Annotated in this window: 106 protein-coding genes and 15 pseudogenes (1 of these 121 only partly in view); 62 read left to right on the top strand and 59 right to left on the bottom strand. The window is 69.9% G+C overall.

Annotation, left to right across the window (positions count from 1 at the left end):
• Positions 1–277: 277 nt before the first annotated feature.
• Entirely contained in the window at positions 278–1,195 is a 918-nt protein-coding gene (locus ACZ5NH_RS29665) for a class I SAM-dependent methyltransferase (protein WP_468779735.1), read from the bottom strand.
• Positions 1,196–1,712: 517 nt separating this feature from the next.
• Here ACZ5NH_RS29665 and ACZ5NH_RS29670 point away from each other — a divergent pair.
• The 3 genes from ACZ5NH_RS29670 (at position 1,713) to ACZ5NH_RS29680 (ending at position 3,822) form a co-directional block, all read left to right on the top strand.
• The gene (locus tag ACZ5NH_RS29670) at positions 1,713–1,868 is read left to right on the top strand and encodes a hypothetical protein (protein WP_388631209.1); all 156 of its coding nucleotides are present in this window, start codon (positions 1,713–1,715) and stop codon (positions 1,866–1,868) included.
• 285 nt (positions 1,869–2,153) lie between these two features.
• Entirely contained in the window at positions 2,154–3,131 is a 978-nt protein-coding gene (locus ACZ5NH_RS29675; RefSeq protein ID WP_468779493.1) for a hypothetical protein, read from the top strand.
• A 13-nt stretch (positions 3,132–3,144) separates the two neighbouring features.
• Positions 3,145–3,822, top strand: a complete 678-nt coding sequence (locus ACZ5NH_RS29680) for an SMI1/KNR4 family protein (protein WP_468779495.1) — start codon at positions 3,145–3,147, stop codon at positions 3,820–3,822.
• A 66-nt stretch (positions 3,823–3,888) separates the two neighbouring features.
• On the opposite strand, the gene ACZ5NH_RS29685 is transcribed toward ACZ5NH_RS29680, so the two are convergent.
• Entirely contained in the window at positions 3,889–4,416 is a 528-nt protein-coding gene (locus tag ACZ5NH_RS29685) for a TetR/AcrR family transcriptional regulator (protein ID WP_451554305.1), read from the bottom strand.
• Between the two features lie 115 nt (positions 4,417–4,531).
• Here ACZ5NH_RS29685 and ACZ5NH_RS29690 point away from each other — a divergent pair, with 115 nt between their 5' ends.
• From ACZ5NH_RS29690 to ACZ5NH_RS29705, 4 genes are all read left to right on the top strand, one after another.
• The gene (locus ACZ5NH_RS29690) at positions 4,532–5,398 is read left to right on the top strand and encodes a patatin-like phospholipase family protein (protein WP_468779497.1); all 867 of its coding nucleotides are present in this window, start codon (positions 4,532–4,534) and stop codon (positions 5,396–5,398) included.
• A 943-nt stretch (positions 5,399–6,341) separates the two neighbouring features.
• Complete coding sequence (locus ACZ5NH_RS29695) at positions 6,342–7,229, top strand: PhzF family phenazine biosynthesis protein (RefSeq protein WP_468779499.1); 888 nt, start codon at positions 6,342–6,344, stop codon at positions 7,227–7,229.
• A 108-nt stretch (positions 7,230–7,337) separates the two neighbouring features.
• Complete coding sequence (locus ACZ5NH_RS29700; protein ID WP_468779501.1) at positions 7,338–7,625, top strand: hypothetical protein; 288 nt, start codon at positions 7,338–7,340, stop codon at positions 7,623–7,625.
• Between the two features lie 479 nt (positions 7,626–8,104).
• Positions 8,105–8,404 (top strand): hypothetical protein, encoded by a 300-nt coding sequence (locus ACZ5NH_RS29705; protein ID WP_468779503.1) that lies wholly within the window; start codon positions 8,105–8,107, stop codon positions 8,402–8,404.
• A 12-nt stretch (positions 8,405–8,416) separates the two neighbouring features.
• On the opposite strand, the gene ACZ5NH_RS29710 is transcribed toward ACZ5NH_RS29705, so the two are convergent.
• Positions 8,417–9,307: a helix-turn-helix transcriptional regulator gene (locus ACZ5NH_RS29710; RefSeq protein ID WP_468779505.1), complete on the bottom strand. Its 891-nt coding sequence runs from the start codon at positions 9,305–9,307 to the stop codon at positions 8,417–8,419.
• A gap of 388 nt (positions 9,308–9,695) precedes the next feature.
• Entirely contained in the window at positions 9,696–10,697 is a 1,002-nt protein-coding gene (locus tag ACZ5NH_RS29715) for an acyl-CoA desaturase (RefSeq protein WP_468779507.1), read from the bottom strand.
• Between the two features lie 923 nt (positions 10,698–11,620).
• Between ACZ5NH_RS29715 and ACZ5NH_RS29720 the strand changes: the two genes are divergently transcribed.
• Both ACZ5NH_RS29720 and ACZ5NH_RS29725 read left to right on the top strand, forming a co-directional pair.
• A complete protein-coding gene (locus ACZ5NH_RS29720; RefSeq protein ID WP_468779509.1) occupies positions 11,621–11,980 on the top strand; it encodes a hypothetical protein in 360 nt (119 codons plus the stop codon).
• Positions 11,981–12,260: 280 nt separating this feature from the next.
• A pseudogene (locus ACZ5NH_RS29725) lies at positions 12,261–12,422 on the top strand (transposase); the annotation flags it as partial.
• Between the two features lie 119 nt (positions 12,423–12,541).
• Here ACZ5NH_RS29725 and ACZ5NH_RS29730 read toward each other — a convergent pair.
• From ACZ5NH_RS29730 to ACZ5NH_RS29740, 3 genes are all read right to left on the bottom strand, one after another.
• Positions 12,542–13,369 (bottom strand): SAM-dependent methyltransferase, encoded by an 828-nt coding sequence (locus ACZ5NH_RS29730; RefSeq protein ID WP_468779511.1) that lies wholly within the window; start codon positions 13,367–13,369, stop codon positions 12,542–12,544.
• 78 nt (positions 13,370–13,447) lie between these two features.
• Positions 13,448–13,699, bottom strand: a complete 252-nt coding sequence (locus ACZ5NH_RS29735; RefSeq protein ID WP_228617726.1) for a DUF397 domain-containing protein — start codon at positions 13,697–13,699, stop codon at positions 13,448–13,450.
• Entirely contained in the window at positions 13,696–14,568 is an 873-nt protein-coding gene (locus ACZ5NH_RS29740; protein ID WP_468779513.1) for a helix-turn-helix domain-containing protein, read from the bottom strand. Before ACZ5NH_RS29740 ends, ACZ5NH_RS29735 begins: the two co-directional genes overlap by 4 nt.
• Before the next feature lie 382 nt (positions 14,569–14,950).
• On the opposite strand from ACZ5NH_RS29740, the gene ACZ5NH_RS29745 reads away from it, so the two are divergent.
• Complete coding sequence (locus tag ACZ5NH_RS29745; RefSeq protein ID WP_451554316.1) at positions 14,951–15,184, top strand: hypothetical protein; 234 nt, start codon at positions 14,951–14,953, stop codon at positions 15,182–15,184.
• A gap of 337 nt (positions 15,185–15,521) precedes the next feature.
• On the opposite strand, the pseudogene ACZ5NH_RS29750 reads toward ACZ5NH_RS29745, so the two are convergent.
• Positions 15,522–16,281 (bottom strand): annotated as a pseudogene (locus tag ACZ5NH_RS29750) (hypothetical protein); the annotation flags it as partial.
• Complete coding sequence (locus ACZ5NH_RS29755; RefSeq protein ID WP_468779515.1) at positions 16,278–16,484, bottom strand: hypothetical protein; 207 nt, start codon at positions 16,482–16,484, stop codon at positions 16,278–16,280. The gene ACZ5NH_RS29755 and the pseudogene ACZ5NH_RS29750, both read right to left, overlap by 4 nt.
• 289 nt (positions 16,485–16,773) lie before the next feature.
• On the opposite strand from ACZ5NH_RS29755, the gene ACZ5NH_RS29760 reads away from it, so the two are divergent.
• A complete protein-coding gene (locus ACZ5NH_RS29760) occupies positions 16,774–17,412 on the top strand; it encodes an ATP-dependent Clp protease proteolytic subunit (RefSeq protein ID WP_451554317.1) in 639 nt (212 codons plus the stop codon).
• A gap of 1 nt (position 17,413) precedes the next feature.
• Positions 17,414–18,016: a ClpP family protease gene (locus ACZ5NH_RS29765; RefSeq protein ID WP_351614920.1), complete on the top strand. Its 603-nt coding sequence runs from the start codon at positions 17,414–17,416 to the stop codon at positions 18,014–18,016.
• Between the two features lie 79 nt (positions 18,017–18,095).
• Here ACZ5NH_RS29765 and ACZ5NH_RS29770 read toward each other — a convergent pair whose 3' ends face one another.
• Entirely contained in the window at positions 18,096–18,527 is a 432-nt protein-coding gene (locus ACZ5NH_RS29770; protein WP_388631238.1) for a helix-turn-helix domain-containing protein, read from the bottom strand.
• Between the two features lie 539 nt (positions 18,528–19,066).
• Here ACZ5NH_RS29770 and ACZ5NH_RS29775 point away from each other — a divergent pair.
• The 5 genes and pseudogenes from ACZ5NH_RS29775 (at position 19,067) to ACZ5NH_RS29795 (ending at position 23,505) form a co-directional block, all read left to right on the top strand.
• Entirely contained in the window at positions 19,067–20,896 is a 1,830-nt protein-coding gene (locus tag ACZ5NH_RS29775) for a hydroxysqualene dehydroxylase (RefSeq protein ID WP_468779517.1), read from the top strand.
• Between the two features lie 275 nt (positions 20,897–21,171).
• On the top strand, positions 21,172–21,573 hold the full coding sequence (locus tag ACZ5NH_RS29780; RefSeq protein ID WP_468779737.1) for an O-methyltransferase: 402 nt from the start codon (positions 21,172–21,174) through the stop codon (positions 21,571–21,573).
• A 334-nt stretch (positions 21,574–21,907) separates the two neighbouring features.
• On the top strand, positions 21,908–22,369 hold the full coding sequence (locus tag ACZ5NH_RS29785) for an SRPBCC family protein (protein ID WP_468779519.1): 462 nt from the start codon (positions 21,908–21,910) through the stop codon (positions 22,367–22,369).
• 138 nt (positions 22,370–22,507) lie between these two features.
• The gene (locus ACZ5NH_RS29790; RefSeq protein WP_468779521.1) at positions 22,508–22,921 is read left to right on the top strand and encodes a helix-turn-helix domain-containing protein; all 414 of its coding nucleotides are present in this window, start codon (positions 22,508–22,510) and stop codon (positions 22,919–22,921) included.
• 91 nt (positions 22,922–23,012) lie between these two features.
• Positions 23,013–23,505 (top strand): annotated as a pseudogene (locus ACZ5NH_RS29795) (MmyB family transcriptional regulator).
• A gap of 2 nt (positions 23,506–23,507) precedes the next feature.
• Here the strand turns inward: ACZ5NH_RS29795 and ACZ5NH_RS29800 are convergent.
• Positions 23,508–24,791, bottom strand: coding sequence for a phosphatase PAP2 family protein (locus ACZ5NH_RS29800; protein WP_468779523.1), 1,284 nt, complete (start codon positions 24,789–24,791; stop codon positions 23,508–23,510).
• Between the two features lie 564 nt (positions 24,792–25,355).
• Here ACZ5NH_RS29800 and ACZ5NH_RS29805 point away from each other — a divergent pair.
• Together ACZ5NH_RS29805 and ACZ5NH_RS29810 are read left to right on the top strand one after the other, a co-directional pair.
• On the top strand, positions 25,356–25,511 hold the full coding sequence (locus ACZ5NH_RS29805) for a DUF6131 family protein (RefSeq protein ID WP_388631261.1): 156 nt from the start codon (positions 25,356–25,358) through the stop codon (positions 25,509–25,511).
• A gap of 330 nt (positions 25,512–25,841) precedes the next feature.
• Positions 25,842–26,542 (top strand): annotated as a pseudogene (locus tag ACZ5NH_RS29810) (helix-turn-helix domain-containing protein).
• A gap of 4 nt (positions 26,543–26,546) precedes the next feature.
• On the opposite strand, the gene ACZ5NH_RS29815 reads toward ACZ5NH_RS29810, so the two are convergent.
• The gene (locus ACZ5NH_RS29815) at positions 26,547–27,665 is read right to left on the bottom strand and encodes a pentapeptide repeat-containing protein (RefSeq protein WP_468779525.1); all 1,119 of its coding nucleotides are present in this window, start codon (positions 27,663–27,665) and stop codon (positions 26,547–26,549) included.
• A gap of 775 nt (positions 27,666–28,440) precedes the next feature.
• Here ACZ5NH_RS29815 and ACZ5NH_RS29820 point away from each other — a divergent pair.
• The 3 genes and pseudogenes from ACZ5NH_RS29820 to ACZ5NH_RS29830 all read left to right on the top strand — a co-directional run.
• Positions 28,441–29,395: pseudogene (locus ACZ5NH_RS29820) on the top strand (transposase); the annotation flags it as partial.
• Positions 29,396–29,460: 65 nt separating this feature from the next.
• Positions 29,461–29,835, top strand: a complete 375-nt coding sequence (locus ACZ5NH_RS29825) for a hypothetical protein (RefSeq protein ID WP_468779527.1) — start codon at positions 29,461–29,463, stop codon at positions 29,833–29,835.
• A gap of 189 nt (positions 29,836–30,024) precedes the next feature.
• Complete coding sequence (locus ACZ5NH_RS29830) at positions 30,025–30,891, top strand: alpha/beta fold hydrolase (protein ID WP_468779529.1); 867 nt, start codon at positions 30,025–30,027, stop codon at positions 30,889–30,891.
• A 170-nt stretch (positions 30,892–31,061) separates the two neighbouring features.
• Here the strand turns inward: ACZ5NH_RS29830 and ACZ5NH_RS29835 are convergent, their stop codons facing one another.
• Positions 31,062–31,907 (bottom strand): helix-turn-helix domain-containing protein, encoded by an 846-nt coding sequence (locus tag ACZ5NH_RS29835; protein WP_468779739.1) that lies wholly within the window; start codon positions 31,905–31,907, stop codon positions 31,062–31,064.
• A 95-nt stretch (positions 31,908–32,002) separates the two neighbouring features.
• Here ACZ5NH_RS29835 and ACZ5NH_RS29840 point away from each other — a divergent pair, with 95 nt between their 5' ends.
• Positions 32,003–32,779, top strand: a complete 777-nt coding sequence (locus tag ACZ5NH_RS29840; protein ID WP_468779531.1) for an alpha/beta fold hydrolase — start codon at positions 32,003–32,005, stop codon at positions 32,777–32,779.
• Positions 32,780–33,455: 676 nt separating this feature from the next.
• Here the strand turns inward: ACZ5NH_RS29840 and ACZ5NH_RS29845 are convergent.
• Entirely contained in the window at positions 33,456–34,766 is a 1,311-nt protein-coding gene (locus ACZ5NH_RS29845; protein WP_468779741.1) for an MFS transporter, read from the bottom strand.
• A gap of 446 nt (positions 34,767–35,212) precedes the next feature.
• Here ACZ5NH_RS29845 and ACZ5NH_RS29850 point away from each other — a divergent pair, with 446 nt between their 5' ends.
• On the top strand, positions 35,213–36,130 hold the full coding sequence (locus tag ACZ5NH_RS29850; protein ID WP_468779533.1) for an aminoglycoside phosphotransferase family protein: 918 nt from the start codon (positions 35,213–35,215) through the stop codon (positions 36,128–36,130).
• Between the two features lie 184 nt (positions 36,131–36,314).
• Here the strand turns inward: ACZ5NH_RS29850 and ACZ5NH_RS29855 are convergent, their stop codons facing one another.
• The 4 genes from ACZ5NH_RS29855 to ACZ5NH_RS29870 all read right to left on the bottom strand — a co-directional run bounded on the left by ACZ5NH_RS29855 (position 36,315) and on the right by ACZ5NH_RS29870 (position 38,419).
• A complete protein-coding gene (locus ACZ5NH_RS29855; protein ID WP_468779535.1) occupies positions 36,315–36,458 on the bottom strand; it encodes a hypothetical protein in 144 nt (47 codons plus the stop codon).
• A gap of 73 nt (positions 36,459–36,531) precedes the next feature.
• Complete coding sequence (locus ACZ5NH_RS29860; protein WP_468779537.1) at positions 36,532–36,813, bottom strand: hypothetical protein; 282 nt, start codon at positions 36,811–36,813, stop codon at positions 36,532–36,534.
• A gap of 206 nt (positions 36,814–37,019) precedes the next feature.
• Entirely contained in the window at positions 37,020–37,853 is an 834-nt protein-coding gene (locus ACZ5NH_RS29865; RefSeq protein ID WP_468779539.1) for a cytochrome c oxidase assembly protein, read from the bottom strand.
• A complete protein-coding gene (locus ACZ5NH_RS29870) occupies positions 37,853–38,419 on the bottom strand; it encodes a DUF2243 domain-containing protein (RefSeq protein WP_468779541.1) in 567 nt (188 codons plus the stop codon). Before ACZ5NH_RS29870 ends, ACZ5NH_RS29865 begins: the two co-directional genes overlap by 1 nt.
• Before the next feature lie 397 nt (positions 38,420–38,816).
• Between ACZ5NH_RS29870 and ACZ5NH_RS29875 the strand changes: the two genes are divergently transcribed.
• The 5 genes and pseudogenes from ACZ5NH_RS29875 (at position 38,817) to ACZ5NH_RS29895 (ending at position 42,499) form a co-directional block, all read left to right on the top strand.
• Positions 38,817–39,791, top strand: a complete 975-nt coding sequence (locus ACZ5NH_RS29875; RefSeq protein ID WP_468779543.1) for a GNAT family N-acetyltransferase — start codon at positions 38,817–38,819, stop codon at positions 39,789–39,791.
• Between the two features lie 246 nt (positions 39,792–40,037).
• Positions 40,038–40,376: pseudogene (locus tag ACZ5NH_RS29880) on the top strand (hypothetical protein); the annotation flags it as partial.
• Positions 40,377–40,476: 100 nt separating this feature from the next.
• Positions 40,477–40,620, top strand: a complete 144-nt coding sequence (locus ACZ5NH_RS29885; protein WP_468779759.1) for a hypothetical protein — start codon at positions 40,477–40,479, stop codon at positions 40,618–40,620.
• 126 nt (positions 40,621–40,746) lie between these two features.
• Positions 40,747–41,169 carry a hypothetical protein gene (locus ACZ5NH_RS29890; RefSeq protein ID WP_468779545.1) on the top strand — a complete coding sequence of 141 codons (423 nt, stop codon included), beginning with the start codon at positions 40,747–40,749 and terminating at the stop codon, positions 41,167–41,169.
• A gap of 142 nt (positions 41,170–41,311) precedes the next feature.
• The gene (locus tag ACZ5NH_RS29895; protein ID WP_468779547.1) at positions 41,312–42,499 is read left to right on the top strand and encodes a permease; all 1,188 of its coding nucleotides are present in this window, start codon (positions 41,312–41,314) and stop codon (positions 42,497–42,499) included.
• Positions 42,500–42,624: 125 nt separating this feature from the next.
• On the opposite strand, the gene ACZ5NH_RS29900 is transcribed toward ACZ5NH_RS29895, so the two are convergent.
• The 3 genes from ACZ5NH_RS29900 to ACZ5NH_RS29910 all read right to left on the bottom strand — a co-directional run bounded on the left by ACZ5NH_RS29900 (position 42,625) and on the right by ACZ5NH_RS29910 (position 45,087).
• Positions 42,625–42,825, bottom strand: a complete 201-nt coding sequence (locus ACZ5NH_RS29900) for a hypothetical protein (protein ID WP_388631293.1) — start codon at positions 42,823–42,825, stop codon at positions 42,625–42,627.
• 272 nt (positions 42,826–43,097) lie between these two features.
• Positions 43,098–44,246, bottom strand: coding sequence for a carboxylate-amine ligase (locus tag ACZ5NH_RS29905; RefSeq protein ID WP_468779549.1), 1,149 nt, complete (start codon positions 44,244–44,246; stop codon positions 43,098–43,100).
• A 631-nt stretch (positions 44,247–44,877) separates the two neighbouring features.
• A complete protein-coding gene (locus ACZ5NH_RS29910; protein ID WP_388631299.1) occupies positions 44,878–45,087 on the bottom strand; it encodes a hypothetical protein in 210 nt (69 codons plus the stop codon).
• Positions 45,088–45,191: 104 nt separating this feature from the next.
• On the opposite strand from ACZ5NH_RS29910, the gene ACZ5NH_RS29915 reads away from it, so the two are divergent.
• From ACZ5NH_RS29915 to ACZ5NH_RS29945, 7 genes and pseudogenes are all read left to right on the top strand, one after another.
• Positions 45,192–46,004 (top strand): amidohydrolase family protein, encoded by an 813-nt coding sequence (locus ACZ5NH_RS29915; protein WP_468779551.1) that lies wholly within the window; start codon positions 45,192–45,194, stop codon positions 46,002–46,004.
• Positions 46,005–46,081: 77 nt separating this feature from the next.
• Positions 46,082–46,827 (top strand): annotated as a pseudogene (locus ACZ5NH_RS29920) (GntT/GntP/DsdX family permease); the annotation flags it as partial.
• Between the two features lie 145 nt (positions 46,828–46,972).
• Entirely contained in the window at positions 46,973–47,815 is an 843-nt protein-coding gene (locus ACZ5NH_RS29925) for a hypothetical protein (RefSeq protein ID WP_468779553.1), read from the top strand.
• 78 nt (positions 47,816–47,893) lie between these two features.
• Complete coding sequence (gene dnaK, locus ACZ5NH_RS29930) at positions 47,894–49,750, top strand: molecular chaperone DnaK (protein WP_468779555.1); 1,857 nt, start codon at positions 47,894–47,896, stop codon at positions 49,748–49,750.
• 2 nt (positions 49,751–49,752) lie between these two features.
• The gene (grpE, locus tag ACZ5NH_RS29935) at positions 49,753–50,298 is read left to right on the top strand and encodes a nucleotide exchange factor GrpE (RefSeq protein ID WP_468779557.1); all 546 of its coding nucleotides are present in this window, start codon (positions 49,753–49,755) and stop codon (positions 50,296–50,298) included.
• Between the two features lie 234 nt (positions 50,299–50,532).
• On the top strand, positions 50,533–51,027 hold the full coding sequence (locus ACZ5NH_RS29940; protein ID WP_468779559.1) for a hypothetical protein: 495 nt from the start codon (positions 50,533–50,535) through the stop codon (positions 51,025–51,027).
• A gap of 310 nt (positions 51,028–51,337) precedes the next feature.
• Positions 51,338–52,615 carry an ATP-binding protein gene (locus ACZ5NH_RS29945; RefSeq protein ID WP_468779561.1) on the top strand — a complete coding sequence of 426 codons (1,278 nt, stop codon included), beginning with the start codon at positions 51,338–51,340 and terminating at the stop codon, positions 52,613–52,615.
• 53 nt (positions 52,616–52,668) lie between these two features.
• Here ACZ5NH_RS29945 and ACZ5NH_RS29950 read toward each other — a convergent pair whose 3' ends face one another.
• Complete coding sequence (locus tag ACZ5NH_RS29950; protein WP_388631315.1) at positions 52,669–53,892, bottom strand: saccharopine dehydrogenase family protein; 1,224 nt, start codon at positions 53,890–53,892, stop codon at positions 52,669–52,671.
• 151 nt (positions 53,893–54,043) lie between these two features.
• On the opposite strand from ACZ5NH_RS29950, the gene ACZ5NH_RS29955 reads away from it, so the two are divergent.
• The 3 genes from ACZ5NH_RS29955 to ACZ5NH_RS29965 all read left to right on the top strand — a co-directional run bounded on the left by ACZ5NH_RS29955 (position 54,044) and on the right by ACZ5NH_RS29965 (position 56,014).
• Positions 54,044–54,751 carry a TetR/AcrR family transcriptional regulator gene (locus ACZ5NH_RS29955; RefSeq protein ID WP_468779563.1) on the top strand — a complete coding sequence of 236 codons (708 nt, stop codon included), beginning with the start codon at positions 54,044–54,046 and terminating at the stop codon, positions 54,749–54,751.
• 74 nt (positions 54,752–54,825) lie between these two features.
• Positions 54,826–55,332 carry a GNAT family N-acetyltransferase gene (locus tag ACZ5NH_RS29960; protein WP_468779565.1) on the top strand — a complete coding sequence of 169 codons (507 nt, stop codon included), beginning with the start codon at positions 54,826–54,828 and terminating at the stop codon, positions 55,330–55,332.
• Between the two features lie 163 nt (positions 55,333–55,495).
• Positions 55,496–56,014: an NUDIX domain-containing protein gene (locus ACZ5NH_RS29965; protein WP_468779567.1), complete on the top strand. Its 519-nt coding sequence runs from the start codon at positions 55,496–55,498 to the stop codon at positions 56,012–56,014.
• A 150-nt stretch (positions 56,015–56,164) separates the two neighbouring features.
• On the opposite strand, the pseudogene ACZ5NH_RS29970 reads toward ACZ5NH_RS29965, so the two are convergent.
• A pseudogene (locus ACZ5NH_RS29970) lies at positions 56,165–56,260 on the bottom strand.
• A 202-nt stretch (positions 56,261–56,462) separates the two neighbouring features.
• On the opposite strand from ACZ5NH_RS29970, the gene ACZ5NH_RS29975 reads away from it, so the two are divergent.
• On the top strand, positions 56,463–56,810 hold the full coding sequence (locus ACZ5NH_RS29975; protein WP_451556539.1) for an antibiotic biosynthesis monooxygenase family protein: 348 nt from the start codon (positions 56,463–56,465) through the stop codon (positions 56,808–56,810).
• Between the two features lie 64 nt (positions 56,811–56,874).
• On the opposite strand, the gene ACZ5NH_RS29980 is transcribed toward ACZ5NH_RS29975, so the two are convergent.
• The gene (locus tag ACZ5NH_RS29980) at positions 56,875–57,438 is read right to left on the bottom strand and encodes a TetR family transcriptional regulator C-terminal domain-containing protein (RefSeq protein ID WP_468779743.1); all 564 of its coding nucleotides are present in this window, start codon (positions 57,436–57,438) and stop codon (positions 56,875–56,877) included.
• On the opposite strand from ACZ5NH_RS29980, the pseudogene ACZ5NH_RS29985 reads away from it, so the two are divergent.
• Both ACZ5NH_RS29985 and ACZ5NH_RS29990 read left to right on the top strand, forming a co-directional pair.
• A pseudogene (locus tag ACZ5NH_RS29985) lies at positions 57,346–57,693 on the top strand (aldehyde dehydrogenase family protein); the annotation flags it as partial. The gene ACZ5NH_RS29980 and the pseudogene ACZ5NH_RS29985 overlap by 93 nt on opposite strands.
• A gap of 46 nt (positions 57,694–57,739) precedes the next feature.
• Positions 57,740–58,156: an aldehyde dehydrogenase family protein gene (locus ACZ5NH_RS29990; RefSeq protein WP_468779569.1), complete on the top strand. Its 417-nt coding sequence runs from the start codon at positions 57,740–57,742 to the stop codon at positions 58,154–58,156.
• Positions 58,157–58,426: 270 nt separating this feature from the next.
• On the opposite strand, the gene ACZ5NH_RS29995 is transcribed toward ACZ5NH_RS29990, so the two are convergent.
• The 4 genes and pseudogenes from ACZ5NH_RS29995 to ACZ5NH_RS30010 form a co-directional block, all read right to left on the bottom strand.
• Positions 58,427–60,496, bottom strand: a complete 2,070-nt coding sequence (locus ACZ5NH_RS29995) for a SpoIIE family protein phosphatase (RefSeq protein ID WP_468779571.1) — start codon at positions 60,494–60,496, stop codon at positions 58,427–58,429.
• A gap of 168 nt (positions 60,497–60,664) precedes the next feature.
• Complete coding sequence (locus ACZ5NH_RS30000; RefSeq protein WP_468779573.1) at positions 60,665–62,962, bottom strand: FUSC family protein; 2,298 nt, start codon at positions 62,960–62,962, stop codon at positions 60,665–60,667.
• A 190-nt stretch (positions 62,963–63,152) separates the two neighbouring features.
• Complete coding sequence (locus tag ACZ5NH_RS30005) at positions 63,153–64,313, bottom strand: hypothetical protein (RefSeq protein WP_468779575.1); 1,161 nt, start codon at positions 64,311–64,313, stop codon at positions 63,153–63,155.
• A 69-nt stretch (positions 64,314–64,382) separates the two neighbouring features.
• Positions 64,383–64,496 (bottom strand): annotated as a pseudogene (locus ACZ5NH_RS30010) (DNA-binding response regulator); the annotation flags it as partial.
• A gap of 119 nt (positions 64,497–64,615) precedes the next feature.
• Here ACZ5NH_RS30010 and ACZ5NH_RS30015 point away from each other — a divergent pair.
• Genes ACZ5NH_RS30015 through ACZ5NH_RS30035 form a run of 5 tightly spaced genes read left to right on the top strand, consistent with a single transcriptional unit; the run spans position 64,616 to position 70,933 of the window.
• On the top strand, positions 64,616–66,544 hold the full coding sequence (locus ACZ5NH_RS30015) for a maleylacetate reductase and hydroxyquinol 1,2-dioxygenase domain-containing protein (RefSeq protein WP_468779577.1): 1,929 nt from the start codon (positions 64,616–64,618) through the stop codon (positions 66,542–66,544).
• Between the two features lie 17 nt (positions 66,545–66,561).
• Positions 66,562–68,334: an FAD-dependent oxidoreductase gene (locus ACZ5NH_RS30020; RefSeq protein ID WP_468779579.1), complete on the top strand. Its 1,773-nt coding sequence runs from the start codon at positions 66,562–66,564 to the stop codon at positions 68,332–68,334.
• Between the two features lie 12 nt (positions 68,335–68,346).
• Entirely contained in the window at positions 68,347–69,105 is a 759-nt protein-coding gene (locus ACZ5NH_RS30025) for a CoA transferase subunit A (protein WP_468779581.1), read from the top strand.
• Positions 69,102–69,746, top strand: a complete 645-nt coding sequence (locus tag ACZ5NH_RS30030) for a CoA transferase subunit B (RefSeq protein ID WP_468779582.1) — start codon at positions 69,102–69,104, stop codon at positions 69,744–69,746. Before ACZ5NH_RS30025 ends, ACZ5NH_RS30030 begins: the two co-directional genes overlap by 4 nt.
• Positions 69,743–70,933, top strand: a complete 1,191-nt coding sequence (locus tag ACZ5NH_RS30035) for a thiolase family protein (RefSeq protein WP_468779584.1) — start codon at positions 69,743–69,745, stop codon at positions 70,931–70,933. The genes ACZ5NH_RS30030 and ACZ5NH_RS30035 overlap by 4 nt, the downstream gene beginning before the upstream one ends.
• A 22-nt stretch (positions 70,934–70,955) precedes the next feature.
• On the opposite strand, the gene ACZ5NH_RS30040 is transcribed toward ACZ5NH_RS30035, so the two are convergent.
• A complete protein-coding gene (locus ACZ5NH_RS30040) occupies positions 70,956–71,825 on the bottom strand; it encodes a helix-turn-helix domain-containing protein (RefSeq protein ID WP_388631349.1) in 870 nt (289 codons plus the stop codon).
• Positions 71,826–72,007: 182 nt separating this feature from the next.
• On the opposite strand from ACZ5NH_RS30040, the gene lpdA reads away from it, so the two are divergent.
• Positions 72,008–73,420 carry a dihydrolipoyl dehydrogenase gene (gene lpdA / locus ACZ5NH_RS30045; protein ID WP_468779745.1) on the top strand — a complete coding sequence of 471 codons (1,413 nt, stop codon included), beginning with the start codon at positions 72,008–72,010 and terminating at the stop codon, positions 73,418–73,420.
• A gap of 36 nt (positions 73,421–73,456) precedes the next feature.
• Here lpdA and ACZ5NH_RS30050 read toward each other — a convergent pair whose 3' ends face one another.
• Genes ACZ5NH_RS30050 through ACZ5NH_RS30060 form a run of 3 tightly spaced genes read right to left on the bottom strand, consistent with a single transcriptional unit; the run spans position 73,457 to position 75,715 of the window.
• Positions 73,457–74,164 (bottom strand): B3/B4 domain-containing protein, encoded by a 708-nt coding sequence (locus tag ACZ5NH_RS30050; protein ID WP_468779586.1) that lies wholly within the window; start codon positions 74,162–74,164, stop codon positions 73,457–73,459.
• 38 nt (positions 74,165–74,202) lie between these two features.
• Positions 74,203–74,850, bottom strand: coding sequence for an FMN-binding negative transcriptional regulator (locus ACZ5NH_RS30055; protein ID WP_468779588.1), 648 nt, complete (start codon positions 74,848–74,850; stop codon positions 74,203–74,205).
• Between the two features lie 28 nt (positions 74,851–74,878).
• Positions 74,879–75,715, bottom strand: coding sequence for an EamA family transporter (locus ACZ5NH_RS30060; protein ID WP_468779590.1), 837 nt, complete (start codon positions 75,713–75,715; stop codon positions 74,879–74,881).
• 119 nt (positions 75,716–75,834) lie between these two features.
• Here ACZ5NH_RS30060 and ACZ5NH_RS30065 point away from each other — a divergent pair, with 119 nt between their 5' ends.
• Entirely contained in the window at positions 75,835–76,419 is a 585-nt protein-coding gene (locus tag ACZ5NH_RS30065) for a helix-turn-helix domain-containing protein (protein ID WP_468779592.1), read from the top strand.
• Between the two features lie 50 nt (positions 76,420–76,469).
• Here the strand turns inward: ACZ5NH_RS30065 and ACZ5NH_RS30070 are convergent, their stop codons facing one another.
• Both ACZ5NH_RS30070 and ACZ5NH_RS30075 read right to left on the bottom strand, forming a co-directional pair.
• The gene (locus tag ACZ5NH_RS30070; protein ID WP_468779594.1) at positions 76,470–77,333 is read right to left on the bottom strand and encodes an RICIN domain-containing protein; all 864 of its coding nucleotides are present in this window, start codon (positions 77,331–77,333) and stop codon (positions 76,470–76,472) included.
• Entirely contained in the window at positions 77,330–77,920 is a 591-nt protein-coding gene (locus ACZ5NH_RS30075; RefSeq protein WP_468779596.1) for a helix-turn-helix domain-containing protein, read from the bottom strand. Before ACZ5NH_RS30075 ends, ACZ5NH_RS30070 begins: the two co-directional genes overlap by 4 nt.
• Here ACZ5NH_RS30075 and ACZ5NH_RS30080 point away from each other — a divergent pair.
• The 4 genes from ACZ5NH_RS30080 to ACZ5NH_RS30095 all read left to right on the top strand — a co-directional run bounded on the left by ACZ5NH_RS30080 (position 77,919) and on the right by ACZ5NH_RS30095 (position 80,853).
• Positions 77,919–78,440, top strand: coding sequence for a GNAT family N-acetyltransferase (locus ACZ5NH_RS30080; protein ID WP_468779598.1), 522 nt, complete (start codon positions 77,919–77,921; stop codon positions 78,438–78,440). The two genes, ACZ5NH_RS30075 and ACZ5NH_RS30080, sit on opposite strands and share 2 nt — an antisense overlap.
• A 256-nt stretch (positions 78,441–78,696) precedes the next feature.
• On the top strand, positions 78,697–79,197 hold the full coding sequence (locus ACZ5NH_RS30085; RefSeq protein WP_468779600.1) for a winged helix-turn-helix transcriptional regulator: 501 nt from the start codon (positions 78,697–78,699) through the stop codon (positions 79,195–79,197).
• 91 nt (positions 79,198–79,288) lie between these two features.
• On the top strand, positions 79,289–79,795 hold the full coding sequence (locus ACZ5NH_RS30090; protein ID WP_468779602.1) for an SRPBCC family protein: 507 nt from the start codon (positions 79,289–79,291) through the stop codon (positions 79,793–79,795).
• Positions 79,795–80,853: an LLM class flavin-dependent oxidoreductase gene (locus ACZ5NH_RS30095; protein WP_468779604.1), complete on the top strand. Its 1,059-nt coding sequence runs from the start codon at positions 79,795–79,797 to the stop codon at positions 80,851–80,853. The genes ACZ5NH_RS30090 and ACZ5NH_RS30095 overlap by 1 nt, the downstream gene beginning before the upstream one ends.
• A gap of 57 nt (positions 80,854–80,910) precedes the next feature.
• Here the strand turns inward: ACZ5NH_RS30095 and ACZ5NH_RS30100 are convergent, their stop codons facing one another.
• The 4 genes from ACZ5NH_RS30100 to ACZ5NH_RS30115 form a co-directional block, all read right to left on the bottom strand.
• A complete protein-coding gene (locus ACZ5NH_RS30100; RefSeq protein WP_468779606.1) occupies positions 80,911–82,161 on the bottom strand; it encodes an RNA polymerase sigma factor in 1,251 nt (416 codons plus the stop codon).
• Entirely contained in the window at positions 82,148–82,489 is a 342-nt protein-coding gene (locus ACZ5NH_RS30105) for a YciI family protein (RefSeq protein WP_388631366.1), read from the bottom strand. Before ACZ5NH_RS30105 ends, ACZ5NH_RS30100 begins: the two co-directional genes overlap by 14 nt.
• 96 nt (positions 82,490–82,585) lie before the next feature.
• The gene (locus ACZ5NH_RS30110) at positions 82,586–83,881 is read right to left on the bottom strand and encodes an FAD-dependent oxidoreductase (protein WP_468779608.1); all 1,296 of its coding nucleotides are present in this window, start codon (positions 83,879–83,881) and stop codon (positions 82,586–82,588) included.
• A gap of 258 nt (positions 83,882–84,139) precedes the next feature.
• Positions 84,140–85,465: an RNA-guided endonuclease InsQ/TnpB family protein gene (locus tag ACZ5NH_RS30115; protein WP_468779610.1), complete on the bottom strand. Its 1,326-nt coding sequence runs from the start codon at positions 85,463–85,465 to the stop codon at positions 84,140–84,142.
• Between the two features lie 26 nt (positions 85,466–85,491).
• Between ACZ5NH_RS30115 and tnpA the strand changes: the two are divergent.
• Positions 85,492–85,934 (top strand): annotated as a pseudogene (tnpA, locus tag ACZ5NH_RS30120) (IS200/IS605 family transposase).
• A gap of 44 nt (positions 85,935–85,978) precedes the next feature.
• Here the strand turns inward: tnpA and ACZ5NH_RS30125 are convergent.
• From ACZ5NH_RS30125 to ACZ5NH_RS30150, 6 genes and pseudogenes are all read right to left on the bottom strand, one after another.
• Entirely contained in the window at positions 85,979–86,551 is a 573-nt protein-coding gene (locus ACZ5NH_RS30125; RefSeq protein WP_468779612.1) for a flavin reductase family protein, read from the bottom strand.
• A gap of 66 nt (positions 86,552–86,617) precedes the next feature.
• Positions 86,618–87,634 (bottom strand): cytochrome c oxidase assembly protein, encoded by a 1,017-nt coding sequence (locus tag ACZ5NH_RS30130; RefSeq protein WP_468779614.1) that lies wholly within the window; start codon positions 87,632–87,634, stop codon positions 86,618–86,620.
• Positions 87,635–87,770: 136 nt separating this feature from the next.
• Positions 87,771–88,301 (bottom strand): annotated as a pseudogene (locus ACZ5NH_RS30135) (molybdopterin-dependent oxidoreductase); the annotation flags it as partial.
• A gap of 316 nt (positions 88,302–88,617) precedes the next feature.
• Positions 88,618–89,142 (bottom strand): lamin tail domain-containing protein, encoded by a 525-nt coding sequence (locus tag ACZ5NH_RS30140; RefSeq protein ID WP_468779747.1) that lies wholly within the window; start codon positions 89,140–89,142, stop codon positions 88,618–88,620.
• Between the two features lie 361 nt (positions 89,143–89,503).
• Positions 89,504–91,168, bottom strand: a complete 1,665-nt coding sequence (locus ACZ5NH_RS30145; RefSeq protein ID WP_468779616.1) for an alkaline phosphatase family protein — start codon at positions 91,166–91,168, stop codon at positions 89,504–89,506.
• 279 nt (positions 91,169–91,447) lie between these two features.
• Positions 91,448–91,999 (bottom strand): YciI family protein, encoded by a 552-nt coding sequence (locus tag ACZ5NH_RS30150; RefSeq protein WP_468779618.1) that lies wholly within the window; start codon positions 91,997–91,999, stop codon positions 91,448–91,450.
• 309 nt (positions 92,000–92,308) lie between these two features.
• On the opposite strand from ACZ5NH_RS30150, the gene ACZ5NH_RS30155 reads away from it, so the two are divergent.
• The gene (locus ACZ5NH_RS30155; RefSeq protein ID WP_468779620.1) at positions 92,309–93,106 is read left to right on the top strand and encodes a PIG-L deacetylase family protein; all 798 of its coding nucleotides are present in this window, start codon (positions 92,309–92,311) and stop codon (positions 93,104–93,106) included.
• A 157-nt stretch (positions 93,107–93,263) separates the two neighbouring features.
• On the opposite strand, the gene ACZ5NH_RS30160 is transcribed toward ACZ5NH_RS30155, so the two are convergent.
• On the bottom strand, positions 93,264–93,917 hold the full coding sequence (locus ACZ5NH_RS30160; RefSeq protein WP_468779622.1) for a helix-turn-helix transcriptional regulator: 654 nt from the start codon (positions 93,915–93,917) through the stop codon (positions 93,264–93,266).
• A 45-nt stretch (positions 93,918–93,962) separates the two neighbouring features.
• On the opposite strand from ACZ5NH_RS30160, the gene ACZ5NH_RS30165 reads away from it, so the two are divergent.
• A complete protein-coding gene (locus ACZ5NH_RS30165) occupies positions 93,963–95,030 on the top strand; it encodes an APC family permease (RefSeq protein ID WP_468779749.1) in 1,068 nt (355 codons plus the stop codon).
• Between the two features lie 102 nt (positions 95,031–95,132).
• On the opposite strand, the gene htpG is transcribed toward ACZ5NH_RS30165, so the two are convergent.
• On the bottom strand, positions 95,133–97,034 hold the full coding sequence (gene htpG / locus ACZ5NH_RS30170; RefSeq protein ID WP_468779624.1) for a molecular chaperone HtpG: 1,902 nt from the start codon (positions 97,032–97,034) through the stop codon (positions 95,133–95,135).
• Positions 97,035–97,256: 222 nt separating this feature from the next.
• Between htpG and ACZ5NH_RS30175 the strand changes: the two genes are divergently transcribed.
• The 3 genes and pseudogenes from ACZ5NH_RS30175 to ACZ5NH_RS30185 all read left to right on the top strand — a co-directional run bounded on the left by ACZ5NH_RS30175 (position 97,257) and on the right by ACZ5NH_RS30185 (position 98,932).
• Positions 97,257–97,607, top strand: a complete 351-nt coding sequence (locus ACZ5NH_RS30175; protein ID WP_388631408.1) for a DUF1330 domain-containing protein — start codon at positions 97,257–97,259, stop codon at positions 97,605–97,607.
• Positions 97,608–97,718: 111 nt separating this feature from the next.
• On the top strand, positions 97,719–98,336 hold the full coding sequence (locus tag ACZ5NH_RS30180; RefSeq protein WP_468779626.1) for a TOPRIM nucleotidyl transferase/hydrolase domain-containing protein: 618 nt from the start codon (positions 97,719–97,721) through the stop codon (positions 98,334–98,336).
• Positions 98,337–98,528: 192 nt separating this feature from the next.
• Positions 98,529–98,932, top strand: a pseudogene (locus tag ACZ5NH_RS30185) (RidA family protein).
• An 8-nt stretch (positions 98,933–98,940) separates the two neighbouring features.
• Here the strand turns inward: ACZ5NH_RS30185 and ACZ5NH_RS30190 are convergent.
• Complete coding sequence (locus ACZ5NH_RS30190; RefSeq protein ID WP_468779751.1) at positions 98,941–99,396, bottom strand: ester cyclase; 456 nt, start codon at positions 99,394–99,396, stop codon at positions 98,941–98,943.
• Positions 99,397–99,529: 133 nt separating this feature from the next.
• Between ACZ5NH_RS30190 and ACZ5NH_RS30195 the strand changes: the two are divergent.
• Positions 99,530–99,963, top strand: a pseudogene (locus ACZ5NH_RS30195) (NPP1 family protein); the annotation flags it as partial.
• Positions 99,964–100,066: 103 nt separating this feature from the next.
• The gene (locus ACZ5NH_RS30200) at positions 100,067–100,372 is read left to right on the top strand and encodes a GatB/YqeY domain-containing protein (RefSeq protein WP_451557544.1); all 306 of its coding nucleotides are present in this window, start codon (positions 100,067–100,069) and stop codon (positions 100,370–100,372) included.
• A 6-nt stretch (positions 100,373–100,378) separates the two neighbouring features.
• On the opposite strand, the gene ACZ5NH_RS30205 is transcribed toward ACZ5NH_RS30200, so the two are convergent.
• The 4 genes from ACZ5NH_RS30205 to ACZ5NH_RS30220 form a co-directional block, all read right to left on the bottom strand.
• Positions 100,379–100,960 (bottom strand): NADPH-dependent FMN reductase, encoded by a 582-nt coding sequence (locus ACZ5NH_RS30205; protein ID WP_468779627.1) that lies wholly within the window; start codon positions 100,958–100,960, stop codon positions 100,379–100,381.
• The gene (locus ACZ5NH_RS30210; protein WP_468779629.1) at positions 100,957–101,955 is read right to left on the bottom strand and encodes an RNA polymerase sigma-70 factor; all 999 of its coding nucleotides are present in this window, start codon (positions 101,953–101,955) and stop codon (positions 100,957–100,959) included. Before ACZ5NH_RS30210 ends, ACZ5NH_RS30205 begins: the two co-directional genes overlap by 4 nt.
• A complete protein-coding gene (locus ACZ5NH_RS30215) occupies positions 101,952–102,890 on the bottom strand; it encodes an NAD-dependent epimerase/dehydratase family protein (protein WP_468779631.1) in 939 nt (312 codons plus the stop codon). The genes ACZ5NH_RS30210 and ACZ5NH_RS30215 overlap by 4 nt, the downstream gene beginning before the upstream one ends.
• 132 nt (positions 102,891–103,022) lie before the next feature.
• The gene (locus ACZ5NH_RS30220; RefSeq protein ID WP_388631422.1) at positions 103,023–103,760 is read right to left on the bottom strand and encodes a hypothetical protein; all 738 of its coding nucleotides are present in this window, start codon (positions 103,758–103,760) and stop codon (positions 103,023–103,025) included.
• A 209-nt stretch (positions 103,761–103,969) separates the two neighbouring features.
• On the opposite strand from ACZ5NH_RS30220, the pseudogene ACZ5NH_RS30225 reads away from it, so the two are divergent.
• Positions 103,970–104,308: pseudogene (locus ACZ5NH_RS30225) on the top strand (LysR substrate-binding domain-containing protein); the annotation flags it as partial.
• 23 nt (positions 104,309–104,331) lie between these two features.
• Here the strand turns inward: ACZ5NH_RS30225 and ACZ5NH_RS30230 are convergent.
• The 8 genes from ACZ5NH_RS30230 to ACZ5NH_RS30265 form a co-directional block, all read right to left on the bottom strand.
• Positions 104,332–105,783, bottom strand: a complete 1,452-nt coding sequence (locus ACZ5NH_RS30230) for a purine-cytosine permease family protein (RefSeq protein ID WP_388631431.1) — start codon at positions 105,781–105,783, stop codon at positions 104,332–104,334.
• Positions 105,784–105,987: 204 nt separating this feature from the next.
• Entirely contained in the window at positions 105,988–106,890 is a 903-nt protein-coding gene (locus ACZ5NH_RS30235) for a polysaccharide deacetylase family protein (RefSeq protein WP_468779633.1), read from the bottom strand.
• Between the two features lie 143 nt (positions 106,891–107,033).
• Positions 107,034–107,558: a hypothetical protein gene (locus ACZ5NH_RS30240; protein WP_468779635.1), complete on the bottom strand. Its 525-nt coding sequence runs from the start codon at positions 107,556–107,558 to the stop codon at positions 107,034–107,036.
• Between the two features lie 318 nt (positions 107,559–107,876).
• Positions 107,877–107,999, bottom strand: a complete 123-nt coding sequence (gene ykgO / locus ACZ5NH_RS30245) for a type B 50S ribosomal protein L36 (protein ID WP_153537567.1) — start codon at positions 107,997–107,999, stop codon at positions 107,877–107,879.
• A 36-nt stretch (positions 108,000–108,035) separates the two neighbouring features.
• Entirely contained in the window at positions 108,036–108,293 is a 258-nt protein-coding gene (locus tag ACZ5NH_RS30250) for a type B 50S ribosomal protein L31 (protein WP_468779637.1), read from the bottom strand.
• A 47-nt stretch (positions 108,294–108,340) separates the two neighbouring features.
• A complete protein-coding gene (gene rpmG, locus ACZ5NH_RS30255) occupies positions 108,341–108,505 on the bottom strand; it encodes a 50S ribosomal protein L33 (RefSeq protein WP_153537563.1) in 165 nt (54 codons plus the stop codon).
• Between the two features lie 228 nt (positions 108,506–108,733).
• Positions 108,734–109,555 carry an ABC transporter permease gene (locus ACZ5NH_RS30260; protein WP_468779639.1) on the bottom strand — a complete coding sequence of 274 codons (822 nt, stop codon included), beginning with the start codon at positions 109,553–109,555 and terminating at the stop codon, positions 108,734–108,736.
• Positions 109,552–110,202, bottom strand: partial view of an ABC transporter ATP-binding protein gene (locus ACZ5NH_RS30265; RefSeq protein WP_468779641.1) — the 3' portion only. Its footprint extends 279 nt past the window's final position; the window shows 651 of its 930 coding nt (coding positions 280–930); its start codon lies beyond the right edge, outside the window; it ends in the stop codon at positions 109,552–109,554. The genes ACZ5NH_RS30260 and ACZ5NH_RS30265 overlap by 4 nt, the downstream gene beginning before the upstream one ends.

Here is a 110,202-nt window from a genome sequence, read left to right on the forward strand (position 1 = left end):
CCACGACCACCTCCAAGATCAGGTCTTGGAGACAGTCTGCTGGCCGACGAGCAACGGATCGATTACCAGGCCAAGGCTGCGTGACGAGCCACTAGGTCGTTCACCTGGGTGTCCGCCGGACGCTGAGGCGCGGCGCGTGCTGAGGCCGCTCGATTGCACGCCCGTCCCGTTCCGGCGTTGGAGCGCGAACAGCGGCGCCAGGAACGAGCTTCGCTAGGAAACCGTAGCCAGCGCCGTGACCAGCACCCCTGCACCCAGTCTGATGTGCATCCTGATGTCAGTGGCTTTCTGCGACAGCCACGCGACCCGATTGCAGGGAGCTCCGCCCCCTTGCCGGGCTGCCAATGGCGTGCGCGAGGGCGAGGAGTGTGTCGTCCGACACCACCCGCATGCCGTACTCCCCAAGTAGTGCTGCCATCTGCTGCGGCCTCCACAGAGAGCGCCACGGCTCGCCCGACGTGACCGAGCTCCCGAGCACGCGTGTCAGCAGCCGCCCCGCGGCCGCCTTCGCCGACGGCGTCTGATAGTTGACGATGAGCGCACTGCCTGGGACCGTCCGGGCTGCGAGCGTGGCCACCGTGGCGCGCACCTCGTCGCGGGTGAGATACGGAACGACGCCCTCCCACAGCCAGGTCGTGGGCGCAGATGGGTCGTGCCCGGCGATATCCAACGCCGCGCCGAGATCGTCAACGGCGAAATCCACCGGTGTGAACCGTACAGAACGGGCCATGGCCGGCAGTCCAACAGCCGCGCGATCGGCCTCGTCCGGCCCTTGGGCCGCTTGCGCGGCATCGGCGAGGCGAGTGCGCTTGTCACGCTGGGAGGCCGGATGGTCGACCTCCCAGACATCCGTCTGCGCGAGCTCGTGCAGACGCCACGCGCGCGTATCCAGACCAGCGCCGAGGATCACCAGCTGGCCGGTCACGCGGGCGCGCAGGGCCTCATCGATCGCGGCCGTCCGCGGCACGACCACCTCGGCGCACGCCCGCACACTCTCGTAGGTGGTGCGCGCCCGCCACCCTTGCGGTGGAGTGCCCGCGCGCACCTCGTCCACGGGCGTACGCTCGGCGGCACGCAGCAGCTGTACCGCCACCGGATCAGCGAACCGGGCTGGAGCGGCCCTGCCATCCGCGGCTGCCCGCCCCTGACAGACCAGCACCGCCGTCCGGCTCGCCGCGCGCCCACTCTGGTTCATGAGACCGCATTCAACACCAGCCTGTCCCGCCCTCACCGAGAAACGGGCATCAGCCCACGAACTGCCCTTCAATACGGCCATGCCGACGGTTGAGGCTCGGGATCGGCTCGATGGATCCTGATGACGAGGGCCGGCTTCACGACATGGCCTGCTCATCGTCGAGACTGGCGTGGATCTGCCCAGCTCCACGCCTGGGCACTGCTGCCCGCCCTCGCCAGCAAGGCCCCGACCGCGAGGCGGCCGCCGCCCTGGACGTGGCACTGACCGAACTCGAAGCCGGCCCAGCCGGCCAGGCCCCGGGGCGCTTCGGCTTCGACGTACCCGAATTCGCCCTGCACCAGGCCGAGGCACACCTCACGCTGGGCACCGACCAGGCCCTCGCCCGCGCCGAGGCCTGTGCGGCCGCCTGCACCACCGGCACCCCCGGATGGGCCGCCGCCACCCTCGCCCTCGCCCAGGCCGAAGCCTCCGACCAACCCTCCGACTCCGCTCAGCGCGCCTGGACGTTCTCGACAGGGTGCCGCCGAGCCGTCTGCGCGCCACCGCCCGCACCCGGCTGCAGCGGCTGGAGGGCCTGCTCGCCGCCCGCCCCGCCGAGTACGTGGCCGATCCCCGCAAACGTCTGCGCACGCTGCCGCCTCCCGGGGACGCGTCCGGCGCCGCGTCGGCGTGACGCCGTTGCTGGGTGGGGCCTGGCTACGGCGCTGGGGGCCGAGGGCGATCCGGGGTCATTCGTCTTCCTCTCGCCGTGCAGCCGTCCACGACGGCACAAACCCAGGCTGGTCAGCACGAAGCCCGCCCGTGCGCCTTCAGCACACACGCCTACCTGCAGAGCAGGAGGGCCGGCCGGCCAGGAGGCCACCAGCAAGGCGCTCACCGAGTGGCAGGTGACCAGCCGGAGTTGGTCTTCTGAAAAGCGTTCGTCGCCCGTCGTCCAGCGGCGCTAGGCTCGCTGATCATGGGAGCACGAGCGCAGTACGTGGTAGTCGAGAACGGCGCCTGGCAGCGTTACCACTCGCACTGGGCCGCCAACCGGGTGGTCGACGATCTGCTGCCCGGTCCGGTCGCGGCGACGCGCTGCTTCCGCGCCAACCGGGAGATCGACGAATGGCTCGACGACGTGTGGTGCGAGGGCGCTGCACTCGTCGACCACGACCGCCGGATCCTGCTCTGGTTCGCCTTCCAGGACAGCTGGGCGGACCACCTCGCCGCCCGCGCCGTACTGACCCGGACATGGCCCGGCTGGGACGTCCGCTTCGCGCACGACGGCATGGGTGATCTGACCCACCACCTGGGCCTGGGCAGGGACCTGACCCGTGCGCCGGGCTGGTTCGAGACCTTCGAGCCTTCCGGGTTCGCGGCCACCGAGTACACCGAGCCCTGCTCCGTCGCCTCCCTGCGCCTGCCCGACGGACGCGTTCGCGCGTGGGGCAGCGACTGGGAGCCCATCGAGCACCTCGCCGCCGGCCCCCGCCTGATCGACCTGCTCGTTGCGTCGCCGGCCACCCCTGCGCTCGCCGACATGCCGCACGGTGGCGTCCATTTCGACCCGCAGGGCCGCACCATTTCGCTCTGGGCGGTGCAGACCGTGGCCGGCATCCACAACTGGCCGTTGCCGGGCTGGGAGAACTGGACCCTGGACTTCCGCGGCGATGACCACACCCAGCAGGCCGGGCTGCTCCCTGCGGACTTCCCCCTCCCTCAGCCCCCGCTCGCAGCCGCACTGCGGAGGCTCGGCGACGGCCTCAGCACCCCGCCGCCCGACAACGGCACGCTCCTTGCCAACGCCATAGCTGCACCTGGTCCGCAGGGCACCGCCCCCGTGGTGAACCCTGCTGCGCTGGTGCCGCACGAACCGGCCGATCCCACCCCGGCCGAACTGGCCGCACTGCGTACGGCGATCGATGCGCTGGTCGCAGGGGCAAAGGTCGACTGATCGTTGGAGAGCCGTGAACACGCGCGCGCAATGGTTGGGAGTTCGGGAACGCGTCATCGCTGTGGAGCAGGCCGAGCGTCGAGCCCGTGGCCGTGGACCGTCTCGACACCCGACGTTCGAACCCGTCCTGACTCCCGCCGCCATCGCCGAGGTCGAAGCGCAGTTCGGTGTCGCGCTCCCCGACGATTACCGTACGTTTCTGTCGGAGGTTGGAGCCGGTGGCCCCGGACCGGCACTCCAGCTCACGTCGTTGCGCCGAATCGAGGGCACGTGGGGATGGATCTGGGAGAACGACGAGGACCGTCCCTGGCTGCTTGACCCCAGTGGGCCGTTCGTGGAGACGGAAGACTGGGCCGACCAGCAGATTGCGACCCTTCGCGCCGCCGGGTACGGACCCACCACATGTGACGAAGACGAGGACTATCTGGACGACTACCGCAAGGTCTTCGGCGACGCTGGCGACGATGTCTGGTTCCTGGAACGCGGGCGGGGTGCGATCCCCATCAGCGACAACGGTTGCGGGATGACCGGCTGGCTCATCGTCGTCGGCCCGCGCCGCGGGGAACTCCGCGACCGGGACTGCGCGGTCAACCCGCCCTTCGAGCCGTACGTCGATGCACACGGAAACCGTCACACCTTCCGCAGCTGGTACCTCGAGTGGCTTGAGCAACGCGAGAGGGCAGCGCGGTGATCAAGCGCTGGGTGCCCCTGGCCTGCCGAGCGCAGCAGCGGCTCCTCGGAGGGGCGTGCCGAGACGTCAGGGTGTGGGCGCCTGCAGGAGGGCGGCGAACCGCTTCAGGGCAAGATCGGTGCGCTCACGTTCGCCGGTGGTAGTGAGGTCGAACAGCAGGCCTCGCATGACGGCCATGACGAGGGTGGGGGTGGCAGTGTCGTCGTTCCCGGTGGCGATGTCGGCGAAGACGGTGTGCAGAGGGCCAAACCAGTCGGTGACGGCCCCCGCCTGGTCCGGGTAGCACTCGGGATGGGCCAGCAGGTCGGCGTGGACTTCGAAGAAAAGTCGAACGAACGGAGCTCGTTCGGGCGCACTCAGCCACATCCAGATCCCGCGCAGCCGCTCCTCGATGTCGGCGCCGCTCGACGGCAGGCCGTGCGCCAGGCGCTCAGCGCCGCGCCGGCGTGCCTCGGCGAGAACCGCTGCCACCAACTCCTGCTTGCTGCCGAAGTCGTAGAGCAGCATCCGCGGGCTGGTGCCCAGTGCCGTGGCCAGCGGACGAAGACTCAGACCGGCCAGCCCCTGCGCGAGGACGTAGTCGGTGGCCTGCATCAGAACGCGGTCACGTCGGGCGGGATCGGAAGGTCGTCCCACAGTCCACCGTCCTCTCGTGGGATAGCGTCGTGAAAGTATATGACACGGGCGTTTCAATAACGGAGGGACAGCCATGGAGACCCACGGCACGCACGACCCCGACCGGGCACTGGTCCTGGGGCCCGGCGGGCGTCTTGGCACCGCATGGATGGCCGGACTGTCAGCGGGGCTACGCAGCTTCGGGGTGAACCTGGGCGAGGCCGACCTCATCGTGGGCACCTCGGCCGGGGCGATCGTCGGCGCAGTTCTCGCCACCGGGCAGGACCCCGCCCGCCTCGCCACCGTCCGGCGCTCCGCCAACGCCTCGCCCGCGCCACACCGCCCCGACCCGGCGGTGACAGGCGCAGTGTTCGCCGTCCTCGACGACCCGGGCCTTGACCCTGCGGATGCCCGTCGCCGGGTGGGCCTCATCGCCCTGGAAACGGTCGACGCGGAGGCGGAGAACCAACTGATCGCCCAGCGCGCCGCACTGATCGCCGCCGACAGCTGGCCGCAACGCCCTCTGCTGATCCCGGCCGTTGACGCCGAGAGCGGCGAGCCGATCGTGTGGGACGCCGCCGCGGGCGTCCCACTCGTTCACGCGGTAGCCGCGTCCAGCGCCTTCCCCGGGATTGAGCCACCCGTCGCCGTCGGTGGCCACCGCTACCTGGACGGCGCCTTGCGAGCCGGCACCAACACCGACCTGGCGGGTGATGCCCGCACGCTGGTGGTGGTCGACCCGCTCGCCCACCACCACCCCCACCCCACAGCCGACGGCGCCCACATGCTGGCCCCCGATCCGGCTGCGGTGCATCTCCTGGACGCCGAGCAGAGCGACCCTGAAGCGTGGAAGGCGGCCTACCAGGCGGGCAGGGCCCAGGCCGGCGCGGCAGCTGCGGGACTACGCGCGCACTGGCGGCCCGCCTCGACCCGCTCCTCCGGGTGGGGCCAGGGCAGGTAGCCGCCCAGCGGGCGGCACACCGTTGCCAGCGGTCCCGGTCGTCGCGCTCGTACGCCACGGCCAGGTCCCGGCGGTCCATGACGTTGCTGCCGAGTAGGGCCGAGATGAGCTGGCCGATGCGGACCAGGTGCTCGCCGTACATGGCCTGCGCCGCTCGGCTGGTCACCCAGCCGGGCCACGGCCGGCTCAACTGCGGACGCTCGGTGCGGGATCATGTACGCCCCGCTACCGGCCACCAATGACATCAAAGACGGAGACCGGATGGGCCCCCAGGCGCGGGGACGTGCGGGTGAGTCGGCTTGCGGGCATGACCGTTGGGCGGTCAGGCGGGGGATACCTCAACGACCAAGAGGACGACGGGTAGTCGCTCTTTGAAGAACGATCGGAGCGGACCGCGCCGCTCGCACTCAGCCCAGCCGGGTCAGGGCTTCCACGTGCGGAGCATGGCGGCGATCCCGGCAGCGGTGGAACAGCGGGCTGTTCAACTCTTGGGCGGCGCGGTCAGTTGCTCGCGAGTCGGGTTGACCGGGATGTTGCTGGCTTCGAAGCGTGCCGCGGCAGCTCGCCGCGGAGGGCTGGGAGATCAGCCCGGAGGACCTGGCCACTGGTCATGAATCTGCCCGGCCTGCTTGCGTGGCGCTACAGCTTCGACGTGGCGGCGACCAGGAGAAGCGCCGTATTTCGCGGTCTTCGAAGGCGACTTCGCTGACGCCGCCGCCATGGCCGCGGCGCGGGCGTCGCCGCAAGGCCGCCGGGTGGCCGCCGATGTCGCCAACTACGCCACCGGCGGTGCGGTCATCATCCACTATCCGGTGCAGGACGGCACCGGCTGAAGCAAAACGGTACGCTCCGGGACGCGTTCGGTCGGCCGTTGCGGCCAGGTTAGGCTATCGGCGGAATGCCGTTCGCGGTTGCCGGTTCGTTGAGCGTCAAAGGTGGGCCGATGTCCTGGCCGGATGTCACGGTGGTTGATGCGTGCGTGCGGCGCGACGGCCGGGGCGGCAGCCCCACGGCCGTCACCGACGACGACCCGGCGGCGACGGACGCGGACCGGCGTGCGGTCGCTGCCGCGGCCGGCACCTCGCACGCGGCGTTCCTCGGCCCGGGGCGCACGCCGGACGGTGGCTGTCCGGTCCGGTTCTTCACCGCCACCGCCGAACTGTCCGGCTGCGGCCATGGCACCGTTGCCGCGCAGGCCGTCCGGTTGACCCGCACCGCGCTGGGCGAGCTGAACGACCGCCAACACACCGGCGGGCGCACGTTCGACACCGTCGCGATCCGCCGCCCCGCCGGCATCGAGGTGTGGTTCGACCAGGGCCTCGTCGCGCTGCGTCACCCGGCACCGGACGAGCGCGCCGCGATCGTCGCCGCGCTCGGGCTCACCCCGGACGACCCGCATCCGACCGACGCGCCACGGATCGCCGCGCCCGGCGCACCACGCATGCTGGTACCGGTCCACGACCGGTCGGCGCTGCTCCGAGTCCACCCACACTTCGGCAGGCTGACAGCGGCGTGCCGGCGGTACGGGCTCCTCGGCTGTTTCGTGTACGCACCGCCGGTGGGCGACCGACCGGGTGCGGCGCGGATGTTCGCGCCGGCGATCGGTGTCGACGAGGACGTCGCCAACGCCAACAGCACCGGCTGCCTGGCCGCCCACCTGCTCGACACGACAGGGGCACAGACGGTCGCGATCGAGGTCGAGCAGGGTGACACCCTAGGTCGACCGGCCAGCGTGCTCGCTTCGGCCCGACGCGGGCCGGCGGGCATCACGACCCGGGTCGGCGGGTCAGCGGTGGTCCGCGTCCGCGACGGACACCGAGGCGACAACTAGACCGGCCTCTTCTGCGATCCTCGCATGGGGCTGGGGCTGTCCGCTGCGGTCAAGCGTTGGCACCCGATGGCGGCCGTCAGCGGGACGCGATGTCAAGGGCGCGGCTGAGTGTCCACGCGAGACGCGCAGCTTGGCTGCGACGGCGGTTCGGGTTTGTCCGGCGCCGAGCAGGATGCGGGCCTCAGCGTCTTCTTCGCGGCCGTCTTCCTGGCCAGCTGCTTCTTCGTCGTCTTCTTTGCCGCGGCCTTCTTCGTCGGCAGCTCATGGACGCCGGCGTCCACAAAAGCCTTGCCGCACGGGTCCAGCAGTTGGAGAAGCGCCTCTCCCAGCGCCTCGGCCAGCTCGATGAACGTGCCGATGTACTGGAGGCAGCCGGCGCGGACAACCGGGAGCTGACCCGGGCCATGAACCAGCGCGAGTGCCCGACACGGGGGGGCGGGGCACCGGCGTGGACACAACCAGGGTTCGCTCTTGTCTCGGATGCATTCCGCCGCATCGGCTCGGGCCCCAGGGAACCGCCGTCAGTCGCGTGCTTGGGAGCGAGTCCCCCCTCCGGGCCCAGGCCTCGCTCGCCCCCTCCGCGCCGCAGGCTGCTCGGCGGAATCGGAAAACGTCGTTTCGTGAGTTCGATGGCGGAGCAATCCCGACGAACGTCATTTCCGTATGAATTCACAGGAAGCAAAACCTCCTCCACAACAGCATCAACGAGAAGATTCGCAAGCGTTTATCTCGATATCGGAGGTGATGGTCCGCCGCCTGAACGCACTGCGCGCGGGCGGCGAGCGACGCACAGGGCTACGCGCAGGCTCTGAAGCGCAGGGACGGCCCGTCGAGGCCGCCAGAAGATCAAGCACACCCTCAGAGAGGGGCTCACCATGCGCGCGCGCACACGTATCAAGAGATTGGCTGTCGCGGTTGCGTCGGCACCGATCCTGGCCATCGCCGCCGGGGCTGGAGCCGCCCATGCAGCCGCCACCGCCGCGCCCGAGCACGTCGTCGCGTTCCACCAAGACAACGGCTGGGGCTGGGGCGGAGGCCACCACAACGGCGGCGGCTGGGGCTGGGGCCACCACAACGGCTGGGGCTGGGGTGGAGGACACCACCACGGTGGTGGCTGGGGCTGGGGCCACCACCACGGCTGGGGCTGGGGTGACCATGGTTGGGGCTGGGGCTGAGGCGACCGGGTGTCAGCAAAACTGATCGCAACCCCTGACAACAAGGAATGGATCCGGGTGCTCGATCCCGTCGGGCACCCGGATCCACGTGCCGAAGACCCTGATGTACGTGACGTGCCGGTGTCCGCGACGACGGAGGGACCGGATAGGGAGGGCGCAACAGCGAGCCCAGGTTGCGGCCCGCCTCCATCGGCGCCCTCCCTCTGTCCGGGCGAGGCCTAGACCGAAGCGAAGGACGCCGCAGTGATCGCGGACGCCGCCCGGACAAACCTTGAGGCCTTCCTCGCGTTCGAGGCGCTCGGCATCGGCGTAGACCTCCGCGGTTGTGGCTCCGCTTGAAGCGGTGGCCGATGGCCGATCTCCCTTCCAGGTCGCGGCGCGGGCGGACAGCGGAAGATCGAGAGCCCAGGACAGACGAGCTACGCGCACGGATCTCTGCTGCGGTAGTTGCACCGGCCCTCGTTCGGCCGCGGCGGTGAGCTGGTCGGCGAGGTTCTTGAGGGCCTGCCTTGGTTCGTCGGGGTGGTGCACGGCGAAGGGCCATTCCAGGGAGGCGAGCAGGTGTGCCATGCCGTCCAGCCGTTCTGCCCGGGCGTGCATGAGGACGCCGCTGGGCTGGGCGGTGAGGGTGAAGGCTGAGCGGGGCAGCCGGCGGGCGATCTCATCGAGGGGGCCATGGATCGTCACCTCGACCTGCCAGCGGTAGGGCCCCTGGGCCAGGGTCGAGGTCAGGTGGGCTACGGGGTCGAGGCCGTCAGGGGCCGTGAAGCGGCGGGAGCGGGCGGTGACGGAGGCGATGCGGTCGATGCGGAAGGTCCGCAGACCATCGCGCAGGTGGTCGTGGCCGACGACGTACCAGCGGCCGGTGTGGAAGACCACGCCGGGGGACTTCCACCGGGGCATTCGTGCATCTATACCTGGCGTGACCTGGGCCCGGGCTTCGCCGGCGCTGAAAATCCCGGCAACGCGTCCGCGTCAGCGTCCGGTGGGTCGCATTTTCCTGCCCTGCGAGCACCCACTCGCCTCGATAGATCCTGCCCGCTGCCAGTCCTGTCGGCGCCTATCGGAGGCGGATCGTGTGTGCCCCTCGCATGCACGATATGCGATGAAGATCCGGGTGGATTGGATGCCGCTCGGGCCACTCACGCGGTCGACTCGTCGCGGGATTCGACCTTTGATAGATGACCTGGGTGGCGGGGTTGGTAGTTGCTCGCCCAGTAGTCGGCGATTCCCGCGCCGTCGGTGTCTCCCTTCGGCACGGTAACCGCGGCGACGCGCAGTCCGCGCGTCGTCAGCCTGTGGACCCGTGCGGGGCACCCGGTTTGGGCAGCAGTCGAGCGCTGAGACGGTCCGAGCTCGGCCAACGTACGTCGTGAACCAAGCGAAGCTTCTCGAAAATCCAGATAAGGCGCGCCGACGGGTCGAGCTGACCCGGCAGCACGCCGTGGCGCGCGCCCGTGGGATCCGCGTGATGTGAGTTGTGCCAGCTCTCGCCGAAGGACAGCAGTGCGAGCGGCCAGAAGTTGGTGGCCCTGTCCCGGCTGACGAAGGGGCGCCTGCCCGCGACGTGACAGATCGAGTTCACCGACCAGGTGACATGGTGCAGCAACGCCATCCGGATCACGCCGGCCCAGAAGAACCCGGTCAGCGCGCCGGTCCAGGTTCCGGTGACGAACCCGCCGACCAGTGCCGGGGCCAGGAGCGAGACGGCAGCCAGTGGCCCGAAGAGTTGACCGATGAACCGCAGATCGGGATCGGCGGCAATGTCGGGCGCGAACCTGGCGCGGTTACTCAGTTCACGCTTCAGCATCCAACCGGTGTGTGCGTGCAGAAGTCCCTTGAGCAGCGCGCGGGTGTCGGTCCCGTAGTGCCAGGGCGAGTGCGGGTCACCCTCGCGGTCGGCGAAGGCGTGGTGGCGCCGGTGGTTCGCCACCCACTGGACCGGCGAGCCCTCGACCCCCAGCGAACCCGCGACGGCCAGGGCGATCCGCAGGCCCCGCCGTGCCTTGAACGAGCGGTGCGTGAAGAGGCGGTGATAACCCACCGTCAGGCCGAAGCCGGACACAAGGTAGGCGACCACCGCCATGCCGACGTCCAGCGCGGACAGGCCCCATCCCCACACGAACGGCACTACGGCGATCAGGGAGATCGGCGGGCCGACGACGAAGATCCACATTGCCACCCCTGCCGCGGCCGTCTGGGGTGTGTCGAGCAACGGCTTGACCCCGGCCTCGGCATCGACGTCATGTTCGACAGCGGTCTGTTCGGTACGGTCGACGTCGCTCTGGTTCATCGTTTCCTCGCCATCGCTCAAGCCCGTTCGGAGCCTGCGCCGGGCCGACCTGGATCACGCGCCCGTGTGCTTTCGAACGCGCTCGGCGGTCCTGGTCCCAGGATCGCACTGGGCGGCATCCGCGCAGGTCGTCACGGATGTCCAGGGCATGAACGTCGCGGGACTGAATCTCCTTCGGCTCGGCATGGGTTCTGGGCCTCGTAGGGTGTGGGACAGATGGGGCGAGCGGCGCCGGTGCGCCCTTCCGTGCAATTCTCGACGCCCCTGCGGCCGGTCACTGGGTTGACCAGCGGGGGCGGGCCATCAGGCGGTGCGGGCATGCATGCGCGCCGCTCGCCTGGATCGGCATTCGCCGGTCGAAACGCCGGCGAGGACCGAGCGCAGTGGAGGGAATGCCTCGGTGCGGATGCGACCGCGGTGGCTGGTCGGCTGATGGCGGTCGCCGGTGCGCAGTCAGTCCGGGCGCCTGAGGAGCTGAATGGAAAGTCCGGGGGTGAGGTGACTTCGTGGCCTCGGCACACAAACCGGCCGCTGACCAGCGTGCGGGCGGCTTCCGCGTCGCCGTCATCGACGCGCCCGGTCACGGCGACCGGCCGCACACCGCGCACGACGAGCAGCAGATCGCCTTGCTGCGCAGGACGCAGGCGGCGGGCGAGCCGGCAGACCCGATCGTCGTACGCCACAACACCCACCTGGCGGAGCCCACCGTGCCCGAGTGGCAGGCGATCCTGGACGCCCTTCAGAAACTTCCGGAGATCGGCGAGGACCGTCGTGCCCGGCTTCGTCCTCGCCCGCGACTACGTCCGCGCCTCCACCAGCGACCACGACACGGACTCGGACGCGGAAGTGAAACCAGTGTGCATGGAGGGAGTACTGGGTACTCTGCGAAGTGCCCGGGGCTCCCCCTGTAAGGAGGGCACGCGATGCATTCGAGCAGTAAGGGAACGGTCGCCGTTCTGCTGGCGGCCGCCGCGTTGTGTCTCTCAGTACCCGCCCAGGCCTTCGCCGGCTTTGGAACGAACGATCACAAAGCCAGCGCATACTGCGGAACCGACAAGGCTTCCGGGCTCGGGGTGTCCACCTCCGAGAATGTGCCCTGTGCCGCCGCTCTGCAGGTGGCAGCCGCCTACACCAAGACCAGGCACAACGTATCGAGCACCACCGTCGTGCTGCGCGCCGCAGGAAGCACCTGGAAATGCCAGGAACGCCAAGGCCACCCCAACCCCTACCGGGTATGCGTCGACACCCGCTACAGCACCCGGCTGATCATGCTGTCGTCCTGACGCCACTCCCCCGCACCCGTGGGGCCTCACATGGCGCCCATACGTCGCCCGCCGATCGCGGTCGGCGCTGTGCTCCTGGCCCTGTCCCCCCAGGGCGGCGTCGTTCGAGCGATCTGTCTGGTTTGTTCACATGATGCCGAAGGCCGCCGTAGCGGCTGAGCTTGTACGTCAGCATCGTGACCGTTCGTCCCCACGCCTCTTGTGCGATGGAGCGGTTGAGGCCGGCCTTGGCTTTGACGCTCTTGCCCGACTCCTCGGCGGTGCCCCGAGCGGACTTGACATCTCCGCCCGCCTGCTTCGCAAGGAGTTCGACGCGCACGTGGGCGGGTACGTGTGAGGCGGACGCTTCTGGTCCGGCTCCTACTTCGCCGGAAGCTGCGGCAGGGCGCCCCTGGCCCCCGTGAAGCAGTACATCGGGAACCAGAAGCGCCCCGTGGGCTGAGCTGAACACTGCGGACCCATGCTCACGCGGGTCGGAGCAGTTCTGAGATGGCCTTCACCCCCGGCGTAAACGCCGGGATACTGGCCAAGATCAAAGGTAGACGAAACGCTCCTGGAGTATTAAGGCTTGATGCCTACCCCCGTCCACAGGCTGACCTGGGCGTCCGTGGGCGGCTCAGCTGCGGTGGCGTCATCGCTGCAAGGGTCGGGGCGCCAGCGGTGCCCCATCGTGATGCCGGGGTCCAGTAGTTCCAGACCGTCGAAGAAGCGGGCGACGTCGGCGCGGGAGCGGAACTGCACAGGCGTTCCCGCGTTGTTGTAGATGTCGGTGACCTTCTGCCAGGTGGGCGGATCGTAGTCGGGCGTGCAGTGGCTCAGTGCCAGGGCGCTGCCGGAGGGCAGGGCGTCGAGCAGACGGTTGACGATCCCGTACGGGTCTTGCTCGTCGGTGATGAAGTGCATCAGGGCGTTGAGGGACAGCGCCACCGGCTCGTTCAGGTTCAACACCTCTGAGAGGATGGGGGCGTTCAGCAGAAAGGTAGGGTCCTTGACGTCAGCCTCGATGTATGCGGTGCGGCCCTGGGACGTGCTACGCATCAGGCGCTCGGCGTACTTCAGCACGAGAGGGTCGTTGTCGGCGTAGACGACCCGGGCGTCGGGCACAACGGACTGGGCCACCTGATGCAGGTTCGGCTCGGTGGGGATGCCGGTGCCGATGTCCAGCCACTGGCGGATGCCGTGGTCTCGCGCGAGAACACGAGTCGCCCGGTGCATGAAGGACCGGTTCTCACGTGCGCACACGAAGATGCCGGGATAGACGGCCGCGACAGCCTCGGCCGCCTGTTTGTCGACGTCGAAGTGGTCCTTGCCGCCGAGGTAGTAGTCGTACATGCGTGCGGAGTGAGGCCTGCTGGTGTCGATGTCCCGCGAGGCCGGCGTGCTGCTCATGCTGTTCCCTTCCGATAGTTGCGTGGCGTGCAGGCGGGGCGACCTCGTGGCGGCGCCTTCTCCCGATCGCGCTGAGGTTCAGCCGGCCGTCAGATGATCGGCGAGGCCCTTTTTGACTCCCTCGAGGAATGCGCTGATTTCCTCGGTGGTGTAGATCAGCGCGGGCCCCGAAGGATCGGTCGACTGACGCAGCGCGATGCGGCCGTCGGCGAGTTGCTTCGTCTCCACGCACTGGCCCCCGTTGGGCCCGCTCCACGGGCACTCCCAGCCGTGCTCACCGAGATCGGAGGCGGGCATCCCGTTGTAGACACTGCCATGGCTTACGGTCATGAGTACTCCTTGCGCATGTGTTGCAACAGCGCCCTGCTGTCCGCGGAGGAGGTCAGCAGCGACATCCGGTTGTGTGCTTCCAGATGGGCGGCGACATCCGAGCGCTGGTCCAGGTACATCGAGGCGGTAAGGACCTCGCTGTAGACGACGTCGGGCAGCTCCGGCTCCGCGAACCGGAAGTAGGTGAAGGGGGCGCACGCCCCGACATGGGCGCCAGCGGAGAACGGAACGACGTCGATGCTGATATGTTGCAGCTCCGAGGCTTCGAGGAGCCGGTCGATCTGCGCTCGCATCACCTCCGCCCCGCCGACAACGCGGTGCAGGACGGCCTCCTCCATCACCACCCACAGCGTGGGAGCGTCCTTGCTCTCCAGCAGTTCCTGCCGGCGCAGCCGCAGCTTGATGCGCCGCTCCAGATCTTCCTCGGAGTCATTGGGAAAGCCGCCGCGCAGGACGGCGCGCGCGTAGTCGTACGTCTGCAGCAGCCCGGTGACGTAGTGCGGCTCATAGGTACGCAGAGTCCTGGCGCTGGTCTCCAGGCTGACGTAGGCGGAGAACCAGCTGGGCAGCACATCGCGATAGTCATGCCACCAGCCCGGTTCGTTGGCTCGCTCGGCCAGGGCGACGAACTCGTCGATCTCCTGCCGGTCGGCTCCGTAGGCCTCCAGCAACCGCTCCACGTACAGGGGCTTGAGAGCGACCTCTGCCTTTTCCAGGCGCCGGACGGTCAACGGCTTCATCCGCAGGGCCCTGGCGGCGTCCTCCAGCGACACGTCGGCGCTCTGCCGCCTCTCCCGCAGCCGCCGACCGAGGATCATCCGAAGAACCGTTGGCGCGTTGGTCCCCGCACCCGAACGACCCTCCATCAAGCAAACTCCAATCCACTGACGGCACGTCATCGTGACGCAGAACGCAGCGACTTGATGATGACACCAGCTGGATACCGCGCGGCTGAAATTATCAGGGGAGCAGTTGCAACGTGAAGACGACTGCGAGCATAGTTACATGCGTGAGCGATCCAGCCAGACGCCCAGGCCGCCATGGTCAACGACAAGCAACGTTCGCAGAGTTGGCGCCACCAAACGTCAAGGGCGCACGTCGATTCGAACACGCCTGTCGGGAAGGTCTTGCCGTCGCTCCGCATCCTCACGGCCCGGCCTCGAAGGAAGGGCAACCACCATGTCCCCCCACACATCGCTCCTCACCTCCTCGTCAGAAGGCGCAGGTACCGGCTCCTCGCGTGGAGCAGCCATGACCTCGACGGGTTTGATGCACCGCTCCCATCCGTGGCTCGGCCACATGGTGACGGACTCCGCGACGGGACGGCGAGGAATTCTTCGCGCCATCGCACCGGAGGGCACCGCGCCGGCGCCGGTCGCCTGGCTGGCCCCGCGGCGAGGCGGCATCGAATGGACAACGGAGCCCGAAAACCTCACCGATCCCACGCCGATCACGCCGACCAGCCGCCCGGAAGAGAGGACCTGAGGCAGCGGATCGCCCTAGTCCGTACGTCACGGCCGTCCCTGTGTTGGAAGGCCATTCCGGTTCTCCTTGGCCACGAGGCCAAGCGCGGTCCTGTGTGCGGGGTCCAGTCGTCGGCGGCGGACCTTTCGGCGCAGCCGGGCAACCGTCTCCACGCCCTGCGTCGCCGCTTGCTGCCACGCCTGCACCAGCTCAGCGCCTGCTGCGTGACTTCCAGCTTCGCTGCGGCTTTCGCTCTGTGTCGGGGGTTGGGCAGCGGCATCGACGGAACCCGATGAGGGGACTCGCGGGGCGGAGGACGCGAACGGCCGGCTCGGACTGCTCTGGAACCGCTCCGTGCGTGCAGCCAGATCCGCAGTGGACCGACTGACTCGAGGCCGTGGCGCACGGCTGTCTCCAGGCCGGCACCGTGCTCGTAGCCGGCCACCGGCGAGCTCGGGAACAGCCGGTGCAGCAGCTTCCAGTCCGACCTGCCAGGCCGCGTCAGGGCCGCCGTCCGATGCGAAGACGTTGGATGTTCCGACCACCTGGTCGCTGCGGCTCGCCACCGCTCCGGCGGCCACACGGCCGCCCGGGGCCCGCCCGGCGAGCATGAAGGTGGCTGGGTCGTCGAGGAGTTCGGGCCGGAAGGGGTCCGCGTTGCCGTCCCCGTCGTCCCAGGCCGGTGCCCAGGCCTGCAGCGTGTCCGGCGCGTCGGCCATGTCCCACGCAAGATCGGATGTGATGGAGGGTGCACTCGCCGGGCGATGGATCCACTGGGCCTCGAACAGGACCTGGAAGCCGGCCGCGGCCAGGTCCAAGTCGGCAAAGCTGTCCTTTACGGGGGCGCCCCGGCGCGCTGGTGTCGTTACGCACCGCCAGTACGGCCGGGTCGACACCCGGCACGAGTGTCACCGCGTCGGGGGGCTGACCCATCGCGCGGTGGACCGGGCGGCACAGCTGCCGCCCGGCACCACGTAGTACCGCGGCCCACGGGCCGGGCCCGCCCAAGCCTCCAGATCGAGCTCGCTCGCCAGGCCGTGCGGTCGGTTCATCGCCGCGCACAACTCGGCGTTGTTCTGGGCAGCGGCCCTGACCATGAACTGCTTCGGCGTTCTCACGAGCGGATCATGTCCCGTTCCGGGCCGGGTGGCGAACGCTCTTCCGGTGCCGGCAGGAGGGCCGTCGCGCTCGGAGGGCCGTCCGCCCGTTCCGGATGACGGAACCGTTCAGCACTGTCGACGTTGCTGTAGTGGCTGACCGGTACCGCCAGTTCATCGGCGCGGATCTGCCACGAGCCGGCGCGCGCCTCCGCACCGACCACGCTCGCCGTGTTCCCGGCCGAACTGCGGGTGCCACGGCGGCACACGACGGAGCGGGCGGAAATCATCGTGTGCTGGACGGAGTTCGAGCGCGTCGGCCACTTTCCGGCCACGGAGGAGCCGGACCTGCTGACGGAGGACGTACGGGCGTTCCTCCGGCGGCTGCGCGGGGAGGGCGGAGCGGTCCGCTCTGCCCGTGGCGAATCTGCGGCGGGCAGAGAAATCGCATCCGGGGACCTCCCGAGGTCAAGAGTGGAGTCGACGGCATCCCCGCTTCGACAAGGAGACCAGATGACTCCACTGACCACGCTCCCGCCCCGCGCGGAGGAAGGTGACACACCGCCCAGCCGCTTCGACGACCATCTCGCGGCACAGCTGCTCGCCCAGCGGATCGTCCTCCTCGGCACACAGGTCGACGACGTTTCGGCCAACCGGGTGTGCGCGCAGTTGCTGCTGCTGTCGGCGGAGGACCCACGCACCGACATCAGCCTGTACGTCAACAGTCCCGGCGGGTCGGTCACCGCGGGTCTCGCCATCTACGACACCATGCGGCTCATTCCGAACGACGTCTCGACGCTGGCGATGGGGTTCGCCGCCAGCATGGGCCAGTTCCTGCTCACCGTGGGGGCGCCCGGCAAGCGGTTCGCGCTGCCGAACGCGCGGATCATGATGCACCAGCCCTCAGCGGGCATCGGTGGCACCACCGCGGACATCGAGATCCAGGCGGAGAACCTGCAGTTCACCAAGAAGGCCATCGAGCGGATCACCGCCGAGCACACCGGGCAGAGCGAGGAGACGATCGCGCGGGACGGCGACCGGGACCGCTGGTTCACGGCCGAGCAGGCCAGGGAGTACGGGATCGTGGACCGGGTGGTGGAGTCGCTCACCGACATCCGCCCGGCCGCGTCGCGCCGACGGATGGGGTTGTGAGATGGGGTCGTACACGGTTCCCTACGTCATCGAGCGGACCGCGCAGGGTGAGCGGTCCTACGACGTCTTCAGCCGGCTGCTGAACGAGCGGATCATCTTCCTCGGCACCGAGATCGACGACGGAGTCGCCAATGTGGTCATCGCGCAACTCTTGCATCTGGAGTCGGCGAACCCGGAGCACGAGATCTCGATCTATCTCAACTCGCCCGGCGGATCGTTCACTTCGCTGATGGCGATCTACGACACGATGACGTTCGTGCAGGCGCCGATCTCCACGTTCTGCGTCGGTCAGGCGGCGTCGACGGCGGCGGTGCTGCTGGCCGGCGGAGATCCGGGGCGGCGGTTCGTGCTCCAGCACGCGCGGGTGCTGCTCGGCCAGCCGGCCAGCGGCGGCCGACAGGGGACGGTCTCCGACCTCAGCCTCGCGGCCAAGGAGATGGTCCGCATCCGCTCGCAGGTGGAGGAGGTCCTGTCCCGGCACACGCATCACGACGTGGCGACCCTGCGCGCGGACATGGACCGGGACAAGGTGCTCACCGCCGAGGAGGCCGTCGCCTACGGGCTCGCCGACGAGGTGCTGAGCCGGCGGCTCGCGTTCGTCTGACCCGCGCGGCCGCGGCCGAGGGCCGACGAGCCGGCCGGTACGGCGGTGGCGTGCCCCGCCTTACCGGCCGACGGTTCGGTCAGGCCGCGAGGCAGAGGCCGTCGTACTGCGCCGTGGGCGACGTGCGGCCCCGGCTCACCCGGCTCCGGGCGTACCGGGCCAACTCGTCCTGGGCGAGCGAGAGCAGGTCGGCGAGGCCGAGGCCGAGCGCCTGGGCGGCGGCCGCCAGCACCTCGGAGGAGGCCTCCTTGCGTCCGCGCTCCAGCTCCGACAGGTACGGCATCGAGATGCGGGCCGCCTCGGCGACGTCCTTCAGCGTGCGCTCCTGGGCGAGCCGCTCGCGCCGCAGCACATCGCCGACGAGATCGCGCAACAACGGTTCCTTCGGGGCGGGTGTCTGCGGGGCTCCCGCCGGTCGCTGCGGGGCGCGGGTCGCCCCACCGGAACCGGGCGGCGAGGTCTGCGGGCGCAGGGGGATGACGCGGGCTTCGTTCGGCGCATGAGTGCTCACCCCTTCAGCCTAGGGATCCGGGGCGCCGGGGGAAGGGAGCGGCGTTCTGCCCTGGGTGAAGCCGTGCGGGCGGACTGAGGTGTCGCGCGCCGGTGAACCTTCCCGGTCGCAGCACTGAAACACCGCTTCCTGCGGTCTGGTTGAGCGGTTGGTGCCGGATGAGTTGTGGGTGCTGTTCCGGTGGGTGGTGCCGCAGACGGAGGTGAGGAGGCCGCAGGTGGGGCCGACAGCGGGCAGGTGAGGACCAGAGAACTGCTGTGCTCCCTGCGTGCGGCACAGGAACACCTGCCGCCGGCCGAGGCCCTCAAAGTGGACGCCGGAGACGGTGGGCCAGGCCGTCGCCAGGAGACCGCAGCACTGGTCAGCCGTAGCCAGGTGGTCGCCGCTGCAGTCGAACGTCAAGGCCCCGGCCACCACCGGCCCGGGCCGTCACTCGCTGGATCCTCATCCGGCCTCTCTCCTTGGGATTGTGAGGATGCTGTGGCTGGCGGAGGAACAGGCTTCCGGCTTCCGGTGCCGCTCCCTACGCTCCGGTTCACATGACAGCAGAACGCTCGCAGCAGTCCGAGGAGAACGCCGGACACTCCCGCAGACGCTTCCTGGCCGCCGCCGGGGCGACGGTCGCCGGAGGAGCGGTCGCGGCGACCGCCTTATGGCCCGCCGGCAGCGCCGCGGCCGCGCCGTCCGAGAAGCGCGTCGCCGTCCTGGGCGGGGGCGTCTCAGGTCTCAGCGCCGCCCATGAACTCGCCGAACGCGGCTACGCCGTCACCGTCTACGAGTACTACGACGCACTCGGCGGCAAGGCCCGCTCCATGGACGTCCCCGGCACTGCCGCCGGCGGTCGCGCACCGCTTCCAGCGGAGCACGGCTTCCGCTTCTTCCCCGGCTTCTACCGGAACCTGCCGGACACCATGCGCCGTATCCCCTTCCCCGGCAATGCCGCCGGCGTCCACGACAACCTCCGCAGCGGTACCGAGGCGCTGTTCGCACGTGGATCCGGCCGCCCGGACCTGCACTTCCCCCTGCGCCGGGTCACCACCCCTCCCGCACCCGGTGACATCACCCCGGCCTGGCTGCGCGACCAGATCCTGTCCGTCCTCGACCTCGGCACCCGGCTGCCCGCCCATGAGGCCGCCTACTTCGCCGACCGTCTGCTCGTCCATCTCACCAGCTGCGACGCCCGCCGCGAGGACGAGTGGGAGAAGACTGCGTGGTGGGACTTCATCCGGGCCGGCGAGATGAGCGCCGAGTACCAGGTGCTCCTCGGCATCGGCCAGACCCGCAATCTGGTCGCCACCCGCGCCGAGATCGCCTCCACGCGAACGGTCGGCCGCGTGATCATCGAGGCCCTGCTTCTGTGGGGCCTGCTCGGCCGGGGCATGGACGGCGACGCCGACATCGACCGGGTCCTCAACGCCCCGACGAGCGAGGCCTGGATCTCTCCCTGGGAACGGTATCTGCGCTCGCTCGGCGTCGAGTTCGTGCTCGGCACGGAGGTTCGGGAGGTGCTGTACGAGGGCGGCCGTGTAACCGGCGTCCATGTCGCGCCCCGCGACGGCGGCCCGGAGCGCACAGTCACCGCCGACTACTACGTCTCGGCGATGCCCGTCGAACACGCCCGCGCCACCTGGGGCCAGGCCCTGCGCGCGGCCGACCCGCAGCTCGGCCGGTGCGACGCGCTGAAGACGGACTGGATGACCGGGGTGATGTTCTATCTGCGCACGCCCACCCCCGTCGTGCACGGGCACATCAACTGCCTGGACTCACCTTGGGCGGTGACCGGCATCGGACAGTCCCAGTTCTGGGATGTGCGGGACTTTTCGCGCGACTACGGGGACGGACGGGCCCATGAGTGCCTGTCCACGATCATCTCTGAGTGGGACAAACCCGGTATCCTGTACGGCAAGACCGCCCGCGAGTGCACCAAGGACGAGATCGTCGCCGAACTCTGGGCCCAGCTCAAGGACGGGCTGAACGACTCGGGCAAGACGACCCTCACCGACGAGGACCGACTCGGCTGGTTCATGGATCCGGCCGTGACAGGTCTCGGCGGCCCCGACCCGCGCAACCGTGAGCAACTCCTCATCCACCCCACGGGCACCCTCTACAATCGCCCCTCGGCCCGCACCAGGGTGCCGAACTTCTTCCTCTCCGGCGACTACGTCCGCACCGACGTGGACCTGGCGACGATGGAGGGCGCCAACGAGTCCGCACGGCGAGCGGTCAACGCGCTGCTCGACGCGGACAATTCGGGTGCCGAGCGGTGTCGCGTCTGGGAACTGTTCCGCCCGCCGGAACTGGAGCCCCTGAAACGGGTGGACGCGGCGCGCTATCGGCTGGGCCTGCCCAACACCTTCGACCTGGGCTGAGCCCGTACGGCTGCCTGGGATGTGCTCCCGAACGGCTGCGGGCCTCCGGATCAAAATGCTCAAGCGCCAGATGCTCAGTCGTGCGGCGATTCGAACTCCTCCGCAAGCGCCGACATCGTGCCGATCCTCCCACGTGGACTGGTTCATGAACTGCTGAAGGTTCTGTTCTGGGCCGGCCCTGACCGGTGCGGGGCACTCGAATCTTCTCGAGCACCGGTTGGAACTGCGGGCTGTCGTGCCGGTGCCCGGCCGTGATGATCAGGGACATGGGCTAGATCCGCTTTTGCAACAGCCCCTGGTTCGATGCGGTCCGCGACACCGGCGGCCTGCTGACGACCGTGGAGATCGACGAGACACGGGTCGCGGCGGCGCTGCGAAATCTCGAGCGTGCCGGGGTCCAGGGCCATGTCGATGTGGTGCACGGCGACGGTGCCGACGTCCTGGCCAAGACGCCCGACGCCTTGGTCGACCTCGACGCGGAGCGGCCCGCTTACGTGGAGTACTGGCCACATCTGCGTCGGGTGCTGAAGCCGCACGGCTTGGTGGCCGTCGACAATGCGGTCAGTCACCGGGAGCAGGTGGTCCCGTTCTGGAACCTGCTCTCCGGTGACCCGGCGTTCAACGTACAGCTCCACGAACTGGGCGACGGCGTAGTCACCGCCGTCCGGGTGCGCTGACCAGCCGGACGCCGGGAAATCTGCCATTCAGCGCACGTCCGTCGCTGTCCTCCGGACGAGAAACTCCTTGGCTGCTCGGCGCACGCCATGCCGGCACCGTCGTGGATGGCTGGCGGTCGGCCTGGCCAGGTCGATGGCTCCGGACTTCGCCCACAGCTCGCCAAGCGGGCGTGTGGAAAGTGTGCGGCCGGTGCGGACTCGCCCCTCAGCCTGCTGGTCGCACCGGCCATGTCGTAAGCCGCCGCGCCCCGGGTCGCGGTGGCACGAGCCCGGGGTAGTAGCCGGTGACGTGGCGGGTACTCGCCCAGCGTCAGATCGATCAACGGAGGCACTGATGAGCACGGTCAAGGAAACAGTGGAAGTCGACGTTCCAGTGCGCACCGCCTACAACCAATGGACGCAGTTCGAGGCGTTCCCGGACTTCATGGAGGGCGTCGAGGAAGTCAGGCAGCTGGACGATCGCCACAACCACTGGACCACCAAGATCGGTGGAGTCCGCCGGGAGTTCGACACGGAGATCGTCGACCAGCTTCCCGATGAGCGCATCACGTGGCGCACCACCAGCGGTGACACGGCCCAGAAGGGATCGGTCCGCTTCCAGCGGGTCGACGACATGCACACCAGGGTGGAACTCGTCATGGATGTCGAACCCAGTGGGGCCGCGGAGAAGGCCGCGGACATGCTCGGAACGCTCGACCGGCGTGTCAAGGGAGACATGAAGCGCTTCAAGCAGTACATCGAGCAGCGCGGAGAAGACTCCGGAGCGTGGCGCGGACGCATCAGGCCGGGAGGATAGCCGTACGTTCCATAGCGGTACGTCCCTGAGGCTGCGGCCCGCCGCCACCGTACCGGGCATGAGGGAACCGAACGCGCACGGTACCCGCCCGGACACGGCCAGGGACAACACCGCGAGGAGATGACGCTTCGGGGCTGGATGGCGCGTACCCGTCCCCGGCGCGCCCGCGCCACCCACCCCCGACCCTCGCCCGCCGCCGACGCCCAGGACGGCCGCTGGTGCATGGCCGTACAGCTGCGGAGCCGGGTGGACAAGCACCTGGACGAAACGCCCCGGGCCAGGCGGGCGGCACCTCCTGCACGCCGTCAAGTGCGGCGCGCCGAGCTGAGCCCGCGCACAGTCGGGCTGCCGGAGACAAGCGCACCGCGCCGGGTGGCCGGACTGCGCCGCGAGGAGGTCGCCCAGCTCGCCTCGACCAGCACCGACTACTCCACAAGGCTGGAGCAGGGCCGTATGCAGGCATCCGCTCCCGTGCTGGACGTTCTTGCCCGCGTGCTCCATCTGGACGACGACCAGGCGGGCGCGGGCGTACCTCTTCCAGCTCGCCGGTAGGACCGCTGGCCGTACCCGGCGTCGCGGCAGGCAGAAAGTGCAGCCATAGCTGCAGCGTGTGCTGCACGACCTCACCGCCACCCCGGCCATCGTGCAGGGGCGCCGTGGCGACATCCTGGCCTGGAACGCACTGGCCGCCGCCCTGGTCACCGACTCCTCCCGGATCCCGGGAAGGCACCGGAACTATGCCCGGATCCAGTTCACCGATCCGGCCATGCGCACTTTTGGCCGACTGGGAGACCTCCGCGCAGATTTCCGTTGCCCAGCTGCGGATGGAAGCGGCGAAATACCCCGAGGACCCGCGCCTCATCGAGCTGGTCGGTGAACTGTCGATCTCGACAAGCAGTTCGCCCAGTGGTGGGGCGAACACGGTCGTCGCCCGGACCGTGGGCACGAAGACGCTCAATCACCCGGTCGTCGGTGAACTCGTCCTGGACTGGGACACGTTCACCGCCTACACCGATCCCGATCAGCACCTGACCGTCTGGACCGCCGCCCCCGGCTCCCCCACGCACGAACGGCTCCGCATTCTCGCCTCCTGGGCGGCCGACCAGAACCTGTCGGCCTCGGCCTCCGTCAACTGAGCTCACACAGGTTCGGGTTGCGGCTCTGGTTGCCGCACTGGTGCAGTCTCGGGATTCCACAGTTTGGTGGTGCGTATGTAGCCGCGGACAACTGAGGTCATCGCCAGAATGAGAAGGGGTCCAAACACCCACGGATGTTCGGCTATCTGGATCGGCAGATACCGGTACGACAGCAAGAGCGCAGCGAAAACCGATGTGCCGTAAGCGACCAGCCGGATTCCTGACCGGTCCCAGCCGTATGCGAGCGAACGCAGCGCTGCCTCGATCGTGAGCGCGAACACCACACCGGCAATGAGATCGGCGCCGTAGTGGTAGCCGAATCCCAGCGTTGCGCCGAGCGTGGCAATCAGCCAGAACGCGCCGGCGAATCGCAGCAGCCGTGGGCCCTTGCGGGAATGAACGAAAATCGCGGTTGCCCACGCCGTGTGCAGGCTGGGCATGCAGTTGCGCGGGGTGATCTCGTCGAACGGTATCTGATGCGGGGCATGAATCGGCGGTGGTGTGTCCGGCCACAGGTTGGCCACCGCCCAGTGCCCGCCGTCGGCGCCGTAGGCGAATACCGGTCCGACCACTGGGAAGATCATGTAGATGGCCGGGCCGAGGATACCGATGACCAGAAAGGTGCGCACCAGATGGTGGCTCGGGAATCGGCGCTCGACCGCCACGTTGCGCAGCTGGTACGCCGCGACGACGACTGCGGCCACCGCCAGCTGAATGTAGACGTAGTCGAGAACATGGGCGCCGAGCGGACCGGTGGCCCTGACCATCCGGCCTGCCAGCCACGACGGGTTGCCCAGCGCGTGATCCACGGTTGCCACATGCTGGTCGAACACGGCGGGACGAGTCTTCGACGTGATCAGTAGCCAGGTATCGCCCGCCTTGCGGCCGGCCACCAACAGCAGGCCCAGTCCGACGCCTTGCAGCAGCAGGACACGCTCCCGGCCCCTTCGGCGTGTCACAGCGATGAACGCGCAGCCCAGAATCACCCACAAGGCGCCGTTGCCGAAGGGGTGGCCATCCGTGATCCTGATGTTGAGCGCCCACCGCACGAACAAGAAGGCGATGTCGATGCCGATCGCGGCACCCACCGCGATGAGCCGTTGCCGCCAGGTGAGCACCACCATCATCAACGCCATGCTGGCGTACAACAGGAAACCGGACTTGGGAGGCAATATCACCTCCCGCGCCTGGCTGGTGATCGGCCCCGGCAGGCCGTAGCGACGCGCGGCGACCTCCAGCGCGACGAGGAATCCGAGGGTCGCCACAGCCGCCGCAGCCCACAGCATCACCCGCGGTCGGCGGCACGCGGCGAACGCGGATCTGCACTTTGTTCGCGAAATCACCCGCGGTGCGATAGGTATCAATTGTTTGGCCGATTTATCAGATGTCAATCAAATAGGTCACCCTTCGTCCGGACAGCAGGGCGTTCCGGTGAAGGACGTGCGGCGGGGGAGCCTAGTAAGTTCGATCATGCTACCCGAGTCGTACAACTGGTTTTCACCCGTTGCCGGTGGCGCGAAGGCGGCCGTGAACCGGCAGTTCGAACGGGGAGGTTGACATACCGACACAATGCCGACGAAATGATCAGTGCGCCTGTGGCGGCATTGGCGCGGTCGTGGCGGCGCGCCCGCCTTCCCTCCAGGGCTGCCGCAGCCGCTGACGGTGCCCCACTACCGTCTGGCGCCAGTCGGCTACTTTGGGTGGCAAGCCATCCTGCCCGCTTTACACGCGGCTGAGATGCCCCGGAATGCGAAGCAGCTCCCGCGGATTCCGATGTTCTCCGGGTGGCGTATCACGTTCCAGTTCGGGCACTCGGATGTTACGAGCGATTCATCACCAGGAGGCTTGCCATGATCGCCGTCGGTGTCATCTTGCTCATCATCGGTTTCGTCACAGGAATCTCCATCCTGTGGACCATCGGCATAATCCTCGCCGTCGTAGGGGCGGTGCTGTGGATCCTGGGCTCCATGGGGCACGCGGTCGCCGGCCGACGGCACTACTGGTAGGCATGAGGTCCTCATTCCGGCCGCCGGGGCCGACTCTTCCGGCTCGCGTCTGAGGGACGGGGAAGGCTTCGTTCCTCTGGGCAGCGGCGTCGGTCAGCCCCGGGGGCCGGATATGCCCCTCATATTCATGAGCTTCCGGCGATTCCCTTCCCCGGCCGCCACGGGTCCGGCCTCACCCTCAGCCGAAATTTCGGCCAGGGACGTGCATGCCTGGCAGCATTTCCGGCTCCGGCTCCGCGGCGTCGCTAGTGCTCTGACCGGGAAGGTTCGCCGGGTTGGCCGTTGTGGCGGTTGGATGTCGGTGACGTCCGTCCGACCGTTGGGGGTGTGGTGGCCGAGCCTGTCCGCGTGCGCAGGTTGACCGACCAGGAAGGGCAGAAACTGGAGCAGATCGTGCGCGGAGGCAGTACCAGCTCGGTGCGCTGTCGTCGGGCGATGATGCTGCTGGCGTCCGCCGGCCGGAACCGCGTCCCGGTGAGCGCCCAACTGGTCCAGGCCGACGAGGACACGGTGCGGGAGGTGATCCACCGGTTCAACGAGATCGGCCTGGCCTGTCTGGACCCTCGATGGGCGGGAGGCCGTCCCCCTCTAATGGGACCTGCTGGGTCGTAGAGACGCGGTGCCGTAGCCGCCAGCAGGTGAGCACTCTCCCCGCCGGAAGTCGATCCGTGCCGCCCAACCCGGACGGCGCCCCGATCTACATCATTCTGGACAACCTCTCCGCCCACACCGGCGCGGACACCCGCCGCTGGGCGAAGAAGAACAAGGTCGAACTGCGCTTCACCCCGACCTACGCCTCCTGGGCCAACCCAATCGAGGCGCACTTCGGTCCGCTGCGGCAGTTCACCCTGGCCAACTCAAACCACCGCAGCCATCCCGCGCAGACCCAGGCCCTGCACCGCTACCTGCGCTGGCGCAACGCCAACGCGCGTCACCCCGACGTGCTCGCCGCCCAGCGCAGGGAACGCGCCCGCGTCCGCAGCGAGAAGGGCATCCGCTGGGCCGGACGGCCCATCGACTGCGCTGCCTGATTGCTCAATTCGCCGACGCTGACGGACCATGCATCGGCTCCGACTGCAGGAGCGGGACTCGCCTCGTGAGCGCGGCAGCCGGAAGCAGATTGTCCGGTTCGATGCCAGGGTCCGCCGTGACAACGACGCCGGCTGCTTGAGCGTCGAAGCCGGTCGGCCAGATCGTAAGGTCGCTCGCCAGTGCGCCTTCCAGCCTCGCCTCTCGCAGGTCAGTGTCGGTGAGGTCGCAGCCCCGGAGGTCGGTCAACCTCAGGTCCGCACCGGCGAACACGGCACCCTGGGCGCGGGCCTTGCGAAGGTTCGCCTCCCGCAGGTCCGCACGGGAGAAGTCCGCTGACCTCAAGTCGGCTTTGACCAGGCGTGCGCCGCGCAGATCGGCTTGCAGACAGCGGACCTGATGGAGAAGCGAAGTGCCGAGTTCGGCATGCCGCAGGTTGGCGGCGATCAGTGACGCCTTGCTCAGGTTGACCTGGTAGACGCTCGCCGCTTCCAGGCATGCGCCGTCGAAGTTGACTCCGTGCAGCCACAATCCGTCACAGTCGGCTCGGCGCAGGTCGGTCAAACTGACGTTGAGCCACTCCGGACGGCGTTCCTGGTACAGGACCCCGAGGCAGGTCAGCGCCGTCTGAGCGTCCGCGGCGCGGGTCTCCAACGGGGGCACCGCGTTAATGGACACGTCCGCCGCCGGAACCGCGGATTCCTGCGGCGGCCAGGGAAGGTGTGTCCGCAGATACGCCGCCATGATGGAGACGACCGCCTCGCGGTCGCGGTCGGAGTGATCCGCAATCCGCCACAGTGCGTAGATGCCTCCGATCCGCACGTCCAGCTTGTCACTGCCGAGCTGATCCACGGCCCGGCTGAAGCGATCGGTGATGTTCCCCTCTCGGGTTGCGTTCAGCCCGTCTTGGCTGACGCGCAGCTGCCGCCATGTGGCATAGGCGCCGAACAGGACGACCGCACCGCCGACCGTCTGCAGAAGCGTGGTGCGCTCGTTGTTCACCGCGTTCAACCGGTCCGCTGCAGCGAGGTGGCCACCTGCGAGGTCGTGGTCGACTATCAGCCCCGGAAGAACCAGGAGCACGACGCCCAGTGACACGATCACGGCCAGCGCGGCCAGCGCCACAGCAACGGCACGAGTCAGGCGCCACCGGTCACGAAAAGATCCCCCCATAGCCAGAGGATCCTAGAACAAGGCCGAACCCGGCGAACCTTCCCGGTCGGAGCACTGGCAATGTGCCCTCCGGCACGAGGGGCACTCTCCAGCAGGAGGTGGGCACGCGAGGCTGGGTCAATCTGCTGGCGTCGATGCACACGGACGACCCGCGATCACTCCCGCACCACACGGGTGCCTCCCGCGCCGCGGCACTGCCGACGCGTCACGTGGGGCACGCGACGGCTCCGGATCTTCCCAGGGTCGGTGATGACCCTTCCCCTTCAGATCGCTGGAGCGACCAAGTCGTATGGGACATGCGGAAGTCTGGCCCCAGCGGTCGCTGCCCGCGGTGTACTCGTCGTCGGTGAGGAGACACGAGTCGAGCGGGGCCCGTGGACCGTCGCGGACCGATTCGGGTGAGGTGAAGGTGAGTCGCCGGCGGCGGTATCCCTGGTCCGGGTGACAGTCGGTGGGGGGCTGCGAGGCGGTGTTGGGCGGGCACCAATCCCCGGGCGGCGTCGGGCGGGGCGGCCGGCAGGGGGCCTGGCCGGCTCCAGGCGCAGCGCGGCGTAGAGGCGCTGCGGGTGCGACGGCCGTTCCGCGCCGCCGGACGAAGCTGCGCGCACCGTGCTCGTCGTACTCCTGCGGCAGTAGCCTGCGCGTTTTACTCGGGGCTCTGTCCGGATCATGAGCGGCAACGCGAAAATGCCTTCTGAACTGGGACGATAGGGCTTGTCTAAGGCTTCTGTCGTTTCAGCAGGAAGGCACTTTCTACGTTCACACTACCGGGTCACGTCCCCGGCTCGTCGTCTCCACCGACGGGCGCGGGGTGTCAGCCATGCTGGATCCCGCCTGCTGGCCGATCTCGCCGAGCCACCGGACTGACCCATGTCTTCAGCAACGCCCTCCGTCGGCTGCGTCCGCGCGGCACCGGCCACGATCCGGGCCGGATCGCGATCGATCTGGCAGTGATGCTTGCCGACGGCGGCGAGGCGATCGCCGACCTGGCACTGCTGCGCGACCGGAGCGATGTGTTCGGTCCGGTCGCTTCGACGCCCACCGCCTGGCGGCTGCTGGCCGACATCGGCCCCGCCGCCCTCGAAGCCCTGCGCACGGCCCGTGCCACCGCCCGCGAGACCGCTTGGCTGCAGGCCGGCGAAACACGGGACGGCATCCCCGCCTCCCACGCCGGTGGACGTGAACTGCCTGGTCTGGTCCTGGACATCGACGCCACCCTCGTCACCTGGCACTCCGAGAAGGAGCACGCCGCGCCCACCTACAAGCACGGCTTCGGCTACCACCCGCTGCTGTGCTTCCTGGACAACACCGGCGAGGCCCTGGCCGGTGTGCTGCGGCCCGGCAACGCCGCGGCCAACACCGCCGCCGACCACATCACCGTCCTGAATGCCGCGCTCGCCCAGCTCCCCGACGACCACCGCCACGGCACCGACCTCCTCATCCGCACCGACAGCGCCGAATCCGCCAAGACGTTCCTGGCCCACATCCGCGCCCTGCGCTCACGCGGGATACACGCCTCCTTCTCCGTCGGATGGTGCATCACCGAACCCGTCCGCCAAGCCATACGCCACCTGCCCGAGCGGGTCTGGCACCCCGCCCTCGAACAGGACGGCTCCCTGCGCGACGGTGCCCAGGTCGCCGAGCTGACGGGCCTGGTGGACGGGGTGCCGTTAACGAGCGGCGAACCTGGTGACAAGTAACCCGCCAGTAGCTTTGCTTCGTTTGTCCGGCTGATCTGCCGGGTTCCGTGCCCGCGCTCTCCAGGGCCACGACCGCAACCGTCACCGCCCTGCCCACCGCCGAGCAGCTGTGCGCCCTCGCCGGGTTCGCCACGGACCAGGTGCAACAGACTGCCGACAAGCTCAAGCAGCGCATGCCCGAACTGGCCGAAGAACCTCTCACCGCCGAAGCGGAACTGATCCTGAGTGTTCCGGAGACCCTGGGCAAGGCCATCAACTACTACGCCCGCCTGCTCGTGGAGGTCCTCGACGGCCCGGCAGCTGACCCCGAGGCGGCCCGCTCAATCTGGCGGAGCATGCTGAACACCTGCGTCGTCTGGCGCGACCACCCCGAGCTTCCTGCCCGCCTTCGCGACGCGCTGGCCACCGCGGAGCCGCTGTAGCCGTGATCGGTGCTGAACGTAGAGGACGCCAGCGGTGACTTGATCGCCGGCGTCCTCTGCGTCGTGCCGGTCAGACCTCGACGTGTACGAGTGGCGGCAGGTTCCGCAGCGCGGCGGGCAGGTCGGTGATACCACTCCGTGCTTGCATGACGAGGACCTAGCCGGATCAAACATTCGAAGGGGTTAGAAATGAGCTCGGTGCACTACCGGACCGCCACTGTCGACGGCCATGAGATCTTCTACCGCGAAGCCGGCCCCGCCGAAGCCCCCGCGATCGTCCTGCTGCACGGCTACCCGACCAGCTCGTTCATGTTCCGCGAGCTCATTCCGCTGCTGGCCGACGACTACCACGTCATCGCGCCGGACCACCTCGGCTTCGGCCACTCCGACGCCCCCCTTGTAGGGGAGTTCACCTACACCTTCGAAGCCCTCGCCGAACTCACCTCCGGACTGCTCGGCCAACTGGGCCTGGACCGCTACGCCCTCTACGTCCAGGACTACGGCGCGCCCATCGGATGGCGCCTCGCGCTCCAGCACCCCGAACGGATCTCCGCCCTCGTCACCCAGAACGGCAACGGCTACGAGGACGGTTTCGTCGAGTCGTTCTGGACCGACGTCTGGGCCTACGGGGCGAGCCCCGGCCCCGACACCGAACCCGCCGTCCGCGCCGCGCTGAGTGTCGACGCCATCCGCTGGCAGTACGTGCACGGCGTGCCCGACCCGAGCCTGGTCAGCCCGGACACCTGGGAGCACGACTTCGCCCTCGTCTCCCGCGAGGGCAACGACGAGGTCCAGTTGGCGCTGTTCCGCGACTACCAGAACAACCGCCCGCTCTACCCGCTGCTGCACGAATTCCTGCGCACCAGCGAGGTCCCGGTGCTCGCCGTGTGGGGCCGCAACGACGAAATCTTCGGCCCGGCGGGCGCGCGGGCCTTCGCCCGCGACGCCAAGGACGCGGAGGTGCACCTGGTCAACGGCGGTCACTTCCTTCTGGAGAGCCACCTGGACGTCGTCGCGGGTTACCTGCGCGGCTTCCTCGGGCGGGTGCTGGGATAAGTAGGGTCGAGGTCGGAAACGGAGCCTTCGCAGGCCACCGCGCCAGTCCCGACCCTACTAAGGTGGCACAGATAGGCGCGGTGGCGCCGAGGCGAGTACGGAGTTCCGGCGATCATGGGCTGTGGCACTCCGTGATTGTGGATGTGAGTGCCTTTCCTGAGTGCACCGCCTCACTCGACCGTTACCGTCGCCTTCCATGCGCCCGGGCGCATGCCTGTCGCCTTGTAGAAGAACACCGAGAAGTTGGATGCGTCGGGGAAGCCGAGCGTGGCGGCGCAGCGGGCTGCGGTGAGGCGGTCGTGCGCGAGGAGCCGTTTGGCTTCCAGGATGATCCGGTCGACGATGTATGCCTTCGCGGTGCGGCCTGTGGCCTGCTGCACCGCTCGTGAGAGGGTGCGGGGCGCGTATCCCAGCGCACGGGCGTAGTAGCTGGCGTCGTGATGGTTACGGAAGTGCGTCTCGACGCTGGAGCGGAACAACCGAAACACCGGGCGTGTGAACCGTGCTTCGGCGTGCGGGGGCCGCAGCCGGGCGATGAGCGCGGAAAGCAGGATTTCGGGCAGCTCCGTGGAGAAGTCCTCGAGTGGTGCAGATGCTTCGAGGAGGAGATGGTTGCGCGCGGTGTCGACGAACAGCCAGTCGGCGTCGGGGATGCTCCAGTGCGCGGCAAGGTCCGGGGAGGCGACGAGCTGCCGGGTGGCGTGGGTGACCGGCGCAGTCGGCACGAACAGTACGAGTTGCCCCGCCACATCGCCGATGTCGTCCCACCGATGCACTGCTCCGGGTGGAATCCACACCGCGGACCGCTCTGTGAGCGGATGGTGGAGGAAGTCCACCGTGACCGAGCCGTGTCCGGCGTCGATGACGGCGAGGACGTGGAAGTCGGCGCGCTGGGTGCCGCCGTCGGTCAGCTCGCGAAGGCGGTCGAACGTCATGGTCTCGACCGCGGCGGCGCGGCGCCCTGCGGGCTGGTAGGTCATCTGGCGAATCACGGTCACGTGTCCAGTTTTCACCATCGGGCGACCAGTCACGCCGATGTCCCGTCCGGGTACAGAAGTTTCAATGAACTCACAGGACAACGCTCAGAACACTGATTGGAAGAAGAGCCACCATGAGCATGACGCAGCAGACGCTTCTGCCCGTTTACGACCACCGGCCGGGGACCGGACCGACCCTGGTGTTCCTGCACTACTGGGGTGGTTCCGCCCGTACCTGGGACCTCCTCGTCGACCGCCTCGCGGGCCGTGACGTGCTCACGGTCGACTTCCGCGGGTGGAGCCGGTCGAGCGCTCTGCCCGGCCCCTACACGCTCGGTCAGCTCGCCGACGACACGCTCGCCGTGCTCGCCGACGCGGGGGTCACCGACTACGTCCTGGTGGGGCATTCGATGGGGGGCAAGGTCGCACAGCTGGTCGCGGCCACCCGGCCCGCCGGCCTGCGTGGCATCGTCCTCGTCGGCTCCGGCCCGGCGAAGCCCGCCGCACAGATCACCCCCGAGTACCAGGAAGCCCTGTCGCACGCTTACGACTCCGCCGATTCCGTAACCGGGGTACGGGACCACATCCTCACCGCCACCGAGCTGCCCGCATCGGTCAAGGCGCAGATCGTGACCGATTCGCGGACCGTCACCGACGCCGCCCGCACCGAGTGGCCGCTGCGCGGCATCGCGCAGGACATCACCGAGCACACGCGCATGGTCAGCGTTCCCGCCCTCGTCGTCGCCGGAGAGAACGATCAGGTCGAACCCGTCGACGTGCTCCGCGACAACCTGGTGCCCTACCTCTCCCAGGCCGACTTCGTGGTGGTCCCGCACACCGGTCACCTGATCCCGCTGGAAGCCCCGGCCGACCTTGTCGAGGCCATCACGGCCTTCGCACCAGCAGCCTGACCACGACATCGCCGGTGCTTCCGCCCTGGACATGCTTCAGGCCATGGCCCGCGGCGAGCGCGACCTCGAGGTGCTGGCCGGTCTGGACGGTGAAGCCTTCAGCGCAAGTGCAGGACATGGAAGGTCTCAGCGGCCTGGGGCTCAGTGGCCCTTACTGCACGGCGCGTAAGGGCGATGCTTAGAGGCCACGCGGACAGGCGGAGCAATGCCGTGGCGTAAAGGCAGTTCGCGCGCAAGCGTGCGTGCGAGCATGAGTCCATGTGGTCACGACTGCCATTCGGGGACGAGCTGCGGTCCGAGCTGGGCTCACCTCGTCGGGCTCGCCGGCTGGGAAGCGGCCCGCGATCTCGCGTATGGCGGGCCGAACTGTCCGGCACACCCGTGGTGGTCAAGCAGCTCCTCGACGCTCCAGAGGCGGCCGAGAGGTATACCCGCGAAGTGGCGGCGCTGAAGCTCGCGTCCCGGGTTGACCCACCCGTGGTGCCGATGCTTCTCGGCACCGATCCGGACGAACGCGTCCTGGTCCTTGCCGGTCGGCCCCAGCGCCGACAGGGTCGCCCGGCGGGTTCTCCGCCCGTCGAGGACCAAGATCCACTCCTCGGCCGGTGGCTCCTTGTGGCGCTCCACACCAGGCACCCGAGTTTCCGGGATACCCACGCGGACGGTCTCGTGGCCATCAGGGAGTCCGTGGGTCGGCGGCATCTTCTGCGAGGGTCGGAAGCGCCCGTCTCAGGCGGGCGAGCGGGGACAGGGCCATCAGCACCGGGGACAACATCATGCCCGCGGCCGTCGCCAGGAGGCTGGTGCGCAACCCCCACTCCTGCGCGAGGAAGCCGCCGAACAGCGAGCCGAGTGGGGTCAGCCCCATGCCGACAAATGTGATCGTCGCGGCCGTGCGGCCCTGCAGCCTGTCCGGAGTGACGGCCTGCCGGACGGCCATGACCGTGACGTTCACCAACTGGCCGCCAGTACCGAACACGAAGCTGACCGCAAGGAGCACGGGAGCCGTCACCGCAGAAGAGCCGTGCAGCGCGGGCACACACAAGAACGCGCCGTCGCCCAGTGCCGCCGCGGACACGAGCACCGCACCATGACCGAACCGGCCCGGCAGACGGGCGGCCAGCACCGAGCCCACAAGCGCGCCCGGACCCGTCGCCGCGAGCGACAGCCCGACCGCGGTGCCCGACAAGTGCAGTTCCCGCGGCAGGAAGAGCAGATAGACGGTCATCATGGCCGCGAAGGAGAACTGGAAGGCGGCCGAGGCCAGGCACACGGTCCGCAGCGAGGTGTCGCTGACGACGAAACGGAGTCCCTCATGGATCCGCCGCCATACCCGAGGGGGACGTTCCGAGCGCTCCGGGATCGACTCGATCCGACGGATGCGTCGGATCGACAGGAACGACAGCGCGAAGAACAGCGCGCTGGAGGCGGCAGCGATCGGCGCAGACAGCAGTGACACCAAGGCACCGCCGAGCGCGGGACCGCCGATCTGCGCCGCGGACCGGCTGCCCTCGAGCGCACGGTTACCCCGCACCAACTGATCGCGTCTCACCAGCCGGACGAGACACGCCTGGTATGCCACGTCGAAGAACACGGACAGGGCCCCGACAACGAAGGTGAGCACGAGCAGCGCAGGCAGGCCGAGCCAGCCGAGGAGGCCGGCCACGGCAGCGACACCCAGGGCCATGGTTCGGCTGACGTCCGCCAGCACCATCACCGTACGGGTTCGCCATCTGTCGACCCACGCGCCGACGATGAGCGAGAACAACAGGATCGGTGCCTGCCCCACCGCTCGGAGCACGCCCAACTGGCCGGCACCGGCGTCGAGTGCCAGGACGGCGAACAGCGGCAACACCAACAGGCTTGTCTGTTCGCCGAGTTGGGAGGCCGTCTGCCCCACCCAGAGTCGGCGGAAGTCTTCGTCCCGCCACAGACTTGAAGGGACAGCTCGACTGGAATCAGATACTGCGGAGGATGCGGACGGCACGGGGATCCCTTGGATTGCCGACGACGAGGCCCGGCACCTGGCGCGCAACAGGCACACCGATGGTTGGGGCAGGGGAAGGCTCGCTGTGCCGCAACATCAAGGGCAGCACGCGATGACAGGCCGATCACGGCCTACAACGTCAACGCGCGCTCGGGAAACCGACCATGTCTCAGCTCCTCGTGGATCACTCGCCGAACCCGAACACTAACCTTGGGCGGCCAGACATGAAAGACGGCGCAAGTACTCCGTTCCGTGCACAGCGGTCCCGTCTCAGAAAATCGCCCAGGCTTCCCTCGGCAGAGAACGGTTCCCGGCTCTCCGCGCCGATCGAGACTGCATGCAAACGCTCAGCCGTGAAGTACAGCTTCAGGGCTTTGTAACGCCTCGACTTGACACACATCCGTCGGGCATCCAGCCAGCGCCGCTGCCGACTACCGTTGCTCCACATGACAGCCACCGAGATGGACATCACCGAGGACCTGATCCGGAATCTGCTGCGCGAGGAGTACCCCGACCTGGCGGATCGCCCCCTGAAGCTCGGAGCGCTCGGCTGGGACAATCAAGTGTGGCGGCTCGGCGACGACCTCGCCGTCCGGTTGCCGTGGGCGACGCAGTCCGCGGACGCGCTGCTGCGCAAGGAGCACGCCTGGCTGCCCCTCCTCGCCTCGCACCTTCCTCTCCCGATCCCCGTCCCGCAGCATCTTGGTGAGCCCTCCGAGCGTTTTCCGCGGCCCTGGCTCGTCACCACCTGGGTACCGGGCGAGCCCGCCGACCGCGCCCCCGCTACGCGCGGCACGGAGGCGGCCGAAACCCTGGCCGCCTTCCTGACCGCCCTCCACCGCCCCGCCCCCGACGGGGCGCCCGCGGGCCGGGACCGCGGTGGCCCGCTGGCCGACACCGCCGAACCCTTCGCCCAAGGGCTCGCCTCGGCCACGGAACTGGGACTGATCCGCGACCCGGACGCCGTCCGCGCGGTCTGGGAAGACGCCGCCGCCGCGCCGGACTGGGCAGGCCCACGTCTCTGGCTCCACGGCGACCTGCATCCAGCGAACATCCTGACCACGAACGGCACTTTCTCCGGAGTGATCGACTTCGGCGACCTCTGCGCCGGCGACCCGGCCTGCGACCTCGCCGCCGCTTGGATCCTGCTGCCGGACGGCGCCATCGACCGCTTCCACGACGCCTACCGGCCAAGCCCGGACGCCGCGACACTGCGCCGCGCCCGCGGCTGGGCCGTGCTGAAAGCCCTCGCCTGCATCCACATCGGACACGCCGGCGTCCACGGCCGCCCCGGAGGCAAGCCCACCTGGGGCCCACCCGCCGACGCCGCACTCCGGCGCCTCACCGCAACGGTCGATCAGTGATCTGGCCTCTGGCGGAACGGCAAGAAGCCGAGGACAAGCAAGGAGAACGCCGCGGCTGTCATCGATCAGATCACCGGGTTGCGGCGGCCGAGCCGGTGGGCCGACGAGGCCCGGGAAACCAAGCCCTCACCGACACTGAGGCGAAGACCGAGCTGGGACGAGGCAGGTCCGGTCGGCCGGTCGCCTACTGGCGAGCGGTGATTCCGTTGACGATGAGGTCGATGCCGACGACGAACTCTGCTCGGCCGTCGTGCTTGCGCAGTTGCTCGGCGACGCTGCGGGGGAACGGGCAGCGGTCGAGGTCGAGTTCCGCCCATGCGGTCGCCACGGCGTCCAGGAACCCGGTCCGCTTCGTGTCGGGCTGGTGCGCTCGGGCGTTGGCGGCGTTCCTGCACAGACGCTCACACCCCGGAATCCGCGCGGCCGTCGGCATCGCGGGCAGGCACTCCCGCGTGATCCGCTTCACCGCGAGTTCGACGGCCGGACGTACATGCGCCGACCACGGACAGCACATGCTCATCGAGCCACGAGGTCATCCGCGACTGGCACTGCGGATACGACCGGTGCAGCCGGGCGAGCACCTCCAACGGCGCGGCGACCAGTTCGGGACGTTCACGCGCCCAGTCCTCGACGCCGGGCAGCTGCAGGCCGAACACGTCGTCCCGGCCCGCGCGACCTGGCATTTGCCGCGGTGGACCTGGAAGAGGGCCAGGCACGGATCGCCCCCCGCTCCCCCGGTGCAGCCCACCCCGCCCGTGACGTCCACCGGCGTCCGCAGGCCCGCCGGACGTCCCCGCCCCGCTGCGCGCACTGTTCACGCTCGCCGGCTTCCCGGCGGACATCGTGGCGCCACCGCTCGCGGAGCGCCCCGGTGCTGGAAACCCGCCGATCAGTGCGGGGTCGGCGCGCCGATGCCCGACCGGCCGCGCCAACTGGTCGTCGAGCTACGGCGCTCGGGACGCCAGCTTGCCACCAGGGCGCCGGCCAGCAGGAGTTCGGCGATGTCCCCGCCGTAGTACATGATCTCCGCGCCTTGCTGGACCTGGTCGATGGGGGCGTGGACGTCGAGGAAGAAGCCGCCGTACATGGCCTGTGCGATCAGGGCGTGCGCGGCGATGGCGATGCCCAGGTACACCAGTCGGCTCCGCACCCCGGGCCTGCTGGGCGCGGGGTCGGGACCGGCGATCGCGTAGGCGAACAGGCAGCCCGACGCGAGGAAGTGGGCGTGCAGGAGCCAATGGCCTGCGGGGTGGGCCATGACGGCGTTGTAGAGGGGCGTGAAGTACAGCACTCCCAAGGTTCCGGTACTGAGGGTGAGTGCCGCCGCGGGATGCGCCAGGAGGCGGGCCGGTGGGCTGTGCAGGAGTACGGCCACTCTGCGGGCGTGGTCGTGGGGCAGCGCGCGCAGGAGGAGTGTGATCGGCGCGGCCAGCACGAGAGCCAGGGGCGCGTACATGCCGATGAGCATGTGCTGGGCCATGTGCCCGCGGAAGTCGGAGTGCGCGGCGGGTGCCAGCGGCGGCAGCAGCGCGACGGCGAGCAGCGCCAGCCCGGTGAGGAAGGACGCCGACCGCCAGCCGCTCCAGCCCTGTACAGCGTTGCGGCACCTGGCCCGCCGTGCGGCGAGCAGGTAGCAGACGGCAGCGACGAACAGGAGCAACCCCGTCAGTACCGCTCCCGGCAGCGCGCCGCCGCCCTCCCCCTGCTGGTGCATCGGGCCCATCAGGCGCGGCCTCCGGCCGGCTCGCCGTCACGGGATGCGTCGGAGTCGAAGGGCCGGCCACTTCGCTGTACCAGATACCCGGCGATCACGAACAGGCCGCCCAGGATGAGGAAACCGGCGTCCCACCAAGCCTGGTGAGGACCGCCATGGACGTGGTGGATGCCGAGGATCTGGTGGTCCAGGATGCCCTCCACCAGGTTGAACCAGCCCCAGCCGGCCAGGATCCAGCCCCACAGAACCCGCGAGGTCCACACCGCTCGCCGGTCGTGCGTGACCCGCGCGTACAGGATGGCCAGGCCCACCAGTACGGCGATCCAGCACACGGCGTGGAAGATGCCGTCCCACACGGTGTTCATCTCCAGCCCGGACACCGTGTGGGGGTCGTAGTACTTCACTCCGATGTGGTCGTGGTTGGTGCTGGTGAGCATGTGGTGCCACTGAAGGAGCTGGTGCAGCAGAATGCCGTCGACGAATCCGCCGAGGCCGACCCCGAGGACAATCCCCGGAAGCCGCAGACTGTTCGACGCCGCCGGAAGCGCGCCCGCCTTGTCCGCCGTCGTGGCCATCACCTGTTGTCGTCCGTCCCGTAGACAGTGTGAGTCAGACCTTCCCGACACGGTTCCCGTCCGGCTCGCCTGAATCAACTTGTCCGCACAACTTCAGCCATATCGCCCATACCAAGCGGTACACCGCCACGCCACGGAGAACACCGAGGTCGGCGGTACCTCTCCGCATCGTGTCCATGGACGTACGCCGACGCCGAACCAGACCTGTTCACCCAACACGCATTTCGTGAATGCGGGCGTCTCAGCGGGTTCGAGTGTCCGGCGCCGGGTCGGGGCCATGACACCGACGTCCTCGACTGCATGCTGGGCTCCGTCGAGCCGTCCATGTCCGCAACAGTCGCCTGCCCCACGCGAAAAACACCCGTTCCGTCCATGACAACATGGCTAGTGTGATCAGGTGACAGAATTCAGCATCCTTGATGACAGCACGCAGTGGCAGGAGGCCTTCGAGCGCCGGCTGCTCGCCTCATACACGGCCGCGGGACTGAGTACGGCCGCCGCGGAGCGCATCCTCAAGGATGTACGTGCCGACACCGGCGACTGGACCGTCGCCGAGATCACGGACGCCGGGACGCGAGTGGGACACGTCGCCGTGGTCGTGACCGACAACCACGGCGCCCTCGCGGGCCGTATCGGCGACCTCCACGTCGACGCACCCCACACCGGCCGGGGACACGAGCAGGCCGCCCGTGACTGGGCCGAGCGATGGTGCGCCGAGCGCGGCGCCCGCCGGCTGAACATACGGCTCACCGAGCCCGCCGGTGAGTTGTTCCACGGTTACGGCGTCCGCGGCCAGCTCAGGACGCGCCGCATCGATTCCCCGCCGAAACCACTCGCGGGCGTCACCGCACGGCCCATGACAGAGGCCGAATATCCCCAGTGGCTCGCCTCGGAGAAGGCCGCCTACGTCGGCGACATCGTCCGCTCGGGAACCCTGAGCCCCGAGGAGGCGGTACGCAAGTCCGACCGCGACTTCGCCGACCTCATCCCCCAGGGCCTGGCGACGCCCGACAACTCGTTCCTGGTGCTGGAGGCGGCGGGCGAGCAGATCGGCACCGGTTGGCTGAAGCACCGGTACCTCCCCGGGGTCACCTACGGCTACTCGCTGCACATCCAGGAGCAGCACCGCGGCAAAGGGTACGGGCGGGCCGCGATGGCGGCCGGAGAACTGGCGACGCTGGAAGCCGGCGACACGGCGCTGATGTTCACCGTGTGGGGCGGCAACGAGGTGGCCATGAACCTCTACACCAGCGCGGGCTACCAGGTCATGGAGGAGAGCCGTTCCATCAGCCTTCCTTCCTCCAGCCTTCCTTCCTCCAGCCTTCCTTCCTCCAGCCTTCCGTCCTCCGGTCTTCCTTCCTCGGCGGCCTGACGCGGGCTCACCACGGCACGGCATGCCGCCCGTGATCCGGCGGACCGTGCCTGCGCGTAGGGGGGTCCGGACCTGCAACTCCGAGGTAAACGCGTGGTCCTGTGATCCGTCGGTCCGGGCGGCGGTACGGTGTGGCCCGGCCATCGCCGGGCCAGTGGTCCGTGATCACTAGGGGAGTTTTGTGCGACACCGCAGACCGCGCGCCACCGTCAAAGACTCATAGCCCGAGCAGTCGGTGCCGCAGGTGTGCTCGCCGTCGCCCTGAGTGGCCGACCCTGTTCGCCTCCTGGCTGCTCCTGCTCGCCGTGCCTCTGTCGGTGTGCGGCGTGCTCATACCCGCCGGCTGGGCCGCCTCCTCCCTCGACCCGCTGTACCCAGGCGCCTCCACGTCGCCGACGGCCGGTCCGGTGGGCAAGGCCTACCACAAGGCCGTACACCCGATCCGCCCTCCGCCGGGTCGGACTCGACCAGCCCAGCGCCCGCGACACCGCCCTGCTCGACTACCTCACCGCGCACCACCACGGCGAGAAGTACCTGCTCGCCACCCAGGCCGCCTACCCCGCGGAGCGCCTGCTGCGCGCCCGGTCCCAGCCGATGCTCGTCATGGGCGGCTTCACCGGCAAGACCCCCCTTCCCCAGCGCCGATCAACTCAGCAGCCTGATCGCCACTCACCAACTCCGCTACGTGCCGCTCACCCCCCTGCGCCCCACCACCCCGGCCACCACCTGGGTGAAGTCCCACTGCACACGCATCCGCTCCAGGGCCTACGGCCGGCGCACCAAGGGCGGCTTCCGCCTTTACGACTGCGGCAGCCGGCAGCACGGCTGAGGCACGGTTCCCCTCACACTGCGCGGGTAGTTGTACCTGTCGGCGTCGATGAACCGCACCGCCCGGGGCAGCCCGACGACGGCACCCGTTGCCGCATGCCCCTCCCAGTCACCTAAGATCATGAGCATGTCGGCCCTCCGTGAACGTTCCGCACACAGTCAACTCGCCCCGGGCGAGCAGCTCTTGGCGTACGCCTCCGTCGTCCCGGCCAGGAGCGCCAAGGGCATCGGCATCGGGGCATCCCTCGCGAACCACATGGTCAACAGCGTGGGCGCGCAGTCCGGTGGAGCGGGCAGCATCGCCGCGGGGATGCCGCGCACCTCCGGAGCCCTGCTGTTGCGTGTGACCGACCAGCGCGTCGGCCTGGTCCAGCCCCTGGACGGCACCCCGGTGTGGGAGGTGCCGCGGGCGTGGGTGACCCGGGTCGAACGCCGACCCCGGACCCAGCTGATGGCCCGCTTCCGGCTGCACTACGCCGACGGCTCCTGGCTCGCCTTCCTCACCATGCGGCGCCGTACGATCGAGCAGTTCCACTCACTCATCGGCTGACCCGGGCCGGCCCCGTCGACACACGGAGCCTGCTCCGGCCGCGAGGCCGTCCCTCGAACACACCTCCACCTCTCAGCCAGATACCCCCTTGGGGTATACACTCGAGCCTGCTGGCGACAGACATCGGCGAGAGGTGTGCATCATGCATGCGATCGGACACGCGTTGTCCATTGCCGGGTCTATGACCTGGGAGATCACCTGGGCCCTGATCCTCGGTTTCACGTTGTCCGCCGTTGTGCAGGCGGTGGTTCGCCGAGAGACGGTCGTACGACTCATGGGAGACGACCGGCCCCGTACGCTCGCCCTGTCCGCGGGGTTCGGCGCGGCCTCGTCGTCCTGCTCGTACGCCGCCGTCGCGCTCGCCCGCTCGCTGTTCCGCAAGGGGGCGAACTTCACGGCGGCGATGGGCTTTGAGATCGCCTCGACCAACCTGGTGGTCGAACTGGGCGTGATCCTGGCGCTGTTGATGGGCTGGCAGTTCACCGCCGCGGAGTTCGTCGGCGGCCCGATCATGATCGTCGTACTCGCGGTACTGTTCCGGCTTCTCCTGCGTGAGCGGCTGCTGCGACACGCACGGGAGCAGGCCGAACGCGGGCTGGCCGGATCGATGGAGGGGCATGCGGCGATGGACATGTCCGTGCGCGGCGAGGGCGGCTTCCTCCGCCGGCTCCTCTCCCGTGACGGCCTGACCTCGGTCTCGCACATCTTCGTCATGGAGTGGGCGGCGATCCTGCGCGACCTGGTGGCGGGACTCCTGATCGCGGGGGCGATCGCCGCATGGGTGCCGGACGACTTCTGGCACAGCTTCTTCCTGGCCGGCCATCCGCTCGCCGCCAAGCTGATCGGGCCGCTGATCGGGCCGGTGGTGGCCATCGCCACGTTCGTCTGCTCCATCGGCAACGTGCCGCTGGCCGTGGTGCTGTGGAAGGGAGGCATCAGTTTCGGCGGTGTCATCGCCTTCATCTACGCCGACCTGCTGATCCTGCCGATCCTGAACATCTACCGGAAGTACTACGGCGCCCGGATGGCGGCCTTCCTGCTGGGCACGTTCTTCGTCGCCATGGTGGTGGCCGGCTACATCGTGGAGTTCGCCTTCGGGGGTCTGGGCCTCATCCCCGACCAGGCCGACGCGAAGATTCCCCAGGAGGGCGTCAGCTGGAACTACACGACCTGGCTCAACATAGCCTTCCTGCTGCTGGCCACCGCCCTGCTGGTCCGCTTCCTCCGCACCGGAGGCCGCGCGATGCTGCGCATGATGGGCGGGTCACCGGACCAGGGCGAACACCACCACGACCACGCGCATGGGCAGGGCCAACACCACCACCCCTGAGCCGGCGACAACCGTGCACTCCCCCACCGGCCGCCCGCGGCCGGGCCCGCACGGCCCGGCACCATGGGCGCCGGCCCCGCCGGATGCCTTTCGTCGGGCCCGGCCCAGTGCCCGGGCCCGCGCCGTCACCGGGCGCAGCCGACGTCCAGCACCTCGAGCACGTCGCCGTGGATCGTGTACACCAGCCAGCACCACTCGCCGAACGCGGCCGCAAGGTCCGGCGCGCGTGTCTCGGTGTCATCGGTGACCGCGCTGATGAGCATGATGATCTCTTCGTGCATCTCGTCGGGGACGTCGAAGAGAACGTTGGCGGCCGTTTGGATCATTTCGACTTTCATGGCACCCCCCGACGAGCAGGAGCGGCACGGTTCGGCGAAGCCGAATACCCGAGGGCCGAGCTCACTGTCCGAACACAGCCCTCGTGACCACCGTACCCGCCGGGTGTGCTTCGATGTCGACGGTTGGAAGGCGAGTTCCGGCCGGGCATGCGGGACCCCGCGCCCACTCAGCGGCCTCGTGCAACAAGGGCCACAAGAGCCACACCGCCCCCAAAGCACCGGTCTCCGATCGCCCGAAGACATGGCAAGCTTCGGCGGCTTCACGGAACCTCGACGGCGAGGTCGTCCACCACAGCCCGCAGGTCACCCTCGCGCCGTTCCGCCACCCGCCTCTGCCGCGCGGAGCCGGACCCATGGAGTTGCACTTCGCCCAGCCAGTCGCTGACCCGCCGGTCGTCGCCGTGCCGGCTGAGGTGTGGTTCCACCCGTTTCCACAGCTCCTCGATCAGCCGGCCGACCGACGTGGGAGCACAGTCACGGCTGTGGGTGCCGGGCAAAGCGCCGACCGGTCCGTGCCGGGCGGCCTGCCAGCACGCCGCCCTCAACAGCAGATCGGGGACATCGGGCACGGGTTCGCCGGAGCGCACCAACTCCACGGCGTGCCCGACGAGGGCGCGAACGAGCAGCGCGTACGCGGTGGTGGTCGTGGCGTCGGGCATCACGTCCGCGATGCGTACCTCGATGGTGGGAAGATGCGCCGAGGGCCGGACATGCCAGTAGACCATGGCCGGATCCAGCGCCGCCCCGGAGGCCACGAGCTGGTCGACGACCCGTTGGTAGTGCGCCGCGTCGCGCAGGCAGGGTGGAGGTCCCGCCGAGGGCCAACGGCTCCAGATCACCGATCGCCAGCTCGCGTATCCGGTGTCCGCGCCATCGCCGTACGGGGAGTTGGCGGTCAGGGCCAGCAGCAACGGCATCCAGCCACGCAGGTGGTTGACCGCCCGAACGGCATCCTCCCGGTCGGCCACGCCGACGTGCACGTGGCAGGCGTTGACCCCCTGCCCGTGAATCAAAGGCCCGAAGCGGTCCGCGAGGGCCCGGTACCGCGCCTGATCGAGGACGGGCGGCGGCCCGCAACGGCCCAGGACCGCCACGCCGCTGGGCACCAGCAGACAGTCGTGTTCGGCCGCCGCGGCAGCCGTACCCTCGCGTAATCGAAGGACTTCCGCTTCCACTTCAGCGCCGGTACGGCACACCGCACCGACCGTCTCCACCTGGGACTGCGACAGCTCCGGCGTGACATGCGACCCGCCGAGCAGAGCACGAGCGGCAGGCAGCACGGAAAGAGACCGGCAGACAGCCGACCTGCTGCGCCGGTCGGCCAGGACGAACTCCTCCTCCACACCGACCGTCGGCGGTGCGGCCGCCTCCGGCGAGCACCCCGCCCCGCCGACGGCAGCAGGGGTCACGGCATCAAACGGCTCTGGCACATCCAGCCCTTTCCGAAAGACACGGGACACCGGAAACCACCCGTCGCCGGCCCCGCACAGGTCACGTGCACTCCTCACGCACCTGAACGGACAAGCCGACGTGCTGCCGGAACAACGAGTGGGAACCGTCATGCTGAGCCTTCGCCCGAGGCCCTGCAAGCGGCTACCAAGCCAGCATCAGCACGCGCTGACGGCCCATGACCGGTTCGGCGGTCGGGGACCGCTGCACCCCGGCTCCGGCCAGGGCCCGGACCCGGAATCACCAGGGAAATCGCCCACAGGGCATGCGCAGCCGGGGGGGCGGACCGACGACCCTCACAGCCGGTGCCGGCCGCTTCCTGACGAGCAGCACGGGAAGGAAGGGGCGCTTGCAGCGGCGAGACGCTCAGCTTGATGTGTCCGACACTGACCGCACCGCCATTCCCCGAGCCCACCTCCTGCCACCCGGCCCGGCGAAGGTTCGGCACCCTGTCGATATGACCTGGACCACACACCCGAAGGGCTTCCACCACGGCAGGTGGAGGCGTAGGTTCCGTTTACCCCGTGAGAGCGCCCTCACAGGCGCCGGTCCGCCAAGTCCCGGGACGGCGGACCAGCGGGGGCCAAACGTTCATACACCGAGAGGATCCTCAGCCGGTCGGGAGGTCCAGGCCGTAGGACATGAGCCGGTACGGGCCAGGTGCTCCACCTCGCTGTCCACGCTGAGATCCTCCGGCTGCTGCGCTCCCACCGCGCGGGCCGTCGCCACCAGCGTCTGCGCCGGCTCGTGGCCCAGCGGCTCCCCGAGGCCGCCCGCGCCGGCGGGAGTCGTGGTCGTCACGCCACTCCTCTCGCGCGCCCGGGCCCGCCCCGCGGCCGTACACCGGCAGACGTGTAGGGACTATGGTTGGAGTAAGCGATCGCTTAGCCACCTCGGGAGAAGCCGTGCCGGTCATCGATGTGTGGATGCAACACCCCACGCTCCGTCACTCCAACCACGAGATGTTCGAGTCGTTGCGCCGCTGGACGGGGCAGGGACCGCTGGAGGAGCCGCTGCCGGTCAAGGCCACCGTGGCGGCCATGGCCGCGGCAGATGTGGAGATCGGTCTCTCGGCGGCCTGGTACGGGCCGCAGGGACCGCTGATCAGCAACGACGAGGTGGCCGAGTTCGTCGCCCAGTCCGACGGACGGCTGCGCGGGGTCGCTGGCGCGGACCTCACCCGGCCCGTCCAGGCCGTGCGCGAGCTGCGCCGAGCCGTTCAGGAACTCGGCTTCGTCGCCCTGCGAATCGTACCCTGGCTGTGGCAACTGCCGCCGACCGACCGGCTGTACTACCCGCTGTACGCCGCCTGCGTCGACCTCGGCATCCCCTTCTGCACCCAGGTCGGGCACACCGGCCCGCTGCGCCCCTCCGAAACCGGTCGCCCCATCCCCTATATCGACCAGGTCGCGCTCGACTTCCCCGAACTGACCATCGTCTGCGGTCACATCGGCTACCCGTGGACCATGGAGATGATCGCAGTGGCCGACAAACACGCCAACGTCTACATCGACACCAGCGCCTACACCACCCGCCGCTACCCGCAGGAACTCGTCGAGTATCTGCGCGGCCGGGGCCGTGGGAAGGTGCTGTTCGGCACGAACTACCCCATGATCAGCCCTGTCCAGGCACTGGAACACCTCGGTGATCTCGACCTGGACGAAGAAGCCACCGAGCTGTTCCTGTCCGGGAACGCTCGTCGGGTCTTCAGCCTCTGACCCCGAAGTCCGGGTCGGCGCCGGTCATGTGCGCCGGCGGTAGTAGGTGATGTCGTCCGTGGTCGTGTAGTTGCCGTGGTCGACGCATCGCCGTCCCGGCCGGTGCGCTGGTCGGGCAGACGTGGCCGCGCCTGCCGTTCGTCCGGAAGATGAACCCTCCATACCCACCGGCCTGGTCAGCGACCGCGTCTTCACCGACGAGGAGATGCCGGGCATGGGCTGGTCGCTCTCGGTGGCCCTGCTCCCCGTGGTGCTCATCGCCGGAGCGGCGGTCATGGACCTGGCCAGCTCGGGGTCGGGGCCCGTCCTGCACTTCATCGCCTTCATCGGTTCGGCGCCCATCGCCCTGCTCCTCACCCTGGCCGTCGCGATCCGGGCGTTCGGCCCGCGGATCGGCCGCAGCCTGGAAGGGGTCAGCGCATCCTGCGGGTCGGCCGCCCAGGCGATGGCGATGATCCTGCTGGTGATCGGCGCGAGCGGCGCGTTCAAGCAGGTCCTCGTGGACGGTGGGATCTCGGACCACATCAAGAACACCACTGCCGGCTGGTCCCTGTCGCCGATCATCCTCGCCTGGCTCATCGCCGCCGTCCTGCGCGTGGCCCTCGGCTCGGCCACGGTCGCCGTGGTCATCGCCTCGGGCGTGGCACTGCCACTGCTCGCCGGCAGCGGAGTCCACCCGGAGATCATGGTCCTCGCCATCTCCTGCGGATCGATCGCCTTCTCCCATGTCAAGGCGCGCACCACCTATACGACTGCGCTTTCCGTGCTCGGGCTCGGCGGTGTCCTCGCCATGGAGTCGATCCTGGAGGCCTTGAGCGTGTGACGTCGTCGCAAAGGTGCGGCCGTTCCGTCATCGTCCTCCCGTCCTCCCGCGCCAGGACCTGCGGACCTCGGTGTGGCAGACATCCCGGGCATAAAGGGCGAGACATGATGGGGGTACCGATGTGTTCCGCGAGGAGGAGTACGGCATGGCCGAGTCGGGCTCTGGCGGTGCGGAGGGCGTGGCGAGCGGCAAGTCGCGGTTCGACGACATCTACGACCGGCCGGACCCCCGCATGTACTTCCGCCGGCTCGCCCCGCTGGAGTACGAGATCCCGCACCATGCCCAGCCGGTCTTCCGGCAGGCCGCCGCCCAGCGGGCCGCGCTCGACGACGGCCGCCCCCATCGGCCGGCGGTGCTGGACCTGTGCTGCTCGTACGGGATCAACGCCGCGCTGCTCAACCACGACGTGACGCTTGCGGAGATGTACGAGCGATACACCTCACCCGCCTGCCAGGACATGTCGACGGCGCAACTCGCGGCGTGGGACAGGGAGTACTACGCCGAGCGGCGCCGAGCGGACGCGGTGCCGGTGTTCGGCCTGGACGTCGCGGCGCCGGCCGTGCGGTACGCGCTGGAGGTGGGCCTCCTGGACGCCGCCTTCACCGACGACCTGGAACAGGGACCGCCCGGCCCCGGGCTGATGAGTGCGCTCGCCGAGGTCGGGCTCATCACGCTGACCGGCGGCGGCAGCTACATCACCGCCCGGACGTTCACGGCACTGCTCGACGGTACCCGGAGACCGGTATGGATCAGCGCGTTCGTGCTGCGGACGGTGTCGTACCACCCGGTCGTGCGCACCCTGGCCGAACACGGGCTGCACACCACGCTCGATGTCTCGCGCACCTATCCACAGCGGCTCTTCACCGACGAGCGCGAACAGCGGTTTGCGATCGCCACGGTACGGGCACTGGGTCATGACCCTGCCGGGCGCGAGGCGGAGGGGCGTTTTCACAGCCTGCACTATGAGTCACGACCTGGCACAGGGTGACATCGGTCCGGATGAGCAGCTCGCAGTGGTCAGCCACCGGGCCGAGAATGGAGGGGGGGCAGGAGGGAGAGAGTCCAGATGGCGCGTCCAGTCGGTATAGACCTGGGAACGACGAACTCCGTGGTCTCGGTCCTCGAGGGCGGCGAGCCCACCGTGGTCACCAACGCCGAGGGTGCCCGGACGACGCCTTCGGTCGTGGCCTTCGCGAAGAGCGGCGAGGTGCTGGTCGGGGAGGTCGCCAAACGGCAGGCCGTCACCAACGTCGATCGCACCGCCCGCTCCGTGAAGCGGCACATGGGTGATCACGGCTGGCGGTTCCCCGAGCACGGTGACATCGAAGGCAAGCGGTACACGGCGCAGGAGATCTCCGCACGCGTGCTGCAGAAACTCAAGCGGGACGCGGAGTCGCACCTGGGCGAGGACGTCACCGACGCCGTGGTCACCGTCCCCGCCTACTTCGACGACGCCCAGCGGCAGGCGACCAAGGAGGCCGGGGAGATCGCCGGTCTGAACGTACTGCGGATCATCAACGAGCCGACGGCCGCCGCGCTGGCGTACGGCCTGGACAAGGAGAACGACCAGACGGTCCTCGTCTTCGACCTCGGCGGCGGTACCTTCGACGTGTCCCTGCTGGAGATCGGCGAGGGCGTCATCGAGGTCAAGGCCACCAACGGCGACACCCACCTCGGCGGCGACGACTGGGACCAGCGGATCGTCGACCACCTGGTCACGACCTTCAAGAACAATTACGGCATCGATCTCGCCAAGGACAAGATGGCCGTGCAGCGGCTGCGGGAGGCCGCGGAGCGGGCCAAGGTCGAGTTGTCGAGCTCGACGGAGACGAACGTCAACCTTCCCTACATCACGGCTTCCGCGGAGGGCCCGCTGCACCTGGACGAGAAGCTCACCCGCGCCCAGTTCCAGCAGCTGACGTCGGATCTGCTGGAGCGTTGCAAGGGCCCCTTCCACAACGCGATCAAGGACGCGGGGATCAAGGTGTCCGACATCAACCACGTCATCCTGGTGGGCGGCTCGACGCGTATGCCGGCGGTGACGGACCTGGTGCGGGAGCTGACCGGCAAGGACCCGCACAAGGGTGTGAACCCGGACGAGGTGGTGGCCGTGGGGGCATCGCTCCAGGCCGGTGTTCTCAAGGGCGAGGTCAAGGACGTCCTGCTGCTCGACGTCACCCCGCTGTCCCTCGGCATCGAGACCAAGGGCGGCATCATGACCAAGCTGATCGAGCGCAACACCACGATCCCGACCCGCCGTTCGGAGATCTTCACCACCGCCGAGGACAACCAGCCCTCCGTGACGATCCAGGTCTTCCAGGGCGAACGGGAGATCGCCGCGTACAACAAGAAGCTCGGCATGTTCGAGCTGAGCGGTCTGCCGCCGGCGCCGCGCGGAGTGCCGCAGATCGAGGTGACCTTCGACATCGACGCCAACGGGATCATGCACGTCTCGGCCAAGGACCTGGGCACCGGCAAGGAACAGAAGATGACCGTGACCGGCGGCTCGGCGCTGCCCAAGGACGACATCGACCGCATGGTCCGCGAGGCGGAGCAGCACGCCGAGGAGGACCGCAGGCGCCGGGAGGCCGCGGAGACCCGTAACCAGGCCGAACAGCTCGTCCACTCCACCGAGAGGCTCATCAGGGACAACCCCGACAAGATCCCGGCCGACGCGAAGAACGAGACGGAGAGCGCGCTCACGGAGCTGAAGGAGCGGCTGAAGGGCGAGGACACGGCGGCGATCCGGCAGGCCATGGAACGGGCGGCCGAGGCGGCGCAGAAGATCGGGGCGGCCATGTACGAGAGGTCCCGCACGGAGAGTGAGGCGGCCGCCGGTACGGACACGTCCTCCGCCGCCTCCTCGGACGAAGGCGTGGTGGACGCCGAGATCGTCGACGACGACAAGCCGGAGGCGGGCTGACGATGGACAAGGGCCGGCTGCAGAATCCGGACCTCGCCCAGTTGCAGCGTCTGCTGGAGGAACGCACGGCCGACCTGCAGCGGGTGAAGGCCGAGTACGACAACTACCGCAAGCGGGTGCGGCGGGACCGCATGGCCGTGTGCGAGATCGCCGTGGTCAATGTCCTGCGTGCCCTGCTGCCTGTGCTGGACTCGGTCGACCGCGCGTGCGCGCACGAGCCCATGACGGTGGGCCTGAGGGACATCGCCGACACGCTCGGCACTCAGTTGGGCTCCCTGGGACTCGAGGTGTTCGGGGAGAAGGGCGACCCCTTCGACCCGGCGTGCCACGACGCCGTCACCCACCACATCGGCTCCGACACCGACCAGCTGATCTGCACGAAGATCCTGCGCCCCGGCTACCGGCTCGGTCCCCGACTGCTGCGCCCGGCCAACGTGGAGGTCACCGGGCCGGAGCCGGCCGCGCGAACCCCGCTCGTGCACGATCGGGGGGAGCCCCGGTTCACGGTGATCGACACGGGGGACGGGCCCCGCGGGTGCGGCGCGTAGGCGGAAACCGCCGCACGACGCCGGCCGTCCGGCCGGTACGATGAACTGGCCTCACCGGCAGACCATCCGCTCCCGGGCGGTGGCGAAGATCGCCGCCCCGCTGGTCGGTTCCCGGGCTGCGACGGGACCGTTCGGGTGCCTGTGACACCCGTGCGTCCGACTCGATGTGCGGGCTAGGGCCGTGCACTGTTCACTGGGCGGAACGGAACGTTCCGAGCGCACGGGAGTCGCGGTATGGGCGGGCACGGGACACGGGGCACGGCGGGCGCGGTGCTGGCCGTGATCGCGGTAGCGGTGACCGGGTGCTCCGGCAACTCCGGAAGCCCCTCCGGCAGCGTCAGCAAGGCGGCCTCGGCGGCCTCCTCCGCCGCCTCCTCCCTTGCCTCCCGGGGAGCGGACGCGCTGGCCTCGGCCTCGGCTGAGGCCAGACGGAAGCTCGACGAGGCCAAGGGCGGGGTCAACGCCAAGGACGAGGTGACACTCGGTTCCGTCGCCATCGGCGGCGACGGCCGGGCCACGGCCAGGGTGACGGCCAAGAACACCGCCGGTTCGGCCAAGTCCTTCGCGGTCCAGGTCAATTTCACCGACAAGAGCGGCAATCTGCTGGACGTGGTCGTGGTGACGGTCAAGGACGTGGCCGCCGGTGCCTCCGGCGAGGGCACCGCCCGTAGCAATCGCAAGCTCAACGGCGAAGTGCACGCGGTCGTCGGCACGGCGGTGCGCTACTGACCGCGCGGGCCTGCAGCCGACCTGGCCCGGACGAACCCCTGGACGAGGTGCCGGGTGAAGACGAGTCCGGCCACCAAGGCTCCGGCCAGGATGAATCGCGAGCCCATCGCGGTGGCGCCCAGCCCCCACGTCAGGTCGAACAGAGCAGCGTCCGGCTCCTACATCCGCTGCGCTGCGAGTGTGCAGGGCGGGCCGCGGGCGTACTCGTGATCGATCGCGGGCCGCTGCGAGAGGTCGGGGTCGGCTCGGTTCGTGCCCCGATGCCCGCAGCGGCGACAATGGGACTCCCACACCGGGCGAGGTGGTGACGATGCCCGCTTGGCATCTGCGCGACTATCACGACGACGATCTCGACCAGGCCATACAGATCTGGGACCAGAGCCGCCGGGCCGACGAGGACCGGGTGTTTCCGGTCTCGGAGGTGATGGCCGCCGCCAAGGCCGGTCAGACGGCGGTCGTCGCCGTGGTCGGCGACGAACTGGTGGGTATGGCCGTGGCGCAGGCCCACGGCAAACGGGGCTGGATCCTTCTGGTGGCACTCGCCTCCCGATGGCGCGAGCGCGGGATCGGCAGTGCGCTGCTCGCCGAACTGGAACGGCGCCTGCGCGCACTGGACGTGCGCCACATCAGCGCGCTGCTCCCCGCCGGTGCCGCCGGGACGAAGGCTCTGGAGAACTCCGGCTACCGGTTCCGCGACGACCTGACCTATTACGAGAAACTCGAACCACCGGGAACCGCCAACGCCGACGTCCTCGCCGCGCTGGGCGGCCGTATGCTCCCCGAGGGGCTTTGGGACACCATGGCCGGCATGGAGCGCGAGAAAGAGGTCATCGAGCGCCGTGTCGTGCTCCCGCTGACCGAGCCCGCGCTGGCGGACCGCTACGGTGTCGGGCCACCCAAGGCGATCATCCTGTTCGGCCCGCCCGGCACCGGCAAGACCAGTTTCGCCAAGGCGGTGGCCTCGCGGCTCGGCTGGCCGTTCGTGGAACTCTTCCCGTCCCGGCTCGCGGCCGACACGAGTGAGGGCCTGGCCGCGGCGCTGCGAGAGACCTTCGCGGACCTCGCGGAACTGGACTCGGTACTGCTCTTCATCGACGAAGTCGAAGAGATCGCGGGGGTGCGTTCCGGGAAAGCGGTCGATCCCGGCCACGGAGTCACCAACGAGCTGCTCAAACTCATCCCTGTCTTCCGCGAGCACGACTCACGGCTGCTGGCCTGTGCCACCAATTCGGTGCGCTCTCTCGACGCGGCCTTTCTGCGGCCCGGCCGGTTCGACTACGTCATTCCCGTCGGCCCGCCGGACCCGACCGCCCGGGCGGCGATCTGGGACCGCTACCTCAGGGCATCCGCGGCCGCGGTCGACCTCCACCAACTGGTCGAGGCCAGCGAGCTGTTCACCCCGGCCGACATCGAATTCGCCGCCCGCAAGGGCGCGCAGGCCGCGTTCGAACGGGAAGTCACGCAACGCCGGGGCCGGCCCGCCACCACCGAGGACTACATGACCGCCATCGCCGACACCCGCCCGACGCTCACCGCACAGGCCGTCCAGGAGTTCGCCGAGGACATCGACACCTACAGTCGGCTCTGAGCCACGACGTCGCTCGGTGCGCCGCTGCCTGTCGGGCGATGAGGACAGCGTGCTCAGCTGTCGTCGCGCAGGCCCCAGGGAGAGCCGTACTCGGTGAGCAGGTCCAGGAACGGGCGCGGGGGCAGGGCTTCCGGACCGAGCACGCCGGTGCCGGACCAGGCGCCGGTGGACAGCAGTTCCAGGGCGACGACCGGGTTGACCGCCGTCTGCCAGACGACCGCCTGCGAGCCGTACTCGCGCATGGACCACTGGTTGTCGACCACGTGGTACAGGTACACCTCACGCGGCGCGCCGTCCTTGGTGCCCTTGACCCAGGTACCGGCGCAGGTCTTGCCCGTCATCCGCTCGCCCAGGCCGGCCGGATCGGGCAGGCACGCGGCGACCACGTCCCGCGGCGAGACCTGTACGGGTCCATCGTCGCCGGGCACGCTCACCCTGGCCGTCGAGTCCAGGCCCAGTTGGTGAAGCGTCTTCAGCTTGGCGATGAAGTCGTCGCCGAGCCCGTACTTGAACGTGACGCGCCGCGCTTCCACCCAGCGGGGAATCAGCAGCACCTCTTCGTGCTCGACATTGACACACTCCACCGGGCCGATGCCCTCGGGGAAGTCGAAGACCTCGGGCTCGCTGAACGGAGCGGTGGTGAACCAGCCGCGGCCCTTCTCATACACCACCGGCGGGTTGAGGCACTCCTCGATGGTCGTCCAGATGCTGAAGGAAGGCGCGAAGTCGTAGCCCTCGACCGTCAGGTTGGCGCCGTCCCGGACACCGATCTCCTCGATGTCGTCGAAGAGTTCGTCTGCCGCGTACCGGGCGAAGACATCGGACAGGCCCGGCTCGACGCCCATTCCCACCAGTGCCAGCCGTCCCGCCTCTGCCCAGCGCCGGGCCAGTGCGAACTGTTCGTCCCCGAGCTTGACACCGCACTGCTCATAGGGGCGCGAGCCGTGCGGTGCGGACAGTGACATCGCCATGTCCAGGTAGTCCGCGCCGGCCTCCAGGGCGGCCCGGAACAGCGGCATCACGAACCGGGGGTCGGTGGCGTTGAGCAGCACGTCGCACCGCTCCTCGACGAGCATCCGGCGGACCGCGTCCTGGTCCGAGGCGTCCAGCCGTCGCGCGCTGAACCGGGCGCCCTGCTCGCCCAGTGCCGCGACCGCGGTCTCGGCGCGGACGAGGTCGTAGTCGGCGACGATCATGTGGGCGAGGAACTCGCGGCGAGCGGCGATCCGGGTGACGGCCGTCCCGACACCTCCCGCACCCACCAGAAGTACGCGCATGTCACACACCTTTCTCCCGGGAGGCGGGCGCCTCCGGACGGGCTCGATGCAACGCGACGCCGGGATATAAGGTCAACCCCGTTGGCATAAGGTAGGCCGGGCGGAGGGTGGGCGCAGGCGACTCGCGGCCGGCGGCGGAAGGACGACCGAGATGGCGAAGCAGGTGGTGCCGGAGGCGGCACGGCAGCGGCGGCGGCCCACGCGCGGCGGCACCGTGCTGTCGGAGGAGATCATCGTGCGGACCGCCCTGCGGGTGCTGCGGGAGCACGGCAGCACCGGGCTGACGGCACGCCGACTAGGCGCGGCGCTGGGCGCCGATCCGAGCACCCTCTACCGCTACTTCGCCGGGATGGACGATCTGGCCCGGGCCATCGGGGACGAGTTGATGGGCAGGGCTCTCGACAGCTGGACGGCCACCGGGGACTGGCGCACGGACCTGCGCGCGCTGGGCCTCGCCATCCACGCCTCCTACCTCGCCCACCCGCAGGCCGCCGTCCTCACCGCCAGCCGGGTCACCGGAAGGCCTCGCGAGATCGCGGTGGACGAGACCATCCTCGGCATCCTGCGCGGCGCCGGGCTGCCCGACCCCGTGGCGGTCCGCGTGTACCACGCCTTCATCGACCAGAGTCTCGCCTTCGCCGCGCTCGACGCCGGATCGCTCGCGCTGGCGGACGAGGCCCGCGCGGGCGACGAGGAGATGTGGCACTCCACCTATGCCCGCCTGCCCGCCGAGTCGCATCCGAACATCGCCGCCACGGCACACCTGCTGGCCCGCTACATGCCGCACAGCGCCTATCCGGCCGCCCTGGAGATACTGCTGGAACACATCGCCGCACAACTCCCCCGATCGGGGGCATGACACTCACGGCTCCGCCACCGAGTCCCCCATGGCCGGGGAGGGGCGGTGAATGTGAAGGTCCGAAAGGGAGGGAAATGTCAGACGTGCGCCAGGCTCGTGTCTCCGACCACGGCAGGATCGTCGAATGCGTGCAGAAGTGGTGGGGTGACTCACGCACGCCTGAACAGTCCCGTGAGTTGTCCCTGTCGTTGCCGAAGCTGTTCTTGCAGTCCTTCTCCCGAACGAGCCTGGTGGTGGAAGACGATGAGGGCATCAAGGCCTTCCTGGTCGGCTTCTATTCCGCGGACAACGCGGATGACGCCTATATCCACTTCGTGGGAGTGAGCCCGAGCCTGCGCGGGCAGGGCGTGGCCCGCGGCCTGTACACGGCGTTCTTTCAGCGTGCCGCCGGAGCGGGCCGCCGGCGGGTGCGCGCGGTCACCTCGCCGGTGAATGCCGGATCCATCGCGTTTCACCGCGCCATGGGGTTCGATCTCGAAGCGGGCGACCGCGACGTTGACGGCCTGCCGGTGCACAGCGACTACGACGGCCCCGGCCAGGATCGCGTGTGCTTTTGCAAGCGCATCACGCCAGGGACGTGAGACTGGCCGGTCCCGATGTGGTGAGCCTGAGAACGATAGGTGTCGTATTTGCACGACAACTGTCGTCATCCGCGTCCGACCTCCTGGTGCAGGTGCTCTCGGGACGCCCTCCACGAGTCGCCGGGAAGCGGCGTTGTCAGTGGGCTCTGCCAGGGTGTGCGTCGTGGATGAACTGGTGGAGCGTGTCGACGATCAAGACCGTGTGCTGGGGGTGGTGGTCAGCCGCCGGCAGGCCGTCCGGGAAGGTTGGCTGCACCGGGTCGCCGTGACGGTGTGTCGTGATGAGCGTGGGCGGATCCTCGTCCACCGCCGGTCGGAGCAGCTGTCGCGCTTCCCCGGGTTCTACGAGGTCGTGGTCGGTGGTGCCGTGGATGTCGGTGAGTCCTATCAACAGGCCGCCGCGCGGGAGCTGGCTGAAGAGCTGGGCACTCGTGTGCTGCCGCGCTTGCTGTTCACGTTCCTCAACCGCAGCGGTTTGAGCCCTCACTGGCTCGGCGTGCACGAAGCCGTGGTGCCGGATGCCGTGGTGCCGGATGCCGTGGTCCCCGATCCCGATGAGGTCGCCTGGCATGGCTGGCTGACGGAGCCGGAGCTGCGGTCGGCCCTACTGGAGTGGCGCTTCACCCCCGACAGCCACGAAGCCTTCAGCCGGTACCTCGCGTTCCGGACCGCACAGTCCTGACCTTGCCCGCCTTTGCTTGCAATAGGCGCGGTAGACGCAAGAACGATACGAATCTGACGACAGTTGTCGTGCTCAGCGGTCCAGAAACCCCCTGGCCAGGGTGCCGGGTTGACGACGACTAGCTCGCTCCGTCTCATGCGGGTCGTTGGGCGGAGAGGGCAGGATTCGAACCTGCGTGGATCCCGAGGGATCCGACCGTGAGGCGTTGCTCGCTGGTCCCCGATAAGCCGCTCCGGGCACCTCTCCCGATGCTCCCGGCAGTCCGTTCTCCCGCACCGCCGTTCACATCAACAACCTTGGCAGGAGCGGCTGACAGGGCTCTGACGCAGCCCTGACACCAGGCCGGACCACCAGAAGGGGGCACCGCCCGAAAGAGGGTTGTGAGGTCAGGTGGGTGCGCGAGATCGTTTGAGGCGATACTGCCGGTGTCGTCTGCTGGAGGACCTCCGTGACCGATGTTGCGCCTGCCCCGCTGCCCGCCCCTCCCTACTACGCCGTGGTGTTCACCGCCGTGCGGACCGCCGGCGACAACGGCTACGCGGAGAGAAGCGAGCGGATGATGAAACTGGCTGCCGACCAGCCGGGATTCCTCGGTGTCGATTCCGCTCGCGGTGCGGACGGCCTGGGGATCACGGTGTCGTACTGGAGGGACGAGGAGTCGATTGCCGCGTGGCGGGATCACGCCGAGCACGCCCTGGCCCGTGCGCACGGGCGCGAGCACTGGTATGCCTCGTTCTCGCTCCACGTGGCCAAGGTCGAGCGCTCCTACGGGTTTACCCGCCCGGCAGATCTGTAGCGGTTCCGGGCCTCCACCGACCTGCGGCACCGACACCTTCGTGGCCACCGACTCGCTCACGCTCCTAGCCGGACTCGGGGAAGGTGTCCGGCAGGCCGAGCGCGGCGGACACGTGGCGCCAGACGGACCTGAGGGCGATGTCCTGGGTGACGGTGGGGTCGCGGAGCATGAGGCGGATGCCGTAGCCGTCGCTCAGGGAGAGAACGAGCGTGCAGAGGTCGTCCACGTCGGTCGGGGTGAACTCACCGGACGCGATGCCACGCCGTACGGTGTCGGCCACCCAGGCGTGCAGTTGTGCGTACAGGTCCACGGCATAGGCCCGGGTCGCCTCGTCGCGCAGCGCGCGGACCCACAGTTCCTGCCACAGTCGCCAGTCCTGCTGCAGTTCGGGATCGGTCGGGAGCAGGTTGCGCACGATGCGGGCCAGGATGACCGCCGTCGGCGCCGTCTCCGCGTCCCGGTCCACGTCGAGGGCCGTGCCGCATTCCTGGCCCGGCTGGCCGCCGAGCACCTGCCGTCCGGCGTGCTCAACGTCGTGTGCGGCGACCGGGACACCGGGCGTTCGCTCGTCGCCCACCCGCACGTCCGGCTGGTCGCCGTCACCGGCAGCGTCCGCGCCGGACAGCAGATCGCCGCCGCGGCCTCGGCCGACCTCAAGCGGCTGCACCTCGAACTCGGCGGCAACGCACCGGTGCTGGTCCACGAGGACGCCGATCTCCACGAGGCCGTGGCGCAGCTGTCGATGGCGGCCTTCTACAACGCGGGCCAGGACTGCACGGCGGCCACCAGGATCCTCGTTCATCACCGGATCCACGACACCCTCCTCGCCGCTTTCACCCAGGCCGCCGCACGGCGGCTGCCCGGAGCCCCGGACGAGGCGCGCGCCGACTTCGGCCCGCTCGCCAACTCGGCCCAACTCGCCTCCGTAGTTGGTCTGTTGGCCCGCCCCCGAACACTGCGGGATCGTCACCGGCGGCACGCCCCTGGACCGCCCCGGCTACTTCCACCCCGCGACGGTGATCGCCGGGGCCCGCCAGGAGGACGAGATCGTGCAGAGCGAGGTGTTCGGCCCGGTCGTCACCGTCCAGCCGTTCGCCGACGAGTCCGAAGCGCTCCGGATGGCGAACGCCGTGCCCCAGGGTCTGGCCGCGAGCGTGTGGACGCGCGACCACGACCGCGCCATGCGCACCAGCCGCGCGCTTCGCACGGGCATCGTCTGGGTCAACACCCACGGCACCACGGTCTCGGAACTCCCGCACGGCGGCGTACGGTACTCCGGCTACGGCAGCGACCTGTCCCTCACCGGCCTGCTCGAGTACACCCAGGCCAAGCACGTGATGCTGTGACGGGCACGGACCGGCAGGGCATGTCGTGCAGTCGTGGTCAAGGATGCCGAACTCGGCGTTGGCACGCAGCGCAGCCTGGCCGGTCCCAGCGGGGTGGACATGAGCCACCAGTCGGGCTCGTCGGTGGGCTCGATGGACCGAACGATCCACTCCTGCAGCTGTCTACGCAGACCGGCGTCGAGCGAGCCGAAATAGTGGGCGTCGTTGCGGTCGGCGATCGCGGCCAGTACCGGGGCCGGGGCCCCATGTGCGCGGCCACGGCCTGGTCGCTCAGGACTGGGCTCGGGCCATGAGCAGCGCGACGTCGTCCTCACCACCGGGCGAGCGCAGAATCTCCAGGACGCGGTCGCAGGTGGCTTCCAGATCGTGGCCGCGTGACGCGGTGAGGGCGTCGAGGAGGGCGTCCAGGCGAGCGTCGATGGGTTCGCTTCGGGTTTCCACCAGGCCATCGGTGTAGAGGACCAGCTCGTCGCCGGGGCGGAAGGGGATGGTGGCGGCCTCGAAGGGGACCCCGCCGACGCCCAGCGGTGCGCCGGTGGGAAGGTCGAGCAGCTGTGCTGCGTTGCCCAAACGCATCAGGGCCGGGGGCAGGTGGCCGGCGAGGCAGATCTCGCACTGGCCCTGGTGAGGGTCGTAGACGCAGTAGATGCAGGTGGTGATGGTCTGCTCGACCCCTTCGGTCAGGTGGTCCAGGTGACGTAGGGCCTCGGCGGGGGCGAGGGCGAGTTCGGCGAAGGCACGGGCGGCACTGCGCAGTTGCCCCATGGTGGCGGCGGCTTTGATGCCGCTGCCCATGACGTCCCCGACGACCAGGGCGGTTCGGTCACCCTGGAGAGGTATGGCGTCGTACCAGTCGCCGCCGATCTCGCTCGTGGCGCCGGCGGGCTGGTAGCGGCAGGCGACCTCCAGGCCGGGCAGGCGCGATGCCGGCTCGGGAAGCAGACTGCGCTGGAGGGTGAGGGCCGCCTGGCGCTGGGCCTGGTATCCGCGGGCGTTGTCGATGCAGACCGCGGCCCGGGAAGCCAACTCCCAGGCGAGGAAGGCGTCGTCGTCGTCGAAAGGTGCCGGGTTCCGGGTGCGTTTGAGGTCGAGGGCGCCGAGGACTTCGCCCCGGGCCATGAGCGGTACGGTCAGGTAGGAGTGAACGCCGGCCGCCGCCAGGAGGGACGCGGCCTCGCCGTGTCGGGCGATGCGCTCAAGATCCTGACGGGTGGTGTGGGACACCAGGACCGGTTGCCGGGTGCGCACGCACCGGGTGATCAGCCGGTCGCTGCCGTAGGGGGCGACTCCCCCTGGTGGGTCGGCCGCCCGGTCCGCCTCGGCGGAGTGGGCCGCGCGGACGGCGAGGGCGCGGAAGAGGGCCGGGCCCTCACCTGGCGCGGTCCGGCCGTCCAGGGCACTGTCGAGCATGTCCACGACCGCCACATCGGCCAGGACCGGTACGACGACGTCGGCGAGCTCGCACGCCGTCGTCTCCAGGTCGAGGGTGGTGCCCACGGACGCCGAAGCCGTGGCGATCAGTGCGAGCCGTTGCCGGGCCCGCGCCGCCTCGGCAGCGGCTCGATGGCGCTCGGTGACATCGATGACGGAGTAGGCCAGGCCCAGCACCCGCCCACTGGAATCCTCCAGCCGGTAGTACGAGACGGACCAGGCATGGTCGTGGTCCGGGTCGGCGGGGGGACGACAGACGATGTTCCGGTCCACGACCGACTCGCCGGTCTCCAGGACCCGGCGCAGCCGTGCCTCGGGGTCGGTGTCCAGATAGGTCAGAACCTCGCCCACCGGCCGGCCGAGACGCTCGGCGGCGGACTGACCGGTGATGCGTTCGAGAGCAGGGTTCACAGCCAGGTACCGCAGGTCCGGGTCCAGCAGGGCCAGCCCGACCGGGGACTGGGACACCAGGCGCATGGCCAGGGCGGCATCTCGCTCGACCCGCTCCACGGCCGCCTGGTCCGCGGCGAGGCCCAGGACATAGGTGTCACCGAGGTCGTCCATCAGCCGCATGTTGCGGAACTCCACCAGGCGGGTGCTGCCGTCCTTGTGCCGGATCGGGAAGGCCCCGGCCCAGTCGGTGCCGGATTGCATGACCTCGGCGAACAGCTTGATCACCTGGTCCCGGTGCTCCTCGTGGACCGTCAGCACAGCCGCGTACTCGCCCAGCGCCTCCGCCGCGGTGTAGCCGAACAGTTCCTCGGCCTGCCGACTCCACAGGACCACCCGGCCCTGCGCGTTCAGAACCACCGCGGCGACGCCCAGCAGGTCGAGCAGCCCGCTGGGCGGGCCGGCGGGACCCGCCACTGACCGGGCGTCGCCTGCTTGGGAGGAGTCCGTCGTGCCCATGCCTCATTTCCCTCCCGCTCGGCGCCTCGGCTCGTGCCGTACCGGCGGGTTTTCTGCCTCCATCCATGGTCGCCCCACACCGAGCCAGCACACACCTGGACGGACCGCTGACATCGCCACGCGGCCTTGTGCTCAGCGGCCCGGCACACGAGCGCGGCACCCGGCGGATCAGTGGCCGCCACGTCCCTGGGCCGCCGCGACCAGGCTGGGCTGGAGGCGGCGGGCGACGTCGACGTGGTCACGGGTCCAGATGATGCGGACGGCGGTGGCTGTGGCCTGGCCCCCGCCGTCGACCAGGTCGGTGCGGACGGATCCCACGAGCCGGGCGGCGGACTCGGGATGCAGCTGGACGGGGTCCGGGGAGGGGGCACGCCGGCTGAGGCTCGCCGCGAAGCCGCGGTACCACTGCGCGACGCGGGATGCGGCGCCGAGGACTGCGCGGTGGGCATCGGTCTGGGCGGCGTCCCCGGGTGCCGGACCGCAACCCCGCCACAGGGAGACGACGGCATCGGCGGCCAGCCGCAGGGCGGCCACGCCGGTGACCAGTGTCGTCATGTCCGCCATGGACAGGGGCTTCGCGCCGCGTTCGGCGAGGTAGGTCCGGAAGGCGTCGTCGAGGCGGCGGGCGGCGGCCGCCGCCTCGCGGCTCTGCCGCACGGGTTCGTCGAGGGTCTTCGCGGAGGTGCAGTGGGCGAGGGCGAAGTCCACGGCGTCGACGAGGTAGCGGGCGCTGTCGGTGTACGCCTCGGCGAGAGCCGTGTGGACGGCGGCCGTGGCACCACGGGGCCAGAAGAACAGCGCGACGATGATGCTGACGGCGCAGCCCAGACCGATGTCCTGCACGCGGAGCAGGGCGATGTGCCAGTCGGGGTTCTGGCCGATGTTGAACAGCACGACAAGGGTGACCGTGAAGGCGGCCTGCCCCGCGGTGAAGGAGACGGCGGCGGGGGCGATGCCGGCCACCAGGATGGCGAACGGGAGCAGGAACCACAGGCCGGTGCCGTGGTGCCCGATGAGTTGCAGCAGCCCGGCGCCGACGAAGGAGCCGAGCACGGTGCCGAGCACCGCACGCAGGGCGCGCTGGCCGGTGTTGAGGGCGTTGGAGCGCATTACGGACAGGGTGCCGAGCAGTACCCAGAAGGAGTGCTGTACCCCGGCCAGGTCGGCGAGGAGCACCGCGATGCCGAGTCCGACGGCGCCGCGCAGGCTGTTGTGCAGCCACACCGAGCGTGGTCCGAGATGCGCCGCGGCCCTTTCGCGGGCCAGGGCCAGCGGCGCGGTCAGCGCGGCCGGTTCGCGGCCGAGGAGCCGGTCTGACCAGGGGCGTTGCCATGCGGTGGCGGCCAGTTCGACGTTGCCGGCGATCTGCAGGACGGCGTACCCGAGCTCCTGGGCGCGGAAGGACGGGTCGAGTGTGGCGATGAACGCGTAGATCTCCGCCGGGCTGTCACCGATCGGGGGGCCGGCGGGCAGGCGCGTGGTGGAGGTCTTCTCCATCCCGGCGATGATCGCTCGCAGCCTCTCCATGGAGGTCCGCAGCGGGCCCGCGTCCCCGCACATGTCGGTCAGGAGGTCGGCGGCGTGATCGAGGACGTCCGCGGCCACGAGGCGGGCCGTGCGCGCGGCGGGGTCGCAGGCCGGTGGCCCGTCGGTGGGGGCCGGTCGGTCCGCCAGGATGATGCTCACCCAGGTCAGCTCGTCGACCAGGCGGACCACGGCGCGCGAGGTCGTGGACAGGCCGGTCGGGCGGTACGGGGTGGTGTCGAAGACGCGCCGCAGTTCCGCGCCGGCGTCGGCGGTCCGGTCGGCTGCCGCCCGGCGCTGCGCGGCGTCGGCCACGGGTCCGAGTCCGCCCAGGCCGGCGGCGTCCGTGCGCAGGTGTGCGGCGGCGGCGCGGCAGACCCGGGCGGCAGGCGCGCTGAGCGTATCGGCGACGGGGCGCGGCCACAGCAGGCAGACCGCGGGCAGCGCCGCCGCTGCCGCGAGCCCGGCGCCCGCGAGGCGGTCGAACAGCTGGGACGGCGGCACCGGTGTCGTGACCGGCAGGACGAACGCCAGCAGGAGCGCGGTCGTGCTGCCCGCCAGGAGTGAGCTGACGACGCCGGAGAACAGGACGACAAAGCCGACCAGTAGCGTCGTGGCGACGGCGAGCCAGGTCTGGCGCGCCACCAGTGTCCCCACGCAGATCAGCACCGCCCAGGCCACCGCGAGCGCCGTCTGCGCCCGCAGCCGCTCCACCATCGGACCGCTGAAGTCGACCAGCAGCAGCATCGAGAAGGACCCGAACGCGGCGAAACTCGCCATCGTCGAAGAGTGGAGCGCCTGACTGCACAGGGCGAACAGGGTCGGCATGACGATCGCGGTCCGTGCGGCGCGCCGCGTCGCCGCCAGATCCGGATCGCGCTCACGCAACCATGTCACCAGGCGCGTCGCGGTCGGCATACGCCCCGCGAACTGCACGGACATGGACACCTCCCGCCGACACGGCCCTGGCTGGGTTCCGGAGCCGGGAAACACGTCTCCCTCACGTTAAGGGTCCGGCGCTCACCAGGCCGCGCATGGCTCGTGGACCGACCGCCTCGGCCATGGCGAACCACGACGGCGGCGGACCGGGTCGCCGGTCGTCGGTCGTCGGTCGTCGGTCGTCGGTCGTCGGTCAGGACAGGGGCGCCCGCCTGCGCCTCCGAGCCACCAGCACTGCGGCGGCGCTCAGAACGAAGGCTCCGCAGGCCGCCCCCGCCCACGCGGCGGTCGGCAGTTTGTGCCCGCCGTCGTCGCGAGCGGAGCCGGTGACGGTGACGGTGAGGTAGCCGGTCTGCGTCACCCGCCCGTGGTGGCTGACGACGGTGACGGGATACCTGCCCGGCTTCAGGCCGGGCTTGATCCGTGCCGGGCCCCAGAAGACCGGGTCGTCCCCCTCATGGCCCTTGGGTACGTCGAATGTCAGCTTGGCCGGGGTCTGGAACGCCGGCGATGTCGCGGCCATCCGATCCTGCTCCCCGAGGTCCGGGTGCGCGTCCTCCCACCTGACGTACACCGTCCTGCCCGCCGCGATCGTGAAGCCCTTGGCCCGGGCGTCGTACAGGTAGCCCTGCTTCCCGAAGAACGCGGGGCCCTTGGCCTGGCCCACGTAGTCGTCGTCGCCGGGGCGGGCCGAGCGGATCTCCAGCCTTGCCTCGGCCTTCCGCTTGCCGCCCGCATCGGTCACCCATACCGCGTACGTCCCGTCATGGAGGGTGTACTGCAGCGGCACGTCGAAGGCGTTGAAAGTACGGGTGTTGTTCCAGGACTTCTTGTCGTGTGCGAGGCGGACCGGCGAGGTGAACGCCGTGGAGTGAGCCGTGAAGGAATACCCACGCTCACCGGGGAACAGGTCGTCGAAGAAGACATTCACCGTCATGCCCGGCCGCCTCGGGTTGCCGCCGTCCACCTCGATGGACGGACCCTTCATCGGCTTGACATCGATGGTGTCACGGGCCACGACCTTGCCTCGGGCCTTGACGACGAGCGGATACGATCCGGGTCTGGCCGATGCCGGGATGGGCGCCTTGAAACCGAACCCCCCGGTGTTCCCGGCCTCGTTGTCCATCGGGATCGGTGCCGCGAAGACCGGTGATTCGGCCACCAGGTGCGCGCCCGGCTTCCAGTCGTAGTTGAGCAGATCGATACCGATGGCCTCTCCGGGGTGTGGGTCCGCGTACGCCTGGCTGATCCTCGGCGGGTCTTCGCCGGCCGCCGCCGGCTGCACCAAACCCGCACACGTCAGCACTCCGCCGCATACGCCGACGGTCACCACCCGTTGCCAGCTCGCCCTCATGGTCCCCCTCTCGGTCACAGAGGAAGAGGGCGAGAACGTGGCAACGGTTGTCCGGCATACCCACCGACGTACCGGATTCAGGCGGGCCTCCTCGTCGTCGAAGGAGGTCGACATCAGGCAGGCCAACTCGGTCCGAGAGCGCAGTTCCCGGGAGACCGTCACACCGTCGCCGTCGCGCAGACGCGCACGCGTGTTTCGTGCAGTGGAGCGCGCGGATCGTGCAGGAGTTCACGCGGACGTCGTTCGCATACTCGGTGGCTCAAGGACCGACGGGACCGGATGACACTCGGAGGCACAGTTCCATGCGGACGTTCGTCTACACATCCCACCCCGCGCGGGTGGTCTTCGGCGCCGGCACAGTCAGCCGGCTCGGCGAGGAGGTCGGGCGGCTCGGCTGCTCCCGGGTGCTGCTGCTGTCCAGTGGGCCCCTCGCGGCAGCCTCCGACAGGGTCCGCCAGGCGCTCGGCGGCCTGCTTGCGGCGGAGTTCGACGGCGCGGCCATGCACACCCCGGTGGAGGTGACCCAGCAGGCGCTCGACGTGCTCAGGGAGGCCTCCGTGGACGGCATCGTCGCCGTCGGAGGCGGTTCCACGACGGGGCTTTCCAAGGCGCTGGCTCTGCGCACGGGACTGCCGCAGGTGATCCTGCCGACCACGTACGCCGGCTCCGAGGTGACCCCCGTCCTCGGTGAGACGCGGGACGGACGCAAGGTCACCCGGTCGTCTCCGGACATCCTGCCCGAGACCGTCGTCTACGACGTCGACTTCACCCTCACCCTGCCGCTGTCCCTGACGGTCACGAGCGGCGTGAACGCGCTCGCCCACGCCGTCGAGGCCCTGTACTCCGCCGACGCGAACCCGGTGACCGACCAGCAGGCCCTCGACGCGATCTCCCGCATCGCCCGGGCGCTGCCCCGCCTCGCCGCAGACCCGGCCGACCTGGCGGCGCGCGCAGATCTGCTGCACGCGGCCTGGCTCGCCGGGACCTGCCTCGCCACCGTGGGCATGGGCCTGCACCACAAGCTGTGCCACACCCTCGGCGGCAGCTTCGATCTCCCGCACGCCGAGACGCACACCGTCGTCCTCCCGCACGCCATGGCCCACAACGCGCCCGCGGTGCCCGAGGTGATGCGCCGCATCGCCGACGCCCTGGGCGTGCCCGACGCGCCCAGCGGCGTGTACGACCTGGTCGCCGCCCTGGGCGGCCCCACCTCGCTGCGCGACCTCGGCATGCCGGAGGCCGGTCTCCCCCGCGCGGCCGAGCTGGCCACCTCCACGCCGTACCCGAACCCGCGTGAGCTGACCACCGAGGGCATCGCGGAGCTGCTGGCCGGCGCCTGGCACGGACGCCGCCCCGAGGCGCCCCCCGCCACGGAGGCCAAGCTGGCCCGCCTCACCGAGCAGGTCGTGGCCAGCTTCGCGCAGGCCGCCGACCCGCGCGTCCGCACCCTGCTGAGCGACCTGGTCCGGCATCTGCACACCTTCGTCGCCGCCAACGACGTCACCGATGCCGAATGGCAGTACGCCATCGACTTCCTCACCCGCACCGGCGCGAGCTGCAGCCCGACGCGTCAGGAGTTCGTGCTGCTGTCGGACACGCTCGGCGTCTCCAGTGCCGTGGATCTGCTCACCAACTCCCGTACTCCGCACACCACTCCGTCCGCGGTGCTCGGACCCTTCTACGTCGAGGGTCCGCCCGAAACCCCGCACGGCGGCGACATCTCCGGAGGGCTGCCCGGCACCCCGCTCTGGGTGGACGCGCGGATCACGGACACCGCCGGCGAGCCGGTCGGGGACGCGGTCGTGGATGTGTGGCAGTCCAACGAGGACGGCTTCTACGACGTCCAGCTCCCGGAGCTGGAGGGGCCGGTGCTGCGTGGCCGGCTGCGCACCGACGGACAGGGTCGGATCACGTTCTGGTCCATCCTGCCCGCGGAGTACCCGATCCCCCAGGACGGGACGGTCGGACAGATGCTCAAGGCGACCGGACGCCACCCCTTCCGCGCGCCCCACCTGCACTTCATGATCGACGCGCCCGGCCACCGCCGGCTCGTGACGCAGCTGTTCGTGTCGGGCGGTGCCTACCTGGACAGCGACACCGTCTTCGGCGTCAAGGACGAGCTCGTCGTCGACTTCGCACCACAGACCGGTCCCACCCCCGACGGCCGCGCGGTCGACGGCGAGTGGCGCCGGCTCGCATACACCTTCCGTCTCGCCCCCCTGGCCGGATGACCGAGGAGCGCCCAGCCATGTCCATCACCGATGCGCAACGCGCGTACGACACCGACGTCCTCGTCGTCGGCAGCGGCCCCGCCGGCGGCTCGGCCGCGCTGCTGCTGGCCACCTACGGCATCCGCACCCTGCTGGTGACGAAGTACGGCTGGCTCGCCAACACGCCGCGGGCGCACATCACCAACCAGCGCACCATGGAGGTCCTGCGCGATCTCGGGGTGGAGTCCGAGGCGCTGGCCGTCGGCAGCCCGTCCCAGCTCATGGGCGACACGGTGCTGTGCACCGCGCTCACCGGGCAGGAGATCGGCCGCATCCGCAGCTGGGGCACGGGGCCCGCGTCGGCCACCGAATACGCCGCGACCAGCCCCTGCCAGATGATCGACCTCCCGCAGACCTACCTGGAGCCGATCCTGGCGAACAACGCGGCGGCCCGCGGTGCCAAGGTGCGCTTCGACACCGAGTTCCTCAGCTTCACCCAGGACGAGGACGGCGTCACCGCACTGCTGCGCGACCGGATCCGCGGCGACGAGTTCACCGTGCGGGCCCGCTACCTGATCGGCGCGGACGGCGGGCGCAGCACGGTCGCCGAGCAGCTCGGCCTTCCCTTCGACGGCCGGATGGCCAAGGCCGGCAGCATGAACATCGTCTTCAAGGCCGACCTCACCCGGTACTGCGCCCACCGGCCGAGCGTCCTGTACTGGGTGCTGCAGCCCGGGGCGGAGACCGGCGGGATCGGCATGGGCCTGGTCCGGATGGTCCGTCCGTGGAACGAATGGCTGCTGGTGTGGGGGTACGACATCGAGCAGCCGCCACCGGAGGTGGACGAGGAGTCGGCGCGGCGGATCGTGCGCGACCTGGTCGGTGACCCCGACCTGCCGGTGGAGATCACCTCCACCTCGCTGTGGACCGTCAACCACGCCTACGCCACGACGTATGCGTCCGGGAGGGTCTTCTGCGCGGGCGACGCGGTGCACCGTCATCCGCCGTCCAACGGGCTCGGCTCCAACACCTCCATACAGGATTCCTACAACCTCGCCTGGAAGCTCGCGATGGTGATCCGCGGCGAGGCCGGCCCCGAGCTGCTCGACAGCTACTCCGCCGAACGGGCCCCTGTCGGGCGGCAGATCGTCGAGCGGGCCAACCTCAGCCGGGACCAGTTCGGCCCGATCTTCGACGTACTCGGCATCGGTGGTGGCGGCGACCACGCGGCCATCGCCGGGGGGCTCGCGGCCATCGGCGCGCCGACGCCCGAGGGCGCCAAGAAGCGGCGTCTGCTCGAAGAGGCGATCCAGCTGAAGAACTACGAGTTCAACGCGCACGGCGTCGAGATGAACCAGCGCTATGTCTCCGCAGCCGTGCTTCCCGACGACGGACCCGCCGAAGTCTGGGAAGCGGACAGCGAGTTGGTGACCCGGCCGACCACCCGGCCCGGCGCGAAACTGCCGCACGCGTGGCTCGTCGACGGCCAGGGCGAGCGGCTGTCCACGCTGGACGTCGTCGGCGGCGGCACTTTCACCGTGCTGACCGGCCTGTCGGGCGGCGTCTGGGACTCGGCCGCGACCGCGTGCCGAGCAGAGCTCGGGGTTCCGCTGCGGGTGGTGCGTATCGGGGACGACAACTCCCGTGACGCGTACGGCGAATGGAGCCGCGTCGGCGAGATCGCCGAGGACGGCGTGCTGCTGGTGCGCCCGGACGGCTATGTCGCCTGGCGCCGCGCCACCGCCCCCGGGAGCGCGCAGTCGGCCCGAGGCGAACTCCTCGGCGCACTGCGCCGGGTGCTGGCCCGGTAGGAGAGAAGCAGGATGGACAAGGTGATGGCCACGGCCGCGGAGGCCCTGGCGGACGTGACGGACGGACGGTCGTTCGCCGTCGGCGGCTTCGGGCTGAGCGGCGTCCCCGAGGTGCTCATCGGCGCCCTGTACGACAGCGGGGCGAGCGGCCTGACGGTCGTGTCGAACAACTGCGGCGTCGACGGCCGTGGCCTCGGCATCCTGCTGGCCGCCGGCCGCATCGCCCGGGTCACGGGCTCGTACATCGGCGAGAACAAGGAGTTCGCCCGCCAGTACCTCGCGGGCGAGCTGGAGGTCGAACTGACGCCGCAGGGCACGCTCGCCGAGCGGCTGCGCGCGGGCGGCGCGGGCATCCCGGCCTTCTACACCCCGACCGGCGTCGGCACCCAGGTCGCCGAGGGCGGACTGCCGTGGCGCTATGCCCCGGACGGTTCGGTCGCCGTGGCCTCGCCGCCCAAGGAGGTGCGGTCCTTCGGCGGCGTGGACCACATCCTGGAACACGCCATCACCACGGACTACGCGCTGGTCAGGGCGGCGCGCGGGGACCGCCACGGCAACCTCGTCTTCCGGCGCGCGGCCCGCAACTTCAACCCGTCGGCCGCCATGGCCGGGCGCATCACCGTCGCCGAGGTGGAGGAGCTGGTCGAGCCGGGCGTACTCGGCCCCGACGAGATCCATCTGCCGGGGGTGTTCGTGCAGCGTGTCGTCGCGCTGACCCCCGAACAGGCGGCCGACAAGGGAATCGAGAAGAGGACGGTGCGCGAGCGATGAGCTGGAGCAGGGACGAGATGGCGGCGCGCGCCGCGAGCGAGCTGAAAGACGGCGACTACGTCAACCTGGGCATCGGGCTGCCCACCCGCGTGGCGGACTTCCTGCCGGCGGGCGTCGACGTCGTCCTGCACTCGGAGAACGGGCTGCTCGGCGTCGGGCCGTACCCGTCGCCCGACGAGGTCGACGCCGACCTCATCAACGCGGGCAAGGAGACCGTGACCGTACGGCCGGGGGCGTCCTTCTTCGACTCCTCGCTCTCCTTCGGCATGATCCGCGGCGGTCACATCGACACCGCCATCCTGGGTGCGCTGCAGGTCTCGGTCCGCGGCGACCTCGCCAACTGGGCGGTCCCCGGAAGGATGATCAAGGGGATGGGCGGTGCCATGGACCTCGTGCACGGCGCCGGCCGGGTCGTGGTGCTCATGGAGCACCTGACGAAGGACGGCACCTCCAAGATCGTCCAGGAGTGCACGCTGCCACTGACCGGCCGTGGCTGCGTGGACCGGATCATCACCGACCTGTGCGTCCTCGACGTCACGCCCGACGGGCTCGAACTCGTCGAGGTCGCACCAGGTGTCGCGGCCGACCGGATCGCCGCCCATACCCCACTCCTCGTCAGGCCTGTTGGGAGCAACCGATGATCGAACGACCGCGTGACGTGTACATAGTCGACGCCGTCCGTACCCCCTTCGGCCGCTACGGCGGTGCCCTGGCGGACGTACGCCCGGACGACCTCGCCGCCGGTGTGCTGCGCGCCCTGGTCGACCGCAGCCCCGGCCTGGACCCCGCGCGCATCGACGACGTGCTGCTCGGCAACGCCAACGGCGCGGGCGAGGAGAACCGCGACGTGGCCCGCATGGCCGTCCTGCTCGCCGGCCTCCCGGTCGGCGTGCCCGGCGCCACGGTCAACCGGCTGTGCGGATCCGGAATGGAGGCCGTCATCCAGGCGGCCCGCGCCATCGCGCTCGGCGACGCGTCCATCGCGGTGGCGGGCGGCGTGGAGTCGATGAGCCGGGCGCCCTGGGTGCTGCCGAAGCCGGAGCGGGCCTTCCCGGCGAAGGACCAGCAGCTGTACTCGACCACGCTCGGCTGGCGGATGGTGAACCCTCGGATGCCGGCACGGTGGACGATCCCGCTCGGCGAGAGCGCGGAACTCGTCGGGGCCAAGTACGCCGTCAGCCGGGACGCGCAGGACGCGTTCGCCCTGGCCAGCCACCGCAACGCGGCCCGCGCCTGGCGCGAGGGCCGGTACGCGGGAGAGGTCGTCCCCGTCGAGGGGGTGGACCTGCCCCGCGACGAGGGCATCCGGGACAACACCTCCCTGGAGGCACTCGCCAAGCTCAAGCCGGCCTTCGTCACGGACGGCACGATCACGGCCGGCAACGCCTCACCGCTCAACGACGGTGCGGCCGCGCTGCTGCTCGCCGATGAGGACGGGCTCTCGGCGATCGGCCGCGAGCCCCTGGCCCGGGTGCGGGCGGCGGCGGTGACGGGCATCGAGCCGCAGTACTTCGGACTCGGACCGGTCGACGCCATCCGCAAGGTGCTCGACAAGTCCGCGGTCGCCCCCGGTGATCTGCACACGATCGAGCTGAACGAGGCCTACGCGGCCCAGGCGCTGGCCTGCCTGGCCGCGCTGCCGGAACTCGACCCCGAGGTGGTCAACCCGCGCGGGGGCGCCATCGCCATCGGCCACCCGCTGGGCGCGTCGGGCGCCCGTATCACCGGAGCGGTCGCGCACCAGCTGGCCGCGGCGGGCACCGGCACCGGTCTGGCGGCGCTGTGCATCGGGGTGGGCCAGGCGCTGGCCCTGGTACTGGAGCGCTGAGGGGCGGCCGTGAGGGGCCGCCTCAGCCGGAGCGGCGCAGTGCGGCCGGGGTGGTGCCCAGTCGGGCGCGCATGACCCGGGTGAGGTGCTCCTGGTGGGAGAAGCCGCAGGCGGCGGCCACGTCCGCGATCGGGGTGGAGGTGGTGCGCAGCAGCCGGCACGCGGCCTCCAGGCGCAGCTTGAGCAGGAACTGGTGGGGCGACTGGCCGGTGCTCGCCCGGAACCTCCGGGTGAACTGGCTCGGGCTCAGCGAGGCCGACGTGGCGAGGTCCGCGATCGGCAGCGGTTCGGCGAGGCGCTGGTCCATGAGGTCGCGGACGGCGGCGAGCTGCCGGTCGGACAGCCCGGACCGGTCGGGCGCAGGCGCCTTCGCGCGGACGCCGTGGCGGCGTACGAGCTGCGCGGCGAGCATCCCGGTCAGCTGGTCGGTGTAGGTGCGGGCCGACGGCTCCCAGGAACGGACCGCGTTCTCCAGGGCGAGCACGAGCTGCTCGGCGAGTGGGTCGCTGGTCCCGAGCTCCTCGGTCAGCTCCACGGGCCGTCCGCCGTTCGCGTCGCGCAGGACGTCCTCCGTGAGGTAGGCGTGGATGGTGTCCAGCCGCCCGCCGAGTTCCACGGCGAGACTCCGGCCGGCCGGCTGCAGAAAGAGCCCACCGGCCGGGATGGCCCGTGACCGCCTGTCCGCCCCCTGCCCCCGCCGCACGGTGACGGGGCCGCTGAGGTGCAGGATCAGCAGATGGGTGGGGGCCGGGTCGAAGGCCGCACGGTAGGGCTGCTCCACCTGCGCGGAGAGATACAGCCGGTCCCATCCGAGCCCTGAGCTGCTGTGCCGAGTCCGCACACCGGGCTGTCGCAGGATGCCGACCGTGTCGGCCAGGCCGAGTTCCGTCACGGTGCGACCTCCTCACGACACCCATATGGTTGAAGGATAAACCAGGCGTCGGCCATCGAGAAGGACCCCGGTCGCGCGGGTGACGTCCACGACCGCCGGGACGACCCCGCTGTTTGCCGCCTGCGTCGAACGGGGAACTCTGGCCGGAGCCCGAACGCGTCCCACTGCAGGAGGCATCGATGGTGGACGAGCAGGACGACCGCTTCGACGTGGTGGTGCTCGGGGCCGGCCCCGGTGGCTATGTGGCCGCGATCCGCGCCGCCCAGCTGGGCAAACGCGTCGCCGTCGTCGAGCGGAAGTACTGGGGCGGCATCTGCCTGAACGTGGGCTGCATTCCGACCAAGGCCCTGTTGCGCAACGCCGAGCTGGCGCACATCGTCACCCGCGAGGCGAAGACCTTCGGCATCCGCGTCGACGGACAGGTGTCCTTCGACTACGGCGAGGCGTTCCGACGCAGCCGCAAGGTCGCCGACGGCCGGGTCAAGGGCGTGCACTACCTGATGAAGAAGAACAAGATCACGGAGATCGACGGTCACGGCACGTTCCTCGACCCGCACACCCTCCAGGTGTCCGGCTCCGACGGCGACCCGCGCACCATCGGATTCGACCACTGCGTCATCGCCACCGGTGCCACACCCAAACTGCTGCCCGGCACCCGGCGCACCTCCCGCGTGGTCACCTTCGAGGAGCAGATCCTCGCCGAGGACCTGCCGCAGTCGATCATCATCGCGGGCGCCGGCGCGATCGGCGTCGAGTTCGCCTACATCCTGCACAGCTACGGCGTGAAGGTCACGATCGTCGAGTTCCTGGACCGCCTCGCCCCGCTGGAGGACGCCGAGGTCTCCGCCGAACTCGCCAAGCAGTACCGCAGGCTGGGCATCGACGCGCTCACCTCCACCCGCGTCGACTCCATCGACGAATCGGGCCCCCGGGTCCGCGTCACGGTCACCGGCAAGGACGGTTCCCAGCAGATCCTGGAGGCCGACAAGGTCCTCCAGGCGCTCGGCTTCGCCCCCAACGTGAGCGGCTACGGCCTGGAGAACACCGGCGTGCAGGTCTCCGAGCGCGGCGCGATCGACGTCGACGGCCGCTGCCGTACGAACGTGCCGCACTTCTACGCCATCGGGGACGTCACCGCGAAGCTGATGCTCGCGCACGCGGCCGAGGCGATGGGTGTGATCGCCGCCGAGACGCTCGCGGACGCGGAGACCATGGAGCTGGACTACGCGATGATCCCGCGGGCCACCTTCTGCCAGCCGCAGATCGCGAGCTTCGGCTACACCGAGGCACAGGCGCGCGAACGGGGCTACGACGTCAAGGTGGCAAAGTTCCCGTTCACGGCGAACGCCAAGGCGCACGGCCTGGGCGACGCCACCGGCTTCGTGAAGCTGATCAGCGACGCGAGGTACGGCGAGCTGGTCGGCGGGCATCTCATCGGCCCGGACGTCACCGAGCTGCTGCCCGAGCTGACCCTGGCCCAGCAGTGGGACCTCACCGTCCATGAGATCGCCCGCAACGTCCACGCCCACCCGACGCTCGGCGAGGCGCTCCAGGAGGCGGTCCACGGCCTGGCCGGACACATGATCAACTTGTGACCGACGCCGACACTCCGCCCCCTCGTCTTCGCGGGCTCAGACAGTGGCCTGCGGTTGGGTCGGGCTCAGGTAGTGCACGGCGGTCTGGCCGGCGTGCGGGGCGAGCACACCCTGCAACTCGTCGGCCGCGACCTTGAGGAGGTCACCGTCCCGGTCCGCGCGGAGGGTTTCGAGGACGAAGGCGATGTGCGTGGAGTCCTCGGTGACGCGGGTGCGGTGCGCGTCCCGGTGGTTCCAGTGACGGGTGAGGACGCCGGTGGTGTCGACGTAGACGACCTCGCCCGGCTTGGGGTTCTCGATCGTGCCGGGTTCGCCGAGCGGGGTGAAGGACTCGGTGCCGTCCGCGTGGCGGATGTCCACGTCACCGGTGACATGGGCCAGATCGAAGGCGCCGGCCGGTAGACCGTGCCGGACGGAGACGGAGTTGTAGGAGTCGACGGCCGGGTTGATGCGCGGCAGGCTGCCCTTCTTGGCGAGGCGGCGGCCGAGCGCGTCGACGCTGGGGCGGATACGGCGGGGGTTGGTGCCGAAGGAGCGGTAGGCGGCGTGCCAGGCCTCGATGCGGGGGTCGGTCTCGTCGGCGGGGTGCCAGGTGCCGTCGGCGAGTTGCTGCTCCAGCTCCTCCAGGGCGGCGGCGGTGTGGGGCCAGGGCTCATGGCCGCGCAGGCCGCTTGCGGTGACCAGGGCGATGAGGGTGCCGGGGAAGGCTTCTGCCACGGCGGAGGCGATGCGGAAGGCGGGCATGCGCGGAGGTTCCGTTTCCTGTGTTCGGACGGGGCGGTTCAGGGCTTCCAGGGGCCGATGCGATCGAGGCGGCGCAACTGCTGGCGTGCGGTGGGCACGTCCAGGCCCTGGCCGCGCTCGGTGAGGCGGTCGGCGACGGCGGCTCGGTGCTCGACCGGTTTGTGGTCGTCGTACTTGAACTTGGCCCGCACATCGGTGACTTCCAGGCGCAGGCCGCGGATGCCGGACAGCATCCGGCCGTACGGCGGCTGGTCCGCGGCGACGGGGGCGTGGTCGCCGCCGGGCTGGAAGTGGGCCAGCTGACGGCGCAGCAGATCGGCCTTGGCCTCGGGGTCGTCGACGACATGGGCGCGGCAGGTGAACTGGACGGCCGCGTAGTAGCTGGTGGGGACTCCGTCGGTGGGCGGGGTGCCGGGCCTGGCACGCCAGGGGCCGGGGATGAAGGCGTAGTCGCCTATGACGGTGAGGACGACGTTCGGGTCGTGCTCGATCGCCTGCCAGACCGGGTTGGGCTTGGCCAGGTGGACCAGGAGGTGGTTGCCGTGGCAGGTGAAGTGGGTGGGGACGACCGTGGGCGGGTTGCCCGGCAGGCCGTTGACGCCGAGCTGTCCGAAATCGTGGCCGTCCGCGATCCAGGTCTGCCATTCGGCGTCTTCCAGGGCGGCGTCCCAGGGGTGAACGAGCATGCTCTTCTCCTTGGTTGTGCAGGCCCGCTCAGGTCAGGGCCAGGAGGCTGACGGCCACGGCGGCGGCGCCCAGGCCGACGAGCTGGCCGCGGTCGATGCGTTCGGCGAGCACACCGCGGGCGAGCAGGACCGTGCCGGCCGGGTAGAGGGCGGTGATCACGGCGACGACGGTCAGGTCCCCGCTGCGGGCGGCGAGCAGGAACAGCAGGTTGGCCACCGAGTCCAGCACGCCGGCCGCCGCCGACACGGCGTACGCCGGGCGTTCCGTGCCGAGCCTGCGGCGCAGCAGCCCGGCGGCGGCCAGCGTGACGGCCGAGGAGACGGCGCGGCCGATGATCAGCGGGGCCACGCCGCTGTCGGACGGCGCCTGGTGCAGGAAGACCAGCTGGAGGGCGATGGCGACGCCGGCGCCGAGGGCCAGCAGGAGCGCCGAGCGGGACGGGCGGGCCGAGCCCGCACCGTGCCCGGCGCTGACCAGCACCACCGCGACCAGGGCGAGCGGCAGTCCCACCAGCCCAGCGACGGTCAGCTGCTCGCCCTGGAGCAGGCCGACGGCGACGGGCAGCGCGGCGGAGACCAGCGCGGTCACCGGCGACAGGACGTTCATCGGGCCGAGCGCCAGGGTGCGGTAGAGCAGGGCGAACGCGGCGGCCGAGGCGATCCCGGACGCGGCGCCCCAGGCGAGGGCTCCGGAGCCGAACGAGGCACCGAGCACCGGCCACAGCAGCAGCTCGACCGCGAGACTGGCCGGGGCCGCGACCAGCACGGTCCGCAGCACATGCGCTCTGCGGGCGCCGAGGCCGCCGAGGAAGTCGGCGCATCCGTACGCGAGTGAGCTGCCCAGGGCCAGCAGCAGAGCGATCACAGCACATCCTTGAGGTCAACGGAACGACCACACGGTACAACGGACCGACCATCCCGTGTCAACCGAATGACCGTGCAGTACATTCCAGTACTCAAGGCATAGGTAAGGACGGTGATCAGGTGACCGAGACAGCCGCCGCCCTGCGGTCGGTCGCGCACAACGTCCGGGCGGCCCGCGTCCGCGCCGGGCTGTCCCTGGACGAACTCAGCCGGCGCGCCCAGGTCAGCAAGGGTGCCCTCGTGGGACTGGAGAAGGCCCAGGGCAACCCCAATCTGGCCACCCTGGTCCGGCTGGCCGACACCCTCGGCATCTCGGTGTCCGCGCTGATGCAGGGGCCGCCCGAAGGCCGCGTCCGCGTGGTGTCCGGCGACGCCGTCGCGCCCCTGTGGACCGGAGAGCACGGCAGCGAGGCCCGCCTCATGCTGACGACCTCCGGCCCCGCCCCGGTCGAGGTCTGGCGCTGGCGGCTGGAACCGGGCGAGGAGTATCCGAGCCACCCCCACCAGGCCGGCGTCGTGGAGACCGTCAGTGTCACCTCGGGCCGCATGACCCTGATCGCCGACGGCGCGGAACACACCGTCGAAGCCAGCCAGACCGCCACGTTCGACGGCGACATCCCGCACACCTACCGGGGCGCGGGCACCGAGACCTGCCACCTAATCATGACGGTCCACCTGCCGCCCGGCCCTGCCGCCACCACGTGAAGTACGCCCCCGGCCGACATCCGGGGGCGCACTCGTCTCTGGTTCCGGCCTCAGCGTGAGGTCAGCTTCCACTGATGGTCGGCGGTGCCGTTGTCGTCCCACTGGAGGACCTGGGCGCCGGATGCGGTGCTCATCTTGTCGACACCGAGCAGCAGGCCGCTGTCGTAGTCGGCGATCTTGTAGGAGCCGTCTCCGGACGGGACGAACTGCCAGAGGTGGTCGGCGGTTCCGTTGTCGCCCCAGATCAGGGCCGTGCCGCCGTCGGCCGTGCTCATGTTCTGGATGCCGAGGAACAGGCCGGACTTCTGGTTCACGATCTTGTAGAGACCCGAACCCGCGGTCACCAGTGTCCAGTTCTGGTCGGTGCCGGTGGTCGAGGTCGCCTGGACGACGGGCGCGCCCTGCGCGGTGCCCTCGTTCTGGGTGTCCAGGGCCAGACCGCTGTTCTTGTTGGTGATCTGATAGCGGCCGGCCAGCGAGGTGGAGGTGCCGCTGGGAGTGATCGTCAGGTGGTAGCCGTCGGCGGCGTTCATGCTCACCGGGACGGTGATCGAGCCGTTGGAGACCCCCTGGGCCGCGACACTGGCGGCAGCGCCAATGAGCAGATACGCGGCCAGGAGCACGACCGGGCCGGCCGCTGAGGCCGCGAGGGTGAGGGCGGCGGCCAGGGCGGTGAGCTGGGCAGCCACCAGACGGTTGGGGGCGACGAGGTCGGTGAGGGGCAGCAGAAGCGCGCAGCCGGTCACGCAGCCGGCGAGCGCGGCGGTCGGTACGAGGCCGATCACGGAGAGGGGGACGCCCAGTTCGGCGGCGACGGCCGTGAGCGCGGGCTGGACGGCGTAGTTGTTCGCGATCGCCGTACCGGCTGTGGAGGCGAGGACCAACGTGCCGCCCCGGGAGAGAGGGCGGGTCACGGCTGCGTGCCGCGGCTGATGATCACCGCGTAGCGGCACTCCGTGTCGGTGGTGTTGGCGAAGACGCGCTGGGCGGGCTCGCCGAGTTCTATGGTGTCCCCCGCGCCGAGTTCGTGGACCGTGTCGCCGTCGCGGAAGGTCAGGTGGCCGTCCAGGACCCAGACGACCTGTCGGACGAAGGCGAAGGCGGCGGCCGGATACGGCACCTGGGCGCCCGCGGGCAGGCGGATCTCGGCGACCTCGGCGGGAAAGCGCGGGCCGGTGATCTGGCGGCGCCGGTAACCCGTGCCAGGGTCCCGCCACTCGGCCGTGTCCGCCCCTCGGCGCACACCTGCCCCGCCCTGCGAGTCGTCCGGCGTCCCTTCGGCCAGGGCCAGCAGAGAGGCGATGCTGAGCTGGAACGCGGCCGACAGCTTGCCCAGCACGACGGCGGTGGGGCTGCTCTCCCCGCGCTCGATGCGGCTGATCATGGCCTGCGACACACCGGAGACGTCCGCGAGCTGGGCCAGGGTCCACCGGCGCCGTTCGCGTTCGGTGCGGACTCGGGCAGCGATCCGCCCCACCAGGGGATCTACTATGTTGGACATGAATCCAATATACGAGAGAAGCTCTGCGGCCGTCACCGTCCGCAAGGCGCTGCCCGGTGACGTGGAAGCCGTCCGGGCCATCCGAAACCACGCGATCGAGCACTCCACGGCCCTGTGGACACAGACCCCGCAGTCCGCCTGCGAGAGCGTCGCGTGGCTCGCGAACCACCTGGAGCGGGGCTCGGCGTTCGTGGCCGAGACGGCGGGTGACGTGGCCGGGTTCGCCGTCTACGGCCCCTGGCGGGAACTGGACGGATACCGCCACACGGTCGAGGACTCGGTCTACGTCCGTGCGGACCGGCACGGGCTCGGTATCGGATCCGCGCTGCTGGCGGCGCTCATCGACTCGGCGCGCGAGGCCGGCCACCATGTCGTGATCGCCGGCATCGAAGCCGGGAACGCCGCGTCGATCCGGCTGCACGAGCGGTTCGGGTTCCGGCACGTCGGTACCGTGCCGGAGGTGGGCGTCAAGTTCGGCCGATGGCTCGACCTGACGCTCATGCGGCTGGCCCTCGGCTGAGCCGGCCGAGAGCGGACTCGGCGACGTCACACGGGCAGCGCTCCGGCGGGATGACCGTACTCGCGGCCGCACGCGGTGAGAGCGAGGTGCTCACGCCGTCGAAGGCGTCCTCGGGGAATCCGTCCTGGTGGGGCAGGAGGTAAGCGGCGGCTCAGGTCACCGCACCGCCGCCGCACGACATGGTCCAGCGCTCGTCGTCGGCGTGCGGCTTCCGCATCCTGCCGAGTCTCTTTGTGAGACTGACTACCATCGAAGCATGAGACGAACGTCCTTCGCCAACTGGCCGTGCTCCATCGCGCGCACCCTCGACCTGCTGGGTGACCCATGGACGCCCCTCGTCGTGCGGGAAGCGTTCTACGGCATCCGCCGCTTCGACGAGTTCCAGCAGGAACTGGGCATCGCGCGCAACACCCTCACCGACCGGCTGCGCCGCCTCGTGGACGAAGGGGTGCTGGAGAAGCGGCTCTACGAGGCCGAACCGCCGCGCTACGACTACGTTCTGACGGAGAAGGGACGTGACCTCTTCACCGTGCTGGCCACGATGTCCCGATGGGGCGACCGATGGCTGGCCGGTGACGAGGGCGTCCCGGTGGTGTTCCACCACGATGCGTGTGACCACGACACCACGCCCGAGGTGGTGTGCTCCGCCTGCAGACGACCCCTGGCGGCCGGGGAGACGTCGATGCGCATGGGACCCGGCTATCCGGAGCGGCTCAAGCGCCGGCCGGATGTGCGGCGCCGATTCGGTGCGGCCTGATGAGGGCCGCGATCGCAGTCTTGACATGGTAAGTCTTATGAAGCAACTCTAATTGCCACACCACACCCTGACGGCGAGGAGGCCGGTTGACGTGGAGTGGACGGGCGCGCGCTACGCGGACAAACCCACGGTGGAAGTGAGTACGTGGATCGACGCCCCACCGGACCAGGTCTGGGCGCTGGTCAGCGACATCGCCTTGATGCCGGCCATGAGTGAGGAACTCCAGTCCGTCCAATGGCTCGACGGGGCCGACGGGCCGACGGTGGGCGCCAGGTTCGTCGGCCACAGCAGGCACGAGGCATTCGGCGAGTGGTCCACCACATCGCATGTCATCGAGTGCGAACCCGAACGAGTCCTCGCCTGGGCGGTGCAGGACCCCGCCGCCCCCTCCGCGATCTGGCGCTTCCGCCTTCGGCCCCGCAACGGCGGGACGGAGCTGTCGCAGTGGATGCAGTTGGGCCCGGGACGCTCGGGGCTCTCCGTCGCGATCGACCGGATGCCGGACAAGGAGCAGAAGATCGTGTTCGTACGGCTGCGCGAGTTCGAGCGGAGCATCACCATGACCCTTGGGCACATCAAGAAGCAGGCGGAGGCGTGATGCGCACGGCCACCACCATCGAGGCCTCGGGCGGCGGGAGCTGGACCGAGCAGGCGGACTTCGTCGTCGAGGCGGAGAAGCTGGGCCTGGACATCTGCTGGGTCGCCGAGGCCTGGGGCTCCGACGCCCCCTCCGCGCTGGGCCACTACGCCGCGCTCACCGACCGGATGCTGCTGGGGTCGGGGGTCATGCAGCTGGGCACCCGCACCCCGGCCGCCGTCGCGCAGACTGCCATCACGCTGTCCAATCTCTCCGGTGGGCGCTTCCTGCTGGGTCTGGGAGCCTCGGGCCCGCAGGTCATGGAGGGACTGCACGGGGTGCCGTTCGCCCGGCCCCTGCGCCGTATGCGGGAAACCGTGGAGATCGTCCAGCGGCTGCTGGACGGCGGCAGACTCTCCTACTCGGGGGCGGAGTTCACCATCCCGCTGCCCGGCGGCGAAGCGGTCCCCATGCGGCTGTCGATGCGCGCCGAGCACCCGGTCCCGCTGTATCTGGCCGCCCTGTCACCGGCCATGCTGCGACTCACCGGGGAGGTCGCCGACGGCTGGCTGGGCACCAGCTTCGTACCCGAAGGCGCTGGCGACGCCTACTTCACCCACCTCGACGACGGCCTGACCCGCAGCGGCCGCACCCGCGGAGACCTGGACGTCTGCCAGGGCGCCGAGGTCGCCTTCGCGCCCGACGAGGAGGCCCTCGGCGCGATGACCGCCCGGCGCAAGAAGGAACTGGCCTTCAGCTTGGGCGGCATGGGTTCGGCGTCCACCAACTTCTACAACAACGCCTACAGTCGGCAGGGCTGGGCCGAGGTCGCCGCCGAGGTGCGCGAGCGATGGCAAGCCGGCGACCGGGACGGCGCGGCGGCGCTGGTGACCGACGAGATGGTCCTGGGTACGACGCTGATCGGTACCGAAGCCATGGTGCGCGACCGGCTCCGGGTATGGCGCGCAGCCGGGGTGGACACCGTGCGCCTGTACCCGGCCGGGGAGACGCTGCAAGCCCGGCTCGACACCCTTGCCAGGGCGATAGAGCTGGTACGGGAAGCCGACGGCACCTCCTGAGCACTGCAATCGGACCGCCGCCCACGAGCCACCGGCATCACCCCCCTGGAGCCCGTGTCACGTCTCCTGCGTCAGGCGGGCGGTGAGCAGGGAGCGTTCGGCGGGATTGGCGGTGAGGCGGAGGGCCTGCCGGTCGGCCTCGGTGGCCTCCGCGTCGCGGCCCAGGTCGCGCAGGAGTGCGGCCCGGGTGGCGTGGAACAGGTGGTAACGGCCCAACTGGCCGCCGAGCGCCTCGACCTGGGTCAGTGCGATGGCGGGGCCGTCGGTGTGGCTGACCACGATCGCGCGGTTCAGGCGTACCACCGGTGACGGGTCGACGGCCAGCAACATGTCGTACAGGCGCAGGAGTTGGGGCCAGTCGGTGTCTTTCCAGCTGGGTGCCTCGCAGTGCACGGCGGCGATGGCGGCTTCGATCTGGTAGGGGCCCGGCCTGCCCAGCGCGGCTGCCCGCTCGATGAGTGCGGTGGCGCTGCGGATGCGCCGGGCGTCCCACCGGGAACGGTCCTGGTCGGCGAGCGGAATCAGCCGTCCCTCGGTGTCCAGGCGGGCAGGCCAGCGGGCGGCGTGCAGACGGATCAGGGCCAGCAGGGCAAGGGGTTCCGGCTCGTGGGGCAGTGCGCCGGCGAGGAGGCCGGCGAGCCATTCGGCGTCGTCCACCAGTTCGCGCCGTACCCCCAGGTCTCCCCGGTCTCCCCCGGTGGTGAAGCAGCCCTCGTTGAAGACGAGGTACACCACGCGCATGACCTGGGGCAGTCGTCCGGCGCGCTCCTCCGGCTCGGGTGCGCGATAGGGGATGCCGGCAGTGGCGATCTTCCGCTTGGCCCGGGTCACCCGCTTGGCGAGGGTGGCCTCGGGCACCATGAACGCCCGCGCGATCTCCGCTGTCGTCAGGCCCACGACCGCGCGCAGCGTCAGCGCCACCTGGGCGTCCGGGTCCAGCGCCGGGTGGCAGCAGGTGAAGATGAGCCGGAGGCGGTCGTCGGGCTCGCGCTCGGCCGTCTCGGGCAGGGCCTCGATGCGGGCCGCGAGCTGCGGGAGCCGGTCCTGGAAGCGGGCCTCGCGGCGAATACGGTCGAGGGCCTTGTTGCGCGCGCAGGTCAGCAGCCAGGCTCCGGGCCTGCTGGGCGGACCGGAACTCGGCCAGCGCCGCAGCGCCTCGACGACGGCCTCGCTGACCATCTCCTCGGCCAGGTCGAAGTCGCCGAGGAGGCGGACCAGGCTGGCGGTCAGCCGGCCCGCCTCCTCGCGGAAGACCCGCTCGATCAGTGACCGGGTGTCCCGGGCGCCTGCCGAGTCAGCGCTCGACAATCGGACGCACCTCCACCTTGCCGTCGGGCACCGGAAAGCTCGCGGCCAGCTCCAGCGCGGCGTCCAGGTCGGGTACCTCGACGATCGCGTAGCCGCCGATCGCCTCCTTGGCCTCCAGCAGCGGGCGGTCGATCATGGTGGAGCGGCCCTGCTCGACCACGACCGTGGTCGCGGTCTCGGGTTCGCGAAGCTGCTGGGCGTCGACGATCGTCCCGTCGGCGCGGTGCTTGGTGAACCACTCCATGAGCCGGCCGTAGACCTCGCCGCGCTCCTGGTCGGAGCCCTCTTCCTGCCAGGCGCCGCGGGTCAGCAGCAGCACGTACTTCATGGTGTCCTCCTCGGTCGTCCTTGCCTGTCTACCTTCACGACGAACGAGAAGACGCCGACAGGACAGGACGTCCCGAAAATTTCCGTCGCGACCGTTTCAAGGGGACACCTCCACGGCCGCGTCCGTCTCGCCGGGCGGCTCCGCGGCGCCCGGTCCCGCCCGGTGGACGGCCGATCCGGGTGGCCGCTCCTTGAGCGCGCCGTAGCCGATGAAGTACGCGGGCAGCCGGCGCACCCACCGTGACTCGGCGAGCAGGCGTGCCATGCGCCGGGCCCGCTGCTCGCGTCCGAGGGGCGGCCGGCCCTGCAGGACGGGAGCGATGATGCGGGCGTGAGCCACCCGCTGGAGGGTCTGTGTGACAACCGTGGCAGGACGACGGCGGCGCTGCAGACGACGTACGTCGCGTGGTGCCACCCTGCCTCGCCGCAGTGGCTCGGTGAGGTAGCGGGCGGCGGCCACGGCGTCCTGGACCGCGAGATTGATGCCGATGCCGAAGATCGGGGACATCGCGTGCGCGGCGTCGCCGATGCACAGCAGGCCGGGGCGGTGCCAGCGGCGCAGGCGGTCCAGCCGTACGTCGAGAAGCTTGACGTCGTCCCATGAGCTCAGGGCGTGTGCGCGGTCGGCGATCCAGGGGACGGTCGCGGTGAAGTCGGCCAGGAAGCGGTCGAGCCCGGCGGCGCGGCGCTGTGCGTCGGTGCCCTTGGGGATGATCCCCGCGCACTGCCAGTAGTCGCCGCGGTCGATCATCGCGGTCAGGAAGCGGTCACCGGCGGCGCCGTAGAGCCCCTGCGGATCGCTGTCCCGGCGCGGCAGCCGGAACCACCAGGCGTCCATCGGGCAGGGGAAGCGGCGCAGGCGCAGTTCCGGGCGGGACCGGGCCAGTGATCCGCGGCCGTCGCAGGCGACGGTGAGCAGGGCGCGCAGCTCGCCCGTGCCGCCGTCGGCGGTGCGGTAGCGCACCCCGTTCACCCGTCCGGACTCGATCAGGAAGTCGGTGGCCTCCGTGTTCATCCGCAGCTCGAAGGACGGCTCGCGCCGGGCCTCGTCCGCGAGCAGGTCCAGCAGGTCCCACTGGGGCACCATCGCCACGTAGTTGTAGGGACCCGGCAGGACCGAGAGGTCCCCGACCATGACCGCCGCGCCGTCGGGTCCGATGGGCAGCTGCACGGTGCGGACCCGCCGTTGCGGCAGCTCGGCGAAGCGCTCGGCCAGACCGAGGTCGTCCAGCAGCGCCAGGGTGGAGGGGTGGACGGTGTCGCCGCGGAAGTCGCGCAGGAAGTCGCCGTGCTTCTCCAGCACCGTCACCGGGACCCCGGACCGGGCCAGCAGCAGAGCGAGCACCATGCCGGCGGGGCCGCCTCCCACGACGCAGCATGTGGTCTGTTCCATGGCAGTCCTGCCCTTCACGAGAGCATTAATTCACCATTCGATGAATATCTAGACTACTCCTTCGGACGGATTCCGGCCTCCCGCGGACCGCGCCGCGCCGCGCTCCGGGGCGAGGCGATCAGCGAACGGCGGCTACGGCGCTCCTGCTCGGCGTCTCGGACACACCGCTGTGCCCGAGCTCGGGGCCGAGTCCGAAGTAGTGCCGGAAGTTTTGAAGTTCTCCCCCTCCCTTCGCAAGCTCAGGAAGCGGATTCCCATCTACCTTGCGGTGACAGGTTTGACGGTTCTAGCCGCCTTACGACCGCGCCTTCCGGCGGCCGGGACCTCCACTATGACGTGGCCGATCCGGTACAGGTGCAAGATGTTCCGGGCTGCGTTCCAGTCGGCGTTGCACTGGAAGTTGCAGTCGGGGTTCTTGCATATGAACGTGGTCTGGTCTTCCCTGCTGCCGGGGACGGTGAATCCGCATACTGAGCAGCGTCGGGAGGTGTTCGGGGCGGGAACCTTGACAAGCCGGCCGCCGTAGCGGCTGAGCTTGTACGTCAGCATCGCGACCGTGCGTCCCCACGCCTCTTGTGCGATGGAGCGGTTGAGGCCGGCCTTGGCTTTGACGCTCTTGCCCGGCTCCTCGGCGGTGCCCCGAGCGGACTTGACCATGTTCGTGATGTTGAGCTGTTCGACCACGATCACGCCATACGTACGGGCGAGGTAGGTGGTCGTGCGGTGCTGCCAGTCCAAGGCTCGTCGCGTGGCTTTGGCTCGGAGCTGCTTGATCCGGTCGTAGGTGTGCTGCAAGCGGCGGGAGGCCTTCTCCCCCTTCTTGCGAAAGCTCTTGCGGTGTGCGGCCTGCCGCTCCAGTTCGAGGAGTCTGGCCTTCTCCTTCGAGGTGAGCCACTTGTCCCGGTCAGCGGTGCCGTCCGGCAGGCGCGGCAGGCGCCCGTGGTCCTGGTGGTCTTTGTTGGACAGGGCGAGGGGGATGTTCACTCCGGCGTCGATGCCGACGTCCGGGCCCTGGTGGGGCTGCGGCTTGACTTCGAGGGTCTGGACGCGGAAGGCGATGTGCCAGCCGAGCGCATCTTTGACCAGCCGGGCGCCGGTGATCCGGTTGTCGGTGTTGGCTCGCCTGCCCACGGGGAGGTCTTTGGTCCAGCGGAAGCGGACGCGGCCGATCTTCGGTAGGTTGACCATGCCCCAGCGACGGTGGACGCGGACGATGTTCAGGTCACGGCCCTGCGGGATGTCCACGGACATCACCGTGCGCAGCCGGGCCTTGAAGTTCGGCTCGTCCGTCCGGCCTTCCCAGCAGTTCACCCAGGCGCGGAAGTATGTCTTCAGCACCGCCTGGGATGCCTGCGCGGGCAGCTTGGCGAGGAAGTCGACGTCTTTACGGGCTTCCCGTATCGCCGCATCGGCGGCGGCGAGGGTCCGCTTGTCCTTCGGCACCATCTGCCACCAGGCGTGCAGACAGTTCCACATGGTGCGGGCCGCGTGCGCCTGGTCGTCAATGACCCGGACCTCGCCAGGGCTGAGTGCCAGTCGGGCGCGGTGCCCCAACTGCCGCTTCGCCAGCCCAAGTTCGGTCATATTGATCACTATCCCACACTTGGTTCATTTCGCCACGCTGCAATCCGAATCCCGAGGTCAGAACCGGACATCACGTCGGCGGAAGGCTTTCACCGACGACACGCTGACGCGCCGCGAAGAGATCACGCGGGAGGTCTAGGTCTGCGCGGGCTTCGAGGCCGACCTGAAGCAGTTCAACGGCGAGCACGATCACGTACACCTCCTGGTGCACTACCCGCCGAAGGTTCAGCTCTCCAAGCTGGTCAACTCCCTCAAGCAAGTCTCAGCCCGCCTACTTCGCAAGTAGTACGACGCGCACGTCCGCAGGTACCTGTGGGGAGGACACTTCTGGTGCGGCTCCTACTACGCCGGAAGCTGCGGCGGGGCACCCCCGACCGTCGTGAAGCAGTACATCGAAAACCAGAAGCGCCCCGTGGGCAGCGCTGAACACTGCGCGCCCACGCTCACACGCGGGACAGAGCAGTTCTGAGAAGGCGTTCACCCCCGGCGCAAACCCCGGAGCACCGGCCAAGATCAAAGGTAGATAAGCGGGCTCCAGGCCGCGGGCTCGAGGTGCTGGGTTCCGGGCACCACCAGGCGCGGGTCGGCGTGCACCTTCAGCACCCGGGCCTCGACGATCAGGAAGTCGCCGGCGGCGTCGGTGCCCACCCGGGCGGCGCGGGCCTCCAGCTGGATCGGGCACTCGGCCACCCGCGGCGGGCGGACCGTGTGCGAGGCCTGGGCGTGGAAACCGGCCGCCGTGAACTTGTCCGGCTCGTAGCGGGCGCGGCGGGGTCCGTGCCCGGCCGCCGCGGGCCGGCCGGTGGGCTCGCCCAGGTGCTCGACGGCCGCCCAGTGCCGGGGTTCGGGCAGGCTGATCACCAGCTCCGGCCGGGCCGCCAGGTTCGCACCGGTCTGGCCCTGCCTGCCGAGCCCGAGCACCACGACCTGCCCGAGCGCCCAGGCCGACGAGATCGGCGCCAGGTTGACGGTGCCGTCCGGGTTCTCGGTGGTCAGCAGCACGACGGGGGTGCCGAAGTAGAGGATGCTCGGGGTGATGGTCAGGTGGCCGGCGTTGTTCCCAGCCGGGTGCGGTGCGGTGTCCATGAGGGTGACGGTAGGGCGCCGGCCGTTCGGCGGCAGCCGAACCGTGCACACGCGATCATGGCGGGCTCACTTCTCCGGGTGCTGGCTCCGGATCCGCGCGGCCACCTCGTTCTGCTCGGTCTCCCACCAGGGGCGTACCCGTTCGGGGGCGGCTGTCTGACCGTGGTCCGGGGAGGGTGCCGGGACGGGAGCCAGTTCCGCGTCGAGGCGGCGGTCGAGGGCCGCGGTCTGGACCCGCTCCGCCCGCGCCCACTGGAACAGCAGCGCCAGCAGGAAGGGCAACGCGACCAGCTCGGCGATGCTGAGCATCGCGCCGCCGCCGATCTGCTGGTCGTGCTGGACGTCCGGGGACCAGCTCGGCGCGTGGTGCAGGTACCAGGCGCCCGCGATCAGCGTGCTGTGCGTCATCACCACGACTCCCGGCACCGCGTCGACGATGCCGTCCAGGAACACCAGCGCCGCTCGCACCGGGTGGGTGCACCAGGCGGGCAGCGCCTCTTCGTGGGTCAGCACCGGTACGACGAACAGGCTGCCGGCCGCGAGCAGGTGCAGGTACATCAGCTCGTGCAGCCAGCCCACGCGCAGGGCGGTCTCGAAGTACGGCGTGAAGTACACCGTCAGCTCGGTGCCGAGCACCAGGGCGGTGCTGACCAGCGGGAACGTCAGCACCCGCACCAGGCGGCCGGTCATGGCCCGACGCACTCGCGCAGCGCCACCCTCCGGCAGCGCCTCGACGGCGAGCCGCAGCGGATCGCCGAGGGCCAGGCCAAGGGGTGCGACGAGGTCGAGGAGCATGTTCTGCACGGCGGCCGGCCAGAACAGCACGTGGTCGTAGACGGCAAGGGCGGACATCGTGGCCACCACGAGCGCGCCCAGGCCGAGCAGCGCGAACGCGATCACCCGGGCGGGCGGCCAGGGCGTGCCGCGCCTGCGCAGCCGTGCGACGCCCCAGCCGTAGAGCGCGCCCAAGGCGATGACCAGCAGCAGCGCGGGGACGTCCAGGTGCCACGTGGACAGCAGACGCCCCGTGGTCAGCTCGGGGAGCTGGCCCGCCGACAGTTCGGTCATCGCGTGACCATCCATGCAGATCGTCCTCCTTCGGCTCGACATGGAAGAACCGGCTCGGATCCATGACGGGAAGACGCTAGTCCCCCGAGGCCCGAGGGCGGGCATCGGGGTGCCGCACGCCGGGGTGAAATGCCGGGATCGAGCAGGACCGGCGCTCGAAGTCCTGGTACGAACCGGTGGGCCCGTCCGCTCCCAGCGAGAGCTTGTAACCGGTTCCGGCGCTCGCCATGCACAGCCGGGAGTTCGACTCGATCTGGTTGGTGCGTATGAAGCACTTGGCCAGCTTGTTCGCCAGGTACTGCGCCTCCAGGCTCAACTGCCCGGAGACATAGAGCGCAACCGCGTCGGGGCCGTGCTCGTCGATGATCGCGCGCAGGCGCCGGGCGGTCTCGGCAACGGCGGCCGTCAGGGGCGCGGGCTGCGGCTCCTCGCCGCGGTCCGGACGGACGAGGGCGGTGGTGAGCCGGCCCGGGGCGGCGAGCATGTCGGCGGTGGTCGCGCCCTTCGTGCACAGCCGGCCGAAGTTCGCCGGGTGCTCCTTGTCGCCCGTCGCCTTCAGGACGGTACGCCGCCCGTCCGGTCCCCTGCCGATGTCGAGGACCATGCCGCAGCCGGCGCCGCAGTACGAGCAGACCGTCCGCACCTTCGTCGTGCCCTCGCTCCGCGAGCCCGGCGCGGCCACGGGCGCCTCCCTCTCCTGTGTTCGACCTGATCTCACCCTTCGTGACGGTACGAACCGCTCATTACGGAGGTGTCTCGGCGCCTGATCATCAGGGGTTACGCCCCTGCACAGGACTCGGGAGCAGGGTGTGAGCCCCGGGCCAGGGGCATGCCGGCGGCCCCCGGACGTCCGGCGTCGGCGCCGAGATCGGGCCCGGCCCATGACCGGCGTGCTGGCGGCGCCAGGCAGGGGAGAGCCCCGGTCGGCGAGGAGGCCGTCCGGGGCTGTGCCTGTGCCGGTATGCCGGCGGTGGTGCACCCGCGGCGCGGGCCGCGGGTCAGCGGCGGTAGCCGCCGTCGTGGTGGCGGTAGCCGCCCTCGTGCCATCCGGCCTCGTCGCGGCGGTCCATGTCCTCGGCGCGGTGGCTGCGTCGGCCCCAGGAGACGGCGTCGACGAGGCGGCCGCGGTCGTCGCGCAGGACCGCGGTGTCGGCGTTGACGTCCCACACCCGGGTACGGCGGTCCTGGTAGAGGTCGGTCCCGGTGTCCCGGCCGATCCCGGTGTGCACGCGGACGGTGGCCCGGCCCTCCAGCCACACGTGACGGAAGGTGTAGGTGTAACCGTCCCGGTCGGACAGCGTCCAGTCGTCCAGGTTCATCGCCCGGCGGGAGTCGTTCGTGATGTCCACCCACTCCCTGTTCAGGAAGCGGTTGGAACGGTCGTCCCGGCCCAGCCAAGCGTGCTGTACGCCGCTGATGTGCACCATCGCGTGGTGCATACGGCTCGACTGGTGCTCCGCAGCCGTGGCCGGGAGGGCCGCGGTGCCCACCAGCGCGGCGGTCACGGCAGCGGCTGCGGTCATACGGCGGGCGGAAGAAGAAACGGACACGAGGTCCCCCTTCACGAGGATGCGTGGTGGGAGTCGGCGACCGGTCGGCCGCACACGCACACCGTGCTACCTACGCCCCGATTTGTCGGGGAAACGCGCGCATGGCATTACGCATCCTGCATGAATCCATGACTCTCACCTGCAATGACCATTCATGTTCTGAATGCACAAAGTTGACGATCCATCAGCCACACCTGACCTGGAAACACAAGCCCGAGGCAACCAATCCCGGACTCCGCCACCCCAGCGCCACCCAAGCCGTCCACCCGAAAGTGTGTAACAAAGCAGTACGCCGTCCGGGGCAGAGGCCTGAGTGGCGTGGGGGACGCGAGGGTCAGCGCACGGGGAGGGCCCGGGTGTGTTCGACGCGGACGGCGTCCAGGTCCCGCGGGTCGAAGCCCAGCAGTCGCAGGATCGTCGGGGCGATCTGCGTGGTGTGCACCGGTCCGTCGACATGTACGCCGTGCGGGGTGGCGGCGCCGGAGACGACGAGCGGGACGTCGAGATCGTCGGCGTGGGCGCCGCCGTGCTCGGCGATCTTGCCCTTGCCGCCGGTGTACACGACGCCGTACTGGGAGACGCCGACCAGGTCGGGCACGCGGGAGTCGCCCGGCCGGGCGTGGAAGTACCGGGCGGCGTCCGCACCCGCGTAGAGGGACCGCAGACCGCTGGCCGTGAACGGCTTGGCCTTGCCGTCGATGTCGTTGCCCGTGCCGGACTGGGCGAGCAGGTAGGCCTTGGCGAAGTCGGCGGCGGCCTGGGAGCGGTCGGTGAGCCAGAGCAGCATGGCGTCGTCGTCCACCGCGTGGGCGACGAGGTCGCCGGAGCCCGGGTGCGCGGTCTTCCAGGCGGCGTTGAGGCCGTCGAGCAGCGGGCCGTCGTCGATGCGGGTCAGCGCCTTGGGGTCGGTGGGCGACTGCCCGTGCTTGGCGGACAGGATGACGGTGGTGCTGTCGGCCAGGTGCTGCTTGCGGAGCTCGGTGAGGAAGGCGCCGAGCCGCTGGTCCACGAAGTCGAGGTTCTTCTCCAGCAGCGGGCCGGGCACGCCCTTCGTCCGGTAACCACCCGTCAGACCGTCGGAGGTGGGCAGCTTCTGGGCGGTCGAGACGGACTGGAAGTTCATGCCGAAGACCACGGGGGTCCCGACCTTGTGGTTGCGGCTGTGGTCGTAGCCGTCGATCTCGTTGAGGACGGCTTGCGCCTTGTACCCGTCGTACTGCTCGGTCGCGGCGTTGTCCTTCGTCCAGTCACCCGCGGCGTAACCTATGGCCTTGCTGTTGATCTCGGGCGTGAACAGGTCCTGGATGCCCTTGCCGGAGGGGCCGTTGAGGATGTCGTAGGCGGCGTGCTTGTCGGACCACGCGGTGCGCAGGCCGGCCGTGCGGACCACGTCGAAGACGGTGTTCACCCGCAGGTAGGAGTGCGGGTAGAGCGGTTTGCACGTCTTCGGGTCGACCGGAAGCTTCGCCGGGTCGATGAGGCTGGTCGGGTCGCCGGTCATCTGCAGGATGCTGCCGGGCAGGTCGCTGAGGCCCTGACCGGCGTCGAGGGAGTCCTGGTTCTTGTCGAGGTCCTCGGTCAGGTCGACCTCGGCGCCGGGCTTGGCGCCGGCGCAGTTGGTCGTACCGGCCGGCAGGAGGGCGGAGCTGTAGGTGTCGTCGTAGTAGACGCCCGTGGTGCCCGGGTCGCCGCCCGTGAGCTGGCCGACCATGCCCGGGAAGGAGTCGGAGGGGTTGGTGGTCGCCGCGTGGGTGTACTGCACACCGCCGGCGGTGAGCCGGGCGAGCGCCGAATGGGGGTGACGGGCGATGTACCAGGCGAGGTCGGACTGGTGCAGACCGTCGACGGACAGCAGCAGGACATGCCGGGCGGCCGGGTGCGGGTGCGCGGAGGCGAGCGCGGAGCCGGGCACGGCCGCGGCGGTGAGCGCGCCGACCGCGGCCAGCGCGGCCGCGGCCGCCGTGACGGTGCGTGCGGGGTGGGCCGGACGTCTGGACATGGCTTCTCCTCGGACTGTGTCTAGCGGGTGCGCGTCGTGCACCGACATCCGAGAGGTGGAACATGTACGCCAGCGGACGGTCATGCCGCGTCCAGCCCAAGAAACGCACGGGGCCGGGCAAAGACTTCCGGCTCCTGACGGGGGCTCAGTGAACTGGGCGATCGGGCCCACCGTGAGTGCGTACGACACGGCACTGACGCCCACGGTGCCGTCCAGGCCCCGGTGTGCCGGACGGCACCACTGGATCGCCTGAGATGCGCTCACCGCCTCAACGGCGGTTCATGACTGCCGTCCGCCGAACTGCCAGTTGTGGACCTCGACGTCGGCATACCGGTCCACGCTCAGCACGGCGCGCGCCGTGTCCGGGTCCGGTGCCCGGACCAACGCCGCGGTACCGAGCCAGGTGTTGCCGTCGTCGGACAGCAGTGGCCCGTATGCGATCAGCTCGTTCTGCTCCAGGGGCACGTTGAGGTCGGCGGCCTCTCCCTGGCCGAGACCGAGCACGAAGTACCGGCGGCCGCCGGTGCGCCCTCCGGGAAAGTCCCACATGGTGCGCCCCAGCGCGTTGCGCCATCGGCGCAGCAGCACGTCACGGTACACACCGGCCTGGTAGCCGGGCTCGTCGAAGGCGAATGCGCGGGCGGCGGCGGGATCGGGCAGGTCGACGATGTGCACGCTGCCGGTGGGTACTTCGCCGTCGGCGGTGAGGGTCGGACCGCGGGCGATCATCTCTTTGTCGAACCGGTCCATGTAGGACCAGTGCGCTTCCAGCAGCTCCATGCGCTGCGCGAGGGAGCCCCGCCGATCGCGGTGGTAGCAGATGAATTCCATGCCCGCAGTGTGTCGGTCCTGGGACGCAACAGCACAGCGGTTATCGGTGAGAACGATCTCACAGGGCACCTCGGCTCTCGCCTCGGTGGTGATCAGCCTGGTGAGATGATCCCGGTGTCTGGCACCGCCGCCACACCGATCTGCTGAACCAGGTTTCCATGGACTACGCCTACCGACAGCTCATCGCGGAGACAGTCGGTCCGGCACGGCCGACGGGAACCGGACCTACACGTCACGGCAGTGATCCCTGATACGGCTCGCTGGTCGCGTCAATGCTCATGTCCCCTCTGGAGAGCACAGGATTGGCCCATGGCAACCGTCCTGGCATTTCACGCCCACCCGGACGACGAGGTGTTTCTGACGGGCGGCACGCTCGCGCGGGCCGTGGCCGAGGGGCATCGTGTCGTGATCGTGGTCGCTGCGGACGGGCTCATGGACGCCGTGCCGGAGGGCGGAGCACCACGGCTGGACGAGCTACGGGCGAGTGCTGCCGTGCTGGGTGTGCAGCGGGTGACGCATCTGGGGTACGCGGACAGCGGCCATGGTCCGGTGCTGTATCCGGATCCGCCGGACCGGACACGATTCGTGCGGGCGGACACGGAGGAGGCGGCCGAGCGGCTGGCCGCCATCCTCCGTGAGGAAGGGGTGGACCTGCTCCTCAGTTACGACGCACGGGGCGGCTACGGCCACCGCGACCACGTCAAGGTGCACGAGGTCGGCAGGCGTGCCGCCGAACTCGCCGGGGTGCCGCGGGTGCTGGAGGCGACGATCCCACGGGATGTGGTGGCGCGCCTGGTGAGGCTGGTGCGTGTGCTGAGGATCCCGTTGCGGTTCGACGCGGACACGGTCCGCACCGCCTACTCCTCGCGCGCCGCCATCACCCACATCGTGGATGTCCGGCGGTTCGCGGCGCGGAAGCAGGCGGCTCTCGCGGCTCATCGTTCGCAGGTGTCGGGCACGGGACGGCTTGCTCCGGTGCTGAGGGTGCTGGTCCGCGTTCCGGCCCCTGTCTTCGGATGGCTGCTCGGGCGGGAGTGGTTTGTGGAGGCACGGGCGACGACGGCGCCGTCCGACGTCATGGGTGACATCTTCCGACCGGTCTCATAGCGTCTGCCAACCGGCCGTCCAGCGTCTGCCGACCGGCCTCACATCCGTTCCGGTGCCGAGACGCCGAGCAGGTGCAGGCCGTTGTGCAGCACCAGTTGGCAGGCCTCCGTCAGCCTAATCTCCGAAGGGACGCTGCTCTCCCGGGCGTTCCGTCGCCCTACTTGGCGTAGTTGTACACGGTCGCCCGGGACACACCCAGCAGGTCGGCGATGGTCTGTGCGGCGTCGCGCGAGTCGAAGTAGCCGTCCCGCTGCAACTGCCGTACGAGCGCCTTCTTGTCGTCCCGGCTCAGCGAGCGGGGCGTCGCGGCGCGCTCCGCGGCGTGTTCCTCCACCGCTCGACGCAGCTCGCGGGCGGTGCGGTCGCGCAGGGTCTCCAGGGGCTGCTCGCGGTGCTCGGTGTCCGTGGCCACCAGGTTGGACAGGGCGAGAGTCACCGGTGACAGCACGGACACGTCCAGGTTCAGGCAGAGAGCCGCGATGTACTCCCCCGCGGCGTTCTTGATGCCGATGGACGTGCTCTTCGCGGGGCGGCCGTCCGGGAACTGATTGGGGTAATTCTGGATGACACTGGGGTAGTCGGGGTCCTCGATGCGGGCCAGGCCCAGCTCCGTGGTGGAGTCCCCGACCCGACGGCCGGAGAGGTTGTTCTCGATCGCCCGGATCGCGTGCTCGGGATCCCGCAGGTCGTGCAGCACCACCTCGCACAGGCCGGGGAACATGCGCCCCAGCGCCACGGCGATCTTCTCGGCCTCGCGGATGAGGTGCTCGTCCGCCTCCGCATCTTCCACGGGAAGCCTCTCCAGGACCATTGGACCAATTTTCCATCTCTGGATGTTCAGCCTAAGCGAGGCTTGGTGTTTGTCCAGCGGATCGCCTTCGGCGCGCGGGCGGCCGCGGTGGTCGGCTGGTGCTTCTCCTTCGCCGTACCCGCCGGTGCCCCGGCGGCGGGCATGTGCGCCGGGGCGTACGTCGCGACCGCCCTCGGCGGCGTCCGGCGCACGGTGCTGCTCACCGCTGCCGTGCTGCTCGTCCTGGTGGCCGTGGCCAACGGATTCGGTATGACCGTCTCCGGCCGACTGCAACTCGCGCTCGCCGTGCTGCTCGTGGCGCTGTTGCTGACCGCGGTGGTGACCGCGCTGCCGCACGCCCACCTGCGAAACCTGCATCCGTTCGCGCCGCACGGCCGGCCCGCGATCGGCTCGGCCGCGGCGCTGCTGGTGTGGAGCTTCGCGGGCTGGGAAGCCATCACCCATCTCGCCGCCGACTTCCGCCGTCCGGAGCGCGACCTGCCCCGCGCCACCGCCGTGGCGGTCGCCGTCGTGGGCGTGCTGTACCTCGCCGTCGCCGCCACCAGTGTCCTGGTGCTCGGCCCGGCCGCCGGCACCTCCGACGCCCCGCTGGCCGAACTGCTCGCCCTCGGCATCGGCGGCACGGTCCACGTACTGGCCGCGGCCGCCGCCGTGCTGCTCACCCTCGGCACGATGAACGCCTACTTCGCCGGCGCGGCCCGACTGCGCGCCGCACTCGGTCGCGACGGCGCGCTGCCCGCCTGGCTCGACCGGGGCGGCAGCGTCGGTGAGGTGCCGCGCCGCAGCCTGGCCGTCGTGACGGGGCTCTCGGGCCTCGCCCTCGCCGCCACCGCGGTCACCGACGTGGGCCCACAGCCGCTCGTGCTGCTCACCACCGGGTCGTTCGTGACCGTGTACACACTGGGAACGGCCGCCGCGGTACGACTGCTGCCCCGAGGCAGCGGAGCGCACCGCTGCGCGCTCCTCGCGCTCGTCGCGGTCGCCGCCCTCCTCGTCATGACGGGCTGCTACCTGCTGTGGCCGCTCGTCATCACGGCGAGCGCGCTGTGCTGTCTGCGACGGCGCCGAGCAGCCGGACCGGCCAGGGCCGAGCAGGCACAGTACGTTCCGTGAGCGCCACGGCGGCGGCCAGGACCCCTACGGTTCAGGAGGCGCCGCCGAGCCGGCGGCCTGCCCCGCCCCCGGGACAGACCGCCGACCTCAGCAGGTGCCGGATCACAGAGCGCGTTCCAGGCGGTCCGCCATCAGCTTGACGAAGCGGGCGGGGTCCTTGGGCTGTCCGCCCTCGGCGAGTACCGCCAGACCGTGCAGGAGTTCCGCGGTCTCGGTGAGCCCCGTGCGGTCCTCGCGCTCCTTGTACGCCTGGTTGAGGCCCTTCACCAGCTGGTGGCCGGGGTTGAGCTCCAGAATCCGCTTGGCGCGGGGCACCTCCTGGCCCATCGCCCGGTACATGTTCTCCAGCGCCGGGGTCAGATCGTTCGCGTCGGAGACGACACAGGCCGGGGAGACAGTGAGACGGGAGGACAGACGCACCTCCTTGATGTCCTCGTCCAGTTGCTCCTGCATCCAGCCGAGCAGGCCGGCGTAGTCCTCGGTCTGCTTCTCCCGCTCTCCGTCGGAGGATTCGTCGTCCTTGGCGTCGAGGTCGATCTGCCCCTTGGCGACGGACCGCAGCTTCTTGCCGTCGTACTCGCCGACGGTGTCGGCCCACACCTCGTCGACGGGGTCGGTGAGCAGCAGCACCTCGATGCCCCGGTCCCGGAAGGCCTCCATGTGCGGGGAGTTCTCGATGCTCTGCCGGGACTCGCCGGTCAGGTAGTAGATGTCGTCCTGGCCGTCCTTCATCCGCTCCACGTAACTCTTCAGCGTGGTCGGCTCGGTGTCGTCGTGTGTGCTCGCGAACGACGCGAGGGCGAGGAGGGCGTCACGGTTCTCCGGGTCGGTGACCAGTCCCTCCTTCAGGACGGTGCCGAACTCGCGCCAGAAGGTGGCGTATCGCTCAGGGTCCTTGGCCATCAGGTCCTTGACCGTGGACAGGACCTTCTTCGTCAGCCGTCGCCGCATCATCTCGATGTGCCGGTCCTGCTGGAGGATCTCGCGGGACACGTTGAGCGAGAGGTCGGCCGCGTCGACGACACCCTTGACGAAGCGGAGGTACGGCGGCAGCAGCGCCTCGCAGTCGTCCATGATGAAGACACGCTTGACGTACAGCTGCACACCGCGCCGGAAGTCCCGCGTGAACAGGTCGTGCGGAGCGTGCGCGGGGAGGAACAGCAGGGCCTGGAACTCGAAGGTGCCCTCCGCCTGGAGCCGGATGGTCTCCAGCGGGTCGCGCCAGTCGTGCCCGATGTGCTTGTACAGCTCGTGGTACTCGTCGTCGGACACCTCGTCACGCGACCGTGCCCACAGTGCCTTCATCGAGTTGAGCGTCTCGGGCTCGGGCGCCCCCTCATCGCCCTCGCCCTGGTCCGGGACCATCCGGATCGGCCAGGTGATGAAGTCCGAGTAGCGCTTGACGATCTCCCGGATCTTCCACGAGGAGGTGTAGTCGTGGAGCTGGTTCTCCGGGTCGGCGGGCTTGAGGTGGAGGGTGACCGAGGTGCCCTGCGGAGCGTCGTCGACCGGCTCCAGCGTGTAGCTGTCCTCGCCGCGCGAGGTCCAGCGGGTGCCCTGGCTCTCGCCGGCGCGCCGGGTGACCAGGGTGACCTCGTCCGCCACCATGAAGCCGGAGTAGAACCCGACCCCGAACTGGCCGATCAGCCCCTCCGCCCCGGCCGCGTCCTTGGCCTCCCGCAACTCCTGCAGGAACTGTGCGGTGCCGGAGTTGGCGATGGTGCCGATGAGCCGCCCGACCTCGTCGTACGACATTCCGATGCCGTTGTCCCGCACGGTGAGGGTGCGGGCGTCGCGGTCGATGTCGATCTCGATGTGCAGATCGGACACGTCGGCGTCGAGCGAGTCGTCCCGCAACTTCTCCAGACGCAGCTTGTCGAGCGCGTCGGAAGCGTTGGAGACGAGCTCACGCAGGAAGACGTCCTTGTTGGAGTAGACCGAGTGGATCATCAGCTGCAGCAGCTGACGGGCCTCTACCTGAAACTCGAGCGTTTCAGTCGGCATGTTCGCGCATTCCTCACAGGTGATATCGCCGGAACTGATGCCAGACACTGTAAAACACCACGTCAGCACGTCGGCCGCAGACGCCGACGGTGGCTGGATCCAGACCCCGCGGCCAGGCCCCGATCAGCTCGGTTCCTTGATTACCTGGCAGGTCATCGACCGCGGCGGGCACCGGCGGCAGGATCGTGAACAGCACAGCAGCCGACCGACCGGAGGGACACCATGACCGCCTACGCGATCGCTCACCTGCGGGAAGCCGCTCCGCACCCGGAGATCGCCGAGTACATCGCGCGCGTCACCGCCACCTTCGAACCGTACGGTGGCCGGTTCCTCGTACACGGCGATGCGCACGAGGTGAAGGAGGGCGCATGGCCCGGGCACGTCGTCGTGATCGGCTTTCCGTCGATCTCCCACGCACGCGCCTGGTGGGACTCCGAGGAGTATCGGGCCATCGCGCCCCTGCGCTCCCGGCACATCGAGGGCGACATCATCCTGGTTCCGGGCGTGCGCGAGGACTACGACGCGACCGTCACGGCACGCACCATGCTGGAGGCTCTTGCCGCCCCGTGCTGATGCGGCGGAGCCCACTCGTGCCGCAACTGGTGCCGGTCTCCTCCTCGTTCGTGACGGCGGACGGGCGGTAATTCCCTACCGCGGTGGCCGGAAAGCGCGGACACTCGCCTCATGGATGACATGAGGTCGTTTCGGGAGGCGGTCATCGCGTGGGCTGCCGGTGACCCCGGCGATTCCGCCCGCGAGCTGGCCGCGCGGCTGCCCGTCCGTGCGGCCGTCCTGCTGGAAGGGCCGAGTGATGTCGCGGCGGTCGACGCGCTCGCCGCGCGTCGGGGCCGGAACCTGGCGGCCGAAGGCGTCTGCGTCCTGCCGATCGGCGGTGCGATGAGTGTCGGGCGCTTCGCCCGCCTCCTCGGGCCACCCGGCCTGGGCCTGCGCCTCACGGGACTGTGCGACGAGGGGGAGCGCGCCTACTACGCGCGCGCTTTGCCGGGGGCGGGCTCAGCACAGCACGGTTTCTTCGTCTGTGCGGCGGATCTGGAGGACGAGCTCATCCGCGCGCTGGGCGTGACACGGGTGGAGGAACTGGTCCGAGCGGAGGGCGAGCTGCGCGCCCTGCAGACCTTCCTGCGCCAGCCCGCTCAGCGGGGCCGCACCTCGCACCAGCAGTTGCGGCGCTTTCTCAGCACGAAGAAGGGGCGCAAGATCCACTACGGCCGCGTCCTCGTCGAGGCCCTCGCTCCCGACCGCGTGCCCGCCCCGCTCGACGACCTGCTGACCAGCCTCTGACAGCGGGGCAACGCCGTCCGGAGAGTTGGGTCCTCTTCGGTTCGGCGTAAGCCCGCAGGAGGTGATCACCGTGATGCGCGCACAAGGTGTCCGCGTCGCCGGACCACGCTGACGGCGTTCGCAGTGCGCGGTGAATGCGGGCAAAAGGAGTTCCGCTCCCGCGAGGAAGTCCGGGCTCCTCACAATGCCGGCATGATCGAACGCATCCACGCCGACAACGCCCCCTTCGTCCGCTTCCCCGACGGCACCGAGCCACCCTTGTCCCAGGCCATCAGGGTCGGCGACTTGGTGTTCACGTCCGGTCAAGGCCCGCTCGACCCGGAGACGCACGCGATACCGGACGACTTCTGCGAACAGGCCCGGCAGGTTCTGCACAACTCGGCGCGGTCGTCGGCGCCGCGGGGCGCAGGAAGGATCTGATCGTCAAGTGCACCTGTTACCTCAGGGGCGGGGGCGACTTCGCGACCTTCAACCGGGTGTACCGCGAGTTCTTCGCGGACTGCCCGCAGTTTCCGGCCCGGACGACGGTCGTCACGCAACTCGTGCGCGACGGCGTGCGCGTCGAGATCGACGGTGTGGCCGCCGTGGGCCGGTAGCGAAGCGTCTAGGAGACGGCCCCCAATTGGCGCATTTGGGAGAGGACGTCGACCACGCCCCAGATTTCGGCGATGCGACCGTCCTCGAAGCGGAGGATGAAGATCTCGCCGTAGGTGACGGACCTGCCGGTCGGCGGCATCCCCTGGTACTCGCCGCGGTGGGTTCCGGTCACCGTGTTCCTGGACACGACCTTGTCACCCTCGGCGATCACATCCTCGACCGTGACGTGAATGTCAGGAAACGCGTGGAGGAGCACGGCCCACACCTGCTTGAGTGCCTGCGCTCCCGTCATGCCCATCGGCACCGGCGCGTGGAACACAAGGTCCGGCGCCACGATCTCATCGATCACCTTCGAGATCATCTCCAGATCCCTGGTGTGCACAGCGTCATGCAGACGCGCGGCCGTCGCCTTGTTCCGAGTGGTCTCATCGGTTGACATACGACTTCTCCTCCGTCGCCGCATCTGGCTACACACATGTGACGAACGAGCGCGCCGGGCTGTGACACGGCCAGTCCACACCTTCAGGTTCACGGCTCAGCGGCGCATCCTCACACGCACTCACCCTCCCGCTCCCCGCGTGAAAGGCCCCCCACTCATGACCAAGTCCCCTTCCACGGCCGCTGTCACGGCGACGGACACGGGCTCCAAGGCGGCCGGCACCAACCGTTCGCGGCGACTTCGGCGATACGCCCCGGCCGTCGCCCTCACCGCGCTGGCCCTCACGGTGTCCCTCCCGGGCCGCGCCGACGCGAGCGTCCTTCAGCTGCTGCCGTAGAACGCCGACGGCCTGGAGCAGACCTTCTCGCCCGCCTACGACTACGACGGCGACGGCTGCTACGCCACGGCCGCCATCGGCGCCGACGGCACGATCAACCCCGGTCTGAAACTCGGCGGCGACGTCAACGGCCACTGCCACGACTACGCCCAGCTCGCCAACGCCAACACCTGCTCACGCGAGAAGCCAGCTATCAGGTGGCCGCGCGCTCCTCGGTTCGCTTCGACGGCACCTACCCGAAGATCGTGTACCACGGCGGGACCCTCAACGGATATTCCGTTGAGGGTCCCGCCGGCGGATCATAGGGTCACCCGCATGTCTCTGCGCCTTCATATGCGTCAGGCCCTGCGAGAAGCGATGCGTGCCCGCGACAAGGTCGCGGTGAGCGCCTTGCGTTCCACGCTTGCAGCGGTGGACAACGCCGAGGCGGTGCCGGTGGGCTCGGCCGAGCTGCGCGGCTTGGCCATCGAGCAGGCGCCGGTCGGTGTCGGCGCCACCGAGGCTGCGCGGCGTGAGCTGACCGAACAGCACGTCACCGACATCGTGCGAGCCGAGGCCGACGAACGGCTCACGCTCGCAGCGCAGTTCACGGCACCGGGGCAGGCCGACCGGGCAGCGCAGCTCCGCGCGGAGGCCGCCGTTCTGCTCCGACTCCTCGACTGATCCCGTTCAGGCCGTCGCCGCGGACTCCGCCCGGAGCGGGGCGAGTGCCTGCGCCCAGGTCAGCAACTCGTCGACCAGGGTGTGCACCTCGGGCACGTGCAGTTCCTGCGGACGGAAGTCGGTGAGGTTCACGAAGTCCTCGCGCAACGACAGCGCCACCTGCGGTCCGATGTCCGCCATGCGCAGCACGCCCGCCTGGGCGCGCAGCTTCTGCACCGCCATGACCGCGCCGAAGATGCCGTACCCCACGTAGGCGACCGGCTTGCCGCCCCACTCGGCGTAGAGGTAGTCGATGGCGTTGGTCAGGCTGGCCGGAGGGGCCGCGTTGTATTCGGGGGTGACGACGATGAAGGCGTCGTACGAGCCGATCCGCTCGGCCCAGCGCCTGGTGTGGGGTCGTTCGCCCGGCGCCATGAGGGCCGGGACCGCTTCGTCGAGCAGCGGAAGCGCGTGCTCCTTCAGGTCCACGAGGTCGAAGTCCGCCGCGTCGCCCGCGCGTTCGGCCGCGAGGTCCCGTACCCATTCGGCCACCCGGTCGCCCTTCCGGCCGGGGCGGGTGCTGCCGATGATGATGCCGGTCCTGATCACGTCCGGTTCTCCTGTTCTGTTTCCCGCTCGAATTCCCCTACGGGTGTGGTGGCCGGGTCTGTCGGTTCCGGGCCGGCCATGTGCCGGCGGGCCTGCTGGGCTTCGCGCAGCAGGGCCCAGGCATCCGCGACGGGGCCCATGTGGCCGAGCTTGTCGGGGTTGCTGACCGTGCGGATCGCCTGAATGCGCCCGTCGAGGATGTCGAGGGTCCAGATGTTGACGACCTTGCCGTCGCGGTCACGGAAGACCGCGCCCGGCTGGCCGTTGACCTGGCGTGGCTCGACGACGCCGCCGATGCCGAGGAACGGCCAGAGGAGCTGGTCGAGCATCTGGCACATCTGGTCGATGCCGTGGATTCCCCCGGCCCACCGCGGTGCCTTGCCGCCGCTGTCCGCGACCATCTGCACGTCGGCGGCGAGGAGTTGCCGCAGCCCGTCGACATCGCCGTCCTTCAAGGCGTCGAAGAACCGTTCCGCGAGTTCCTCGCGTTCCTTCCGGTCCGCCTCGAAGCGGGGCCGGCCGGCGTCCATGTGGCGGCGGGCGCGTACGGCGAGCTGGCGGCAGGCCGCCTCGGAGCGTCCCACGGCTGCGGCGATGTCGGGGAAGCCGAACGCGAACACCTCCCGCAGGACGAAGACGGCCCGTTCGAGCGGGCTGAGCCGTTCCAGCAGGAGCAGGGACGCCATGGACAGCGAGTCGGCCAGTTCCGCCGCGTGCTCGGGGTCCTGGTAGGGGTCGGTGAGCAGCGGCTCGGGGAACCACGGTCCGATGTACTGCTCGCGCCGCACGCGGGCCGAGCGCAGTACGTCGATCGAGAGGCGGGTGACCGTGGCGGAGAGAAACGCCCTGGTCGACGTCGGCCGGGTCGGGGAGAGGTCGTAGCGCAGCCAGGTCTCCTGGACCGCGTCCTCGGCCTCGGCCACACTCCCCAGGATGCGGTAGGCGATGGAGAACAGCAGCGGCCGGAGCTCCTCGAACTCCTCGACCCTGCTCACGCCAGCCCCTCCTTGAAGCCCTGGCGCCACGAGGGATAGCGCAGTTGCCAGCCGAGCTCGCGCTTGGCCTTGGCGTTGGAGAAGCCACGGCCCTCCGTCATCATCGTCACCACGACCTCCCCGGCCAGCAGCCGGGCCAGCCACTTCGGCACCCGCATCGGAGGCTTGGCACCCGCGCACGCCGCCAGATACGGCAGCCATTCGCTCTCCGGGGCGGGTTCGTCGTCGACGATGTTGAAGGCGCCCCTCGCCTGCCGCTCCACGGTGAGGACGGTGGCGCTCGCCGCGTCGTCGAGGTGCACCCACGAGGCGTACCCGGTGCCGTCCCCGACCAGTGGGAACTGCCGCTTGCGGACGAGTTCGAGCTGGTCGTCGGTGGCGCCCGGCCCGTAGAACCCGCCGTAGCGCAGGACGGCGCCGCCGACTCTGCCGACCGCGTCCTCGACGTGCCGCAGGGCGGCCATCGCCGGGTACGCGGGCGTCCCCTCGTGCAGGTCCAGCGGGTCCTCCTCGCTCTTCACCCATCCCCCCTCGCGGATTCCGTTCCAGTTGGCATAGCCCTGCGCGACGAAGTGCGGTACGCCGGTCGCCTCGGCCGCCGCCAGCAGGTGGTCGGTTCCCTCGGTGCGCAGCCTGATGGTGGGCGCGGCCCACCGGTCGAAGTGCTTCAGATCCGGTTTGCCGGCGTGTGCGAGGCCGATCCCGGTCATCTGGTGCACGATCACGTCCGGCCGGGCGGCCGCCACCGCCTCCCCGACGGACACCGCGTCCAGTCCGTCCATGACGACGGCTTTCGCGCCCAGTCTCTCGGCCTGTCCGAGCTTGGCCGCGCTCGTCGTCGTGGCCGTCACCTGGTGGCCCCGGGCCACGAGCTGCGGTACCAGCCGTCGCCCGAGCACGCCGGTTCCGCCCGCCACGAACACCCGCATGACCATCACCTTCCTGATCCCAAGTCGTTCTCCGGGATCTGAGACGAGACAGCCCGGCCGTCTGTGACACGGGTGAGCGGGTCTCGCGAACCGAAGGCCGGCAACGGGCGTTCGCCGAAGGGCGGGCCGGCCGTCCGGTCACTTCAGGATGTTGACCGCGCGGGCGACCACGAGGACCACGGTGACCAGGGACACCGAGGACTGCAGCATCATGAGCATCTTCGACCAGCGGGAGAGCGGCATGACGTCGGTCGGGCTGAAGGCGGTGGCGTTGGTGAAGGAGAGGTAGAGGTAGTCCAGGAACGCCGGTTCCCAGTCCGGCGGGGCCAGCTCCGGACTCTGCATCTGTACGAAGAGGAAGTCGGGGAACTGGTGCTGTCCCCGGACCCGGGCCATGGGGCCGCCCCGGTCCCACTCCCAGTACCACAGGGCGAACACCATCACGTTCGTCACCCAGATGACACCACCGGTCAGCAGGAGCGGGACCGCGCTGTCTCCGCCTTTGCCGCGCACCAGATCCCCCACGAGAAGGACCGCCGCCCAGCCGTTGGCCAGGCTGATGACGCCGGTCAGGGCCAGGCCCAGGTACCGCAGCAGGCGGGTACGGGGTTCCACGCGCCTAGGATTGCCCGCGATCAGCCCGGCCAGCAGCACCAACTCCAGTGCGGGCAGAGCCCAGACCGTGCGCAGGAGGATGAGCCGGTGCGGCACGATCAGCTGCAGGGCGACGGCCGCCAGGATCACCACCGTCACCGTCCAGCGCGGCTCGCCGCGGGTCGCCCGGCGCCAGGCGGGGACCAGTTCGCGTTCGCCGCTCTCCAGCAGCCGTTCGATCCTGGCCAGTCGGCTCCGGGCGTCAGCCATGTCGTCGTTCATGACGAGGATTGTCCCGGCCGGGTGTGCGGCGGCCGGAGCCGGGACTCCGGTGCGTCGGGCGGGGCCACGTCGGCCTGACCGGGGGCCGCCGACGTGGACCCGCCGGCGTCCCGTGGAGGCTTCAGGCGAGCCGCTCGTCCCGTGCCGCTCCGGCCACGCCGGGCCGGTGCGGGTCCACGGGCAGCAGGGTGCGGCCGTGTGCGTCGTTGATGCGTTCCCTGGAGAAGCATCCCTGGGTGATGGAGCCCGAGGGCACGACCGCCCGGCACTGGGCCATGACCCTGTGCCGCACCGCCGGCTTCGAACCCGACGTACGGTTCGAGACCACCGATCTCCTGCTCCACCTCCGCCTCGTCGAGCAGGGGCACGCCGCCGCTTTCCTCCCGGCGCTCGTCTGGGACGGCCGGGCGCCGACCGTGCCTCTGCGGCAGCTCCCCCGCGGCCTGCGCGGCCGCCGCATCTCCACCGTCGTACGGCGCGGGAGCAGCCGGCACCCCGCGATCCTCGCCTGCCGCGACGCCCTCGGGCGCGCGGCCGCCCGGCGCGCCCCCGGTCGTAGAGCCGGCGCCGTTCAGGGCTCGCGGTGCTCGTGGGCCGCCTGCTCCAGCGCCTGCGCCTCGGCCTCGGCGACGCGTGTCTCGGCGGCCACGTCGATCGAGCGGGTCAGCCACCAGTACAGGACCGCGGCGACCGGAAGGCCGATGAACAGCGAGATGTCGGCTCCGCCCAGCGCCTTGGCGGCGGGACCCACGTACAGGGTGCCGACGGAGAAGAAGGGGATCATGGCGGCGAAGCCGACCAGGTAGGAGATGATGCCGTGCCAGCCCCAACGGCCGTAGATGCCATGCGGGTTGAAGATCTCGGCGATGGCGTAGTGCCCGCGGCGCACGACGTAGTAGTCCATGAGGTTCACCGCGGTCCAGGGGATGAAGAGGTAGAGCACGAGCAGCAGGAAGTTGTTGAAGTTCTCCAGGAAGTTGGAGGTCGCGGCCAGCGCGCCGACCAGGGAGAGCGCCGCGGTGAGTCCGATGGTCAGCAGGCGTACGCCCAGTGTCGGCCGCACCCGCTTGAACGAGTCGATGCCGCTGATGAGGGTGAGCGAACCGCCGTACATGTTCAGCGCGGTGACGGACACCAGGCCCAGGGCGGCGAAGAGCAGCACGATCGCGCCGAAGCCGTCGAACACCTTGTCGCCGGCGGCGTTGATGGACTTGATGGTCTCGAAGTCCTTGCCGGCCCAGGCCGCGAGCAGCGTGCCGAGGACCATCAGCCAGATACCGCCGAGCGCGGAGCCGAAGTACGTCCAGTAGAAGGTCTTGCGGACCGTCACGTCCGGCGGGAGATAGCGCGAGTAGTCGGAGACGTAGATGGCCCAGCTGATCTGGTAGCCGGCGACCACGCCGAACTGGGCGAGGAACGGCGTCCACTTGAAGGCGCCCAGATCGAACGAGCCCGCCGGATAGTGCAGGGTGACGAGCACGCCGACGGTGAAGATCCCGAAGACGACCAGGAAGGTGTACGTCAGGATCCGCTCGGCCTTGTGGATGATGTCGTAGCCCACCAGCGCGATGACCAGCGCTACCACGGTGACGACGACCACCCACAGTTTGACGCTGCCGTGCACGGTGGTGTGCAGGGAGTCGGCGGCGAGGATGCTGTTGAAGACGTTGAAGCCCGCGTACTGCACATAGGCGAAGAGCCACACCAGGAGGGCGCCGACGTAACCGAACTGGGGGCGCGACTGGATCATCTGCGGCAGGCCCAACTGGGGTCCCTGTGCCGAGTGGAAGGCCATGAAGAAGGTGCCGATGACGGTGCCGGCGACGATGGCCAGCAGGGACCAGATCAGGTTGCCGCCCTCGGTGATGCTGATGAGTCCCACGGCCAGGGTCGCGATCTGGGCGTTGGACATGAACCACAGGGGGCCCAGATGCCAGAGCTTGCCGTGCCGCTCGTCCAGGGGGACGTAGTCGATGGACCGGACCTCAAGGCCGGACACCCTCGACTCGACTGATGTGCTCATGACGCCTCCTGGCGGCCGATGTGCCTCTGGCACATATTGTGATCCACCGTGGCCCCGGTGACGAGTGGTGAGACACAGGCAGTCGAGAGCCCGAGCGGCACCGAGTCGGCCGTGGCCCGGCGTTCCGTGACGCTGTAGTCAGCGCGGTGACAGTGGGCGCCTACCGGTCACGTTCGGTGCCTCGCCGCCACTCCGTGGCACATGTCAGGTCCGATGCAGGGCGTCCGAGAGGCGGACGAAGCGGTGGCCGGTGGCCAGCAGGTGCGGGACGGCGCTCGCGATGCCCCGTGCGGTGCCGCCCTCGGGGTGGTTCATGTGGCACAGGACGATGGAACCGGCCCGAGCCGAGGCGACGGTGGCGTGGACCTGCTCGGCGGTGAAGGTGGCGCCGCCGTCACCGTTGACGGAGAAGCTCACGAAGCGCTCCCCCAGGTCTGTGACAATGCGGGCCGCGACATCGTCGCAGTACGCGGTGCCGGAGCGGAAGAAGCGCGGCGGGGCGTCCAGCAGGCGGGTCAGCTTGGCCCGGTTGCCGGCGATCTCGTCGTACACCTCGCCCGCGTCACGGGTACCGGGAATGCCGTACGCGGAGCGGCCGGTGACGGACAGCGGGCGGTGCCGGGTGCCGTGGTTGGCGATCTCGAACAGCGGATCGGTGGCCAGTCGGTGGAACGCGGCCGGGTTGGCGTCGATCCAGCGGGAATTGATGAACAGCGTCGCCGGAATGTGCCGTGCCCGGAGGAAATCGACGAGCGCCCGGTCATAGCCGCTGCCGCCCGGGCCGCCGCAGGCGTCGAAGGTCAGCGCGATGTCGCGGGCCGGGTGCGGCAGGGAGTGCACCACACCCGGGGCGTCGAAGCCCCAGGTGTGCGGCACGCTGCGCCCGTAGCGGGCCACGATCTGCGCGCGGGTGACGAGAGGCCGGGCGGCGGAGGCCGTGGCCGAGGGGACGACAGTGGGGGGCCGTGGAGTCGTCGCGCCCGCGCCTGTCCCCGGCGAACCGGAGGAGGCCGCCGCGGGGGCGCCGCCACCGTTGTTCGGGCCCGCGCAACCGGCGAGCAGTCCTCCCGCCATGGCGGCCAGCACCGCACGGCGACCAGCCGTCATCCGCTCCCCCACACCTGATCGCAGGCCGTTACCCTGACAGCCGTCCACGACGGCAACCGTATGCAGCGGACCACCCGCGGCCGTGAAGACGGGGGTAAGAGGTCTTCCAGAATCGGCGGCGGGCGAGTCGGGGCACGGTGGCGCTACCGGCCGTTTCTGCCTCCCGGCCGTCCCTTGGACGGGTGCCGCCGTGCGTACGACCAGGTGACCGCCGTCATCAGAACCGGTACGGCGAGGAGCGGGCCGTAGGCGAGGGCCCACACGGTGCGAGGCGCGCCGCTCGCGAGCTCCGTGCGGCTGTCCACGGTGAAGGCGACCACCACCTGCGACAACGCCACCAGGATCGTCACAGCCGAGGCCGTCCAGGCCAGACCGGCCAGTGCACGAGGGTGTCGCGGTCGCCGGTCGCGGACGAGGAGCAAGGGGAAGAGAGCGGCCAGCTCGGTCAGGACGGACAGGCCGACGACGTAGGGGACTCCCCAGCCCGGTATGGCGTAGAAATCGCGCAACACCTTGTCGCTGTAGCCCACGTAGATGCCCGATGCCATGGCCAGACGCCACAGGCCCGAGGGTGCCGCGCACCAGGCGATGGCGTGAGCGGCGCGGCGCGCCCAGAGGGGGGCGGGTGAGAGGGGACGAAGAGGGGGGTGCACGGTCGCTCTGGTCATGCCGAACATGCTGGTCGGCGCGTGCCGCCGACGCCTCCTCCGCCGAGCCCGACCGTCTCCGCCGCACGGGGGAAGGCACCCCGCCGGAGGGGGACTTGAGCAGGAGCGCAGGTGGCGTCGCCGAGTCTGTTCCTGCGGTGCATCTGATCGGCATGGAGGAAGTCGGCGCGTTGGTCGCCGTCCTGCACCGGGAACGCGGGACCGCGCGGAGCGAAACCCCTGTCGCCGGACCTGACCGGACCACTGCGGCACGTCGAACCGAACGGGCCCGGTCCTGCGCGGAGCAGGACCGGGCCCAGGTCTTCTCGGCGCGGCCGGTCAGCCCTGGCGCGCCTTGAAGCGAGGGTTCTTCTTGTTCACGACGAAGACCACCCCGCGGCGGCGCACCAGTTGGGCGCCGGGCTTGGACTTCAGTGAGCGCAGGGACTTGCGCACCTTCATGGTTTGGTTCTCCTTGTGCTCAGGAGCACCCGGCGGTCAGCCGCGGGACGCCGGACGGCCGTAGCGGCGCTGGAAGCGTTCGATGCGGCCGGCGGTGTCCACGGCCCGCGCGGTGCCGGTGTAGAAGGGGTGGCTGGCCGACGAGATCTCCACGTCGATCAGCGGGTAGGTGGTGCCGTCTTCCCAGACGACGGTCTTCGACGCGGTGGCGGTCGAACGGGTCAGGAAGAGGGTGTCGGCGGCCCGGTCGCGGAAGACGACGAGCCGGGACTCGGGATGGATGCCTGTCCTCATGGGTGTGCCTCCTTGTGGCCGTCGGCCCGAGGGGGCCGCGGCGTGCTTCAGCGTTCCTCGCGGAAGGTGACGTGCCGGCCGGCGACCGGGTCGTACTTGCGCAGGACGAGCCGGTCGGGGTCGCTCAGACGGTTCTTGCGCGTCACATAGGTGACGCCGGTGCCTGCCGTCGACTTCAGCCTGACGACGGGACGCACGGTGCTGCGTGCCATGAGAATCTCCCTTCACCCACACCCCGGTATTGACCCGAGCATGTCAGCAATGAGTGCAACAGTGCCGCGTGCTCCGATATTCCCGGTGGTGTCGTGCCGCTGCCGCCGGACGAGCGGGCAGGTTCGGACACGGTCGTGCAAACCATGCGGGGGTCGCCGGCATTCCCGGGCGTCGTCTCCGGCGCACCGCCTGGCGCGCTTGGGAGCAGACGGCCCCGTGGGGACAGGTCAGACGTCCCGCTTCCCGACGACCAGCACGGCGACGACGACCGCGATCAGGGGCCACAGCACGTACACCGTCCAGGAGCCGGGGACCGTGGCGCTGAACATGCGGGAGCCGGGATCCGGTTCCCAGTTCTGGACCAGGCGCTGCCAGGCGGCGACGACCATGGTGTGGTTGACGTCGGCGGACCACCGCTTGCTCTGCGAGAAGACGGTCGGCAGCATCAGCAGCGTGAAGGCGCAGGTCGCCATGGTCGCGGCGGTGTGCCGGATCAGTACGCCCAGCCCGAGCCCGGCCAGTGCGCAGACGGGGGCCAGCAGCGCGGATGCCACGAGCGCCCGCGGCACACCGGGATGTGTGATCGAAACCCCCGCGTGCCGGCCGTTCAGGATGGCCTGGGAGACGAGGAAGCTACCGGTGGAGACGGCCGTACCGACGGCGGTCCACAGTGCGGCGGTGACGGTCGCCTTGGCCAGTATCACCGAGCCGCGGGCGGGGACGGCCACGGTGGTGGTGCGGATCAGGCCGCTGCTGTACTCGCTCACGATCGTGATGGCCCCGACGCTGCCGGCGACGAGCATCAGCGTCATGTAGCCGGGCTGCGGACAGGCGTCGAACGGCAGGAAGCCGGCGGGGCGGCGCACGGTCGTACCGGCGGCAGCCAGGTTGCGGTAGTCCGCGAGTGCCGCCACGGCGGCGGAGCCGATCACGAACAGGCCGGCGAGTGCGATCGTCCACCAAGTGGAGCGCAGGGACCGCGTTTTGATCCACTCGGCGGCGACCAGGTCACCGAAACGGACGGGCGCGGGGATGGTGCGTGTGGTCATCGGGGCCGTCCTGCCAGGTATTCGACGCTGTCGGCGGTGAGTTCCATGAACGCCTCCTCCAGTGAGGCCGTGCGCGTGGTCAGCTCGTTCAGCGGGATCCGGTGTTCCAGGGCGAGCGCTCCGATCCGGTCCGCCGGCAACCCGGCCACGGCGAGTCTCCCGGCGCCGGCTGGACCCTGCGGACCCTGCGGCTCGACCGATGCGCCCGCGGCGGTCAGTACCGCCGCCAGCCTCGTGGCGTCAGGGCCGGCCACCACGACGCTGCGGCGGGTGCTGCGGGCCGCGAAGTCCTCCACCGACTCGGCGGCGATCAGCCGGCCCCGGCCGATGACGACGAGCTGGTCGGCGGTGTTCTCCATCTCCGACATCAGATGACTGGAGAGGAAGACGGTACGTCCCTCGGCGGCCAGTCCGCGGAAGAGGCGCCGGACCCAGAGAACGCCTTCCGGGTCCATGCCGTTGATCGGCTCGTCGAACATCAGCACCGGTGGATCGCCGAGCAGGGCGGTGGCGATGCCGAGCCGTTGCTTCATGCCGAGCGAGAAGCCGCCGATGCGCCGCCTCGCGACCTCGGCCAGCCCGACCTCCTGCAGCACCTCCGTGACCCGCCGCGGCGGGATGCCGTTGCTGCGGGCCAGTGCGGACAG

This window comes from Streptomyces sp. NPDC031426 (assembly GCF_055581585.1).

Coding starts and splice junctions, on each gene's coding strand:
- ACZ5NH_RS29665 (WP_468779735.1), bottom strand. CDS start 1,195: ATGAACCAGAGTGGGCGCGCGGCGAGCCGGACGGCGGTGCTGGTCTGT.
- ACZ5NH_RS29675 (WP_468779493.1), top strand. CDS start 2,154: ATGGGAGCACGAGCGCAGTACGTGGTAGTCGAGAACGGCGCCTGGCAG.
- ACZ5NH_RS29685 (WP_451554305.1), bottom strand. CDS start 4,416: ATGCAGGCCACCGACTACGTCCTCGCGCAGGGGCTGGCCGGTCTGAGT.
- ACZ5NH_RS29690 (WP_468779497.1), top strand. CDS start 4,532: ATGGAGACCCACGGCACGCACGACCCCGACCGGGCACTGGTCCTGGGG.
- ACZ5NH_RS29695 (WP_468779499.1), top strand. CDS start 6,342: ATGTCCTGGCCGGATGTCACGGTGGTTGATGCGTGCGTGCGGCGCGAC.
- ACZ5NH_RS29705 (WP_468779503.1), top strand. CDS start 8,105: ATGCGCGCGCGCACACGTATCAAGAGATTGGCTGTCGCGGTTGCGTCG.
- ACZ5NH_RS29710 (WP_468779505.1), bottom strand. CDS start 9,307: ATGCCCCGGTGGAAGTCCCCCGGCGTGGTCTTCCACACCGGCCGCTGG.
- ACZ5NH_RS29715 (WP_468779507.1), bottom strand. CDS start 10,697: ATGAACCAGAGCGACGTCGACCGTACCGAACAGACCGCTGTCGAACAT.
- ACZ5NH_RS29720 (WP_468779509.1), top strand. CDS start 11,621: ATGCATTCGAGCAGTAAGGGAACGGTCGCCGTTCTGCTGGCGGCCGCC.
- ACZ5NH_RS29730 (WP_468779511.1), bottom strand. CDS start 13,369: ATGAGCAGCACGCCGGCCTCGCGGGACATCGACACCAGCAGGCCTCAC.
- ACZ5NH_RS29735 (WP_228617726.1), bottom strand. CDS start 13,699: ATGACCGTAAGCCATGGCAGTGTCTACAACGGGATGCCCGCCTCCGAT.
- ACZ5NH_RS29745 (WP_451554316.1), top strand. CDS start 14,951: ATGACCTCGACGGGTTTGATGCACCGCTCCCATCCGTGGCTCGGCCAC.
- ACZ5NH_RS29760 (WP_451554317.1), top strand. CDS start 16,774: ATGACTCCACTGACCACGCTCCCGCCCCGCGCGGAGGAAGGTGACACA.
- ACZ5NH_RS29765 (WP_351614920.1), top strand. CDS start 17,414: ATGGGGTCGTACACGGTTCCCTACGTCATCGAGCGGACCGCGCAGGGT.
- ACZ5NH_RS29775 (WP_468779517.1), top strand. CDS start 19,067: ATGACAGCAGAACGCTCGCAGCAGTCCGAGGAGAACGCCGGACACTCC.
- ACZ5NH_RS29785 (WP_468779519.1), top strand. CDS start 21,908: ATGAGCACGGTCAAGGAAACAGTGGAAGTCGACGTTCCAGTGCGCACC.
- ACZ5NH_RS29790 (WP_468779521.1), top strand. CDS start 22,508: ATGGCGCGTACCCGTCCCCGGCGCGCCCGCGCCACCCACCCCCGACCC.
- ACZ5NH_RS29800 (WP_468779523.1), bottom strand. CDS start 24,791: ATGCTGTGGGCTGCGGCGGCTGTGGCGACCCTCGGATTCCTCGTCGCG.
- ACZ5NH_RS29805 (WP_388631261.1), top strand. CDS start 25,356: ATGATCGCCGTCGGTGTCATCTTGCTCATCATCGGTTTCGTCACAGGA.
- ACZ5NH_RS29830 (WP_468779529.1), top strand. CDS start 30,025: ATGAGCTCGGTGCACTACCGGACCGCCACTGTCGACGGCCATGAGATC.
- ACZ5NH_RS29835 (WP_468779739.1), bottom strand. CDS start 31,907: ATGGTGAAAACTGGACACGTGACCGTGATTCGCCAGATGACCTACCAG.
- ACZ5NH_RS29840 (WP_468779531.1), top strand. CDS start 32,003: ATGAGCATGACGCAGCAGACGCTTCTGCCCGTTTACGACCACCGGCCG.
- ACZ5NH_RS29850 (WP_468779533.1), top strand. CDS start 35,213: ATGACAGCCACCGAGATGGACATCACCGAGGACCTGATCCGGAATCTG.
- ACZ5NH_RS29860 (WP_468779537.1), bottom strand. CDS start 36,813: ATGCCAGGTCGCGCGGGCCGGGACGACGTGTTCGGCCTGCAGCTGCCC.
- ACZ5NH_RS29865 (WP_468779539.1), bottom strand. CDS start 37,853: ATGGGCCCGATGCACCAGCAGGGGGAGGGCGGCGGCGCGCTGCCGGGA.
- ACZ5NH_RS29870 (WP_468779541.1), bottom strand. CDS start 38,419: ATGGCCACGACGGCGGACAAGGCGGGCGCGCTTCCGGCGGCGTCGAAC.
- ACZ5NH_RS29890 (WP_468779545.1), top strand. CDS start 40,747: ATGTCGGCCCTCCGTGAACGTTCCGCACACAGTCAACTCGCCCCGGGC.
- ACZ5NH_RS29895 (WP_468779547.1), top strand. CDS start 41,312: ATGCATGCGATCGGACACGCGTTGTCCATTGCCGGGTCTATGACCTGG.
- ACZ5NH_RS29900 (WP_388631293.1), bottom strand. CDS start 42,825: ATGATCCAAACGGCCGCCAACGTTCTCTTCGACGTCCCCGACGAGATG.
- ACZ5NH_RS29925 (WP_468779553.1), top strand. CDS start 46,973: ATGGCCGAGTCGGGCTCTGGCGGTGCGGAGGGCGTGGCGAGCGGCAAG.
- dnaK (WP_468779555.1), top strand. CDS start 47,894: ATGGCGCGTCCAGTCGGTATAGACCTGGGAACGACGAACTCCGTGGTC.
- grpE (WP_468779557.1), top strand. CDS start 49,753: ATGGACAAGGGCCGGCTGCAGAATCCGGACCTCGCCCAGTTGCAGCGT.
- ACZ5NH_RS29940 (WP_468779559.1), top strand. CDS start 50,533: ATGGGCGGGCACGGGACACGGGGCACGGCGGGCGCGGTGCTGGCCGTG.
- ACZ5NH_RS29945 (WP_468779561.1), top strand. CDS start 51,338: ATGCCCGCTTGGCATCTGCGCGACTATCACGACGACGATCTCGACCAG.
- ACZ5NH_RS29950 (WP_388631315.1), bottom strand. CDS start 53,892: ATGCGCGTACTTCTGGTGGGTGCGGGAGGTGTCGGGACGGCCGTCACC.
- ACZ5NH_RS29955 (WP_468779563.1), top strand. CDS start 54,044: ATGGCGAAGCAGGTGGTGCCGGAGGCGGCACGGCAGCGGCGGCGGCCC.
- ACZ5NH_RS29960 (WP_468779565.1), top strand. CDS start 54,826: ATGTCAGACGTGCGCCAGGCTCGTGTCTCCGACCACGGCAGGATCGTC.
- ACZ5NH_RS29995 (WP_468779571.1), bottom strand. CDS start 60,496: ATGGGCACGACGGACTCCTCCCAAGCAGGCGACGCCCGGTCAGTGGCG.
- ACZ5NH_RS30000 (WP_468779573.1), bottom strand. CDS start 62,962: ATGTCCGTGCAGTTCGCGGGGCGTATGCCGACCGCGACGCGCCTGGTG.
- ACZ5NH_RS30005 (WP_468779575.1), bottom strand. CDS start 64,313: ATGAGGGCGAGCTGGCAACGGGTGGTGACCGTCGGCGTATGCGGCGGA.
- ACZ5NH_RS30015 (WP_468779577.1), top strand. CDS start 64,616: ATGCGGACGTTCGTCTACACATCCCACCCCGCGCGGGTGGTCTTCGGC.
- ACZ5NH_RS30020 (WP_468779579.1), top strand. CDS start 66,562: ATGTCCATCACCGATGCGCAACGCGCGTACGACACCGACGTCCTCGTC.
- ACZ5NH_RS30025 (WP_468779581.1), top strand. CDS start 68,347: ATGGACAAGGTGATGGCCACGGCCGCGGAGGCCCTGGCGGACGTGACG.
- ACZ5NH_RS30030 (WP_468779582.1), top strand. CDS start 69,102: ATGAGCTGGAGCAGGGACGAGATGGCGGCGCGCGCCGCGAGCGAGCTG.
- ACZ5NH_RS30035 (WP_468779584.1), top strand. CDS start 69,743: ATGATCGAACGACCGCGTGACGTGTACATAGTCGACGCCGTCCGTACC.
- ACZ5NH_RS30050 (WP_468779586.1), bottom strand. CDS start 74,164: ATGCCCGCCTTCCGCATCGCCTCCGCCGTGGCAGAAGCCTTCCCCGGC.
- ACZ5NH_RS30055 (WP_468779588.1), bottom strand. CDS start 74,850: ATGCTCGTTCACCCCTGGGACGCCGCCCTGGAAGACGCCGAATGGCAG.
- ACZ5NH_RS30080 (WP_468779598.1), top strand. CDS start 77,919: ATGAATCCAATATACGAGAGAAGCTCTGCGGCCGTCACCGTCCGCAAG.
- ACZ5NH_RS30075 (WP_468779596.1), bottom strand. CDS start 77,920: ATGTCCAACATAGTAGATCCCCTGGTGGGGCGGATCGCTGCCCGAGTC.
- ACZ5NH_RS30085 (WP_468779600.1), top strand. CDS start 78,697: ATGAGACGAACGTCCTTCGCCAACTGGCCGTGCTCCATCGCGCGCACC.
- ACZ5NH_RS30095 (WP_468779604.1), top strand. CDS start 79,795: ATGCGCACGGCCACCACCATCGAGGCCTCGGGCGGCGGGAGCTGGACC.
- ACZ5NH_RS30105 (WP_388631366.1), bottom strand. CDS start 82,489: ATGAAGTACGTGCTGCTGCTGACCCGCGGCGCCTGGCAGGAAGAGGGC.
- ACZ5NH_RS30110 (WP_468779608.1), bottom strand. CDS start 83,881: ATGGAACAGACCACATGCTGCGTCGTGGGAGGCGGCCCCGCCGGCATG.
- ACZ5NH_RS30115 (WP_468779610.1), bottom strand. CDS start 85,465: ATGACCGAACTTGGGCTGGCGAAGCGGCAGTTGGGGCACCGCGCCCGA.
- ACZ5NH_RS30125 (WP_468779612.1), bottom strand. CDS start 86,551: ATGGACACCGCACCGCACCCGGCTGGGAACAACGCCGGCCACCTGACC.
- ACZ5NH_RS30130 (WP_468779614.1), bottom strand. CDS start 87,634: ATGGATGGTCACGCGATGACCGAACTGTCGGCGGGCCAGCTCCCCGAG.
- ACZ5NH_RS30140 (WP_468779747.1), bottom strand. CDS start 89,142: ATGACCGCAGCCGCTGCCGTGACCGCCGCGCTGGTGGGCACCGCGGCC.
- ACZ5NH_RS30145 (WP_468779616.1), bottom strand. CDS start 91,168: ATGTCCAGACGTCCGGCCCACCCCGCACGCACCGTCACGGCGGCCGCG.
- ACZ5NH_RS30150 (WP_468779618.1), bottom strand. CDS start 91,999: ATGGAATTCATCTGCTACCACCGCGATCGGCGGGGCTCCCTCGCGCAG.
- ACZ5NH_RS30155 (WP_468779620.1), top strand. CDS start 92,309: ATGGCAACCGTCCTGGCATTTCACGCCCACCCGGACGACGAGGTGTTT.
- ACZ5NH_RS30160 (WP_468779622.1), bottom strand. CDS start 93,917: ATGGTCCTGGAGAGGCTTCCCGTGGAAGATGCGGAGGCGGACGAGCAC.
- htpG (WP_468779624.1), bottom strand. CDS start 97,034: ATGCCGACTGAAACGCTCGAGTTTCAGGTAGAGGCCCGTCAGCTGCTG.
- ACZ5NH_RS30175 (WP_388631408.1), top strand. CDS start 97,257: ATGACCGCCTACGCGATCGCTCACCTGCGGGAAGCCGCTCCGCACCCG.
- ACZ5NH_RS30180 (WP_468779626.1), top strand. CDS start 97,719: ATGGATGACATGAGGTCGTTTCGGGAGGCGGTCATCGCGTGGGCTGCC.
- ACZ5NH_RS30190 (WP_468779751.1), bottom strand. CDS start 99,396: ATGCGGCGACGGAGGAGAAGTCGTATGTCAACCGATGAGACCACTCGG.
- ACZ5NH_RS30200 (WP_451557544.1), top strand. CDS start 100,067: ATGCGTGCCCGCGACAAGGTCGCGGTGAGCGCCTTGCGTTCCACGCTT.
- ACZ5NH_RS30215 (WP_468779631.1), bottom strand. CDS start 102,890: ATGGTCATGCGGGTGTTCGTGGCGGGCGGAACCGGCGTGCTCGGGCGA.
- ACZ5NH_RS30220 (WP_388631422.1), bottom strand. CDS start 103,760: ATGAACGACGACATGGCTGACGCCCGGAGCCGACTGGCCAGGATCGAA.
- ACZ5NH_RS30230 (WP_388631431.1), bottom strand. CDS start 105,783: ATGAGCACATCAGTCGAGTCGAGGGTGTCCGGCCTTGAGGTCCGGTCC.
- ACZ5NH_RS30235 (WP_468779633.1), bottom strand. CDS start 106,890: ATGACGGCTGGTCGCCGTGCGGTGCTGGCCGCCATGGCGGGAGGACTG.
- ACZ5NH_RS30240 (WP_468779635.1), bottom strand. CDS start 107,558: ATGACCAGAGCGACCGTGCACCCCCCTCTTCGTCCCCTCTCACCCGCC.
- ykgO (WP_153537567.1), bottom strand. CDS start 107,999: ATGAAGGTGCGCAAGTCCCTGCGCTCACTGAAGTCCAAGCCCGGCGCC.
- ACZ5NH_RS30250 (WP_468779637.1), bottom strand. CDS start 108,293: ATGAGGACAGGCATCCATCCCGAGTCCCGGCTCGTCGTCTTCCGCGAC.
- rpmG (WP_153537563.1), bottom strand. CDS start 108,505: ATGGCACGCAGCACCGTGCGTCCCGTCGTCAGGCTGAAGTCGACGGCA.
- ACZ5NH_RS30260 (WP_468779639.1), bottom strand. CDS start 109,555: ATGACCACACGCACCATCCCCGCGCCCGTCCGTTTCGGTGACCTGGTC.